This is a genomic window from Serratia sp. JSRIV006 (genome assembly GCF_019968685.1).
GTDB lineage: Bacteria > Pseudomonadota > Gammaproteobacteria > Enterobacterales > Enterobacteriaceae > Chania > Chania fonticola_B.
The window spans coordinates 3734400-3849742 of the sequence record NZ_CP074137.1 but is presented as its reverse complement, the minus strand read 5'-3'; the positions used below and the strand labels follow the sequence as shown (position 1 = coordinate 3849742).

87 protein-coding genes and 3 pseudogenes (1 of these 90 only partly in view) are annotated in these 115343 nt (G+C 53.0%); 60 read left to right on the top strand and 30 right to left on the bottom strand.

All coding sequences use genetic code 11. The annotated features are described in order from the left end of the window. Positions 1-68: 68 nt before the first annotated feature. Both KGP16_RS17780 and KGP16_RS17775 read right to left on the bottom strand, forming a co-directional pair. Positions 69-809, bottom strand: a complete 741-nt coding sequence (locus KGP16_RS17780) for a molecular chaperone (protein WP_223500076.1) — start codon at positions 807-809, stop codon at positions 69-71. A 418-nt stretch (positions 810-1227) separates the two neighbouring features. Then, complete coding sequence (locus KGP16_RS17775; protein ID WP_223500074.1) at positions 1228-2793, bottom strand: methyl-accepting chemotaxis protein; 1566 nt, start codon at positions 2791-2793, stop codon at positions 1228-1230. A gap of 198 nt (positions 2794-2991) precedes the next feature. Between KGP16_RS17775 and KGP16_RS17770 the strand changes: the two are divergent. Then, a pseudogene (locus KGP16_RS17770) lies at positions 2992-3261 on the top strand (Tn3 family transposase); the annotation flags it as partial. Between the two features lie 46 nt (positions 3262-3307). Here KGP16_RS17770 and KGP16_RS17765 read toward each other — a convergent pair. The 5 genes from KGP16_RS17765 to KGP16_RS17745 all read right to left on the bottom strand — a co-directional run bounded on the left by KGP16_RS17765 (position 3308) and on the right by KGP16_RS17745 (position 7545). Beyond that, on the bottom strand, positions 3308-4231 hold the full coding sequence (locus KGP16_RS17765; RefSeq protein ID WP_223500073.1) for an IS5 family transposase: 924 nt from the start codon (positions 4229-4231) through the stop codon (positions 3308-3310). Positions 4232-4383: 152 nt separating this feature from the next. Then, on the bottom strand, positions 4384-5409 hold the full coding sequence (locus tag KGP16_RS17760) for a LacI family DNA-binding transcriptional regulator (RefSeq protein WP_223500072.1): 1026 nt from the start codon (positions 5407-5409) through the stop codon (positions 4384-4386). Between the two features lie 194 nt (positions 5410-5603). Then, on the bottom strand, positions 5604-5939 hold the full coding sequence (locus KGP16_RS17755) for a type II toxin-antitoxin system RelE/ParE family toxin (RefSeq protein ID WP_223500071.1): 336 nt from the start codon (positions 5937-5939) through the stop codon (positions 5604-5606). Further along, positions 5936-6379, bottom strand: a complete 444-nt coding sequence (locus KGP16_RS17750; protein ID WP_223500070.1) for a hypothetical protein — start codon at positions 6377-6379, stop codon at positions 5936-5938. Before KGP16_RS17750 ends, KGP16_RS17755 begins: the two co-directional genes overlap by 4 nt. A gap of 569 nt (positions 6380-6948) precedes the next feature. After that, positions 6949-7545 (bottom strand): tyrosine-type DNA invertase, encoded by a 597-nt coding sequence (locus KGP16_RS17745; RefSeq protein ID WP_223500069.1) that lies wholly within the window; start codon positions 7543-7545, stop codon positions 6949-6951. A gap of 416 nt (positions 7546-7961) precedes the next feature. On the opposite strand from KGP16_RS17745, the pseudogene KGP16_RS17740 reads away from it, so the two are divergent. Further along, positions 7962-8820 (top strand): annotated as a pseudogene (locus KGP16_RS17740) (IS5 family transposase). Positions 8821-9006: 186 nt separating this feature from the next. After that, positions 9007-10184, top strand: a protein-coding gene (locus tag KGP16_RS17735; protein WP_371822641.1) for an IS3 family transposase whose coding sequence is annotated in 2 segments (ribosomal slippage) — positions 9007-9265 and positions 9265-10184 — 1179 coding nt in all. Because the reading frame shifts where the segments join, the coding sequence is not laid out codon by codon here. Between the two features lie 3 nt (positions 10185-10187). On the opposite strand, the gene KGP16_RS17730 is transcribed toward KGP16_RS17735, so the two are convergent. Both KGP16_RS17730 and KGP16_RS17725 read right to left on the bottom strand, forming a co-directional pair. Next, the gene (locus KGP16_RS17730) at positions 10188-11732 is read right to left on the bottom strand and encodes a type VI secretion system tip protein VgrG (RefSeq protein WP_223500068.1); all 1545 of its coding nucleotides are present in this window, start codon (positions 11730-11732) and stop codon (positions 10188-10190) included. Positions 11733-12451: 719 nt separating this feature from the next. Beyond that, on the bottom strand, positions 12452-15349 hold the full coding sequence (locus tag KGP16_RS17725; RefSeq protein ID WP_223500067.1) for an AAA family ATPase: 2898 nt from the start codon (positions 15347-15349) through the stop codon (positions 12452-12454). Between the two features lie 360 nt (positions 15350-15709). Here KGP16_RS17725 and KGP16_RS17720 point away from each other — a divergent pair, with 360 nt between their 5' ends. Then, positions 15710-17152 carry an IS1182 family transposase gene (locus KGP16_RS17720; protein WP_223500066.1) on the top strand — a complete coding sequence of 481 codons (1443 nt, stop codon included), beginning with the start codon at positions 15710-15712 and terminating at the stop codon, positions 17150-17152. A gap of 393 nt (positions 17153-17545) precedes the next feature. Here KGP16_RS17720 and KGP16_RS17715 read toward each other — a convergent pair whose 3' ends face one another. The 3 genes from KGP16_RS17715 to KGP16_RS17705 all read right to left on the bottom strand — a co-directional run bounded on the left by KGP16_RS17715 (position 17546) and on the right by KGP16_RS17705 (position 20303). Next, a complete protein-coding gene (locus tag KGP16_RS17715; protein WP_223500065.1) occupies positions 17546-18157 on the bottom strand; it encodes a LuxR C-terminal-related transcriptional regulator in 612 nt (203 codons plus the stop codon). 629 nt (positions 18158-18786) lie between these two features. Further along, complete coding sequence (locus KGP16_RS17710) at positions 18787-19110, bottom strand: cupin domain-containing protein (RefSeq protein ID WP_021178555.1); 324 nt, start codon at positions 19108-19110, stop codon at positions 18787-18789. 26 nt (positions 19111-19136) lie between these two features. Further along, entirely contained in the window at positions 19137-20303 is a 1167-nt protein-coding gene (locus KGP16_RS17705) for an oligogalacturonate lyase family protein (protein WP_223500064.1), read from the bottom strand. 431 nt (positions 20304-20734) lie between these two features. Here KGP16_RS17705 and KGP16_RS17700 point away from each other — a divergent pair, with 431 nt between their 5' ends. From KGP16_RS17700 to KGP16_RS17650, 11 genes are all read left to right on the top strand, one after another. Beyond that, a complete protein-coding gene (locus tag KGP16_RS17700; RefSeq protein ID WP_094981991.1) occupies positions 20735-22300 on the top strand; it encodes an MFS transporter in 1566 nt (521 codons plus the stop codon). An 88-nt stretch (positions 22301-22388) separates the two neighbouring features. Beyond that, entirely contained in the window at positions 22389-24452 is a 2064-nt protein-coding gene (locus tag KGP16_RS17695) for a right-handed parallel beta-helix repeat-containing protein (protein WP_218519110.1), read from the top strand. Positions 24453-24741: 289 nt separating this feature from the next. Further along, the gene (gene kduD, locus KGP16_RS17690) at positions 24742-25503 is read left to right on the top strand and encodes a 2-dehydro-3-deoxy-D-gluconate 5-dehydrogenase KduD (RefSeq protein WP_046808386.1); all 762 of its coding nucleotides are present in this window, start codon (positions 24742-24744) and stop codon (positions 25501-25503) included. A gap of 45 nt (positions 25504-25548) precedes the next feature. After that, positions 25549-26193 carry an RpiB/LacA/LacB family sugar-phosphate isomerase gene (locus KGP16_RS17685; protein ID WP_021178550.1) on the top strand — a complete coding sequence of 215 codons (645 nt, stop codon included), beginning with the start codon at positions 25549-25551 and terminating at the stop codon, positions 26191-26193. Between the two features lie 103 nt (positions 26194-26296). Beyond that, positions 26297-26848 carry a phosphodiesterase gene (yfcE, locus tag KGP16_RS17680; RefSeq protein ID WP_021806010.1) on the top strand — a complete coding sequence of 184 codons (552 nt, stop codon included), beginning with the start codon at positions 26297-26299 and terminating at the stop codon, positions 26846-26848. A 131-nt stretch (positions 26849-26979) separates the two neighbouring features. Continuing rightward, the gene (gene yfcD / locus KGP16_RS17675) at positions 26980-27555 is read left to right on the top strand and encodes an NUDIX hydrolase YfcD (RefSeq protein WP_021178548.1); all 576 of its coding nucleotides are present in this window, start codon (positions 26980-26982) and stop codon (positions 27553-27555) included. A 675-nt stretch (positions 27556-28230) separates the two neighbouring features. Further along, the gene (locus KGP16_RS17670; protein WP_024530676.1) at positions 28231-29121 is read left to right on the top strand and encodes a carbohydrate ABC transporter permease; all 891 of its coding nucleotides are present in this window, start codon (positions 28231-28233) and stop codon (positions 29119-29121) included. Beyond that, the gene (locus KGP16_RS17665) at positions 29114-30028 is read left to right on the top strand and encodes a carbohydrate ABC transporter permease (RefSeq protein WP_115158204.1); all 915 of its coding nucleotides are present in this window, start codon (positions 29114-29116) and stop codon (positions 30026-30028) included. Before KGP16_RS17670 ends, KGP16_RS17665 begins: the two co-directional genes overlap by 8 nt. A gap of 13 nt (positions 30029-30041) precedes the next feature. Further along, entirely contained in the window at positions 30042-31169 is a 1128-nt protein-coding gene (locus KGP16_RS17660; protein ID WP_223500063.1) for an ABC transporter ATP-binding protein, read from the top strand. A 15-nt stretch (positions 31170-31184) separates the two neighbouring features. Further along, on the top strand, positions 31185-32474 hold the full coding sequence (locus KGP16_RS17655; protein ID WP_059201295.1) for an ABC transporter substrate-binding protein: 1290 nt from the start codon (positions 31185-31187) through the stop codon (positions 32472-32474). Between the two features lie 218 nt (positions 32475-32692). Beyond that, complete coding sequence (locus KGP16_RS17650) at positions 32693-33385, top strand: oligogalacturonate-specific porin KdgM family protein (RefSeq protein WP_021806007.1); 693 nt, start codon at positions 32693-32695, stop codon at positions 33383-33385. A gap of 58 nt (positions 33386-33443) precedes the next feature. On the opposite strand, the gene KGP16_RS17645 is transcribed toward KGP16_RS17650, so the two are convergent. Beyond that, positions 33444-34463 (bottom strand): LacI family DNA-binding transcriptional regulator, encoded by a 1020-nt coding sequence (locus KGP16_RS17645; RefSeq protein ID WP_223500062.1) that lies wholly within the window; start codon positions 34461-34463, stop codon positions 33444-33446. Positions 34464-34839: 376 nt separating this feature from the next. Between KGP16_RS17645 and KGP16_RS17640 the strand changes: the two genes are divergently transcribed. The 5 genes and pseudogenes from KGP16_RS17640 to KGP16_RS17620 form a co-directional block, all read left to right on the top strand. Next, positions 34840-35283, top strand: a complete 444-nt coding sequence (locus KGP16_RS17640; RefSeq protein ID WP_059201294.1) for a PTS sugar transporter subunit IIA — start codon at positions 34840-34842, stop codon at positions 35281-35283. Between the two features lie 97 nt (positions 35284-35380). Beyond that, positions 35381-35662 (top strand): PTS sugar transporter subunit IIB, encoded by a 282-nt coding sequence (locus tag KGP16_RS17635; protein ID WP_021178540.1) that lies wholly within the window; start codon positions 35381-35383, stop codon positions 35660-35662. 23 nt (positions 35663-35685) lie between these two features. After that, positions 35686-37068 carry a PTS ascorbate transporter subunit IIC gene (locus KGP16_RS17630; RefSeq protein ID WP_059201293.1) on the top strand — a complete coding sequence of 461 codons (1383 nt, stop codon included), beginning with the start codon at positions 35686-35688 and terminating at the stop codon, positions 37066-37068. Then, positions 37065-37901 (top strand): transketolase, encoded by an 837-nt coding sequence (locus KGP16_RS17625; RefSeq protein WP_021178538.1) that lies wholly within the window; start codon positions 37065-37067, stop codon positions 37899-37901. Before KGP16_RS17630 ends, KGP16_RS17625 begins: the two co-directional genes overlap by 4 nt. Then, positions 37894-38844 (top strand): annotated as a pseudogene (locus KGP16_RS17620) (transketolase family protein); the annotation flags it as partial. The gene KGP16_RS17625 and the pseudogene KGP16_RS17620, both read left to right, overlap by 8 nt. A gap of 646 nt (positions 38845-39490) precedes the next feature. On the opposite strand, the gene pta reads toward KGP16_RS17620, so the two are convergent. Then, positions 39491-41650: a phosphate acetyltransferase gene (pta, locus tag KGP16_RS17615; protein WP_037375617.1), complete on the bottom strand. Its 2160-nt coding sequence runs from the start codon at positions 41648-41650 to the stop codon at positions 39491-39493. A gap of 101 nt (positions 41651-41751) precedes the next feature. Beyond that, positions 41752-42954 (bottom strand): acetate kinase, encoded by a 1203-nt coding sequence (gene ackA / locus KGP16_RS17610; protein WP_021806000.1) that lies wholly within the window; start codon positions 42952-42954, stop codon positions 41752-41754. Positions 42955-43357: 403 nt separating this feature from the next. Between ackA and yfbV the strand changes: the two genes are divergently transcribed. The 5 genes from yfbV (at position 43358) to KGP16_RS17585 (ending at position 47964) form a co-directional block, all read left to right on the top strand. Continuing rightward, positions 43358-43813, top strand: coding sequence for a terminus macrodomain insulation protein YfbV (gene yfbV, locus KGP16_RS17605; protein ID WP_025122796.1), 456 nt, complete (start codon positions 43358-43360; stop codon positions 43811-43813). Positions 43814-43998: 185 nt separating this feature from the next. Next, positions 43999-44493, top strand: a complete 495-nt coding sequence (locus tag KGP16_RS17600) for a YfbU family protein (RefSeq protein WP_021178532.1) — start codon at positions 43999-44001, stop codon at positions 44491-44493. Positions 44494-44514: 21 nt separating this feature from the next. Beyond that, positions 44515-45171 carry a sugar phosphatase gene (locus KGP16_RS17595; RefSeq protein WP_024529586.1) on the top strand — a complete coding sequence of 219 codons (657 nt, stop codon included), beginning with the start codon at positions 44515-44517 and terminating at the stop codon, positions 45169-45171. 96 nt (positions 45172-45267) lie between these two features. Next, positions 45268-47100 carry an SLC13 family permease gene (locus tag KGP16_RS17590; RefSeq protein ID WP_223500061.1) on the top strand — a complete coding sequence of 611 codons (1833 nt, stop codon included), beginning with the start codon at positions 45268-45270 and terminating at the stop codon, positions 47098-47100. A gap of 189 nt (positions 47101-47289) precedes the next feature. Further along, the gene (locus KGP16_RS17585; protein WP_037375528.1) at positions 47290-47964 is read left to right on the top strand and encodes a hypothetical protein; all 675 of its coding nucleotides are present in this window, start codon (positions 47290-47292) and stop codon (positions 47962-47964) included. Between the two features lie 41 nt (positions 47965-48005). On the opposite strand, the gene yfbR is transcribed toward KGP16_RS17585, so the two are convergent. Beyond that, on the bottom strand, positions 48006-48605 hold the full coding sequence (yfbR, locus tag KGP16_RS17580) for a 5'-deoxynucleotidase (protein ID WP_025122801.1): 600 nt from the start codon (positions 48603-48605) through the stop codon (positions 48006-48008). A 97-nt stretch (positions 48606-48702) separates the two neighbouring features. Then, complete coding sequence (locus KGP16_RS17575) at positions 48703-49917, bottom strand: pyridoxal phosphate-dependent aminotransferase (protein ID WP_021805995.1); 1215 nt, start codon at positions 49915-49917, stop codon at positions 48703-48705. Between the two features lie 837 nt (positions 49918-50754). Between KGP16_RS17575 and lrhA the strand changes: the two genes are divergently transcribed. The 14 genes from lrhA to nuoN all read left to right on the top strand — a co-directional run bounded on the left by lrhA (position 50755) and on the right by nuoN (position 67497). Beyond that, positions 50755-51693 (top strand): transcriptional regulator LrhA, encoded by a 939-nt coding sequence (gene lrhA / locus KGP16_RS17570; protein ID WP_037375525.1) that lies wholly within the window; start codon positions 50755-50757, stop codon positions 51691-51693. A gap of 702 nt (positions 51694-52395) precedes the next feature. Continuing rightward, a complete protein-coding gene (locus tag KGP16_RS17565) occupies positions 52396-52836 on the top strand; it encodes an NADH-quinone oxidoreductase subunit A (RefSeq protein ID WP_021178526.1) in 441 nt (146 codons plus the stop codon). Positions 52837-52851: 15 nt separating this feature from the next. Beyond that, a complete protein-coding gene (locus KGP16_RS17560) occupies positions 52852-53526 on the top strand; it encodes an NADH-quinone oxidoreductase subunit B family protein (RefSeq protein ID WP_021178525.1) in 675 nt (224 codons plus the stop codon). A 96-nt stretch (positions 53527-53622) separates the two neighbouring features. Then, entirely contained in the window at positions 53623-55419 is a 1797-nt protein-coding gene (gene nuoC / locus KGP16_RS17555) for an NADH-quinone oxidoreductase subunit C/D (RefSeq protein WP_037375523.1), read from the top strand. Positions 55420-55421: 2 nt separating this feature from the next. Further along, positions 55422-55973, top strand: coding sequence for an NADH-quinone oxidoreductase subunit NuoE (gene nuoE, locus KGP16_RS17550; protein WP_021178523.1), 552 nt, complete (start codon positions 55422-55424; stop codon positions 55971-55973). After that, positions 55970-57322 carry an NADH-quinone oxidoreductase subunit NuoF gene (nuoF, locus tag KGP16_RS17545; RefSeq protein ID WP_021805992.1) on the top strand — a complete coding sequence of 451 codons (1353 nt, stop codon included), beginning with the start codon at positions 55970-55972 and terminating at the stop codon, positions 57320-57322. The genes nuoE and nuoF overlap by 4 nt, the downstream gene beginning before the upstream one ends. 99 nt (positions 57323-57421) lie before the next feature. Beyond that, on the top strand, positions 57422-60157 hold the full coding sequence (gene nuoG / locus KGP16_RS17540; RefSeq protein WP_094981983.1) for an NADH-quinone oxidoreductase subunit NuoG: 2736 nt from the start codon (positions 57422-57424) through the stop codon (positions 60155-60157). Continuing rightward, on the top strand, positions 60154-61131 hold the full coding sequence (gene nuoH / locus KGP16_RS17535; RefSeq protein WP_021805990.1) for an NADH-quinone oxidoreductase subunit NuoH: 978 nt from the start codon (positions 60154-60156) through the stop codon (positions 61129-61131). Before nuoG ends, nuoH begins: the two co-directional genes overlap by 4 nt. A gap of 14 nt (positions 61132-61145) precedes the next feature. Beyond that, positions 61146-61688: an NADH-quinone oxidoreductase subunit NuoI gene (gene nuoI, locus KGP16_RS17530; protein WP_021178518.1), complete on the top strand. Its 543-nt coding sequence runs from the start codon at positions 61146-61148 to the stop codon at positions 61686-61688. 13 nt (positions 61689-61701) lie between these two features. Then, entirely contained in the window at positions 61702-62262 is a 561-nt protein-coding gene (gene nuoJ, locus KGP16_RS17525; protein WP_021805989.1) for an NADH-quinone oxidoreductase subunit J, read from the top strand. Then, on the top strand, positions 62259-62561 hold the full coding sequence (gene nuoK, locus KGP16_RS17520) for an NADH-quinone oxidoreductase subunit NuoK (protein WP_021178516.1): 303 nt from the start codon (positions 62259-62261) through the stop codon (positions 62559-62561). Before nuoJ ends, nuoK begins: the two co-directional genes overlap by 4 nt. Beyond that, entirely contained in the window at positions 62558-64405 is a 1848-nt protein-coding gene (gene nuoL, locus KGP16_RS17515; RefSeq protein WP_024529596.1) for an NADH-quinone oxidoreductase subunit L, read from the top strand. Before nuoK ends, nuoL begins: the two co-directional genes overlap by 4 nt. 98 nt (positions 64406-64503) lie before the next feature. Then, the gene (gene nuoM / locus KGP16_RS17510) at positions 64504-66033 is read left to right on the top strand and encodes an NADH-quinone oxidoreductase subunit M (RefSeq protein ID WP_021805987.1); all 1530 of its coding nucleotides are present in this window, start codon (positions 64504-64506) and stop codon (positions 66031-66033) included. A 6-nt stretch (positions 66034-66039) separates the two neighbouring features. Beyond that, on the top strand, positions 66040-67497 hold the full coding sequence (gene nuoN / locus KGP16_RS17505) for an NADH-quinone oxidoreductase subunit NuoN (RefSeq protein ID WP_021805986.1): 1458 nt from the start codon (positions 66040-66042) through the stop codon (positions 67495-67497). A 57-nt stretch (positions 67498-67554) separates the two neighbouring features. Here nuoN and KGP16_RS17500 read toward each other — a convergent pair whose 3' ends face one another. After that, a complete protein-coding gene (locus tag KGP16_RS17500) occupies positions 67555-68427 on the bottom strand; it encodes a LysR family transcriptional regulator (protein ID WP_223500060.1) in 873 nt (290 codons plus the stop codon). Positions 68428-68674: 247 nt separating this feature from the next. Here KGP16_RS17500 and KGP16_RS17495 point away from each other — a divergent pair, with 247 nt between their 5' ends. The 4 genes from KGP16_RS17495 (at position 68675) to elaB (ending at position 72091) form a co-directional block, all read left to right on the top strand. Continuing rightward, entirely contained in the window at positions 68675-69538 is an 864-nt protein-coding gene (locus tag KGP16_RS17495) for a DMT family transporter (RefSeq protein WP_021805984.1), read from the top strand. Between the two features lie 139 nt (positions 69539-69677). After that, complete coding sequence (locus KGP16_RS17490; RefSeq protein WP_223500058.1) at positions 69678-70916, top strand: MFS transporter; 1239 nt, start codon at positions 69678-69680, stop codon at positions 70914-70916. A 225-nt stretch (positions 70917-71141) separates the two neighbouring features. Then, positions 71142-71636 carry a DUF1097 domain-containing protein gene (locus KGP16_RS17485; protein ID WP_021805982.1) on the top strand — a complete coding sequence of 165 codons (495 nt, stop codon included), beginning with the start codon at positions 71142-71144 and terminating at the stop codon, positions 71634-71636. Positions 71637-71779: 143 nt separating this feature from the next. Continuing rightward, complete coding sequence (elaB, locus tag KGP16_RS17480; RefSeq protein WP_166732998.1) at positions 71780-72091, top strand: stress response protein ElaB; 312 nt, start codon at positions 71780-71782, stop codon at positions 72089-72091. Positions 72092-72288: 197 nt separating this feature from the next. Here the strand turns inward: elaB and KGP16_RS17475 are convergent, their stop codons facing one another. Beyond that, positions 72289-80940 (bottom strand): glycoside hydrolase family 94 protein, encoded by an 8652-nt coding sequence (locus tag KGP16_RS17475; RefSeq protein ID WP_223500057.1) that lies wholly within the window; start codon positions 80938-80940, stop codon positions 72289-72291. Between the two features lie 288 nt (positions 80941-81228). On the opposite strand from KGP16_RS17475, the gene menF reads away from it, so the two are divergent. The 6 genes from menF to menE all read left to right on the top strand — a co-directional run bounded on the left by menF (position 81229) and on the right by menE (position 88443). Beyond that, entirely contained in the window at positions 81229-82530 is a 1302-nt protein-coding gene (gene menF, locus KGP16_RS17470; RefSeq protein ID WP_209522587.1) for an isochorismate synthase MenF, read from the top strand. 257 nt (positions 82531-82787) lie between these two features. Continuing rightward, on the top strand, positions 82788-84461 hold the full coding sequence (gene menD, locus KGP16_RS17465; RefSeq protein WP_021805978.1) for a 2-succinyl-5-enolpyruvyl-6-hydroxy-3-cyclohexene-1-carboxylic-acid synthase: 1674 nt from the start codon (positions 82788-82790) through the stop codon (positions 84459-84461). Further along, positions 84461-85249 carry a 2-succinyl-6-hydroxy-2,4-cyclohexadiene-1-carboxylate synthase gene (gene menH, locus KGP16_RS17460; protein ID WP_021805977.1) on the top strand — a complete coding sequence of 263 codons (789 nt, stop codon included), beginning with the start codon at positions 84461-84463 and terminating at the stop codon, positions 85247-85249. The genes menD and menH overlap by 1 nt, the downstream gene beginning before the upstream one ends. Further along, the gene (gene menB / locus KGP16_RS17455; protein ID WP_021805976.1) at positions 85233-86090 is read left to right on the top strand and encodes a 1,4-dihydroxy-2-naphthoyl-CoA synthase; all 858 of its coding nucleotides are present in this window, start codon (positions 85233-85235) and stop codon (positions 86088-86090) included. The genes menH and menB overlap by 17 nt, the downstream gene beginning before the upstream one ends. Continuing rightward, the gene (menC, locus tag KGP16_RS17450) at positions 86090-87073 is read left to right on the top strand and encodes an o-succinylbenzoate synthase (RefSeq protein WP_094981977.1); all 984 of its coding nucleotides are present in this window, start codon (positions 86090-86092) and stop codon (positions 87071-87073) included. The genes menB and menC overlap by 1 nt, the downstream gene beginning before the upstream one ends. Beyond that, a complete protein-coding gene (gene menE / locus KGP16_RS17445) occupies positions 87061-88443 on the top strand; it encodes an o-succinylbenzoate--CoA ligase (RefSeq protein WP_021805974.1) in 1383 nt (460 codons plus the stop codon). The genes menC and menE overlap by 13 nt, the downstream gene beginning before the upstream one ends. Before the next feature lie 57 nt (positions 88444-88500). On the opposite strand, the gene katA is transcribed toward menE, so the two are convergent. Continuing rightward, complete coding sequence (gene katA, locus KGP16_RS17440) at positions 88501-89937, bottom strand: catalase KatA (RefSeq protein ID WP_021805973.1); 1437 nt, start codon at positions 89935-89937, stop codon at positions 88501-88503. A 336-nt stretch (positions 89938-90273) separates the two neighbouring features. Between katA and KGP16_RS17435 the strand changes: the two genes are divergently transcribed. Further along, positions 90274-90813: a YfaZ family outer membrane protein gene (locus tag KGP16_RS17435; protein ID WP_223500056.1), complete on the top strand. Its 540-nt coding sequence runs from the start codon at positions 90274-90276 to the stop codon at positions 90811-90813. A gap of 51 nt (positions 90814-90864) precedes the next feature. On the opposite strand, the gene tyrP is transcribed toward KGP16_RS17435, so the two are convergent. The 3 genes from tyrP to KGP16_RS17420 all read right to left on the bottom strand — a co-directional run bounded on the left by tyrP (position 90865) and on the right by KGP16_RS17420 (position 94712). After that, complete coding sequence (gene tyrP / locus KGP16_RS17430; protein WP_021805972.1) at positions 90865-92073, bottom strand: tyrosine transporter TyrP; 1209 nt, start codon at positions 92071-92073, stop codon at positions 90865-90867. A gap of 170 nt (positions 92074-92243) precedes the next feature. After that, on the bottom strand, positions 92244-93467 hold the full coding sequence (locus KGP16_RS17425) for an MFS transporter (protein ID WP_223500055.1): 1224 nt from the start codon (positions 93465-93467) through the stop codon (positions 92244-92246). A 42-nt stretch (positions 93468-93509) separates the two neighbouring features. Beyond that, a complete protein-coding gene (locus KGP16_RS17420) occupies positions 93510-94712 on the bottom strand; it encodes an MFS transporter (protein WP_223500054.1) in 1203 nt (400 codons plus the stop codon). A gap of 136 nt (positions 94713-94848) precedes the next feature. Between KGP16_RS17420 and KGP16_RS17415 the strand changes: the two genes are divergently transcribed. The 7 genes from KGP16_RS17415 (at position 94849) to KGP16_RS17385 (ending at position 102764) form a co-directional block, all read left to right on the top strand. After that, the gene (locus KGP16_RS17415) at positions 94849-95436 is read left to right on the top strand and encodes a TetR/AcrR family transcriptional regulator (RefSeq protein WP_094981973.1); all 588 of its coding nucleotides are present in this window, start codon (positions 94849-94851) and stop codon (positions 95434-95436) included. 123 nt (positions 95437-95559) lie between these two features. After that, positions 95560-96756: a nicotinamide mononucleotide deamidase-related protein YfaY gene (locus KGP16_RS17410; protein WP_021805969.1), complete on the top strand. Its 1197-nt coding sequence runs from the start codon at positions 95560-95562 to the stop codon at positions 96754-96756. 543 nt (positions 96757-97299) lie between these two features. Then, positions 97300-97998: a DUF1120 domain-containing protein gene (locus KGP16_RS17405; protein ID WP_059201273.1), complete on the top strand. Its 699-nt coding sequence runs from the start codon at positions 97300-97302 to the stop codon at positions 97996-97998. Positions 97999-98199: 201 nt separating this feature from the next. Further along, on the top strand, positions 98200-98889 hold the full coding sequence (locus tag KGP16_RS17400; RefSeq protein ID WP_037375518.1) for a fimbria/pilus chaperone family protein: 690 nt from the start codon (positions 98200-98202) through the stop codon (positions 98887-98889). Between the two features lie 95 nt (positions 98890-98984). After that, positions 98985-101339, top strand: coding sequence for a fimbrial biogenesis usher protein (locus KGP16_RS17395; RefSeq protein WP_245398409.1), 2355 nt, complete (start codon positions 98985-98987; stop codon positions 101337-101339). Positions 101340-101435: 96 nt separating this feature from the next. Then, complete coding sequence (locus KGP16_RS17390; RefSeq protein ID WP_223500052.1) at positions 101436-101915, top strand: hypothetical protein; 480 nt, start codon at positions 101436-101438, stop codon at positions 101913-101915. A 150-nt stretch (positions 101916-102065) separates the two neighbouring features. Then, positions 102066-102764 (top strand): DUF1120 domain-containing protein, encoded by a 699-nt coding sequence (locus KGP16_RS17385; protein WP_223500050.1) that lies wholly within the window; start codon positions 102066-102068, stop codon positions 102762-102764. 64 nt (positions 102765-102828) lie between these two features. On the opposite strand, the gene KGP16_RS17380 is transcribed toward KGP16_RS17385, so the two are convergent. Further along, positions 102829-102975, bottom strand: a complete 147-nt coding sequence (locus tag KGP16_RS17380; protein ID WP_223500049.1) for a hypothetical protein — start codon at positions 102973-102975, stop codon at positions 102829-102831. Between the two features lie 190 nt (positions 102976-103165). On the opposite strand from KGP16_RS17380, the gene KGP16_RS17375 reads away from it, so the two are divergent. Then, positions 103166-103312 (top strand): Hok/Gef family protein, encoded by a 147-nt coding sequence (locus KGP16_RS17375; RefSeq protein ID WP_021805961.1) that lies wholly within the window; start codon positions 103166-103168, stop codon positions 103310-103312. Between the two features lie 71 nt (positions 103313-103383). Here the strand turns inward: KGP16_RS17375 and yfaE are convergent, their stop codons facing one another. The 4 genes from yfaE to ubiG form a co-directional block, all read right to left on the bottom strand. Next, a complete protein-coding gene (yfaE, locus tag KGP16_RS17370) occupies positions 103384-103644 on the bottom strand; it encodes a class I ribonucleotide reductase maintenance protein YfaE (protein ID WP_021805960.1) in 261 nt (86 codons plus the stop codon). Next, entirely contained in the window at positions 103645-104775 is a 1131-nt protein-coding gene (nrdB, locus tag KGP16_RS17365) for a class Ia ribonucleoside-diphosphate reductase subunit beta (protein WP_021805959.1), read from the bottom strand. A 71-nt stretch (positions 104776-104846) separates the two neighbouring features. Then, on the bottom strand, positions 104847-107135 hold the full coding sequence (gene nrdA, locus KGP16_RS17360) for a class 1a ribonucleoside-diphosphate reductase subunit alpha (protein ID WP_021178494.1): 2289 nt from the start codon (positions 107133-107135) through the stop codon (positions 104847-104849). 432 nt (positions 107136-107567) lie between these two features. Next, positions 107568-108293: a bifunctional 2-polyprenyl-6-hydroxyphenol methylase/3-demethylubiquinol 3-O-methyltransferase UbiG gene (gene ubiG, locus KGP16_RS17355; protein ID WP_021178493.1), complete on the bottom strand. Its 726-nt coding sequence runs from the start codon at positions 108291-108293 to the stop codon at positions 107568-107570. A gap of 237 nt (positions 108294-108530) precedes the next feature. On the opposite strand from ubiG, the gene gyrA reads away from it, so the two are divergent. Further along, positions 108531-111182, top strand: coding sequence for a DNA topoisomerase (ATP-hydrolyzing) subunit A (gene gyrA / locus KGP16_RS17350; RefSeq protein WP_021178492.1), 2652 nt, complete (start codon positions 108531-108533; stop codon positions 111180-111182). A 171-nt stretch (positions 111183-111353) separates the two neighbouring features. Further along, on the top strand, positions 111354-114227 hold the full coding sequence (gene rcsC, locus KGP16_RS17345) for a two-component system sensor histidine kinase RcsC (RefSeq protein WP_021805957.1): 2874 nt from the start codon (positions 111354-111356) through the stop codon (positions 114225-114227). Positions 114228-114308: 81 nt separating this feature from the next. Here rcsC and rcsB read toward each other — a convergent pair whose 3' ends face one another. Both rcsB and rcsD read right to left on the bottom strand, forming a co-directional pair. Then, on the bottom strand, positions 114309-114959 hold the full coding sequence (rcsB, locus tag KGP16_RS17340; RefSeq protein ID WP_021178490.1) for a response regulator transcription factor RcsB: 651 nt from the start codon (positions 114957-114959) through the stop codon (positions 114309-114311). Next, positions 114952-115343 carry the final stretch of a phosphotransferase RcsD gene (gene rcsD, locus KGP16_RS17335; RefSeq protein WP_223501546.1) on the bottom strand. It continues 2311 nt past the right edge of the window, so 392 of the gene's 2703 nt are visible here — the last part of the coding sequence; the start codon falls outside the window, past its right edge — the gene reads right to left on this strand; its stop codon occupies positions 114952-114954. Before rcsD ends, rcsB begins: the two co-directional genes overlap by 8 nt.

Here is a 115343-nt window from a genome sequence, read left to right as displayed (position 1 = left end):
GTCATCAGTCATCCAAAAAGCGAAGCATACAACAACACTAACTCTGCGTCACGGCCATCTCTTAACTGTCATTTGATTCCCATTACTCTCAAACACCTACCACTGCTCGCAGCACACTGAAACTTCAGCGCTGGACGATCACCGTAATCATTGATATACGTTAAGTAAGGCATCATGTAATTCCTGGCCTTGATCGTTTGTTCAGACTTTGGCGCCAGCATTACTGCATCAAAATGATCTTCTTGCGCTTCTTTTTCCGTTCCGCCCAAACCAATCACCGTCACGTAATACGGCGTCGGATTTTCAATCCGGTAACCGTTAGCCACTTTGTTCAGCACTAATTGGTCCTGCCAAATGGCATTCAGTTTCGTCTCAATAGCTTTAGGGCGATAGAACAGTTTTATTTTGGTCTGCAAAACTATCTGTACAACATTCTCATTTTCACTTATAGGTGGAATTCCGCGTAGATTGAAATAAAACAACGACTCCCTATCTTGCGGCAAGGTACTGATAGCGGGCGTCGAAGCTACACGCACCAAACTCTTAGCACCCGGTTCAATGCGTTGCAATGTCGGCGTTACCACTAACGGTCCAGTGAGAATTTTTTCCTGTGCGTCGTTCTCCAACCACGCCTGTGCCAGATAAGGCTGTTGCTTGTTGTCATTGTTGACGTTCAGCATCATTGACGTTTCCCCGCCATTGAAAATGGCGCGGGTTCCATCCAAAGAGACTGCCGACTGTGCCGGTACAGTGACCAAACACGTCGTTGCCAACAAGGTGTAATTTAATGTGTTATTCAGTTCCAACATGATGATTATCTTTTATCTTTCTGAAGTGTGCGAGTTGTCATTGCTATACTACAAACGCCTGTAAGGAATGAATCCGTTTTCACCACTACTATTTATGGCTAAAAATAATTGCTGATATTGAACATGCTCTTGAAGGAATTACCCGCAATCGTTGAGCTCATTTGTTAGGTTGGTATTTTTCTGCATAAATTCTTCTACAGGACCTACTTAAAATGGTTATTTCGCGGCGTTTACTGTTCCATTACTCGCCAAATTCCAAAAACGCCGTTGCCTTCAGCGCGTGCGCCAGATGGTCCGATTTCACTTACCGCCGGCGTCACTCTGGTTCGCTCCTTGGTTTTTAGAACACCTAGTATTTAAATCCGGTTTTCGTCGAACTTATTGACGCTAATCGCCGTTTGCTTAGGTGATTTTTTCACTAATCCCTGAGCTGAAATATCGCCACTGCATTACTCAATGAGCCAGACAGCTCTTCCACATTGCTTGCCGTCGTTGCTACCTGCTCTACCAAGGCGGCGTTCTGCTGCGTAACCTGATCCATCTGAGTGATGGCAATGCGGATCTGCTCAACGCCACGACTTTGTTCTTCAGAGGCACAGGAAATGCTGTCCATCATCGTGCTGGCCTTGGTGATGGTTCCAGTCATTTCTGCAATGGTCGCCCCCGTTTTATCCGCCAGCTCCGCACCTTCCTGAATATGACGAGAAGATTCGGAAATCAGGTTGTTAATCTCTTTGGCTGATTGCGCTGACCGCTGAGCAAGATTACGGACTTCGCTGGCAACCACGGCAAATCCACGACCGGCCTCACCTGCTCGTGCGGCTTCCACTGCCGCATTCAGCGCCAGAATATTGGTTTGGAAGGCAATGCTATCAATGACGCTGATAATACTGCCCATCTTCTGCGCATTGGTTTTAATCTCATGCATTTTGCTGGTCATTTCTTTCATCTGCTGTTCACCTTCATTGGCGATGGTGGCAGAAGTTTGGATCATCGACGAAGCCTGCCCAGCATTATCAGCGTTAAGCTTAACAGTCGATGAAATCTGCTCCATACTAGCGGCGGTCTGCGCCAATGCAGAGGCTTGTTCCTCGGTTCGGCTCGACAGATCGGTGTTACCCGCAGAAATTTCGTGAGTACCGATGTTGATAGAATCCACACCGTCACGAATTGATTTAACCGTTTCGATCAATTCATACTGCATTTCTTGCAGCGAGGCGCATAACCTGCCAATTTCATTATTGTTCTCTATTTCAATAGTATGGCGGAGATCGCCTTTACCAATTTTATCAAAATAGCCAGAAACCTTATTCAAGGGTTTCACCAGAATACGATCCAGACCAACATAGGCAGCCAAGAATAGCAAGACAACTGCTACCAAAGTCGCACACATCACCAAAATAGATATGCGATAAGAAGCCGTACTGATTATGCTGATCTTGGCCATGTTATCCTGACGCAACCGCTCATAATTTTTGTATTTTTCGTCGTATCCATTACGTGCCTTCTGCCGGAAATCCTGATAGTCCGCCATGCTCTTTTGTAGTTGTTCTGGAGTAGTAAAATTCTCAAGGATACCAATATTGGTTAAAGCGCTTGCAACCTGCCCCCTCTGAGCCTCGGTCATGATTTTATCCAACTCAGGCTGTTCCATGGTTAGTCCGGGTATCTTCATAAATAGTTCAAAATGCTGCTGTGAGGTTTGCAACTCACGACGCAAGTCCTTTACCACCTGAGGAATATCAACAGGCATACGGTTAGTCAGTTGAATAAACGTACTATCGATAATTGACCGTAGGCGTAACACGGCATCACGGGAATCTGATAACGCCTTCTGCTCCCTTGCGGTTGTCTCAAGAAAGTTAATCTCCTTATCACTCTGATTAATGAAATATATTCCCATGCCACTAACGATGAGTTGAAGTATGGCAAATACTGCTAGCAGCAGTAACAGCACTGTCCTGATTTTTAGATTTTTAAACATAGTTTCCTTGCCTTGTCTTGGATAAAATACTCGCTCTCATTAGCTATCGGCGTAAGGTAGCCCCCCTTTATACACATACAAATATTAAGGTTTTACTACTGATAAATTCATATTTACCAGTGAAAAATTGGGATATAAGCCCAGTTTCTGAACCAGCAGGAGCATTTGCGGACCTTACGGAATTATGATGCTCAAGCGGTAGGGTTTGCGTTCTGTCCGTGAATCAGGGATCTCCACGATAAAAAGCTGTTTATCAAAGGGAAAGCGGACCAATACCCGGCGCTTCAGTCACTGATATCAACGACCAGCCTGAATCTGAAAGAGATCGAAATTCACTGGCGTGAAGTTCTGCGTCTGGCAACCTCGATAAAGCAGGGAACAGTGACGGTATCCCTGATGCTGAAAAAGCTTGCCAGCTACCCCAAGCAAAACGGACTTGCCAAAGCATTGAGGGAAATTGGGGCTTTGTTGAATAAATCGGGTTTAGATAAAACTACCCCTATCAGTCGTTTTCTCAGGCAATCCGTACACTTTTTGGCATGCCTGCACGCGTCATTTTGTTTAAGGCACGGATCATGGCCATAGCCTCTCCGACCTGTGCATCATCGTCACGCAGCGTAAGATGCCCGCCGAACAGTTGTTTTACACGATACATCGCCGTTTCCGCCACCGACCGCCGGTTGTAAGCTGTATTCCATTTCCAGTAGGCGTTACTCCCCGTAAGCCGCTGCCTCGCTACCGCCTGATTTCTGTCCGCGTACTCCGTTGGCCAGTAACCTGCGCGGGCTCGCGGTGGGATCAGCGCCTTTATTTTCTTACGTCTTAGCTCGTCATGGCACCGCTTTGTGTCATAAGCACCGTCTGCTGAAGCCACCTTGATTTTCCTGTGGGTCTGCCGGATAAGACCCGGGAATGCCTCCGCATCAGTCACGTTGTTCAGTGACAGGTCAGCACAGATAACCTCGTGGGTATCGGCGTCCACGGCGAGGTGTAGTTTTCGCCAGACGCGGCGCTTTTCCTTACCGTGCTTTTTAACCTTCCACTCGCCTTCGCCGAAAACTTTTAAGCCGGTGGAATCGATAACGAGATGGGCAATCTCACCGTGCGTGGGGTTTTTAAAAGGAATGCAGACCGACTTGGCCCGTCTGCTGACGCAGGAATAATCCGGGCAACGAAGCGGGAGCTTCATTAACGTAAAAATGGAATCAATGAAGCCCTGAGCGGCACGTAGCGTGAGGCGAAAGACGCGTTTGAGCATCAGTACGGTGGAAATAGCTAACGCAGAATAACGTTGTGGACGCCCTCGTGAAGAGGTTTTTGGCTCGTCGTACCAGGCATGGATGACCGACTCATCAAGCCAGAATGTCAGTGAGCCCCGATTGACGAGAGCCTTGTTGTAGGCGTTCCAGTTGGTGATTTTGAACTTTTGCTTTGCCAAGGGATACCGCCAGAGGGGGGCAGGAATGTGGTGATCTGATCCTGATTGCGGCCAAAAGTTCGATTTATTCAACAAAGCCATTTCAACTTGGAATGGGGCCTTCGGTTTTAAACTCCCTCTGCTGGATAACCGTCTTTTCTGAACCGGCAAACTCAATTTTCACGGTTATTTTTTATTGATGACTGGCGGATAATCAACTCACCTTCTACTTTCATTGTTACCGACAGTATCGCTTGTTGATTGATAATATTTAACAATGTCTGAACCGCTATTTCCCCCATATCACTATAAGGTAGATTAACCGAGCTTAACTCCGGCGTTAATTCAGTTGCGAGACTTTGGTTATCATATCCCACTACAGCAATATCATCTGGAATACGTAACCCTTGAGAAAAAATGGCCTGATAGCAGCCCAAAGCAATATAATCACTACTGCAGAAAATAGCCTCTGGTCGGGGAGATAAGGCTAATAGCTCAAGCGTTTTATTATACGCTTCTTTTAACGACCAGTTAGTAATCAGGATGTAGCGCTCATCTGGGAAGATATCATAATTAATTAATGCCTGACGATAACCGTCAATACGATCGCTCGCGGCATCCATCCATAATTCACCACCGAGGATCGCAATACGCTGGTACCCTTGCTGTAGTAAATGATGGGTCGCATTATAAGCGCCTATTTTATCGGCTGGTAGAATACATGGAATATCAGGGCGTTCTTGGCAAGAACCATTTAATATCACCATAGGTAATGAAACGTCATGAAAAATGGGGCGTAATTGGCGAGTCATGCAAGATGAATAAATTACCCCTATATAGCCCCCCTTGCTTATTTCTTCTTCCAACGCAATAATATGTTCAGGATCATTTTCTTGATCGAAGATGACCAACAGTTTATCGTGCTGCCATGCGATTTCCTGAGCCGAACTGATCGCTTCGATGAAAGGATCGTGGTTGATAAGTCCGTTGATAATTAATGCTATTTTTTCTTTTGTTGGCGAATGCGCGGCGGCTTTATGTACATACCCCATTTCCTGAGCGATGCTTAGTACCCGTTCCTTTGTTGCGTCAGCTAGTTTAACACTAGAGGAATTATTCAACACTAATGATACGGTTGATTGCGAAACTCCAGCTCTGGCGGCAATATGGCTCATGGTTACTTTACTTTTTTTTCTCATCGTCTTTTGTGATCACTTTTCTTTTTAACATCTCTGTTGCTGATGTTTATTTATCATTTTTCAGGCCGTTAGCATCCTTAGATGCTCTGCGGCAGCTTTGCCTTCCGTGAGGCTGGAACAGTAAGTAGAAATGCTTATCAATACGACAGTTATTCCCGCCATCGACAAACTAACTATATTGCATGATCCACAGACTATATTAAATTGCTATATAGAGCTACCATATAGGGGTTGTGCGCCGCAACCGCCGAAAATTCCGTCAGGCAGGGGGCTGCATGAAGGACACGTAAAACCGTCAGGACATCCCCTTCGGTCTGATAAATCAAAATATAATGAGGTCTGACCACCAGTTCTCGGGTGCCTTTTATCCGGCCTGCCTTGTACATGTCAGGGCTATAACAGGCTCGCTCTGCCGCTGTTTCAAACTCATCATCTAGGGCTATTGCAGCCCGCGGGTTATCCTGGCTGATATAGTCCATGATATTTTCTCTGTCCGTTAGGGCCATTGGTTTCCATTCCAGACGCATCATGCCCCCCCCTTACGCAAGGCATTCTTCCGGGCAGCAAAGCGCCGTCTGGCTTCCTCATTAGACACTGGAGGGCGAGGATCGTCGATGGATGCCTGAACCTGTTCCCGGAACCACACATTGTAAGCCACTGCTTCATGTGCCCGTTTAAGCGCTTCCGACCTGTCCGGTCGTGTACTTCTGTTCTGACTCTCCGGACTGTAGTTAGAAGCATCAACTTCAAACTGAGCGATCCCGATGTTTTTCAGATAACTGACCAGCGTTTCCAGCTTTTTGAATAATCGGATCTGACGACTGCGTTGCGCGGCCAGCGGACGTTCTTTTAACCCGAACTTCACTGTCAGCGCCCACCCTCCGGGTGTACCCACTACGTGTGCTGCCCGGACAGCACCGGCCTCAACCAGACGGTGCAGAGTGGTGTGATCGATAGTTTCTGTTACCATAAAACAACCCTCTGATGATGTTGCAGTGCAAATAATAGATACTATTATTGCAATTAATTGTAAATTGCACAACAATCAACAGAAAACCGCTGATTGTATTTACCATAACCGCACATTACACGCCCTGATTCAACAGAAGATCGGTTATGGCGTAAGTTTCGGCGGTTGCGGCGTACAACTCCTTCATGCGGGGCTGACACAAATTGCAGATCGGCTCATCGATTTACAGACTAAAATCCAGATGCATAGAAAATGACATCTATGCCGGGATCGGCGTTAGTGCATGAATAGGGTAAGGTTGCCATTTCCCTTACCCACTGACATTTAGGCGGTTTTAGCCTACTTGACGTCTAGGAACTTACGTCTAGACGTCTAGGAATTTCAAACTTCCCGATGCCGCTCTGGAGCGTCAACTGTAGGGCTAAAATCCGTATAATTCTCCAGCGTGAGGCATAAATGCCACTGAACTTCAAAACCAGAAGTTCGATTTATTCAATAGCCCCAGAAAAAACATGATAAAATCGTTGCTAGGTATCTCATCACTTATCAAGAACAATGAATCAGCATCACTATCCATCACCAAATAATAAATCAAAAGGGTATAATCCTGCATTATTTTTTGACCATGCACTCTTAAAACGGGCAGCGTTTGAAGCAGTGTATAATACAGTGTGTCTTATATTTCGATGCCCAAGATAATCCTGTATAAGTCGAGTATCGTTACCTAACTCAGCGAGGCTATAACCACATGCATGTCTCAACATATGCGGATGAATATTTAATGGCAAACAAGCTTTTTGTCCATAAAAACGTAACAACTGGTAAAAACGCTGACGTGAAAGCCTCTTACCTTGATGGGATAAAAATATCCATGGTAATTGTTTACCAGGAAATTGCTGCCGTTCCTTTAACCAATTTTGAAGAGCGATATTTTCTTGAGGTAACAATGGGTGGCTAGTACTTAACCCTCCCTTAAGTCGTTTAATATATATTCTTTGAGATAATGGGTCATAATCTTCAATTTTTAAAGCGGTTAACTCACTGACCCGAAGACCATGAATAAAAGCCATGCTGACCATGCAATAATCGCGAAATGAAATCATATCAAGTGAAATTGTTTGTAATAAAATTTTCACTTCATCCACAGTTAAATATTTCCTTTTCATTATTAAATCCTGTTGCAAAAAAAATAATGCGTGGATTAAAACATCAATTAATATTGATATTTTATTGCTTTTGTTTCTTTTTTGGGTTGATTTTTCACAAAAAATTAACCAAAAACCTAACTAACAACAAAGAAAACCTAAAAAACACAATCACTATAAAAACTATACGCAGTTAACTTGAAGATGCCTTTTCCAGCATCTGAAATGGTGAGATACCAATCGATGATCTTTTGTGCATTTTCTCTGAATTCGAAAAGTAAACCTCCCTTCGAGGAGGTTGTTTTGATATGTTTTATGGATATTGCCTATTTTTATCTTTTGGATGATATGTTTATTATTCGCCACGGGTCAAGTATTTAATGTGTTGGTTGCAGTGTAAAATCTCCGATTTTGGATGTGGAATCACCCCATTCACAATGCCACATAAATACAATGCCAAAAAACGGCACCACATTGCCAAAACAAAATACACTATCGCCAACTGGCCTCAAACAACGCGGCAACCTGACGCTCTGGGTGACACCAGGGGCGACTCGTCAGTGGAAGGCAGACGCCCACCACACCCGGTGGACAGGCTCGCTACTCTGACCTCGCTATCCAAACCAGCCTCATGCTGCGCACGGCCTTCCTGCTCCCCCTACGCCAGGCTGAAGGCCTGATGATGTCCGTGCTTCGACTGATGGGACTCCCTCTCGCTGTTCCCGATCACACCACCGTCAGTCGGCGCGCGGCGGTATTACCCCCACTGCCTCGACTCCCCGCAGAGGGGGACGTCCATGTCCTCATCGACAGCACCGGATTGAAAGTCTTAGGGGCTGGCCAGTGGCTGCAGGAAAAGCACGGTGAAAAATCGCGACGGGGTTGGTGCAAGCTTCATCTGGCTGTCGATGCGGATAACTTCAGCATACTGGGGCATACGACGGGCGCCCCACCTATGCCGCCATTGCCGAGCACGGCGAGACTATCAGGGTGGCGCTCCCTCCGCGTTCAACAGCCGTTTCCGAGGAAACCACAGGCCCACTGGGGCAGCGTGACCGCCACCTGGCGTTGATACAGGAAAAGGGGCGGTTGGCCTGGCAGGCAAGCGTGGGATATGGCAAACGGGCGTTGGTGGAAACGATGATGGGGTGTTACAAAACCCTCATAGGTTCACGGCTACGTACCCGGGGTTTTGCGGCGCAACAGACGGAGGTGTCCATCGGGGTGGCGGTACAGAATCGCCTGCTGTCAGTGGCACGGCCTCACTCTGTCCGCAAGCAGGCTAAAACCGCCTAAATGTCAGTGGGTAAGGGAAATGGCAACCTTGCCCTATCCATGCACCAACGCCACTTTGAATGGGTTCATGTGCTACTCCTTCAGCAAAGGGGGACGATAAGTTTATCACCTCCTGTAGTGGCATAGTGAATTTGGCCACCTGAATAGAGGTGATATCATCACCTCAACCACTAAACAGGTGAAAAAATGACTAACAAAACGAGGTGGACTTTCTCTGCTGAATTCAAACTTGAATGCGCTCAACTTATCCTTGACCAGGGCTACTCATTCCGTGCAGCCAGCCAAGCTATGAATGTCAGCACATCGGCTCTCGAATCATGGGCAAGACAGCTCCGTCTGGAGCGTGAAGGGGTCTCACCTAAAGCCTCGCCACTGACTGCCGAACAGCAGCGTATTTGTGAGTTGGAAAAGCAGGTTCGTCGCCTGGAGGAACACAACACCATATTAAAAAAGGCTACCGCTCTCTTGATGTCAGACTCCCTGAACAGTTCTCGCTAGTTGAAAAACTCAGAAGCAGTCACACCGTCAGCCTTCTCTGCGATGTTTTTGAAATACACCGCAGTAGCTATAAATATTGGGCAAAAAGGCGGCATGTCATCAATCCAGAGCGGGTCAGAGTCCATAGCGAAGTTCGTCGCATACACCGCCTCAGTAACGGTTCTGCCGGTGCCAGAACGCTTGCGGATATCCTTACCCGTGAGGGGCTTGCGTTAAGCCGATACCGGGCAAGCAAGATAATGAAAGCGCTGGGCCTGAGTAGCTGCCAGCCGGGTAAACATGCCTACAGAAAATCGACTCAAGAGCACACGAGTCTGCCAAATATACTGGAGCGCCAGTTCGCAGTAACGGAGCCTGACCAGGTCTGGTGCGGTGATATCACTTTTATCTGGACCGGACAGAAATGGAGTTACCTGGCTGTCGTGATGGATCTGTTCGCCCGTAAGCCAGTGGGTTGGGCAATGTCGTCGGTTGCGGATACAGAGCTCATCATTAACGCCCTGGAAATGGCCTGGGAAAGTCGTAATAAGCCAGAGGGGGTGATGTTCCACTCGGATCAGGGAAGCCAGTATACAAGCTTGAGGTACCGGCAACGGCTCTGGAAAAAGCAGATAAAACAGAGCGTCAGTCGGAGAGGAAACTGTTGGGATAATAGCCCGATGGAACGCTTCTTCCGTAGCCTGAAAAGCGAATGGATACCTGAAGGAGGCTACAGTGCAGCGGAAACAGCTCAACGAGAAGTCACTCGTTACATAACGGGTTACTACAACACGTTCAGACCTCATCAATACAACGGAGGTCTGACACCTGACGAGTCAGAGAGAAGATACCACGCAGCTTATAAAACCGTGGCCAGTTTTACTTGACCACTACAACTGGTCGTTGAGAATTTCTGTACGGTGATCTTTTTGCGCATGCATGTAGATCTCTTCCCACGCTTTTTCATCCTCAAAACGCAGTTCGTTGAACCCTTCGCCTTTATGGGTTTTGGAGCGTATCGTCATCTGGGTTTTGGTTGCGGGTAAGTCACCGGGGGTCTGATTGTTGACATGATAAGTACGCCCGATAATCACCGGTTGATCGGGATCGCCGTTCAGAAACTCCACGATCACTTCATGACCAATGCGCGGAATGGCTGACATCCCCCACTGGGTGCCTGCCCAGGGATGCGATACCCGTACCCAGCAGGAACTGGTATCATCTGTTTTCCCTGAGCGATCCCAAAGAAAACGCACCTTGACCCGGCCAAACTCATCGCAATAGATTTCTTCAGAGGATGGACCCGTGACAATAGCAATCTGCGCACCATCAATGCGTGGTTTGGGTAGTGAAAGCGGACGCCACGTCTGGTCGTTGGGAATAAATGCAAACTGGCTGGTTATGGTTGTACCTTGCCCTCCCGAGACAGTCTCCAGAGCCTGAGGTTGTTGCCCGGTATGGATGGCCTGGGTGATTTGCCAACGGGTATTCAGTGTGTCTAGTGGATGGTTTTCCAGGGTAAAGCGCACACCGGGTTGCAGGGCAGGACAATTACTCGCCCCTTCGCCCTGATGGGCGTCATTGCGCAATGCCTGAATGCGCCACTGGGCAAACTTTTCCCCGCTCGGGCCGGTATTTTTATAGCGGCCAGGGTAATCATAATGCAGATACTGGGTGGACTGGTGTTCATCATCTCGAGCATAGTCGCGATACTCTGCTGCCCATTCGGGATTTTTGAAGGTGTAATCTTTCAGCAACACGTCCGAAGGGCGCACACTTTCCCGGCGCTTGAAGGTGGTGATGCAAAGCTCATCGAGTGAGGTTTGTTGTTGATCTGGGTAGTAGGGTAGCGTCGGTCCGTCATTCACGATGATGTTATCGTCGGCAAAGACCAGCGTGTGCCTGTCATTCTCATGCTCGAAGAAATAATAGATGCCTTCTTCTGCTGCCATTCGATGAAGGAAATCCAGATCGCTTTCATTATACTGAACACAAAACTCTCTGGGTGCATGCTTGTAGCGAAAAGCATGGGCATAGTCACTGATCTTATTTTCTTTCATCAAGGTTTCAAGAATTTCCAGAAAACCCTGTTGCTGAAAAATGCGGGAGTTTTGTCTTAATCCTGCTCGCCAGAGTGCGGGGCGCACACTGAGTCGGTAACGTGTTTGATGAAGTCCTGAATCGCCTTGCTCGACGGAAGTAACAATGCCATTCACGATACGCTGTACTTCTGTCTCACGCCAAATGGTCAGCGTGGCTGTATTGTCTAGAATTGAACGGAACTCCACATTGGGGCTGGCACTGGCAACCTCCAGTTCAAGCGTGAAAGGTGCGGAAAATTGCTCGTGCAATGTAAAACCTGATACCACGAAGGTTTTAGATGGCAGGTTCCCCACACTTAACGTAAACCGCAGGCCACTCGCATCCATATTCATATTTCCTTATTGATGGCGTGAATACATTCCAATCTATGTAAATAAAATATTTATAATATATAAGATACTTTAATGCATGTGGAAAATGGCAACAACCTGAATTTGTTCATTTAGTGAGAGCTAGCACGGTTATGCCTCATAGAGATCGGGAAATTTCTCTGATAGGAAATGATCACTTCAGGCAGTGAATGGCTTCATTTTTCAACACAAGCATTCAAGAATGGGATAGCTAAATTCACTTTTTACCGGTTTCCTTCCAAACCCGGTAGGTGGCGGTTATCTGTTGAATAGTGTTGAGCGCTCACTTCCAACAACCGATAGGCTTAATTCATTTGAACAGCTTACAGATACAAGCTTGTCCAATCGCTACCGAAAGTCCTATCCAACGCTACTAAAGCCCTATTTGGTAGGCGCTGCTAGTTCCTGGCTGAGGAAACAGTACTGATGGCGTAGGGGAAGTTCGTTGGAGTAAGGAGCAGAGGATATGCTCCCCCCATTGATTTGCTAGAGGTAGTGTTTACAAAGTCTGCTTTTGGAACTGGCCAGTCCACTGGGCGGAACCGCGTCGGCTATGAGCGAGAAGCGGAAGTTCGCACATAGTTGTAATACTAACGTTGTCACGTTGGGATCCACGGGGAGTGGGTCAATTGGTCTACTATCGACTTATCCTCAATTTCACTTTTACAGTTTAATTGCACAATTTTCTCCTTAGCCCTGCGTCAAATTTCGATGTCTGGCGGTTCTTCACCGAATATTTCAATCCATTCTGACTGCCAGGTGCTGCTCAGTGAAAACTTCCTGAACTTAGGATGCAAATCCGTCCTAATCAGCAACCATTTTTGTTTGATTAGAGAGTTAGAACGCAGCGCGCGTGAAACATTATTTGTATATTTTTTATTGTCATCATTTACTATGTGATCGTTAATTGTTTCTGTAATCTGAATGCCAATGCTGGTCTCAAAACCAAGATAGGCTCGAATCACCAGGGCGACAAAGATGAGAGGGATATACTCACTTCCGCAGGACATGACATTTTCAAGAGATAATGGCTTGAATGAAGGCGGGATGTCTATCTCTTCATCGGATACGCTGTTTTTTTCAATTCCATCGCCGAAATCGAAGGATAAATTACCGTGTTCGCTTTTCTCACGGTTAGCGGTAAACTCGTCGTTGTTACCTATGTTACGACTGAACGATGCCACCAGTCGGTTTATACTTTTTTCCGTTAAGAGTACGTCTGTTTGAGTTCTCAGTAATGATAAAGTCAGTTTTTCTCTTAAATACTCTGATGACAGATATTTTGATATTATAACTGGCATCAGACTTTCTTCGACCAGATCAATAATCTCATGATTGGTATTAATACTCTTATCATTATAAATCGCATTAATCAGCCTGGTGAGTTCTTGTTTTGCTTCGTTATAAGGTTTTTTTTCATGGAAAGGCAAATAAAGAGAAGTTAAAGACAGGTAAATTGATGTATGGCAGATATCGAGTATCAAACAAGTACCTAAAGGCGATATACGAAATGTATGGGCCGAGCTAACTGTGTACTCTATGTTGAAGTCGCTGTCAGAGGGTAGTTCAATACATTCAATAATCCTTTCTTTAACCGAACTCTCAATTGCTTTGCTAATCCAGTCTTTTTTATAACTGTAAAGTGATGCGAAACGGATTATCCTTTCAAGGCTAATTCCTTTTGCAATTTCGCCGGGAGAAACTGCATCATTCAGAAAATAGAGTATTCTTAACTTCAGGAAGTAGCACTGGTTTACGTTCTGATAGGGTAGGTAAACATTCGGTATATATGCTTTTTCCGTGTGATCGGGATGGTAGGTGAGCGTGGAGATAACATCCTTTTTACGCCATGCTGACTCGTTTCCCAATTGGTAGTGTACGTGTTTAATCAATTGATAAAAATTTCTGATATTATGCCAAGACACGGAAGATAATATTTCCAGAATGGGCATACTTTCATTCGACAGTTGAAGGTTTTTCCTCAGCACATCAGCGTAGAAATTCATTTTACCCAAGAAATCTTGAAGCTGATATTTTTTTCTCCAGTCTCTAATCCTAAAGTCTTCACTCAGACATTCTTTAATATACTTTATCCTAGTCGAAATTAGTTTGTTAAAATCCGGTGATTTGAGATGAATAATCTTGTCTTCTGGCCTAACGTCCAGAAAGCCTTTATCTTTATTCTTAAAAAAGGTGAACTCCCTGAGTGTGATGATGACTGTTGCACCCGATGCTTGGGTTATTAAATGAGATAAAGCATAAATTTCCTCTTGAAACGATTCAGAAGCTCGGTCGACATTATCAATCACAATAATAACGGATTTATTTTCCTTGACACGTTTTTGGAAAATTTTTAATACTAGACTCTGCCGGTTGGCGCTTTCCTTCTCCAGTAGTTCAGCTTCTTTGACCATAAACATTTCTGGATTTTTGGAAAAAATATCCTTGTAGGGGCCGTTTTTTAACACTTTAATTTCATGCGAAAATGTGATGCGTAGTTCATCTAATGTAAACTCGTTTTCATACTCGTTTTTTATCTTGTCATGCAGATAATTGAATACGATGTTTTTCACATCAATGCTATGTTTTGATACGTCATTTATCAAATCTATGATGATTGGGGTTGCATATATGTTCTTGTGCTGTCTTGCTTCTACTAAACATTTAGTCACCAGAGTGGTCTTTCCACATCCAACGGCACCAGTAATGATGATAACTTTACCAGTATGATGCTCTAGGATGAATTCTTTACCTTCAGAAGGTGAGAGGTCTAACGCATCATTCGGAAGAAAACTGGGTTTTGAATCTTTTAACGCTCTTTTTATTTCTCCTTTAAACTGATCCAACTTAGAGTCACTGACAAAGCAGTGCTCCAGCATTTTTCGCTGATTTTTCTCTGTTATTTGGGAGAAAAAGTTTTCATAAAAATCATCGATCCATTGATTGTCTTTGTTACTATCCCAAATGAAATCATGAACATGATCTTTTAGCATGTAACACACTTCTGACGGTACATGATTCAGTTCTGAGAGATAGCTGTCCAGGTTATTCTTTTCTGTGCTCTCCCTAGAGATGAGATTATACATGAGATCAAACGAAAACTCATCTCCAAAGATATTCCCAAAATAAACGCCTTTCATCGAGTCAGTTGTCTTACCTGCTTTTGGCAGCATTGGGCAAACAAACCACTCTGCACCATTTGTGATTAATGCATATTGAACCGCTTTTTCGACACAATATCTTTGTGCCTGATCGATCACCTCAGAAATTTTCTTATTGAATGCTTTTTTAAGATAGGCGACAGAGTATTCGTTCAAGGTTAAGGTGTTTTTGGGAAGTCCGAAGGTCACGCCGATTTTTTTGGCTTCAACCACAAGGCGAGGTGTTCTTTCCGTACTTAGTATATAATCGGCATACCCCGCTGTTCTGCAATACGCTTCCGGCGTAAATTCTTCTTTATTCCAACCCAGTATATTTAGGATCTCATCTATCACCAGTAAGCGGCTTTCAGCTTCATTTGCTTCAAAAAGAGTATCTTTTCGAGCAATATACCGTTCCTGAACTTCCTTGAACTTTTCGAAAGCCTTTTCTCTGCTCATACTTAGCCCCAATAAGAGTATTGAAAATTTCTGATTTGTGACGTTTATCTCAATTTTCATGCTCTGCTGTTTGATTTACAACCTGTTATCGCATCTTTCTGAGACAACTGAAATAGGGATGACGTCATTTTTTATGAGTAATCCTGCTTTCATGGCAAATCACGGCTGACATACTTCCCTTTGGTTAGTACAGACCATTTTAGAAACTTCCGCTACTGGCACAGGCTGTGTGAAAACTGCTGATCACTTTTTGGTCTAAGCAGTGGTTTTATATGATCAACCATTCTTGATAAACCCATGCGCTAACCTACTTTATTTAATAAAATTAAAAACATACGATTAAATGTTGCGGGTGCAGATATGACTCACCACATTAAAGGTCAAGGCAGACATCAGGTGACGTTGCTCCCTGAAGTGCTGGATGATTTTGTCACAGAAGACAACCCTGTCAGGGTTATTGATGTCTTTGTTGATGAATTACAGCTTGATACACTTGGCTTCGAACGCGTTAATGCAAAACAAACCGGGCGGCCAGGATATCACCCCGCAACCATGTTGAAGCTGTACATTTATGGATACCTGAACCGCATTCAGTCATCCCGCAGGTTAGAAAAAGAAGCCCATCGTAACGTTGAATTGATGTGGTTGCTTGAGCGATTAACACCTGATTTTAAAACCATTGCAGACTTCAGAAAAAACAATAGCGAAGGCATCAAAAATGCTTGCCGGGCTTTCATTGATCTGTGTCGGCAGATGCAGATGTTCACCGATGTGGTGGTTGCCATTGACGGTAGTAAGTTCAAGGCGGTAAACAGCAAATCGAACAACTTCACGCCCCAGAAAACAAAAGGCCACATCGAAAGGGTTGAGCAAAGTATCGCTCTTTACTTGAATAAGCTCGATGAAGCTGACAAGGCGGCGGGGCCCGAAAAAAATGCAGGCTTAACCGCTGCAAAATTGGCATGGTTGCAAAAGCGCTTGAAAGAACTCAAGCAAATCCAGCAGGCCGTTGTGCAGCACCCTGATAAGCAGCTGTCACTGACAGATCCTGATTCCCGGCTAATGAAGATAAACAATGTTAACCGCCAGGTTAGTTATAACGTTCAGACTGCCGTTGATGCTAAATATCACCTGATTGTTGCGCATGAAGTAACGAATACACCAGACCGTGGGCAGCTAACAGCGGTGACAAAATTAGCGCAAAACGCTGTAGGCAAAGCGGATATTACCGTACTGGCTGATAAAGGTTACTACAGCCGGGGTGATATTAAAGCAACGCAGGACTTAGGTGCCATAGCCTTAGTACCAAAAGGCGATACCTCTGGCGCTGACCGCAAAGGTCTTTTCAATCGTTCATTGTTCAAGTATGACCAGGAAAAAGATATTTATATTTGTCCGATGGGTAGCGAGCTTCAGAACAGATTTACGGTGGTTGAGGATGGTTTAGAGCAGCAAATGTACTTTAACAATATTGCTTGTCGCGATTGCAGTCAGCGGTTAAGGTGCACCACATCAAAACGCGATCCGAGACGTATAAGGCGCTGGGTTCATGAAGCAGAAATGGAAGACATGCAAGCCAGGCTTAACGCATCGCCACAAACAGCTGTCGTGCGAAAGCAGACGGTAGAGCATCCGTTCGGGACAATTAAAATGTGGATGGGAGCGACTCACTTCCTGACGCAACGGTTTAAAAACGTCAGCACAGAAATTAGTCTGCATGTGCTGGCTTATAACCTGAAAAGGATGATGTCCATCTGGGGTACCGAAGGATTGGCCATTAAGCTGCGAGAACAATGCAACTAGCGGGAATGGCCGCTTTAGCCCCTAATAACAAGCCATTAGCACTCCATATCAAGCTACAAAAGCCTCGTTCTGCCTCTACATACAAATCACAGCGAATACAGTCAATATCAGGAATATCTTGCATCCCTGACTGAGGATAGTACTCAGAAACTGTAAAAACCGAGTTTTTACACAGCCTGGGCACTGAGCAGACTGTCGGATCTGGTAATGTCTAGAAGTAACAAGAGTTCCAGATAACGGCGGAGAGGGTACTGTTAAAGCTTATGCGATATCGTTATGTCCGCTCCAGACCTCTCTCTGAGAGATCCTCCTTGTCGGGGGAGGGCGAATGGTGGGTTGACATTTTTGCAGCAGGTTCAGGCCACAGCTATCCTGCTGGCGATGATGACGAGGCTAAAGATGTAAATCCTGAGGCCTTTTACTACAGATCTTTTTCATCGCCCGGTTTTTATAGCAGTTGATGGTTTTTAGCCTGAGCTTGAGCTTTTTGGCGATCTCATCAGGCTGTGCACCGCTGTAGATTTCGTTGATGACGATCAGCTCTCGGCCGGTCAGATACTGCCGGCTCGTGGCTTCCTCTACCTCGGCATCAAACTCATCCTGCACCGTTTGGCGAGGGAATATCGCTAGCAAGATATCCTCTACGCAGGCATTTTTATCCAGAGTGATAAAATGGTTGTACATATCCGGGTTGGTCAGGCACAGGCTGTTTTCATACATCAAGATGATCCTGGTCTCCAGCGTGCCCTGCCCCAGGGCGGCATAGAGCGCGGAACAGGCGCCGTAATAATGAATAAAGCCGCAACTGCAATCCAAAATCAGAAAATCACAGGCGCTATTTTTCAGCTCCGGCAGGGTGTGAGCCTCAAATGTCTCTTTCTCGAAGGGTAATTCATGCAACGCTATTTTATTGTGGGGCAAGGTTTCACCGTGCCTAAGCAGCGCGTGTAAGCCAGCGGAGAAATAGCGGTCATTACTCACCGTGTAGATATGAATATCAGGCATAGTTGATCATCCTAATCAGTAATAATCCTATCTGGTGCGCGGGTTGGCAGATGAGCCGCAATCTTGTCGATGGCGTGCACGGTTTTTTGCCGACTTTCTGAAAATCAGGACGAGTTTCTTACTGCACATCCAGCAACTACCCGCCCCCTCAACGTAGGGGGGAACGTTCCCTGTCAACTCGATGGAAATATCACAATGTGGGCAATAGGCGACATACTCGCAGTAAGCTATGAGATTTACTCATTCCATTGATTTATATTGAAAATTTATATTACATAGGATAGCAGAGATGTTTTTAATGATCAATAAAATAGATCGATATGATAAAAACAATTGGTTTTATCGATAAGTTACCCATTATTTCAATAAAATCAAAAGATAAGAACTGTCCTGTAACTTACCGGTCAATGACTGATAATTACCTATATGTATTCACCGTGTGTATGTGTTTGTGTTTAATTGTTTGGAATATGAATTATTGATATTTCTCGTCTGTGGCCGGTTTGGCGGCAGGCATATTGATGGTGTGGGCAAGGGGAACAGGGTAATTTTCTGCAAGAGGAGGGGGGAATTACTACAGCTTATTGGGTGCCAAATGCTCCCGGCATGATGGCCGGGAGCACATAAGATTATTTCAGAAAATCTTCACGCTGTGGAGTAAAGGTATCCAGTAAGGTTCCGGCCTCCAGGCAGACGCAGCCATGCACCACGTCGGGCTTTTTGTACAAGGTATCTCCGGCAGCGACTTCTTTGGTGACGCCATCGATGGTGAAGCTGAAGCGGCCGGAAAGCACGTAGGTCAGTTGCTCGTGCGGGTGGCTGTGCAACGGGCCGACAGCGCCTTGGCTAAAGTTGACCTCCACCGCCATCATGGTGCCGCCATGGGCGAGAATGCGGCGGGTCACGCCGTTTCCTAAGTCTTCTAGCGCACAATCCTGTTGGTAGATAAACATGGTTGTTCCTCAATAAAATAGTGCCATCAAGCAAAGAGATCTTCCGGCAAGCGGGCTAGATACAGCGCAGGTTCTCCCTCAAAATCTGAGGTGAAGAGCACTTGCCGGTTGTCCGGAGTAAAGGATGGGTGCGGATGCGTTACCTGACGGTCACCATTCAGCACGCGCCATGAACTGTTATGTGCGGCCAGACGTGCCTGACGTTTTTGTTTGGCGTCGAACACGTAAAGCCACGGGTCGTTCTCAATGGTGTAGCCTTGAGAATCCTTGATGTCGACCGGCGTAGCCGAACCGTCACCCACTAACAGACTGCCGTCGTAGTTGCTCATCAGGTGCGAACAGGCTGGCATGGTCATCACGATCTCATCCTGCCCGGTCTGTGGATCGTAACGGCAGATGTTGCGCTCTTGCTGGCCTTTCAAATAAGAGACGTACATCAGGGCTGAACCGTCCGGCACCCAGAATTCGTGCGTACAGCTCTCGCCTGGGGCATGAGTTTTTACCTTACGCATATTGCTGCCGTCTTCGTTGATCAGCCACATGCGGGCATCAACCAGATCGTGTGGCCCTTCGTGGCAGAAGGCGACGCAGTCGCTATGGTATGGGCGATAGATTGGGTGGCCCAACCAGAGGCGATCCTCATAAATCACACGAGATTCACCGCTGGCCAAATCGACACGCAGCAGGCGGCAATGCGGGTTTTTGGTGAAGAAGCTGTGGAAAATTTTCCAGTCGGTCAGAGGTTGCCAATCTTCACGATCGATTTCGATGCCCACCAGGCTGGTGCATTCACTGTTGGCAACCCAGGTGCCGTAGCCAACCCACTCTTCAGGCACGCGATACACGGTTTGTTCAGTGCAGTTGCTCAGCTCTACCCGGCGCAGCTCACGCTCATTCTTCACGTAATACAGGAAACGATCGTCCGGGGATAAAAAACCGCCGAAGGTGTTATCGCCTGGACCTTCGGTCAACTGCACCGCTTGCTGCCGTTGCAGATCCAGCAGGTAGTAGTTGCGGTTACCGTCAAATTCGCCAGCAAACAACAGCTTACTGCCGTCGTTGGTGAAACACTTCTGGTAGAAGTAGTTGCGGTGGCACAGCACTTCAGGCGGTGTCAGGCGGGTGAGCTGTGCGCCGGTACCGGCATCGGTTGTGCGATGGAAATTGAATTGGTGGATTGAACCTTTAGCCACGATGGCCTCCCTTAACCTTATCGATAAACCGCCGCTGTTCAGACGATCCTTTAATTAAATAAAACATTGTTTCATAAATTTAGAAAAATGATATCAAAGTGACGGATTAGGCCAACCCGAACGGGTGATTTATGAGAGCTACATCGCATAAATCGTTGCGCTTGGCCCGATTGTTAGCGGATCGTGGTTTTGCTCATAGCCAACCAGCATGACGCCATTGCATGCTCGCCACTATAGAAAAAAAACGGATGGGCAATCCCCGATGCTGGGGCCATGGCCGGATGCTGCCCATGTTTTAAAGTTGGTTAAATCAGATCCCCTTATTTTTTATGTGACTTTCATCACAACATTATAACCCGCCTAAAAGTATAAAACGTTATTCCTGTAAAAATGAAATTGTAGTTCATTATTTTTATTTGCGAGAAGAAACGATGACAACGAATGGTATTAACGCTCTGGGTAAGGGAAGAACGGTCAGGCTAGGACATCAGCTGGCTTATGGCGGGGGTAACCTGCTGGGCAGCGGGGCGCTGGCGATCAGCGGTGCCTGGCTGCTCTATTTTTACACCACGTTCTGTGGGCTGACGCTGCTGGAGGCGTCATTCATCTTCTCGGTTGCGAGCGTCATTGATGCTATCAGTAACCCGGTGATGGGCTATCTGACCGATAACTTTGGCAATACCTGGCTCGGTAAGCGCTTTGGTCGGCGCCGTTTCTTCTTGCTGATTGGTGCGCCACTGATGGTCTTTTACCCGCTGTTGTGGGTTGAGGGCTTTGGTTTTTGGTACTACCTCGCCACCTACGTCATTTTCGAACTGATTTATACCTCGGTGATGGTGCCTTACGAGACGCTGGCGACCGAAATGACCGATGATTTCGCCATGCGCTCCAAGCTGACTGGCTATAAAGCGATTTTTGGCAAGATGGCCAACTTCCTGGCGGCGTTTATCCCAGGGCAATTTATTCTGCTTTACGGCAAAGAGTCGGCCCAGCCTTTTCTGTATACCGGCATCACCTACGGCGTGATCCTGTTTACTGCCATCACCGTGCTGTATCTGTTCTCCTGGGAGCGCAAGGATGAAGCAATAGCGGAGGTTAAGCATAAGAAATCGCTGCTCAAAACGTTGGCTTCATTGGCGCGGGATATGCAATCAACCTTCTACCTGCGGGTATTTCGCAAGCATCTGGGCATGTATCTGTTCGGCTTCGGCGCGGAATGGCTGTTTGCCTCGGTATTTACCTATTTCGTGATTTTCGTGCTGCAATACGATCCTGCCATTCTGGCCGGATTGAACAGCCTGAATGCCATCTTGCAGTTGATATCGACCGCCATCTTTATTGGCCTGTGCGTGAAAAAAGGCTTCAGTAAACCTTATTCCTGGGCGCTTGGTATCGTGATGTTTGCGGTCTGTTGCTACTCCCTGCTGCACTTCTTTAACCTGCCTGCGCATATTGCCACAGCTGCCATTATCGGTATCACCGTGATCTTCGGCCTGGGCACCGGCGGGGTGTATTACATTCCCTGGACGGTGTATACCTTCCTGGCAGACGTGGACGAAGTCTTTACTGGCCGCCGTCGTGAAGGGATCTATGCTGGGGCGATGACCTTCTCCGGCAAGATTATGCGTTCGATTATCGTCTTTACCATGGGGGCAATCCTCAGTTACTACGGCTTCCAATCTAAGTCTCACACTCAGCCGGAAACCGCTATTACCGCCATCTCCTGGGTATTCTTTGCTGGTGTGATCCTGTTGGCGCTGATGGCGATTATTTTCAGCAGCCAGATGACGCTCAACCGCCAAACCCACCAGGTAGTGTTGTATGAAGTGGCCCGCATCAAGGCGGGTGGCAAGATCGGCGATATTAAACCCGACGTTCGCCTGGTCATCGAGAAACTGGTGGGGTTGCCTTACGAACAGTGTTGGGGCAACAGCAAAATCTGCCAGAAGATGAATATCACCCCTGAAGTCTCTCCCCCTGTGTATAAACCGGCCTAACGGGCCTGATCTCCCCAAAACCCAGTGACAGGATCTTCTCGCCAACATGGCGGGGGGATCCCTACCGATTAAAAACAAGGAAAGGGAAATGAAGATCGTACCTCTGTCGTTATTAATTGCTCTGGCCAGCGTGTGTCATCACGCTGTCGCCGCACCGCTGCCTGCCGCTAATGAACTGGTTTGGCAAGCCATCGCTTTCGGCCAGTCAACGGATGTCAACTTTGCCACCAACGTGCTGCCGGAAAAAGTGGGCACCAATCAGGTGACGATGGCCAATGGCAAGCCGATGCAGGCCGGGCCGTTGAAAATGCCGTTCCACGTCGAAAGCCGGGGGGGCAAAATCGGCAACAGCCATGATGGCCTGACCTTCTACTACACGCGCGTTCCCGCCAATGCCAATGTGGTTCTGGAGGCGGAGGTGACGGTCGATCAGTTTGGCCCGGAAAATATGGCCCTGCCCGCCGGGCAAGAGGGGGCGGGATTGCTGATCCGCGATATCCTCGGCAAACCACGGTTGGAGAAGGTCCAGCAGGGTTATGAGGAGTTTCCGGCGGCATCCAACATGGTGATGAATGCCATCATGACGCAGGATAAAAAAGATCATCAGCGGGTCAAAATGACGCTGATTTCCCGCAACGGCGTGCTCAATTCCTGGGGTAACGCGGGCGTCGAGATCAAACGTGAGGGGTATCAACCTGAGGTCGATCTGCAGAAAACGCCAACCTTCCGGCTGCGTCTGGCTCGCACGGATCAAGGGTTTACCGCGGCCTATGCTCCACTGGGCAGCGACAACTGGGTCAGTAAAACGACCAACGATCCGCACCGCGTCACCAAGCTGGATCCTGAAGGTTACTACGTGGGCTTCTTTGCTTCACGTAACGCACGCATTACCGTCAACCAGGCCAGCCTGACGCTCAGCGAAAGCCAGCTTCCGGCGGCACAAGAGTTTGCGGTTAAAGCGATGCCGTTGCAGATCGAGATCGGTTCTGCGCCACTATCCGCCACGGATGATTACGTCTTCCAACTACGCAGCAATGAGAGTGGCACTCTGTCGCTGAGCCAGGACGGCGTGGTCATTGCCGCAGAGCGTAAGGTACAGGCCGGAGAGATGCTGGCGGTGAAGGTTGCGCTGAAGAAGGCGGAAACCGTGCTGGATTACCGTTTCACTACGGTAAAAGGCAACGCTCAGAGTGACAAGCTGATGGTGCGCAAAGCGCACTATGCCGACGCCGCTAATCTGTATGCTGCGCCACAGGGCAAAGCCGAAAATGATGGTAGTCAGCAGCATCCGCTGGATTTTGCCACCGCCGTGCAATCCTTGACGCCGGGTGGCACGCTTTGGCTGGCGGCGGGGGATTACCCCTTGGCTGTCATACCTGCCTTAGCCAGTGGCACCGCCACGCATGCCAAAAAGCTCCGGCCGCTTGGGGATGGCGTGGTGCTGCACGGGATGGAACTGGCAGCCAGCTATTGGGATATTCAGGGCATCACGGTAACGGAAAAAAGCCTGCGCATTACGGGTAGCCATAACCACCTTGACCGGGTGGTGGCACACCATGCGGATGATACCGGAATTGTCATTTCTTCCCCGGCTAACGCCGACCGGCCACTGTGGGCCAGCCACAACCTGATCAGCCATTCCGAATCATACGCCAACAAGGATCCAGGTCTGATCAATGCGGATGGTTTTGCCGTCAAAATGCGTGTGGGCGAGGGAAATCGGCTGGTCGCCTGCTTCTCGCATGACAACGTGGATGACGGCTTTGATCTGTTTAACAAGATCGAGGATGGCCCGAACGGCAAGGTGATCATTGAGAACAGCGTCGCGCTGCGCAATGTCAATAATGGTTTCAAACTGGGGGGAGAAGGGTTGCCAGTGGCCCATCAGGTGACTAACAGCCTCGCCATTGAAAACGGCATGGATGGGTTTACCGACAACTTCAACCCTGGCGCCCTGCAAGTCACCAGCAATATGGCGATTGATAACCAGAGGTTTAACTACATTTTCCGTCCGGGCCCCTATACCACGCAGGACAAGCAGGGCGTATTCAGTGGCAACGTCTCGCTGCGTAGCAAGCCGGGAGAATATGCCGATGCGGTGGTGGGGAACATCGCCGACAACAATGCCTTTTTGTTGCCAGTAGCTCCTTAAGGCGCTGTATGCGATATCGATGTAGATAAACCCAGCGGTTATGCCGTTTTTGCTCCGGTGAAAACGGCACTCATCACATAAACAAAAATTACTTTCATTTAAAATAAAACATTGTTTCAATTTTATTGATCGCGCCAAGGATAAGCGTTAGACTTGCGCCATCATGATGACAGGGGCGGGCAATATCGTTCCCCCTGTATGGCAGCAAGCTGCGGACACTGGCGGGATTGCAACGCTATCCCCACTTTTGACAAGGGCCGCTGATGCCCTGAGTACTAAGGACAAGAGCATGATTCTCGATAATTTTTCATTGCAGGGTAAAGTGGCGATTGTGACCGGTTGTGACACCGGGCTGGGACAGGGGATGGCCATAGGGCTGGCTCAGGCAGGTTGTGATATCGTTGGCGTTAACGTGGTTGAGCCGGACGAAACCATCGCCAAAGTTACTGCGCTGGGGCGTCGTTTCCTGAGCCTGAAAGCCGACCTGAGCAAGCTGGAAGTGCTGCCTGAGCTGCTGGAGCGCGCGGTAGCCGAATTCGGCCATATCGATATTCTGGTCAATAACGCGGGCATCATTCGCCGCCAGGATGCGCTGCAGTTTAGCGAAAAAGATTGGGATGACGTGATGAACCTGAACATCAAGACGGTGTTCTTCATGTCTCAGGCGGTGGCCCGCCAGTTTATTGCTCAAGGCACCGGCGGCAAAATCATCAATATCGCCTCCATGCTGTCTTACCAAGGGGGCATCCGTGTGCCGTCTTACACCGCGTCCAAGAGCGCCGTCATGGGTGTTACCCGTCTGTTGGCCAACGAATGGGCCAGCCACGGTATCAACGTGAACGCGTTGGCTCCTGGCTATATGGCGACGAACAATACTCGCCAACTGCGCGACGATCAGGCCCGCAGCGAGGAAATCCTCGAGCGTATCCCGGCTGGCCGTTGGGGCCTGCCAGAAGATCTGATGGGGCCGGTGGTATTCCTGGCTTCACCGGCTTCGGATTACATCAATGGCTACACCGTAGCGGTAGATGGCGGCTGGTTGGCTCGCTAACGAGACAAAGAATAACCGATTGATTTTATTTGCGGAGAGCAAAAGATGAATATTGCACTGATGATGGAAAACAGCCAGGCGGGTAAAAATGCGCTGGTTCTCGAACAATTGCAGGCGGTTGCGGCTGGCAATCATGATGCGGTGTTCAACGTGGGTATGAGCGATGAGCAGGATCACCATCTGACCTATATCCATTTAGGGATTATGGCCAGCATTCTGCTGAACGCTGAAGCGGTCGACTTTGTGGTCACCGGCTGCGGTACCGGGCAGGGCGCCTTGATGTCATTGAACATCCATCCTGGCGTAGTGTGCGGTTACTGTATCGATCCTGCGGATGCTTTCCTGTTCGCTCAGATCAACAACGGTAATGCGCTGTCCTTGCCGTTTGCCAAAGGCTTTGGCTGGGGTGCTGAGTTGAACGTGCGCTATATCTTTGAGAAGGCCTTTACCGGGCGTAAAGGTGAAGGTTATCCGGTAGAGCGTAAGGAACCTCAGGTTCGTAACGCCGGTATCCTCAATCAGGTTAAGCAGGCGGTGATCAAAGACAACTACCTGGATACGCTGCGTGCCATCGATCCAGAGCTGGTGAAGACCGCCGTGAGCGGCCCTCGCTTCCAGGAATGCCTGTTCTCCAACGGCAAAAAGCCGGAGATTGTGGCGTTTGTCAAAGAACTGCTGGCCCGCGCCTGATGTTCTTCAGGTGGCCGAATTTCGGCCACCTGTTTTCCCCATCGCTTGTTGTCTAACCCAGCTACGTTAAAATGGTTTCATATTCCGTACCAAAGGAAAGATTATGAAGCTGATGTTCGCCTCGGACCTGCATGGTTCGCTCTCCGCCACCGACAAAATCCTCGAATTGTTTGCTCAAAGCCAGGCCGATTGGTTGATCCTGTTGGGCGATTTGCTCAATCACGGTCCGCGCAACGCCTTGCCAGACAACTATCAGCCAGCGCAGGTAGCCGAACGATTGAATCACGTTAGTGACAAGATCGTTGCCGTTCGCGGTAATTGCGACAGTGAAGTCGATCAGATGCTGCTCTCCTTCCCGATGATGGCCCCTTACCAGCAGGTGCTGTTAGCCAAAAGACGATTGTTTTTAACCCACGGGCACCTTTATCATCCCAACACATTACCGCCTTTAACGGGCGGGGACGTGCTGGTGTATGGCCATACGCATTTGCCCCAGGCACAAAGGCAGGGGGAGATCTACTGCTTTAATCCAGGCTCGGTCAGCATCCCGAAAGGGGGTTTTCCTGCCAGCTATGGCATACTGGCAGACGACGTCTTGAGCGTACTCGAGTTGCACAACGGCAAGGTTGTTGCAGAGGTGGCGTTAACGCACTAATTTTAGAGTCCCGATAGCTTGAAAGTGGCAGCCAGGGTTGTTCCTTGGCAGAGCTGGGACACAGACCAAAAATAATTGAAGCATAACCCGTGCGCGGCATGCATCGCGCCCAAAATAGAAGGTTTTACAGGATGGCGGAACAGGATCAGGCTGCAGATACCGAGTGGGTTGATATCGTCAACGAGCAAAACGAAGTGATTGCTCAGTCCAGTCGTCAACAGATGCGTGCCCAACGGCTGCGTCATCGTGCGACCTATATCGTGGTGCATGATGGTATGGGGAAAATTCTGGTGCAGCGGCGCACAGACACCAAAGATTTTTACCCGGGTTGGATGGATGCCACCGCCGGGGGAGTGGTACAAAGCGGGGAAAACGTGTTGGACTCTGCCCGCCGTGAGGCGGAAGAAGAGCTGGGTATCGCCGGGATCCCGTTTGCCGAACATGGTCTGTTCTACTTTGAAGAGGAACAGTGCCGTATTTGGGGGGCGTTATTTAGCTGCGTCGCCAATGGCCCGTTTGCTCTGCAGGAAGAAGAAGTGGCTGAAGTGAGCTGGTTGACGCCAGAGGAGATCACCGCCCGCTGCGACGAATTCACCCCCGATTCACTGAAGGCATTATCGTTGTGGCTGACGCGTAATAACGGCCAGGACTACGGCAAGCCGCTGCCGCGCGAAAGCAGAGCCAGCTCTGGCGAGGAAGACGCCTGATTTAACGCACGGCCTTGCTGCCCATAGAGTAGCAAGGCCGTCTATTCTTCTCTTCATTTAGACCCTCCCCACTTGCCAACCGTCTGAAATCACAAATGTAACCATCAATGATGGCATTTATACTCACCCTCTCGGCCCAAATCTGCTGATTGTATCTACCTACAATTAGTTAACCCATCTCATCAAAATTTCTATCCTTAGTGCTACAAATTCAAAAAGTATAAATATCTTTATTTATCATTTGGTTATACATTGACTTTGTTTTGGTTTTGATAATTTTTGTTTTTTTATAAAAAAATCAAAACAACGTTTCTACTTTGGTCACACTTTTGCCATCCACTGAATGACGTTGGAAAAATTTCAGATATAATAATTTGAAATAGTGTTTCAGTTTGTTGGTTGGTAGATGACAGGATCATCTGGGAGACCGAAAAATGGAATTATCCTACTGTAACAAGCAACCTAACGGCATAGTGACAATGCGAGCATTGGCTGCTGATGACTGGCGGAGATTGGCCAGTGAATGCCTGAAAAAATTTATCGATTTATCACGACGGGGAGGATGCTGAACCTGGGCAGACTGCCGGGCTTGTCATTTCTATTGTTTAATAAGACTTAAATTTCACTTAACTAATTTCATTTCTTTTTCTATTTAAATGGCTATGGGTAACAACCATGAATGAAAACAGAATGCTGGGGTTAGCCTATATATCACCTTATATAATAGGGTTGATCATATTTACGGCGTTCCCCTTTGTGTCATCATTCTTGCTGAGCTTTACGGAATATGACCTGATGAATCCCCCGGTCTTTAACGGGGTGGAAAACTATCGTTATATGCTGATGGAAGACCATCTTTTTTGGAAATCGATGGGCGTCACCTTTGCATATGTGTTTCTGACCATCCCGTTAAAATTGGCATTTGCGTTAGGTATCGCGTTTGTCCTTAATTTTAAACTGCGCGGCATCGGCTTTTTCCGTACGGCGTATTATGTTCCCTCCATTCTGGGCAGCAGCGTGGCTATTGCCGTGCTATGGCGTGCTCTGTTTGCCATCGACGGGCTGCTAAACAGCTTTATCGGTGTCTTTGGTATGGATCCGGTCAACTGGTTGGGCGAGCCTTCTCTGGCATTGATGTCGGTTACGTTGCTGCGCGTATGGCAGTTCGGCTCTGCGATGGTGATCTTCCTGGCGGCGCTGCAAAACGTACCACAGTCACAATATGAAGCGGCCATGATTGATGGTGCTTCCAAGTGGCAGATGTTTATGAAGGTCACGGTACCGCTGATCACGCCGGTGATTTTCTTCAACTTTATTATGCAGACCACGCAGGCGTTCCAAGAGTTTACGGCTCCGTATGTCATTACCGGGGGCGGGCCTACCCATTACACCTATCTGTTCTCACTGTATATCTACGATACCGCCTTTAAATATTTTGATATGGGTTACGGTGCCGCATTGGCGTGGATCCTGTTCCTGGTTGTGGCCCTGTTCGCCTCAATCGCCTTTAAATCATCGAAGTATTGGGTCTTCTACTCGGCAGACAAGGGTGGCAAAAATGGCTGACATGCAACAGAACCAATTACACATGCCCAGTGCGCAGGAAATGGCTGAGCGTGAAGTTCAGCGCACATTGCGCCGGGAAAAAATCAGCGCCGCTATTCGTTACGTCGTGCTGCTGCTGGTGGGATTGTTGATGCTTTATCCGCTGGTTTGGATGTTCTCGGCCTCGTTTAAACCCAACCAGGAGATCTTCACCACCCTGGGCCTGTGGCCAGACAATGCGACCTCGGACGGTTTCGTCAACGGTTGGAAAACCGGCACGGAATATAACTTTGGTCATTACATGCTTAACACCTTTAAATTTGTGATCCCCAAGGTGTTATTAACCATTATCTCTTCGACCATTGTGGCCTACGGCTTTGCCCGCTTTGAGATCCCGTGGAAGAAATTCTGGTTTGCCACGCTGATCACTACCATGTTGCTGCCGAGTACGGTGTTACTGATCCCGCAATACATTATGTTCCGAGAGATGGGCATGCTGGACAGCTACCTACCTCTCTATCTGCCGCTGGCATTCGCGACCCAAGGATTCTTCGTCTTTATGTTGATCCAGTTCCTGCGCGGAGTGCCACGGGATATGGAAGAGGCGGCCCAGATTGATGGTTGCAACTCGTTCCAGGTGCTGTGGTATGTGGTGGTGCCGATCCTGAAACCGGCGATTATCTCCGTCGCGCTGTTCCAGTTTATGTGGTCAATGAATGACTTTATTGGCCCGTTGATCTACGTCTATAGCGTTGATAAGTACCCGATTGCGCTGGCGTTGAAAATGTCTATCGACGTGACAGAAGGTGCGCCGTGGAACGAAATCCTGGCTATGGCAAGCATCTCTATTCTGCCGTCCATCATCGTGTTCTTCCTGGCCCAACGCTACTTTGTGCAGGGCGTTACCAGCAGCGGAATTAAAGGTTAATTGAGGATCTATCATGGCTGAAGTCATTTTTAACAATCTGCAGAAAGTGTACAGCAACGGTTATAAGGCGGTGCATGGCATTAATCTGACCATTGCCGATGGCGAGTTTATGGTGATTGTCGGCCCTTCCGGCTGTGCCAAATCGACCACGCTGCGGATGCTGGCAGGGTTGGAAACCATTAGCGGCGGCGAAGTGCGCATAGGCGATCGCGTGGTGAATAACCTGGCCCCTAAATCCCGTGGTATTGCCATGGTGTTCCAGAACTATGCGCTATATCCGCATATGACGGTAAAAGATAACCTGGCCTTTGGCTTGAAGCTGAGCAAGATGCCTAAAGAGCAAATTGAAGAGCAGGTTAACGAAGCCGCCAAGATCCTGGAGCTGGAAGAGCTGTTGGATCGTTTGCCACGCCAACTCTCCGGTGGGCAGGCGCAGCGTGTGGCCGTAGGCCGCGCAATTGTGAAAAAACCAGACGTGTTCCTGTTCGATGAACCGTTGTCTAACCTGGATGCCAAGCTGCGTGCATCGATGCGTATCCGTATTTCCGATTTGCACAAGCAGCTGAAAAAGAGCGGCAAACCGGCGACCACCGTCTATGTTACCCACGATCAGACCGAAGCCATGACCATGGGCGACCGTATCTGCGTGATGAAGCTGGGCCATATCATGCAGGTGGATACGCCAGACAACCTGTACCACCTCCCGAAAAACATGTTTGTCGCCGGATTTATCGGTACGCCAGAAATGAACATCAAGCCGAGCAAGCTGGTAGAGCAGGACGGCAAAATCGGCCTCACCGTCGGTAACTACACCTTGACCCTCAGCCAGTATCAGCAGGATAAGGTCGCCAGCTTTGTCGGGCAGGACGTGTTCTTTGGCGTGCGGCCCGAGTTTGTATCGATTTCAGAGTCGCCGTTTGAGGGCAACCACTCTGAAGGGGAACTGGTCCGCGTCGAGAATATGGGCCATGAGTTCTTTGTTTACCTGAAGGTGAATGATTTTGAACTGACCTGCCGTATTCCTTCCGATGACGTCAAACCGATCCTGAAAAATGGGCTGCATCGTCCGGTTTACTTCAAATTCGATATGGATAAATGCCACATTTTTGATGCGAAAACAGAAAAGAATATTTCTCTTTAACAGGAGTGGTCAATAATGAAAAAAATAGTCTTACGTACCCTGGTAGCCTCGTCCATGGCGATATTTGCCCATCAGGCCTTTGCCGCTGAACAGGTTGACTTGCGTATGTCCTGGTGGGGAGGCAATGGCCGCCATCAGGTTACGTTGAAGGCGATTGAGGAATTCCAGAAGCAGAACCCGAATATCAAGGTGAAATCGGAATATACCGGCTGGGACGGTCACCTTTCACGCCTGACCACCCAGATTGCCGGGGGCACCGAGCCGGACGTGATGCAAACCAACTGGAACTGGCTGCCGATCTTTTCAAAAACCGGCACCGGATTCTATGACCTGAACAAGGTGAGTGAGTACCTGGATCTGACGCAGTTTGATCCCAAAGAGCTACAAACCACCACGATTGACGGCAAGCTGAACGGCATTCCGATTTCAGTGACCGCACGTGTTTTCTATTATAACGATGTCACCTGGAAAGACGCGGGTGTGCAATATCCCAATAATTGGGATGAATTGCTCGCCGCCGGTAAAACCTTCAACGAAAAACTGGGCGATAAATATTATCCGGTGGTGTTGGAGCACCAGGATACCTTCGCACTGTTACGTTCCTACATGATCCAAAAATATAACGTCGATATTATCGATGAAGCGCAGAAGAAGTTTGCCTATAGCGAAGCACAATGGGTCGATTTCTTCCAGATGTATAAAAACATGGTAGACAGCCACGTCATGCCATCATCGAAATACTACGCCTCGTTCGGCAAAAACAACATGTATGAGATGAAGCCATGGATTGCGGGGGAATGGGGTGGGACCTATATGTGGAACTCCACCATCAACAAATACTCCGATAACCTGAAAGCACCGGCCAAGCTGGTATTGGGCCCATACCCGATGCTGCCGGGTGCCAAAGATGCCGGATTGTTCTTCAAGCCGTCGCAAATGTTTTCGATTGGTAAAAGCAGCAAGCATCCAAAAGAAGCGGCAATGTTGATTAACTTCCTGTTAAACAGCAAGGAAGGCGTTGAGGCGCTGAAGCTGGAGCGGGGGGTTCCGTTAAGCAAAGTGGCTGTCAGCCAATTGACCGAAAGTGGCGTGATCCAGGATAGCGATCCGGCGGTTTCCGGGTTGAAACTGGCGCTGTCACTGCCGCATGCCATCAGCGCTTCACCGTATTTTGACGACCCGCAGATTGTAGTGCTGTTCCAGGATGCCATTCAGAATATCGATTATGGCAAGAAAACGGTGCAGGAAGTGGCTGCTGATTTCCAGCGCCAGGGCGACCGTATTCTGAAACGCGCAATGCGCTAACAAGAATTGTCCCCACCTTATCTTGGGTGGGGGCTTATTTATCAGCTAATCATTACATTCATTAACGCTAACAGGGAAGCCGTAAGAAAAATAAATTTGTATTAAATAGCAATGACGCTTTGCCCATTTTCAAATAATAAGTATTTCAAATAACTCTATAACCCCCTTAATTAGAGTGGGGATGTCTTTTCTATAATTAAATGATAAGGGTAGTAATAATGAAATTTAAATTATTGACTCTGGTGTTAGCCTCTGTAGCAAACTTTAGTGCAATGGCCATGTCGCTTGATTTGCGCCATGAATGGCAGGATACAGCCAAAGGCGACCATAAAAATAGAATGCTGGTCTCGCATCGTTTCGATAACGGCCTGGGATTTTCTCTGGAAGCAAAATGGCGTCAGGACTCTTCAGACTCTACGCCTGATAAACCTTTCCACGAGCAGGTCAGTAATGGCACAGAAGCCGTCGTCAGCTATCAGCATAAATTTGATGCAATCACCCTGCAGCCTGGGTTCTCGCTAGAGTCCAACAGTAATAATAACGGCTATCGCCCTTATCTGCGTGCGCAGTATAACTTTACCAAAGACATTTATGTAGCGGGCAGATATCGCTACGAATATAAGCGTACCACCTCAAAAGGTTCAGAGGGGGATGAGAAAACCAACCGTGGTGATTTTTGGTTAGGTTATAACTTCTACAAGGACTGGTCGGCCGAATATAACTACGTGTATAAGAGCAGCAACAAGGTTATTTTTGACGACGGCAAAACCGATTACGAGCATAACGTCAAGCTGGCTTACAAGTGGGATAAAAACTGGAAGCCTTATGTTGAAGTGGGGAACGTGAAGCAGGATAGCCAACACGATAACCGCCAGACGCGCTACCGTGTTGGGGTCTCTTATAGCTGGTAAGCAAGGGTGAAACTACCGGGAATACCGACTTATCGGCGGGTTCCCGGTATCGTCATCGTTAGCAGCTGCTACGACGGCACAGGGTTGAAGGGATCGAACCTTTGGGCTGCCAGGGCTGATCGTTCAAACGCGCCAACAATGCCTTACCTGCCTGAATACCAATCTCCTTATGCGGCACGGTCATGGTCGTCAGCGGTGGCTGGCAGACCTGGCTGACCTCGCTGTTACCAAACCCCACGATCGCCAGCTGTTCCGGTACCTTGATGCGCCGCCGCTGGCATTCATACAGCGCGCCGCAGGCCAGTTCATCAGACGCACAGACCAAGGCATCCAACTCAGGCCAGGCCAGTAAAAACTCCGGCAATTGCTGGGCGCCGAGGCTAAAGCTTGCGGGTTGCGCGGCATTAATCACCCGATGAGGGGACATGTGGTTCTGCAGTAGCGCTTTGTGCCAGCCTTGCAGATGCTGTTGGAAAATCCACTGCTCCTGATTGGCGCACAGCAGGCCAATATTTTGATACCCGCTGGCAATTAAGGTTTGAGTGAGTTGATACATGGCGGCGACGTAATCAATGCCGATATTGATGTCGATCGGGTCGGTGCGGATTGCCCCAATCTCCACCACCGGAATATTGGCGGCGGTTAATGCCTGGCGGGTATTTTCAGAATGTTCAATGCTTAACAGCACCGCCGCCGCCAGGTTGTAAGAGAGCAGGGTTTCCAGCAACGTTTCTTCACGCTCGATATGATGTTGGGACTCGGCTAGCATGATCTGGTAACCCGCCGGTTGCAGTACCCGCTGTAACCCTGCAAACATATCCGCACAGCCGGACTCGGAAAAACTCGGCACCACCATGGCGATGGTATAAGAAGACGCCGAGGCTAACGAACTGGCCGCCAGGTTGGGGAGATAACCTAACTCACTGACCGCCGACTCAATTTTTTCTCTCAGCTTATCTGAAACCTGTTCCGGCGTGCGTAGCGCCCGCGAGACGGTCATGGTGCCCACGCCTGCCAATTGGGCTACGTCGGCCAGGGTAACCCGGCCGGTACTGCGTCGTTTTCTACCGATCGACATTGCTGATCCTGACTGAAATGCGCGCATAACGCATAAATGAGCTCATGGGTTGAAACCCATTACTGGGCTTCGTCGTTCCCGCTTCTATGCCCATTCTACCCCGTTCCTTTGGCGATCGATAAAAAAACTGAACCGCCGGGTTTCATCCCCGATAGTTTTGATAGCGCTATCACAGATCTGGATGAAGGATTTTTGGTAGCGCTATCTTTGTGCGATAAGTCACAGTTTAACCCCTGCACGTTGATTAAAGTTTTACCGTCGCCGGGCTTTTCCATGACGGCTACGTGCCATCAAACGATCCATAGCTAACAGATTTCCTCCCGTTTAGGTTCGGAAACTCTGGCGGTTTAAGGGAAAAAACCCATAAGGAGGAGATGTGCTCAACGACTGGCTGAACGCCGACCACATTCAACTGTGCGATCAGGTTACCGACTGGCAGGAGGCGGTCACGCTGAGTGCTCAGCCGCTACTGCAGCGTGGTGTGATCACCGCCGATTACCTGACGGCCATATTTCAGCAACATCAGGCGCTGGGGCCCTATTACGTGTTGGCACCCGGTATCGCGATGCCCCATGCCAGGCCGGAGGAGGGCGCCAAAGCGCTTGGTCTTTCACTATTAAAGATCAATCAGGGCGTGCATTTTCAGTCCGAAGATAACGACCCGGTGTTCGTCGTGGTGATGCTTTCCGCTCCGGATAGCAGTAGCCATATTGACATGATTTCGCAGCTGGCCGAGTTATTTTCTGATAGCGAAGCCATGGAGAAACTGTTCCTGGCGCAAACCAAACGGCAAATTGAGGATGTTATCGCCAATTATTAATCTCTAACCGGTTATACCCGCAGCTTTTGATAATACTCAGCATCCGATAGATATCGGGTGACGCTATCCTACACATAAAATCTGGCAGGTAAGAATAATGAAAATCATGGCTATTTGTGGCTCAGGATTGGGCAGCAGTTTTATGGTGGAAATGAACATCAAGAAAGTGCTGAAAAAAATGAATATTGAGGCAGAGGTAGAACACTCCGATCTTTCCTCGGCAACGCCGGGCGCGGCAGATATCTTCGTGATGGCGAAAGATATTGCCGCTAGCGCCAGTGTCCCAGCCGACCAGTTAGTGGTGATCAGCAATATCATTGATATTAATGAGCTTGAAGCCAAGCTGCGTGCTTACTTCACAGCCCACTCCATTATTTAATCTAACCCATTGGCGAGGTGGATATGTTTATCCAGGAAACGCTCAGGTTTGTGGTTGATATATTAAAGGTCCCGGCGGTATTGGTCGGGGTGATTGCCTTGATTGGTCTATTGGCACAAAAGAAATCTTTTTCTGACGTGGTCAAAGGGACGGTTAAAACCATTCTGGGCTTTATTGTGTTGGGCGGTGGGGCGACGGTATTAGTCGGCTCACTGAATCCATTGGGTGGCATGTTTGAGCATGCGTTCAATATTCAGGGCATTATTCCCAATAACGAAGCCATTGTCTCTATCTCACTAGAGAAATACGGTGCCTCCACCGCGCTGATTATGGCGTTTGGCATGGTGGCCAACATCATCGTGGCTCGCTTTACCCGCTTGAAATACATCTTCCTGACCGGGCACCACACCTTCTACATGGCCTGTATGATCGGCATCATCCTTACCGTGGCCGGTTTTGAGGGCGTACAGTTGGTGTTCACCGGAGCGCTGACTCTGGGATTGGTGATGGCGTTCTTCCCGGCTATCGCCCAGCGCTATATGCGCCGCATTACCGGTAACGACGACATTGCCTTTGGCCATTTCGGCACCTTGGGCTATGTCCTTTCCGGCTGGCTCGGTTCCAAGGTAGGGAAAAACTCGCGTTCCACCGAGGAGATGAACTTACCTAAAAACCTCAGCTTCCTGCGTGACAGCTCGATTTCCATCTCGATGACCATGATCGTGATCTACCTGATCCTGGCTATCTGCGCGGGCCAGGATTACGTCGAAAGCCAATTGAGTGGCGGGCAGAACTACCTGGTGTACTCGATTATTCAGGCGATCACTTTTGCCGCCGGGGTATTCATCATTCTGCAAGGTGTGCGCCTGATCCTGGCCGAGATCGTCCCGGCCTTTACCGGCTTCTCGGAAAAACTGGTCCCTAATGCCCGCCCGGCGCTGGACTGCCCGGTGGTCTATCCCTACGCCCCCAATGCGGTGTTGATTGGTTTCCTGTTCAGCTTCCTGGGTGGCTTGGTGGGTCTGTTCTTGCTCGGCCAAATGAAGATGGTACTGATCCTGCCGGGCGTGGTGCCGCACTTCTTTACCGGGGCCACTGCCGGGGTGTTCGGCAATGCGACCGGTGGGCGGCGTGGTGCCATGCTGGGGGCATTTGCCAACGGTTTGTTGATTACCTTCCTGCCGGTGCTGTTGTTACCGGTACTGGGCGCGCTGGGTTTTGCCAACACCACCTTCTCCGATACGGACTTCGGCGTGGTGGGGATCGTGTTGGGCAATATGGCACGCTTCCTGACCAAAGAAATGATCATGGTCGCGATCGTCGCCATCTTTGGCCTGCTGGTCGCGCATAACTTCCTGGGAAAACGCAAAGATGTCCCAGCCAGAAATAAGGAGGAAAGTTCATGAGCAACACCGTGACTGATTTGACGCAATTGGCCGGGGCGATCCGTCTGGAAACGCTGAAGGCCCTCACTGGGCTGGGGTTTGGCCATTACGGCGGCTGTATGTCGGTGGTTGAAACGCTGGCGGTGCTGTATGGCGAAGTGATGCGTATCGATCCAGGTGACCCGGATTGGCCTGAGCGCGATTATTTCGTGCTGTCGAAAGGCCATGCTGGTCCGGCTCTGTATAGCGTGCTGGCGCTTAAGGGCTATTTCCCGTTGGAACAGCTGCAAACGCTCAACCAGAATGGCACCCGGTTGCCGAGCCACCCAGATCGCTTGCTAACCCGTGGGGTGGATGCCACTACCGGATCGCTCGGGCAAGGGGTCTCTATTGCAGCCGGTATGGCGCTTTCACACCAACTGGCAAAGCGCAGCAACCGGGTATTCTGCATCCTGGGGGATGGTGAACTGAACGAAGGCCAATGCTGGGAAGCGTTCCAATTTATCGCCCACCACAACCTGCATAATTTGACGCTGTTTATTGATTACAACAAACAGCAGTTGGACGGCACGCTGGATGAGGTGATCAAACCCTTCGATCTGGCCGGTAAATTCCACGCCTTCGGTTTTGAGGTGCAAACCGTTCGTGGGGATGACATTGCCGCGATCCGTGATGCCGTATTGCCGGAACGCAGTGGCGAGCAGCGGCCGTTGGTGGTGATCCTCGATAGCCTCAAGGGGCAGGGCGTGGCGTATCTGGAGAACCTGAAAAACTCACACCATCTGCGCTTAACGCCAGATGTTCGTAGCGAAATTGAAAAGGCCATTGCCGACCTGGAGGCCGCCTATGTTTAACCTGGAAATGCCGTTTGAAAAAGACGCCGTAGAAATGCGTAAGGTGTACGCCAGCGTGATCCGCCAACAGGCCGAAGCCGATACGCCAGTGATTGCACTGGAAGCCGATCTGATGAGTTCGATGGCGATGGATGGCGTACATAAGGATCACCCAGAGCGGGTCATCAACTGCGGCATCATGGAGGCTAATGTGATTGGCGTAGCCGCCGGTTTGTCGCTGACCGGGCGGGTCCCTTTCGTCCACACCTTTACCGCTTTTGCCAGCCGCCGCTGTTTCGATCAGCTGTTTATGTCGTTAGATTATCAGCGCAACAACGCCAAGGTGATCGCTTCCGATGCCGGGGTTAGCGCCTGCCATAACGGCGGCACGCATATGTCGTTTGAAGACATGGGGATCGTGCGCGGCCTGGCGCATTCGGTGGTGTTGGAGGTGACCGATGCCACCATGTTCGAGGATATTTTGCAGCAACTGGTGAAGTTGCAAGGCTTCTACTGGGTACGAACCATTCGTAAGCAGGCGACACGCATTTATCCTGCAGGCTATCGTTTCACCATCGGCAAGGCTAATCTACTGCGTGACGGCAGCGACATTACGCTGATCGCCAACGGCATTATGGTCGCCGAAGCGTTGCAGGCGGCTCAGCAACTTCAACAGCGTGGTATCAGCGCGGCGGTGATTGACATGTTTACACTCAAGCCTATCGATCGTGAAATCATCAAAACCTTTGCGGCGAAAACCGGCAGGATCGTCACCTGCGAGAACCACAGCATCCATAACGGGCTTGGTTCGGCAGTGGCGGAGGTGCTGGTGGAAGAATGTCCGGTGCCGATGCGGCGAGTGGGAGTCAAAGGCCGCTATGGGCAGGTGGGTACGCAGGAGTTCTTGCAGCAGGAGTATGGCCTGACGGCGGCGCATATTGTGGCGGCGGCGGATGAGTTGTTGACCCTCCCTCACCCCAACCCTCTCCCACAGGGAGAGGGAGCTGATAGGCGGTGCTCTGCTGGAAGTAAATAGGTCATCTCAACAAATTTACCTCAACACTTTCCCTTTACAGACCGGGGACAGGGTAGAATGGTGTTCAAGGACATAGTGAACACTTTTTAATATCCTTCACTCATGACGATCGGCCTATTTCTCAGGCCGATCGTCCCCTTATCCTAGGTGTGTCACTGAGTTTTCAGACCCACTCGATCGGTTCCCTCTCCCAAAGGGAGAGGGGGCTGATAGGCGGTGCTCTGCTGGAAGTAAATAGGTCATCTCAACAAATTTACCTCAACACTTTCCCTTTACAGACCGGGGACAGGGTAGAACGGTGTTCAAGGACATAGTGAACACTTTTTAATATCCTTCACTCATGACGATCGGCCTATTTCTCAGGCCGATCATCTCCTTATCCAAGGTGTGTCACCGAATTTTCAGATCTACTCGATCGGTCCCCTCTCCCTGTGGGAGAGGGTTAGGGTGAGGGGCATCGGGGGGCATTGCTTGCTCTTTGTTGACGCCAAAAATAAAACGGCCCGGTGATGATCACCGAGCCGTTATGGGTATTAGCAGAGTCTAAAGGTGCCGCTGTGGCACCTTTGTCTCATCAGGCAATAGCAGCCTGTGCATCAGCCTGAGCCGACTGGATCGCCGTCAGGGCTACGGTATAGACGATATCGTCAACCAGAGCACCACGTGACAGGTCGTTCACCGGCTTGCGCATGCCTTGCAGCATTGGCCCGATAGATACCAGGTCAGCAGAACGCTGTACCGCTTTATAAGTGGTGTTACCGGTGTTCAGATCCGGGAAGATGAACACGGTCGCCTGACCGGCTACTGGCGAGTTAGGCGCTTTGGATTTGGCCACGTCGGCCATGATCGCTGCGTCATACTGCAGTGGGCCATCGATGATCAGATCCGGGCGTTTTTCCTGGGCCAGACGGGTCGCTTCACGCACTTTCTCAACGTCGCTACCCGCACCGGAATTACCGGTAGAGTAAGAGATCATCGCTACGCGTGGTTCGATACCGAATGCGGCTGCGGAATCGGCAGACTGAATAGCGATTTCAGACAGCTGTTCAGCAGTTGGATCCGGGTTGATCGCGCAGTCGCCGTAGACCAGAACCTGGTCAGGCAGCAGCATGAAGAACACGGAAGAAACCAGCGAGCTGCCCGGCGCGGTTTTGATCAACTGCAACGGTGGGCGGATGGTATTGGCGGTGGTGTGAACGGCACCGGAAACCAGGCCGTCAACTTCGCCTTTCTCCAGCATCAGGGTGCCGAGAACCACGTTGTCTTCCAACTGCTCACGCGCAACCACTTCGGTCATGCCCTTGCTCTTACGCAGCTCAACCAGACGCGGCACATAGAGTTCACGCACGGCAACCGGATCGACGATCTCGATGCCTTTACCCAGCTCAACGCCCTGCGCGGCGGCAACGCGTTTGATCTCTTCCGGGTTACCCAGCAGCACACATTCCGCGATACCACGTTCGGCACAGATGGCCGCCGCTTTCACGGTGCGTGGCTCGTCGCCTTCCGGCAGCACGATGCGTTTACCCGCTTTGCGCGCCAATTCGGTCAGCTCATAACGGAACGCCGGTGGGGACAGACGACGTGAACGCTCAGACGTGGCGGTCAGGGACTCGATCCATTCGGCGTTGATGTGGCTGGCCACGTAGTTCTGTACTTTCTCAATACGCTGATGGTCGTCTGAAGGCACTTCAAGGTTGAAGCTTTGCAGGCTCAGCGAGGTCTGCCAGGTGTTGGTGTCAACCATGAACACCGGCAGGCCGGTTTCAAAGGCGCGCTCACACAGCTTGTTGATGGAGGCATCGATTTCGTAGCCGCCGGTCAGCAGGATGGCACCAATTTCCACGCCGTTCATCGCGGCCAGGCAGGCTGAAACCAGCACGTCTGGACGGTCGGCAGAGGTAACTAACAGGGAACCTGGGCGGAAGTGTTCAAGCATGTGCGGAATGCTACGCGCACAGAAGGTCACAGATTTCACCCGGCGGGTCATGATGTCGCCTTCGTTGATCACTCGCGCCTTCAGGTGGCGGGCCATATCAATGGCACGGGTAGCGATCAGTTCGAAGCTCCACGGCACGCAACCCAATACCGGCAGCGGGCTGTTGGCGAACAGCTGTGCAGGATCGACGTTGGCTACGCTGGCCTTGGTGGAATCGTCAAAGATTTCGGACAGGTCTGGGCGAGTACGGCCCTGATCGTCCACCGGAGCGTTCAGCTTGTTGATGATCACGCCGGTAATGTTTTTGTTCTTGCTGCCGCCGAAGCTGGAGCGAGCCAGTTCGATGCGCTCGGTTAACTGGGCTGGAGAATCGTTACCCAGTGCCAGCACAAAGACGATCTCTGCATTCAGCGTTTTGGCGATCTCGTAGTTCAGCGCGTTGGCGAACTGATGCTTACGGGTAGGCACCAGGCCCTCAATCAGCACAACTTCTGCGTCTTTGGTGTTTTCGTGGTAACGGGCCACGATCTCTTCCATCAGCACGTCCTGCTTGTTGGAGCTCAGCAGGCTCTCAACGTAGCTCATGCGCAGGGGTTCGGCCGCCGGGATGGTCGAGTTGCTGCGGATGATGGTGGTGGTCTGGTCGAGAGAATCGCCGCCGGTACGCGGTTGGGCAATAGGTTTGAACACGCTCAGGCGAACGCCTTTTTGCTCCATGGAGCGGATGACACCCAGGCTGACGCTGGTCAGACCGACGCTGGTGCCTGTGGGGATCAACATAATTGTACGTGACACAGAATAGTCCTCTTCACGGTTTTCTGCCTGCAACGGGGGCGCAGACAAAGATGACAGGCTCAAAACAACACCGCCAGCCTGGGCTGACGGTGTGGAGAGCATTAAGCGGTCAGACGGGAAGCGTCTTGCGCGATGACCAATTCTTCGTTGGTCGGGATCACCAGTGCCGGACGGCTGCCGTCTTTGGTGATGTTGCCTGATTTGCCGAAGCGGGCAGCCAGGTTGCGTTCGTGGTCGATTTCAAAGCCCAGCAGGCCCAGTTTATCCAGGGTCAGCTCACGTACCATCGCAGCGTTCTCACCGATACCGCCGGTGAAGATCACAGCATCCAGACGGCCTTCCATCAGGGCGCTATAGGCACCGATATACTTGGCCAGACGGTGGCAGAAGACGTCCATGGCGCGCTTGGCATCGGCCTTGGTGTCATAGTTGTCTTCAACGTAACGGCAGTCGCTGGTGACTTCGGTCAGACCCAGCAGGCCAGACTCTTTGGTCAGCATCTTGTTGATCTGGTCAACGCTCATGCCCATGGCGTCGTGCAGGTGGAAGATGATGGCTGGATCGATGTCACCACTGCGGGTACCCATTACCAGGCCTTCCAGCGGGGTCAGACCCATGGAAGTATCAACACACTTACCGTTGCGTACTGCGGTTACGGAACCGCCGTTGCCCAGATGGCAGGTGATGATGTTAACTTCTTCAACCGGCTTGTTCAGCGCCTTCGCGGCTTCTTGAGTCACGTAGAAGTGGCTGGTGCCGTGTGCGCCGTAGCGACGAACGCCATGGTCGCGGTACAGGCTGTACGGCAGGGCATACAGGTAGGACTCTTCCGGCATGGTCTGATGGAACGCGGTATCAAACACGGCAACGTTTTTATCAGCCAGATTAGGGAAGGATTTCAACGCTTCAGCAATACCGATCAGGTGAGCCGGGTTATGCAGTGGTGCAAAAGGTACCGAATCTTTGATACCCTGCAGGACTTCGTCGTTGATGACGGCAGAAGCCGTGAACTTCTCGCCGCCGTGCACGATGCGGTGGCCGATAGCGGTCAACTGGGCGGAAAGCTCTGGTTTTTGTGCCAGAATAGTATTAACAATGAAGTTCAGCGCTTCGCTGTGCGCTGCGCCGGCACCCAGTGCCGCTTCTTGTTTACCGCCATCCATTTTCCATTTGATACGGGCTTCAGGAAGATGGAAGCACTCGGCCAGGCCAGAGAGGTATTCTTCACCGTTGGCTGCATCGATGATGGCGAATTTCAGGGAAGAACTGCCGCAGTTAAGGACCAGTACTAGCTTACTCGACATGGAAGTACCTACTTATAGTTCGTGTTGGTATTAAGGAAGACCCAAAAACACGTGGTGAATAAAACGTCAATCAGACAACAAGCGTAGCGCATAATGCCGTTGACATTTATGATTAACATCATGTCAGTGATACAAAGGACATAATGATGAAAAAACCGATGATTTCTCTGCGGTTTAAGCGATCCTGATTTTTACCGCTTCCTAGCCCCACATGGCCGCCAACGGCAGGATTAGGGAGATAGGGCTAAAAGTTGACAAATCTTCTGTCATCTTCTACCGGCACATGGCCGGCTTAGGATACCGATAGCCCGCCACAAACACAAAATAAATTTAAAGCTTCAACTTTTTTGTTAGTGTGTTTGCAAGAATATTTTATTTTTTATACGTGAAGTTGAGGTGCGCAATGACGAGCAGACCATCCGGTTCCGTAAGCTGGTTTCAGATATTCCAGCGCGGGCAGCATTACATGAAAACCTGGCCAGCAGACAAACGGCTGGCACCGCTTTTCCCTGAGAACCGCGTGTCACGCGCTACCCGCTTTGCCGTTCGCTTTATGCCCCCGTTGGCGATTTTTACCCTGACCTGGCAGATTGCGCTCGGCGGTCAGCTTGGCCCGGCGATTGCCACCGCGCTGTTTGCCTGTAGCTTGCCGATGCAGGGGCTGTGGTGGTTGGGCCGACGTTCCGTGACACCATTGCCGCCAACCTTGCTGCAATGGTTCCATGAGGTCCGTAACAAGCTGGCGGAAGCTGGGCAGGCGATTGCCCCCGTAGAAGGGACGCCAACCTACCAGGCGCTGGCGGACGTGCTGAAACGAGCCTTCAAGCAGTTGGACAAAACCTTCCTCGACGATCTTTAAGTGCCACTGGGCCGGGATTTCGCCGGCCTTGCTTTATGCCGCAAATTCGTGCCCGGATCATGTCTGGCCACTCCCCACATTTGACGAATATCCCGGTTCAAATCAAAGAATGGGTTAGTTGTGATTCCACGCCATACTGAAGTCATGCGATGCTCTGGTTAATTTGCAGAACTGAGGACAATGAAATGGAAATGACTCACGCCCAACGGCTGATTTTGTCGAATCAATACAAGATGATGACCATGCTCGATCCGGACAATGCAGAGCGCTACCGCCGCTTGCAGACGATCATCGAGCGCGGTTTTGGTTTGCAAATGCGCGAGCTGGATCGTGATTTTGGTGAGATGAGCGAAGAAGTGTGCCGCACCATCATCAACATCATGGAAATGCACCATGCGCTCCAGGTTTCCTGGGAGAACCTCAAGGATCGCCAGGGGTTGGACGCGCGTCGCCTGGCATTCCTGGGTTTTGATGCCGCAACCGAAGCACGCTACCTGAGCTATGTGCGTTTCCTGGTGAACACGGAAGGGCGGTATACTCATTTCGATTCTGGTAGCCACGGGTTTAACGCCCAAACCAAAATGTGGGAAAAATACCAGCGCATGCTGAGTATCTGGCTATCCTGCCCACGCCAGTATCATTTGAGCGCCGTCGAGATTGCGCAAATCATCAATGCCTGATTAAACGTAGAGGGGTTTCCCGTGGAGTGTAAGGGTTTTCTGTTCGATCTTGATGGAACGTTAGTAGATTCATTACCGGCAGTAGAGCGAGCCTGGACGCATTGGGCAGAACGCCATGGCATCAGCCCGCAACAGGTGCTGGACTTTATCCACGGGAAACAGGCGATCACCTCGCTGCGTCACTTTATGCCGAATGCCACCGAGGCTGAACTACAGCATGAGTTCAAACTGCTTGAGCAGGTGGAAGCAGAGGATACCGACGGCGTCAACGCTCTGCCTGGTGCATTGGCCTTGCTGGAGCAGATCAATGCGTTGGGGATACCTTGGGCGATTGTCACCTCGGGTTCCGTGCCAGTAGCTAACGCACGCCGTATTGCCGGTGGGTTGCCACTTCCTGAAGTGTTTGTCACCTGTGAGTTGGTCAAACAAGGTAAACCGTATCCAGACGCCTACCTGTTGGGGGCAAAAGGCCTTGGGCTGGCACCGCAGGACTGTGTGGTGGTGGAAGATGCCCCAGCCGGGATCCTTTCCGGTTTGGCAGCTGGCTGCCAGGTGATTGCGGTAAATGCACCGGCAGACGCACCGAAACTAAACCAGGTGGATCTGATCCTTTCCTCCTTGGAACAGCTCAAGATAACCAGGTCCGAACAGGGTGCAATCATCGAACTTATTGCTTAATCTGCACTTTATTACCCCAATTTGATTAGACCCCGCATCGGCGGGGTTTTTTTATGCTAATTTCTTATGCCGGGATCACTGCAGAATGAGGCCGTTTTGAACAGCGAATTACTTTGGGTTTTGAGTTTATTGTTAATAGCCATTGTGCTGTTTACCACCAACAAGCTGCGTATGGATGTGGTGGCACTGTTGGTGATCATTGCGTTTGTGCTAAGTGGAACCTTGAGCTTGCAAGAGGCAACGGCTGGCTTCAGCGATCCTAACGTTATTCTGATTGCCGCCCTGTTCGTCATTGGCGAAGGGTTGGTGCGCACCGGGGTGGCCTATCAGGTTGGTGACTGGTTAGTGAGAGTGGCGGGCAGCAGTGAAACCAAGATGATGATGCTGCTGATGTTTACCGTTGCCGGGCTGGGGGCCTTTATGAGCTCAACCGGGGTGGTAGCCATCTTTATCCCCGTGGTGCTCAGCGTCGCGGTACGCATGAAAATCTCCCCAGGGCGGCTGATGATGCCTCTGAGCTTTGCCGGTTTGATCAGCGGCATGATGACGCTGGTCGCCACGCCGCCGAATATGGTGGTCAACAGCGAACTGGTGCGTGAAGGCATCACTGGTTTCGGGTTCTTTGGCGTCACGCCAATTGGTTTGGTGGTGTTGCTGTTGGGCGTGGGTTACATGCTGATTGCGCGCCGCTGGCTCGGCGACAGCGGCGGCACCAAAACCAAGTCGGCCTGGGAGCGTCGGACTTTCCGCGATTTAATCCGCGACTATAAGCTCACCGGGCGGGCGCGTCGTTTGGCGGTACGTAGCGGTTCGCCACTGATTGGCCGTTCGCTGGATGAACTGCATTTGCGCGCGCGTTACAGCGCCAACGTTATCGGCATTGAGCGCTGGAAGCGTTTCCGCCGGGTGATGATCAGCGCCTTTGGCAGCACGGAACTGCGCGAAGGGGACGTACTGCTGATCGACATGACGGATTGTGATATCGATCTGCGTCAGTTCTGTAGTGAGCAACAGCTTGAGCCCATGGTGCTGCGGGGGGAATATTTCTCCGAACAGTCGCGCAACGTGGGCATGGCCGAAGTTTCGCTAATCCCTGAATCGGCCCTGCTGGGAAAAAGCGTGCGCGATGCCGCTTTCCGTAGCCGTTACGATCTCAACGTGGTCGGTATCCGCCGCAATGGTGAAACCCTGCAAGGCAAGCTGGTGGATGAACCGCTGGGCCTGGGGGACATTCTGTTGGTGATCGGCGACTGGAAAGCAATCCGCCAACTGCAGGCCAAAACCCATGACTTTATCGTCTTGAACCTGCCCGCCGAAGTGGACGAAGTGGCACCGGCGATCACCCAGGCTCCTCATGCGCTGTTCTGTCTGGCGCTGATGGTGGCAATGATGCTGACCGACGAGATCCCGAATCCGATCGCCGCACTGATCGCTTGCCTGTTGATGGGGCGCTTTCGCTGCATCGATATGGAAAGTGCCTATAAGGCGATCCATTGGCCGAGCATCATTTTAATCGTCGGTATGATGCCCTTTGCCCAAGCGTTGCAGAAAACGGGCGGGGTCGATCTGATCGTCCGTGGGTTGATGGATGTTGCCGGTGATGCCGGGCCGCACGTCATGCTGGCCTGTCTGTTTGTCCTGTGCGCCACCATAGGGCTGTTTATCTCCAACACCGCCACGGCGGTATTGATGGCACCGATTGCCATTGCTGCGGCCCGTGAAATGGGCGTTTCGCCTTATCCGTTTGCCATGATTATCGCGATTGCCGCCTCCGCCGCCTTTATGACGCCGGTGTCATCGCCGGTCAATACGCTGGTGTTGGGACCGGGAAACTACAAGTTTGGCGATTTTCTGAAAATTGGGGTGCCGTTCACCGTGCTGGTGATGATTGTCAGCGTGATATTGGTGCCTTGGTTGTATGCGTTTTAAGCACACAGTTTGCGTTTTATGTCAGGAATGAGTAAAGGCACTTTATTGACTCTTGAGAATGCGCTTAAGTAGCTAACGACCGAAACCATAAAGAGTTTTGGCATTTTATCGGCTCATGCTGCAGCTCGTTGAGGCTTTACGGCGACCGGTGTCGCCCAGGCTTAGTTTAGCGATCCTTCTGGAGTTGCCATGAAAATGAAACATGGATTTATAACCCTTACTTTAGCTTCTCTGTTGTTGCTGTCCGGCTGTGCGAGATACATGAGTGGCTCTCTCAATTCGGTGCCCGATCCGGGTTATGCCTTTGATAAGAATGCGCCAGTGTTGGTGCTTGTCGCCTCAGATTCTGATGAACCGATGCTGGCGAAACACTTCTTCGGTAATACGCTGACGTTTTTGCGCGCAAAGGGGTTTCAGCGCGTTTATACCGAGGATAACCTGCCAAATGGCGGTGTGGTGCCCAAGCTGTTTGTGGTGTTGGACGTAGATAAAAACACCCGGGTACATGAATATACCAGCGCGGATTACGGGGATGTGGCCACCGGTGAGACCACCGAATGCACCACTGAAAATACCAAGAAAGGGGAAAAGGCGACCTGCACCACCAAGGCCATTATGACCAGAGAGATCATTGGCTATTCGAAGAAAAGGGACTACTACACCGAGCGCCGTTTCCTGCTGAGTATGTTTAACAGCGATAAAAAACCGGTGCTGGAGGCCCAGGCTTCTTACTTTGGCAACCAATGCCCACAGGATAAAATTTACCGCTTCCTGGTCACACAAACTTTCCAGCGTATCGATTTACGCTCGGTGGTGGAGCAGGAGTTCACGGTAGAAATGCCGGAAGGTACGACCTGCGGCTAAGGTGTCTCAGACTGCCAGGTGCAAAGCACCTGGCTTTAAACTCACAGTGGTGAGTCGCTGCTGATTTCATCCAGCGAAAGGCTGAAGCTTGGGATGAATACCTGCATAAAATAATCCATTTCTGGGCTGTGACGCAGCTGCAACGTCTTCTCCAAGCGTGCCTTAGCCAGCTTGAATTCATTATTCCCCGCCGACAGCTCCTCCAGACACTTCAGATACGCGCATAGCGCATCGGCCTGCTTCACGATCAGCTTTTCATCCTCGCTGTGATGGTGCTCATCCAGGATCGAGCGGAAATCGTTTTGTAACTCTTCCGGCAGCATCTCCAACAGCTTTTGTTGGGCAATCTTCTCGATTTTTTTGTATTCGTGGGCTATCTGCGGGTTGTAATACTTGATGGGAGTGGGCATATCGCCGGTCAGCACTTCGCTGGCATCGTGATACATCGCCAACAACGCCACGCGTTCGGCATTCAGGTTGCCGTTAAACTTGCGGTTTTTGATCGCGGCCAGCGCATGGGCGACAAAGGCGACCTGCAGGCTGTGTTCGGAAACGTTTTCGGTACGCACATTGCGCATCAGCGGCCAGCGGCTAATCAGTTTCAAACGGGACAGGTGGGCAAAGAAGTGGCTCTGGCTCATGGTGCTCTCTCTACAACGGCATGTGAGAGCATTATACGCTATGGAGCTAAGTACATCCCTCGGAATTGTAGGGCGCAGCGAACCGCGCCCGGCAAAATTACTGGTGATAGGTTTCCAGGAAGCGGCCCAGTTTGCCCACCGCCATTTCCAATTCATCCACGCGGGGCAGCGTAACGATACGGACGTGGTCTGGGTAAGGCCAGTTGAACGCGCTGCCCTGTACCAGTAACACCTTCTCTTGCAACAGCAGATCCAGCACCAGCTTCTGGTCGTCGCGGATGTTAAAGCGCTTGGCGTCAATGCGTGGGAACATATAGAGGGCACCCTGAGGTTTCACGCAGGAAACGCCAGGGATCTCGTTTAGCAGTTCCCAGGTGCGGTCGCGTTGTTCATACAGGCGGCCACCAGGCTGAATAAATTCGCTGATGCTCTGGTAACCCCCCAGTGCCGTCTGGATCGCATGCTGCATTGGCACGTTAGCGCACAGACGCATGGAAGCCAGCATCTCCAACCCTTCAATATAGCCTTTGGCATGTTTCTTCGGCCCGTTGAGCACCATCCAGCCCTGACGGAAACCGGCAACGCGATAGGTTTTGGACAAGCCGTTAAAGGTGACGGTCAGCAGATCTGGGGCCAATGCGGCGATCGAGTGATGCTCTGCCTCGTCGTAGAGGATCTTGTCGTAGATTTCGTCGGCAAAGATGATCAGGTCATGCTGGCGGGCGATCTCGACGATCTGTTCCAGCAGTTCTTTGCTGTAGACCGCACCGGTTGGGTTATTAGGGTTGATGATCACGATGCCACGGGTGCGTGGGGTGATTTTGCTGCGAATATCGTCCAGATCCGGGAACCAGCCAGATTCTTCGTCGCACATATAGTGCACGGCCTTGCCGCTGGAAAGCGACACGGCGGCGGTCCACAACGGGTAGTCTGGCGCAGGTACCAGCATTTCATCACCGATGTTCAGCAGCGCTTGCATGGATTGCACGATCAGCTCAGAAACGCCATTGCCGATGTAGATATCCTCAACGGTCACGTCACGCATGTTACGTGCCTGATAGTGCTGCATGATTGCCTTGCGCGCCGAGTAGAGCCCTTTGGAGTCGCAGTAGCCTTGTGCCGTTGGCAGATTGCGGATCACGTCGACCAGAATTTCATCGGGGGCATCAAAGCCGAACGGGGCGGGGTTGCCAATGTTCAGCTTGAGGACTTTATTGCCTTCTTCTTCAAGACGTTTAGCTTCTTTGAGTACCGGGCCACGAATGTCATAACAGACGTTGTCCAGTTTGCTGGATTTCTCAATGGGGGACATAGAAAGTTGAGCCTTTTGCTAAGATAGGGCCGTTCCTACCGTGGAACACCGCAATCCGTCCAATGTACTCCTGGAGGCCGGGCTTTTGAAGGGTTATGCATTGCTTTGGTGAAAACGATCGGCAAAAATCGCTTTTTAAGACAATAACCGTCTGTATTGATCGTTTTTTCAGTGTTTAAATCTGATGGCGTCACTATTTTAAGGTTTATATGTCGACGGAAGGGCTTGTCACGTAAAGGGTTTTTATCAGTTAACCGCATAAATGTGTATGCCAAGCGCCAGAAAAACGCCAAAGCCGCTTAAAGATAGTAATATGGGATTAATCTGGTTTCTTGTCTGTACTGACAATACCACACTGAGTTGAAGTAGAATTACATTAGGTCCACTTCAGTAATTAACTTAAATTTTATTTAAGTAATAGTCAGCGTCTTTTAATAATCAAAAGACTTACTGCTTGAATTTATTAAATTCCCTAATCGATGCGTCGTTCGATATACGGGGGGGTTGTTAATATTTTGTACAGAAAACAACAATGCTGTCATGGTCTCTGGCGGCCAGAGATCGAGGTAACCGGGAGGAAAGGGGGGATTTTGCCCGCATAGGATTATCAATGCTTATAAGGGTAAGCACTTTTCGTCGTAACTTTCACCACTATCAATAAGCCGTTGCGATAGATCACGGATAAAAAGCGATGCAGATAACGAAATATAAGTAATTTTTTTGCCCTCTTCTAATGAGTGGGGTACTGTCATAAGTGGCGCATGCCCTTTTAAGCTGCGTCTTAGAAATACACCAGGGTAGTTTGTAAATTAGAATTTAAAAAGTGAAGAAAACACTATGACAAGTGCAAATCGTCCGATACTTAATCTCGACCTCGATCTGCTAAGAACTTTTGTTGCTGTTGCTGATTTGAATACGTTTGCGGCTGCTGCCGTTGCCGTGTGTCGTACTCAGTCCGCAGTCAGTCAACAAATGCAGCGGTTAGAGCAATTGGTTGGCAAAGAGTTGTTCGCCCGTCATGGGCGCAATAAATTGTTAACCGAACATGGTATCCAGCTTCTCGGCTACGCCAGGAAAATCCTGCGCTTCAACGACGAAGCTTGTGCCTCCTTGATGTACAACAATATCAACGGCGTTCTGACTATCGGTGCTTCTGATGATACCGCCGATACCATTTTGCCTTTCTTGCTAAACCGCGTGACGTCGGTCTATCCCAAGCTGGCGATTGATGTGCGGGTGAAGCGTAGTCCGTTCATGATCGACATGCTGAAGAATGGCGAAGTGGATCTGGCCATCACCACCGTGGATACCGAAGGGCATCCGCACATCATTCTGCGTACATCTCCAACGTTGTGGTACTGCTCGGCGGATTACCATTACCAGGCGGGGGAACCGATCCCTCTGGTGGTGATGGATGAGCCAAGCCCGTTCCGAGCGATGGCGATCAAGCACCTCGAAGCTGCCGATATTCCTTGGCGTATTGCCTACGTGGCCTCTACGCTTTCTGCGGTGCGCGCGGCGTGCCGGGCAGGTTTGGGGATCACCGTGCGGCCAATCGAAATGATGAGCCCAGATCTGCGAGTTCTGGGCGCGGCGGAAGGTTTACCGCATCTTCCTGATACGCAGTATGCGCTATGCAAAGACATGAAGTGCGAAAATGAACTGGCCATGGCGATCTTCAGTGCCGTGCAAAACGGCAGTGAGATTTACCACTTCGGCGGCGGCGAATCTTCGGTGATCGATGAAGGTTCCAGCGTGGCGGATAGCGAAGAGTAGCGTTTTACCCTAAGCTAGCCATAGTAAAAGTTACAAACCTCTGCCACGGCGGAGGTTTTTTTTAGCTCAAAAAAATGAAATCAAGAATTTTGGCGTGTTGAAGGTAAATGCGATGCCAAATGGGTATTTATTCATGGTTTCTAGCAGGTGAAACCCGCATTTTTTCACATTGCTCGTTTTTTATGCAGTGATAACAATGAGTAAATACCTGGAGTTGATGGGGTTATTTTGCTATTTTACGCTGACGTTTTTTTACCTGAAATTGACAAAAATTGTTAAACCGCCACACTTTTTTTGAGGATTTCTGCCCGAAACGTGTCCTGGATCAAAAAAATACCCCTAGGTAGTGAGTGGAACAACAGGGAATTCCTGAGAGAATGGTATAGTAAAAGTGAAATGTGCCTGTGGGGTTATATCTATCTGTTTCCGTTGAGCAATCAACTGACACGATTTAGCCTAAGCCAAGCGCATCATATGTTAATTAAATGCTTCGTATGTAAATTAGTGTGTAGATACTTTTGTCAAAGTTGACAGAAGGTTATAGAAAGGAGTAAAAAGCCCACAGTAAAACACTGCCTAACTCTCTGTAAAAGCAGCTTGTTTGTGTGGTTATTTATCCTTCCCTTAAATCGATGTGGTGCACTAACTGCCAGTTACAAGAGCAGAACGATCGACGCCACTTTTGATGAGTAAGCATAGAGTATGTCAACAACCATTGAAGTCATCGCTCATCACTGGGCGTTCGCCGTATTTCTTATCATGGCTATCGGGCTCTGCGGCTTCATGCTGCTGGGTGCGTTCTTCTTGGGTGGGAGAGCCCAGGCTCGCGCCAAAAACACCCCTTATGAATCCGGGGTCGACTCGGTCGGTACGGCGCGTTTGCGTCTGTCCGCCAAGTTCTACCTGGTGGCCATGTTCTTCGTCATTTTCGATGTTGAAGCCTTATATCTGTACGCCTGGTCGGTCTCGATTCGTGAGAGCGGTTGGGTAGGCTTTATCGAAGCCGCCATTTTCATTTTGGTGTTATTGGCTGGTTTGGTTTATCTGGTGCGTATCGGCGCATTGGATTGGACTCCAACGCGCTCCAAGCGTTTGAGTAAGCCAACTATCATCAAGAACGCTAGCAACAGTCATCCGCAGTAACAGCGAGGCATTAAGATGGACTATACGCTCACCCGCATAGACCCGAACGGTGAGAACGACCGTTATCCCCTGCAAAAACAGGAGATCGTAGGCGATCCCCTTGAGCAGCAGGTTCACCGTACGGTTTACATGGGTAAACTCGAACATGCTTTGCATGACATGGTGAACTGGGGGCGTAAAAACTCTCTTTGGCCGTATAACTTCGGCCTTTCGTGCTGTTATGTGGAAATGGTGACCTCGTTTACCGCCGTTCACGACGTGGCGCGTTTTGGTGCGGAAGTATTGCGTGCCTCCCCACGCCAGGCCGACTTTATGGTCGTTGCCGGCACCTGCTTTACCAAGATGGCCCCGGTCATTCAGCGTTTGTACGAGCAAATGCTGGAGCCTAAATGGGTGATCTCGATGGGCTCCTGCGCCAACTCAGGCGGCATGTACGATATCTACTCAGTAGTCCAGGGCGTGGATAAATTCCTGCCGGTCGACGTGTATATTCCTGGCTGCCCACCGCGCCCGGAAGCTTACATGCAGGCACTGCTGCTGCTGCAGGAATCTATTGGTAAAGAACGTCGCCCGCTGTCGTGGGTCGTTGGCGATCAGGGCGTGTACCGCGCCAATATGCCATCAGAAAAAGAACGTAAGCACGCCGAGCGTATTGCGGTAACCAACCTTCGGTCGCCTGACGAGATTTAAGACGTTCATTTAACGTCCATCTTAGTGCGCTATTGGTTAACACAGCGAAAAGTTGAACTTGCGGCGAAATAACCCTTTAGTGTGGTGAAAAAAATTATGACAGATTTAACGACGCACGAAGCTCTGCCTGCATGGCATACCCGCGATCATCTCGATGATCCGGTGATCGGCGAACTGCGCAACCGTTTTGGGCCGGAAGCCTTTACTGTTCAGCCCACCCGTACCGGAATGCCCGTGGTATGGGTTAAAGTTGAGCAGTTGCTGGAAGTTATGACGTTTTTGAGAAAACAACCGAAGCCGTACGTCATGCTGTTCGACCTGCATGGCATGGACGAGCGTCTTCGTACCCACCGTGAAGGCTTGCCTGCCGCGGACTTCTCTGTTTTCTACCATCTGATTTCTGTCGAACGTAACCGTGACATCATGCTGAAAGTGGCGCTGTCTGAAAAAGACCTGCACGTGCCCACAGCAACCAAGATTTTCCCGAATGCCAACTGGTATGAGCGCGAAACCTGGGAAATGTTCGGTATTACCTTCGACGGCCACCCGCACCTGACGCGCATCATGATGCCGCAGAGTTGGGAAGGTCATCCACTGCGTAAAGACTACCCGGCGCGCGCCACCGAATTCGATCCTTTTGTGTTGACCAAACAAAAAGAAGATCTGGAGATGGAGTCGCTGAAGTTCAAGCCGGAAGAGTGGGGCATGAAGCGCGGCACCGAGAATGAGGACTTCATGTTCCTTAACCTCGGCCCGAACCACCCTTCTTCACACGGTGCATTCCGTATCATTCTGCAGTTGGACGGTGAAGACATCGTTGACTGTGTGCCGGACGTGGGTTACCACCACCGTGGCGCAGAGAAGATGGGCGAGCGCCAGTCTTGGCACAGTTTTATCCCGTATACCGACCGTATTGAATACCTCGGCGGCTGCGTAAACGAAATGCCTTACGTACTGGCGGTGGAAAAACTGGCCGGGATCGTGGTGCCGGATCGTGTCAACACCATCCGCGTCATGCTGTCTGAGCTGTTCCGCATCAACAGCCACCTGCTGTACATCAGTACCTTTATCCAGGACGTGGGCGCCATGACCCCGGTGTTCTTTGCCTTTACCGACCGTCAGAAAGTTTATGATGTCGTTGAAGCGATTACCGGCTTCCGTATGCACCCGGCCTGGTTCCGCATTGGTGGCGTGGCGCACGACCTACCGCGTGGCTGGGATCGCCTGCTGCGTGACTTCCTGGACTGGATGCCGAAGCGCCTCGATTCCTATGTGAAAGCGGCACTGCACAACTCCGTTCTGAAAGGGCGTTCTGTCGGTGTGGCTTCTTACAACGCCAAAGAAGCGTTGGAATGGGGTGTGACTGGTGCTGGCTTGCGCGCTACCGGCGTTGAGTTTGACGTGCGTAAATGGCGTCCATACTCCGGCTATGAAAACTTCGATTTTGAAGTGCCGGTCGGCGACGGTAACAGCGACTGCTATACCCGCGTGATGCTGAAAGTGGAAGAGCTGCGCCAGAGCCTGCGCATTCTTGAGCAGTGCCTGAACAATATGCCGGAAGGCCCGTTCAAGGCCGATCATCCGCTGACCACGCCGCCGCCGAAAGAGCGCACGTTGCAGCATATTGAAACGCTGATCACCCACTTCCTGCAGGTTTCCTGGGGCCCGGTGATGCCAGCCAACGAATCATTCCAGATGGTTGAAGCCACGAAAGGGATCAACAGCTACTACCTGACCAGCGACGGCAGCACCATGAGCTATCGCACCAGGATCCGTACGCCAAGCTATGCTCACCTGCAGCAAATCCCTGCGGTGATCCGTGGCAGCCTGGTCTCTGACCTGATCGTCTATCTGGGTAGTATCGATTTTGTAATGTCAGATGTGGACCGCTAACTATGCATGATCTTAAAGACACTCACGTGAGTCACGATGCGCTTGAGGCCACCAATGCAGCCGCTCCCCAGAGCGGCGCTGATGCATTTGTGCTGAGCGCGGAAGAACGTGATGCGATCGAGCACGAAAAGCACCATTACGAGGATCCACGCGCCGCCTCCATTGAAGCACTGAAGATCGTGCAGAAGCAGCGTGGCTGGGTTCCGGATGGGGCGATTTATGCCATCGCTGAAGTGCTGGGCATCCCAGCCAGCGACGTAGAAGGCGTGGCCACGTTCTACAGCCAGATTTTCCGCCAGCCAGTAGGACGCCATGTGATCCGTTACTGTGACAGCGTGGTTTGTCACATCAACGGCTACCAGGGCATTCAGGCCGCGCTGGAAAAGAAACTCAACATCAAGCCGGGCCAGACTACCTTCGACGGTCGCTTCACCCTGCTGCCGACCTGCTGTCTGGGCAACTGCGACAAAGGCCCGAACATGATGATCGATGAAGATACTCATGCTCACCTGACGCCAGAAAACGCGGTCGAACTGTTGGAGCGGTATAAATGATGATTGATATCAAACGTACTGCCGAAATGCATCCGCTGACCTGGCGCCTGCGCGATGACCAACAGCCGGTCTGGCTGGATGAATATCGCAGCAAGAACGGTTACCAGGGCGCGGAAAAAGCGCTGAAAGGCATGGCCGCCGACGACATCGTCACCCTGGTGAAAGATGCCGGGCTGAAAGGCCGTGGTGGTGCAGGTTTCTCCACCGGTTTGAAGTGGAGCCTGATGCCGAAAGACGAATCCATGAACATCCGTTACCTGCTGTGTAACGCCGATGAAATGGAGCCGGGCACCTATAAAGACCGTCTGCTGATGGAGCAACTGCCACACCTGTTGGTGGAAGGCATGCTGATTTCGGCATTTGCGCTGAAAGCCTATCGGGGTTACATCTTCCTGCGTGGCGAATACGTCGAGGCTGCAGTGCACCTGCGCCGTGCGATTGCGGAAGCTACCGAAGCAGGCCTGCTGGGCAAAAATATCATGGGCAGCGGCTTTGACTTCGAGCTGTTCGTCCACACCGGCGCTGGCCGCTACATCTGCGGTGAAGAAACGGCGCTGATCAACTCGCTGGAAGGCCGCCGTGCCAACCCGCGCTCCAAGCCGCCATTCCCCGCTTCCGTGGGCGTATGGGGCAAACCGACCTGCGTGAACAACGTAGAGACCTTGTGTAACGTGCCTGCCATCCTCGAGCATGGTGTGGACTGGTACAAAGGGATCTCCGCCGGTAAGAGTAACGACGCTGGTACCAAACTGATGGGCTTCTCTGGCCGGGTGAAAAACCCAGGCGTCTGGGAGCTGCCGTTTGGCACTACCGCGCGTGAAATTCTGGAAGATTACGCCGGTGGCATGCGTGATGGCCTGAAATTTAAAGCCTGGCAGCCGGGCGGGGCGGGTACCGACTTCCTGACCGCCGATCACCTGGATCTGCCAATGGACTTCGAAAGCATCGGTAAAGCGGGCAGCCGTTTAGGTACGGCGCTGGCGATGGCGGTGGATCACGAAATCGGCATGGTTCCCCTGGTGCGTAACCTGGAAGAGTTCTTTGCCCGTGAGTCCTGTGGCTGGTGTACACCGTGCCGTGACGGCTTGCCGTGGAGCGTGAAGATCCTGCGTGCTTTGGAAAGAGGCGAAGGCCAGCCGGGGGATATCGAAACCCTCGAGCAGCTGTGCCGCTCCCTTGGCCCAGGTAAAACCTTCTGCGCCCATGCGCCAGGTGCCGTAGAGCCACTGCAAAGCGCGATTAAATATTTCCGTGAAGAGTTTGAAGCCGGGATTTCCCCACAGTACCTGGGCAATCTCCAGGCGGTTGGCGGCATTCAGCCAAACAACTTGTTGAAGCAACGCTGGTAATCCTGCTTTGCCTGGGTGCGGTGAGCGCGCCCCGAAACACGGCCAGAATTTTTGATTAACGCCTGCCTTATGGGCAGGCCACTTGGAAGCATGCTGACTATGGCTACGATTCATGTAGACGGCAAAGAATACGACGTAGATGGAGCCGACAACCTGTTGCAGGCGTGTCTCTCCCTCGGCCTCGATATTCCTTACTTTTGCTGGCATCCGGCGCTTGGAAGCGTCGGCGCTTGCCGCCAATGTGCGGTAAAGCAATACCAAAACGCGGACGATACGCGTGGCCGTTTGGTGATGTCCTGTATGACACCGGCATCCGATGGAACCTTTATTTCCATCGATGACGCAGAAGCCAAACAGTTCCGTGAAAGCGTGGTCGAGTGGTTGATGACCAACCACCCGCACGACTGTCCGGTATGTGAAGAGGGCGGTAACTGTCACCTGCAAGATATGACAGTAATGACCGGCCACAGCTTCCGTAAATATCGCTTCAGTAAGCGCACCCACAACAATCAGGAACTGGGGCCATTTATCTCGCACGAGATGAACCGCTGCATCGCCTGTTACCGTTGTGTGCGTTACTACAAAGACTACGCGGATGGCACCGATTTTGGTGTCTACGGCGCGCATGACAACGTCTATTTCGGTCGTCCGGAAAGCGGCACGCTGGAAAGCGAGTTCTCCGGTAACCTGGTAGAAGTGTGCCCAACCGGCGTATTCACCGACAAAACCCACTCCGAGCGTTACAACCGTAAGTGGGACATGCAGTTTGCCCCGAGCATCTGCCAGCAGTGCAGCATCGGCTGTAACACCAGCCCAGGTGAGCGCTATGGCGAACTGCGCCGTATCGAAAACCGTTACAACGGCAGCGTGAACCACTATTTCCTGTGTGACCGCGGCCGCTTTGGTTATGGCTATGTGAACCAGAAAGATCGCCCTCGTCAGCCGCAGCAACTGCGTGGCAACGACTGGATCACCCTGAACGCCGAGCAGGCGATGCAGGGCGCGGCAGATATTCTGCGTCAGGCCAATAAAACTATCGGTATCGGTTCACCGCGTGCCAGCCTGGAAAGCAACTTTGCGTTGCGTGAACTGGTCGGCGCCGAGAACTTCTATACCGGCATCAATCAGGCTGAACAACAGCGCCTGGACCTGATGCTCAACGTGTTGAAAAACAGCGGCGTTTATACGCCTAACCTGCGTGAAATCGAAAGCTACGACGCGGTGTTGGTACTGGGTGAAGATTTGACCCAGACCGGCGCTCGTATCGCGCTGTCGGTACGTCAGGCGGTGAAAGGGAAAGCCCGCGCGATGGCTGCGGCACACCGCGTTGCCGATTGGCAGATCGCGGCGGTGCAAACCATCGGGCAGCACGCCAAACACCCGCTGTTCGTCACTAACGTTGATAACACCCGTCTGGACGACATCGCCGCCTGGAACTACCGTGCGCCGGTGGATGAGCAAGCCCGTTTAGGCTTCGCCATTGCCCACGCGCTGGATGAGTCCGCGCCGGCGGTGACCGATCTGGCCGAAGATCTGAACAAGAAAATCGATGTGATCGTGCAGGCCCTGGCCGGTGCGCAGAAACCCTTGATCATCACCGGCAGCAATGCGGGTAGCACAGCGATCATTGAAGCTGCGGCCAACATTGCCAAGGCGTTGAAAGGTCGCGGTGCCAATGTCGGCATCACCTTCGTTGCCGCCGCTGCCAACAGCATGGGCTTGGCGATGATTGGTGGTGGCTCGCTGGACGAGGCACTGGTGCAGTTGGAAAGTGGTGCCGCTGATACCGCCATCGTGATGGAAAACGATCTCTATCGTCACGCCCCTGCGGCCAAAGTGGATGCCGCATTGGCCAAGATCAGTAACCTGATCGTTGCCGATCACCAGCGCACCGCCATCATGGACAAAGCCAACCTGATCCTGTCTGCGGCCAGTTTTGCAGAGAGCGATGGGACCTTGGTCAGCCAGGAAGGCCGCGCACAGCGCTTCTTCCAGGTCTACGACCCGGCTTATTACGATGATGCCAAGAAAAATATCTACAGCGTGATGTTGGAAAGCTGGCGTTGGATGCACTCGCTGCATTCCACCTACACCAGCCGCCAGGTTGACTGGACCCAGCTCGATGACGTGATTGCCGCCTGCGTGAGCGCATTGCCGCAGTTGCAAGGTATTGTCGAAGCTGCCCCAGATGCGACCTTCCGTATCCGTGGTCAGAAACTGGCCCGTTCACCGCACCGCTACAGTGGCCGTACCGCGATGCGTGCCGATATCAGCGTGCATGAACCGCGTCAGCCGCAAGATAAAGACACCATGTTCGCCTTCTCGATGGAAGGGAACAACAGCCCGCTGGCTGACCGTCAGCAGATCCCATTTGCCTGGGCACCAGGTTGGAACTCACCGCAGGCATGGAACAAGTTCCAGGCCGAAGTGGGTGGCAAACTGCGCCATGGCGATCCGGGTATCCGCCTGATCGAAGCAGGGGAGGGCAACCTCGGTTACTTCACCGCTATCCCTACGGCGTTCAAAGCCGAAGGCTGGCGTGTTGCGCCGTATTACCACCTGTTTGGCAGTGACGAAATGTCACAGCGCTCCGAAGTGATCCAGCAGCGTATGCCTCAGGCCTACGTGATGATCAACGTTGCCGATGCCGCACAGCTTGGTGTCAATGCCGGTGCCTGGGTCGAGTTCAGCTGTGCAGGTCAAACGCTGCGTTTGCCGGTACGCCTGAGTGAAACCCTGAGCCAAGGCCAGGTTGGTTTGCCGCTCGGCTTGCCAGGGATCCCGCCGGTACTGGTGGGTGCGAAGGTTGAAAATCTGCGGGAGGCGGCACTATGAGCTGGTTGACACCTGAGGTGATCGACATCCTGATCGCCGTGTTGAAAGCGGTGGTGATCCTGTTGGTCGTGGTCACCTGCGGGGCGTTTATGAGCTTCGGCGAACGCCGTCTGCTGGGGCTGTTCCAGAACCGTTACGGGCCAAACCGTGTCGGCTGGGGCGGTTCGCTGCAGCTGGTCGCCGACATGATCAAAATGTTCTTCAAAGAAGACTGGGTTCCGACCTTCGCCGACCGCATGATCTTTACGCTGGCCCCGGTGATTGCCTTTACCTCGCTGCTGTTGGCCTTTGCCATCGTGCCGGTCAGCCCGACCTGGTCGGTGGCCGATCTCAACATCGGTATTCTGTTCTTCCTGATGATGGCTGGCCTGGCGGTGTATGCCGTGCTGTTCGCCGGCTGGTCCAGTAACAACAAATACTCGCTGTTAGGGGCGATGCGTGCTTCGGCACAAACCCTGAGCTACGAAGTGTTCCTCGGCCTGTCCGTGCTGGGCGTGGTGGCACAAGCCGACTCGTTCAACATGCAGGCGATTGTTGAATCACAGGCGCACATCTGGAACGTCATTCCGCAATTCTTTGGTTTCATTACCTTTGCGATTGCCGGTGTGGCGGTATGTCACCGCCACCCATTTGACCAGCCGGAAGCCGAGCAGGAACTGGCCGACGGTTACCACATTGAATATTCCGGTATGAAATTCGGTCTGTTCTTCGTGGGGGAATACATCGGTATCGTGACCGTGTCCGCCCTGATTGTGACGTTGTTCTTCGGCGGTTGGCAGGGTCCATTCCTGCCGCCATTCATCTGGTTCGCACTGAAAACGGCCTTCTTCATGGTGATGTTCATTCTGATCCGTGCTTCGTTGCCGCGTCCGCGTTATGACCAGGTGATGTCATTCGGCTGGAAGATTTGCCTGCCGTTGACGCTGCTGAACCTGCTGGCAACCGCCGCGGTCATTTTGTACAACGCTCAATAAGGGGTGAATAAACCATGACATTGAAAGAGTTAGTGGTTGGTTTCGGCACCCAGGTGCGCAGCCTTTGGATGATTGGCCTACACGCCTTCGCCAAACGCGAAACCCAGATGTATCCGGAAGAACCGGTTTACCTGCCGCCCCGCTACCGTGGCCGCATCGTGCTGACGCGCGATCCGGACGGAGAAGAGCGCTGCGTAGCCTGTAACCTGTGTGCGGTTGCCTGTCCGGTTGGCTGTATCTCCCTGCAAAAAGCAGAGCAGAAAGATGGCCGCTGGTATCCGGAATTTTTCCGCATCAACTTCTCACGCTGCATTTTCTGCGGTCTGTGCGAAGAAGCTTGCCCAACTACCGCGATCCAGCTGACGCCGGATTTCGAAATGGGTGAGTTCAAGCGCCAGGATCTGGTGTACGAAAAAGAAGATCTGTTGATCTCGGGGCCGGGTAAATATCCGGAATATAACTTCTACCGGATGGCCGGTATGGCGATTGACGGCAAAGCCAAAGGCGAAGCCGAAAACGAAGCCAAACCGATCGACGTCAAAGGTCTGTTGCCTTAAGGAGCCAGCAAGCATGGAAATTGCCTTTTATCTGGCAGGGTTCATTGCGATTATCGCGACCATTCGCGTCATTTCGCATACCAATCCTGTGCATGCGCTGCTGTATCTGATCGTCTCTTTACTGGCGATCTCGGCAGTCTTTTTCTCACTGGGTGCCTATTTTGCGGGTGCTCTGGAAATCATCGTCTACGCCGGTGCCATTATGGTGCTGTTCGTGTTCGTGGTCATGATGCTCAACCTCGGCAACGCGGTGCAGCAGCAAGAGCGCGACTGGCTGAAGCCTGCCGTCTGGATTGGCCCTGGTCTGCTGTCACTGATCTTGCTGGTGGTGCTGATTGTGGCGATCCGCAGCGTGTCCGATCAGGGCATCACCGGTGAAATGGTGGATGCTAAAGCGGTTGGGATCAGCCTGTTTGGTCCTTACGTGCTGGCGGTTGAGCTGGCTTCAATGCTGCTGTTGGCGGGCCTGGTCGTTGCCTTCCACATTGGTCGTGAGCACAAACCGGGTGAAGTGTTCAGCAATACCCCGGCAAGCAGCGAAATGGCGAAAAGAAAATCGGAGGACCAAGCATGATCCCTCTTCAACATGGGCTGATCCTGGCGGCGATCCTGTTCGTCCTGGGGCTGACTGGCTTGATGTTACGCCGTAACCTGCTGTTTATGCTGATCAGTCTGGAAGTGATGATCAACGCTGCGGCGTTGGCGTTTATCGTGGCGGGTAGCTATTGGGGCCAAACCGACGGGCAGGTGATGTACATCCTGGCCATCAGCCTGGCGGCAGCCGAGGCCAGTATCGGCCTGGCGTTGCTGCTACAGCTCTACCGTCGTCGGCATACCCTGGATATTGACACTGTCAGTGAGATGCGCGGATGAACCTATTATATTTAACTATTCTGCTACCGCTGATCGGGTTCCTGCTGTTGGCATTTTCCCGTGGTCGCTGGTCTGAAAACACCGCGGCGACCGTTGGCGTAGGGTCGATTGGCCTGGCGGCACTGGTCACGGTGTATGTGGCGATTGATTTCCTGGGCCAAAAGGCCGCTGGCGTGCAGCTGTATGAGCAAAGCCTGTGGAACTGGATGAGCGTTGGCGACTTTAACGTCGGCGTTACCCTGGTGCTGGACGGCCTGTCCCTGACCATGCTGTCGGTAGTGACCGGCGTTGGCTTCCTGATCCACATGTATGCTTCCTGGTACATGCGTGGGGAAGAGGGCTACTCCCGCTTCTTCGCTTACACCAACCTGTTTATTGCCAGCATGGTGGTATTGGTACTGGCAGACAACCTGCTGCTGATGTACCTGGGTTGGGAAGGCGTGGGCCTGTGCAGCTATCTGTTGATCGGTTTCTACTACAAAGATCCGGCCAACGGCGCGGCGGCAATGAAAGCCTTCATCGTTACCCGCGTGGGCGACGTGTTCCTGGCCATTGCGCTGTTCATCCTGTACCACGAGCTGGGTACGCTGAACATCCGTGAACTGATGGTGCTGGCTCCGCAGAAACTGGCGGTTGGCGATACGGCGTTGACCTGGGCAACCCTGATGTTACTGGGTGGCGCGGTCGGTAAATCGGCTCAGTTGCCGTTGCAGACCTGGCTGGCAGATGCGATGGCGGGTCCAACCCCGGTATCTGCATTGATCCACGCGGCAACCATGGTTACCGCAGGTGTCTACCTGATTGCCCGTATGCACGGCCTGTTCCTGATGACGCCGGAAGTGCTGAATCTGGTCGGTATCGTTGGTGGCGTTACGCTGCTGCTGGCGGGCTTTGCCGCGCTGGTGCAGACCGACATCAAACGCGTACTTGCCTACTCCACCATGAGCCAGATTGGCTATATGTTCCTGGCGCTGGGTGTGCAGGCATGGGATGCGGCCATCTTCCACCTGATGACTCATGCGTTCTTCAAGGCGCTGCTGTTCCTGTCCTCCGGTTCGGTGATCCTGGCCTGTCATCATGAGCAGAACATCTTCAAGATGGGTGGCCTGCGCAAGAGCATTCCGCTGGTATATGTATGCTTCCTGGTGGGGGGCGCGGCGCTGTCTGCTCTGCCTATCGTCACCGCGGGCTTCTTCAGTAAGGATGAAATCCTGGCGGGCGCCATGGCGAACGGCCACGTCAACCTGATGATTGCCGGTCTGATTGGTGCATTCATGACCTCACTGTATACCTTCCGCATGATCTTCATCGTGTTCCACGGCGAAGAGAAAATCAAAGCGCATGCGGGCAAAGGTATTACTCACCACCTGCCACTGTTGGTTCTGATGGTGCTGTCCACCTTTGTCGGCGCGATGATTGTACCGCCGTTGCAGGGTGTACTGCCGGAAACCACTGAACTGGCACACGGCAGCGTTCTGACGTTGGAGATCGCCTCTGGCGTGGTCGCTATCGTCGGGATCCTGCTGGCAGCTGCGCTGTGGCTGGGCCAACGTCGCCTGGTCAACAGCATCGCGAACAGCGCTCCGGGTCGTTTCTTCTCGACCTGGTGGTTCCATGCCTGGGGCTTCGACTGGCTGTATGACAAAGTGTTCGTCAAGCCATACCTGGGCATCGCCAAGCTGCTGCAAAGCGATCCGCTGAACTCACTGATGAACCTGCCTGCGCTGTTCTCCCGCTGGGGGAACCGTGGCCTGACGGTGAGTGAGAACGGTCAGATCCGCTGGTATATCGCGTCTATGGGTGTGGGTGCAGTGCTGGTACTGGCTCTGTTGATTTTGGTTTAACTGAATAATTTAAACAGACGCATTTTGGGTTCGGCCCTTGTCGAACAAGGGCCCGATACAAGTTTTTTAGATTATTCATATAAGGGACACAAAACGCCATGCTATTACCTTGGCTAATTCTTATCCCCTTTATCGGCGGTCTGCTGTGCTGGCAGTGCGAGCGTTTCGGTACTAAGGCGCCGCGCTGGATAGCGTTGATCGCAATGGGGCTGACGTTGGCGCTTTCTCTGCAACTGTGGTTGCAGGGGGGCTATTCGTTGATAAAACCGCAGGGCATGCCGCAGTGGCAGTCTGAGTTTATGTTGCCGTGGATCCCACGCTTTGGCATCAGCATTCACCTGGCGCTGGACGGCCTGTCACTGCTGATGGTGGTGCTGACCGGTTTCCTGGGCGTGCTGGCGATCCTCTGTTCCTGGCGTGAAATCCAGAAGTATCAGGGCTTCTTCCACCTGAACCTGTTGTGGATCCTGGGCGGCGTGATTGGCGTGTTCCTGGCCATCGACCTGTTCCTGTTCTTCTTCTTCTGGGAAATGATGCTGGTGCCGATGTACTTCCTGATCGCCTTGTGGGGTCATAAAGCATCGGATGGTAAAACCCGTATCACCGCAGCAACCAAGTTCTTCATCTATACCCAGGCCAGCGGTCTGGTGATGCTGATTGCGATCCTGGGCCTGGTATTCGTGCACTACAATGCGACCGGCGTGTGGACCTTCAACTACGAAGATCTGCTGAAAACCCCAATGTCGCACAACGTTGAATACCTGTTGATGCTGGGCTTCTTCATCGCGTTCGCGGTGAAAATGCCGGTGGTGCCATTGCACGGCTGGTTGCCGGATGCCCATAGCCAGGCACCAACGGCGGGTTCTGTCGACCTGGCGGGGATCTTGCTGAAGACGGCGGCCTACGGCCTGCTGCGTTTCAGCCTGCCGCTGTTCCCGAACGCGTCCGCCGAGTTTGCCCCTATCGCCATGTGGCTGGGTGTGATTGGTATCTTCTACGGTGCCTGGATGGCGTTCGCACAGACCGATATCAAACGTCTGATTGCCTACACCTCCGTTTCCCATATGGGCTTCGTGCTGATCGCCATCTACACCGGTAGCCAGCTGGCTTACCAGGGTGCGGTTATCCAGATGATCGCCCACGGTTTGTCTGCCGCTGGTATGTTCATCATCTGTGGCCAGCTGTACGAACGTCTGCACACTCGCGATATGCGTCAGATGGGCGGCCTGTGGGGACGTATCAAGTACCTTCCTGCGCTGTCACTGTTCTTCGCGGTGGCAACTCTGGGGATGCCGGGTACCGGTAACTTCGTCGGTGAATTCATGATCCTGTTCGGCAGCTTCCAGGTTGTACCAGTGATCACCGTGATTTCTACCTTCGGTCTGGTGTTTGCTTCGGTTTACTCGTTGATCATGATGCAGCGTGCCTACTACGGCACCCCGAAATCTGATCAACCGTTGCCGGGCATGACCGCACGTGAACTGTTTATCATTCTGCTGTTGGTGGTACTGCTGGTGCTGCTGGGTGTCTATCCTCAGCCAATCCTCGATACCTCAAGTGCGGCGATGAGCAACGTGCAACACTGGTTTGGTCCGTCAGTTTCAGCAATTTCAACAACAAGGCCGTAATTCGCCATGACAATAACTCCTCAACAACTGATCGCACTGTTACCGCTGTTGATCGTCGGATTGACGGTGGTGGTTGTGATGCTGTGCATTGCGTGGCGACGCGACCACTTTATCAACGCCACCCTGACAGTGATCGGTCTTAACCTGGCGCTGCTTTCACTCTACTTTGTTGGCCAGGTAGGCCCAATGGACGTCACCCCGCTGGTGCGGGTTGACGGTTACTCGATGTTCTACACCGGGCTGGTGGTGCTGGCGAGTCTGGCAACCTGTACCTTTGCCTATCCATGGCTGGTGGGTTACCCGGATAACCGCGAAGAGTTCTACCTGCTGGTGCTGATTGCTACCATGGGTGGCATTCTGCTGGCGAGCGCCAACCACCTGGCTTCACTGTTCCTGGGGATTGAGCTGATCTCGCTGCCGCTGTTTGGTCTGATAGGGTATGCCTATCGCCAGAAGCGTTCGCTGGAAGCGGCCATCAAGTACATGGTGCTGTCTGCGGCGGCCTCCAGCTTCCTGCTGTTCGGTATGGCACTGCTGTATGCCGAATCCGGTGACCTGTCACTGGCAGGCCTGGGCAAGAGCATGCAGGAGAACATGATGCATCAGCCGCTGATCCTGGCAGGCATGGGCATGATGATCGTCGGTCTGGGCTTCAAACTCTCCCTGGTCCCTTTCCAGCTGTGGACGCCGGATGTGTATCAAGGGGCGCCTGCGCCGGTTTCAACTTTCCTGGCTACCGCCAGCAAGATTGCGATCTTCGCCGTCGTGATGCGTCTGTTCCTGTACGCACCGGCTGCCGACAACGAAGCGTTGCGGATGGTGTTGTCGATCATCGCCGTCTGCTCGATCCTGTTCGGTAACCTGATGGCGATCAGCCAGACCAACATCAAGCGACTGCTGGGTTACTCCTCGATCGCTCACCTGGGTTATCTGCTGGTAGCGCTGGTTGCGGTGCAAACCCACCAGCTGTCGCTGGAAACCGCCGGGGTGTATCTGGCCGGTTACCTGTTCAGCAGCCTGGGTGCCTTCGGTGTGGTTAGCCTGATGTCCAGCCCGTACCGTGGCCCGGATGCCGACTCGCTGTTCTCCTATCGCGGACTGTTCTGGCACAAGCCAATCCTGTCAGCGGTTATGACGGTGATGATGCTGTCCCTGGCGGGTATCCCGATGACGCTGGGCTTTATCGGTAAGTTCTTCGTGATTGCGATGGGCGTTAGTGCTCACCTGTGGTGGTTGACCGGTGCCGTGGTGCTGGGTAGTGCGATCGGTTTGTACTACTACCTGCGTGTGACCGTCAGCCTGTTCCTCAGCGCGCCGGAAACGCTGGTTCGCGATACGCCAAACAACTGGGCGTTGACCGCCGGTGGTGTGGTGGTGCTGATCTCTGCCGCGTTGGTGCTGTTGCTGGGTATCTACCCGCAGCCGCTGATTACGCTGGTGCAGATGGCACAGCCGATGTTCTGATTGATCTCGAGCTAGACAACAAGGGTCGCCAAATGGCGGCCCTTGTTTTTTTGTGGACTAGAGTGCGCCGCCGTTAAACGAGATTTCCAGCTCTTGCACCACCGCGCGTATTCTTGCCGTGTGTTGCAGATCCGGATGTAACACCAGCCAGATATCGACCCAGTCCTGATTCTCTGGGAGGATACGCACCAGATCGGGATCGCTATCGGCCAGGAAGCAAGAAAGCAGGCCGATGCCCAACCCGTTGCGCGTTGCCGAACGCAGTAACAGCTGTGAGTTGCATTGCAGCACCACGTTTGGCTCGTTCAACAGCTCTCCACCGAAGTTGTCCCAGTGGCGTGGTACCAGCTCGCGCGGGAACATCAGCAAATCGTGGCCGCGCAGATGGTCGCCTTTACTCGGCGTTCCGTGTTGATCCAGGTAGCCCTGCGTGGCATATAACCCCATCTCAATAGTTGCCAGACGTTTGATGACCAGCTCATCAGATTCAGGGCGAGCACCACGAATAGCCAGATCGGCCCCGCGATAGGAGATGTCGGAGATATCGAGCGCCGTCAGTAGCGTGATGGTGATATGCGGGTATTTCTCGCGCAGCCGTTTCAGTGCCGGTATCACAAAGGCCTCGGCCAAGGTATCGGTGGTAGCGATGCGTACTTCACCCGTCAGGCTTTGATCGCCGCTGCTGGCTTTACGAGCGATAGCCTGAACCGCATTTTCCATTGCCAGCACTTCTGCCAGCATGGCTTCACCCAGCGGGCTGAGCGAGAAGGATTTTGGCGTGCGGATAAACAGTTTTGAACCCAACGCCTGTTCGAAAGCGCTGATCCGCCGCCCCACGGTAGCTTGATCGACGTGAAGTTCATGGGCAGCCTTGCGTAACGTACCGCAGCGTGCCACCGCCAGAAAGAAGCGTGCATCATCCCAATTCATTGTGCAGTGTCCTTGGTGGCATCCGATCTATTTTGGCCGCCAGCGGCGGCAGAGAGAGTTATTATCTGGTAAGCGATAAGTAAATGCATCTGCGGGACGTTATGGAGCAAGCTTATTTGTAGCAGGCAATCCATTTTGCGCAAGAATGCTGGTATTCTTGGGCGGTGCCGCTAACACATTTCCGACGGTGAAAACCGCCGCGTAAGAGATTATCTGCAGCCCGGCAGGGCTGCATTCTGGGGAAATCATGGTTGCTTTATGGATGGTCGCTGCCAGCGTGTTCTTCGCGCTGATGGGGGCCTGCATCAAACTGGCTTCGGCCAAGGTCGGTTTCTTCGATATTATTTTTTACCGTTCATTGATCAACGTGGCCATCGTGGCGGCGCTGATAAAAATCAAAAATATCGGTTTTCGTACCCGCCATCTTGGCTTGCACATGAAGCGCGCCGCGATTGGCAATGCGGCCATGTATTGCGGCTTCTATGCGCTGATCCATCTGCCTATCGCTACCGCAACCACGCTGGGCTATACCAATCCGATTTTCCAATCGGTGATCACCTTCGTCACGGCAAGAGGCCAACTGACCGGCAGGTTGCTGTTCTCGGTGCTGCTGGGCTTTGTGGGCATCCTGATCCTGTTGCGTCCAGATGTACCGAACGGGGAATATACCGCCACCTTGATTGGCTTGCTGTCTGGATTGCTGACGGCACTGGCCTATTTCAACGTCGGCAAACTGGTGCGTACCGGGGAGCCTGAACTGCGTGTGGTGTTCTACTTCTCTCTGGTGGGTACCTTGTTCGGCGTGGTGATGAGTTCGATTGTCGGATTCGCGGCGTTGGATGCCACCAGCCTGCTGTATGTCTGCGCTATCGGCGTATTCGGCAGCCTGGGGCAGATCACCATGACCCGCGCCTATGGCGGCGGCAATGCGGTCACCGTCGGCATTCTTTCCTACAGCACGATCATTTTCTCCACGCTGCTCGGCTACCTGATTTTTGCCCAGACCCTGTCGTTTATCGCCGCGGCGGGGATGGTGCTGATCATCCTTTCCGGAGCGTTGGCCATTTTGCGCCGTGCACCCGCTAAAAAGGTAGCCACGGCTTCGGTGTGATTTTGCCGCTCTGGCCACCTGCAACAATGCATCATAGTGCTGCATTGTTGGTGGTTTTGGCGGTCTGCTCTGAACGCTATGATGAGCGCCTGATATTTTGCGGGTGAGGTGATTTGCCTGCGTATTTAGGGAGAAAATCATGTCCGACGGTGTAGCCGTTGATAAAACCGCGCGAGCCAACACGGCCTCCTCGCCTGGAGCCATTGTACTGTTTCTAGCGCTGGCATTGATGTCGGCACTGCTCAACAGCAGTGCACCAACGCCGCTTTATCCCTTGTACCAACAGCAACTGGCACTGACCTCGGTCAGCCTGACCCTGATCTACGGGGCTTATGCCGCTGGCGTACTGATTTCCCTGTTCGCCGTGGGCAACCTGGCTGGCAAGGTAAAAGATTTACGCAGCATGATCGTCCCGGCGCTGCTGGTGGTGTTGTTGGGAGCATTGCTTTTTGCCCTGGCTGATTCATTTTCCCTGATGTTGATGGCTCGCTTGCTGGCCGGTGTAGGCACGGGGGCGTTGACCGGTGCGGCAAATATTGCGTTGGTGCGTTTTGGCCCAGCGGACGGTGGCAAGCAGGCGGCGCTAATTGCTACCTTGTCCTTTACTGCCGGGTTGGCATTGGGGCCGATTTTTAGTGGTATAGCGTTGCAGACCGGTTTTCATACCACCTCGCTGCCGTTTGTGATCATCATGGCGGTGGCAACGATTGCCGCTTTGGGGATTATACTGAGCTGGCCTGCGCGCGTGGTGGTCAAAGCAGGCGTCCGTTCTGAGGATACTGGGGCAGGGGAAAATACCTTGGCTGCGGGCCTGCGCGCGACCGGGAGCCGGTTTTTCGTGTGTGCCGGCGCGCTGTTTGTCTGTTGGGCGCTGGCTGCCAGCATCCTGGCGATCGGCCCCAACGTGGCGGAAACGCTGCTGGGTATGCAAAACCGCAGCAGTTTCGGCTATGTGATTGCGGTCTACCTGCTGATTGCCGGGGCCAGCCAGATCCTGAGTCGTCAAATCAATGCACGCCATTCGCTGATGTTTGGCTGCCTGGCACAGGCGTTAGCGGTGGTGGTCTTTGCCGAAGCCATTCAGATCCATTCACTGGGGCTGGCCGCTGCGGGGATGATCATTGCCGGTTATGCTTACGGAGCCATCTTTGTCGGCAGTGCGACGCTGGTTAACCTGATTTCACCCCAAGCCAGCCATGCACGCCTGATCTCGCTGTTCTATGTGATTGCTTATGTTGCCAACTGGGTGCCCATTCTACTTGGCAGTATCATCGACCATGCCAGTCTGCATCTGGCGGTAAACCTATTATTCCTGGTGACTGTCATCGTCTGCGTGGTGTTGGGGCTATGGGTTACGCGAGTGGGCTTCCCGCGCTGAACCTGGCTATTTGGCTGGTGGTCGCTCTTGTGATCACCGCCTTTATTCAATCATGTGGCTAGCGGTTTTTTCGCGTAGTATGATGAAAAAACGCCCTATTTTTGTGATTAATATCTCATTTTAATGATTACAATGCATCAATTTGCACTATTGGTGTGATTTTTATCACATCGTATTGACTGATTTCGCGTAAACTGTGTGGATTATTTTTAGCGGATCAGGATTATGAACGTCATTTTTGCCATTGCGGTAACTACCGGTATTCTCTCCGGCGTATGGGGCTGGGTTGCCATCAGCCTTGGGCTAATCAGTTGGGCGGGCTTTCTTGGCTGCACGGCCTATTTTGCCTGCCCGCAAGGTGGCCTCAAGGGCTTGGCGATCAGCACGCTGACCTGCTTGAGCGGCGTGTTCTGGGCGATGGTCATCATTCACGGCAGCGCGTTGGAACCTGCCTGGAGCATTCTGGGCTACCTGCTGACTGGCATCGTCGCCTTCCTGATGTGCATTCAGGCCAAACAACAATGGTTAGGTTTTGTTCCCGGGACTTTTATCGGTGCCTGCGCCACCTTCGCCGGTGATGGCAACTGGCCATTGATCACCGCCTCACTGCTGGTCGGGCTATTGTTTGGCTACGCCATGAAAAACAGTGGCTTGTGGCTGGCCGCACGCCGTAAATCGCCCTCTGTAGCGCTGGCCGAACAAGCCTCCACCGACGCCTGAAAGGGCGTCAATATCTTGCCTCGCCTCTTTTTTAATCAACATTCCGATGGCGTGTATCCAGGTCGTGTCCTACCATGGGACTACGACCAATGATTGTTGATGGTTAAGCAACGTTGAATTTGTTAATAACGGAGAGCTTAAAGATGGCGATAAATCGAAACGAGAACCAAACGACGCTGGACGACGATCTGAGAATGCTGAGTGACACACTGCAAGACGTGTTGGATTACTCTGGCGATCGAGCCGATCAGGCTTATACGGATATCAAAGCCCATGCCGAACGGGCGCTAAAAGACATCAAGTCGCGTCTGGCAAATAGCTCCGAATGTTATTACGTGCGGGCGAAAGAGGTGGCATGTCGTGCCGATGACTATGTCCGTGACAAGCCTTGGCATAGCGTTGGCATTGGTGCCACGGTAGGTTTGGTGCTTGGGCTATTGCTGGCCCGCAAGTAACACCAATGAGCGCGATAGCTGCCGAATAGTGTCACAGGAAGGAGTCATGCAGAACGCCGACACGCCGTAAACCCGTCCCTGGGGGCTCGCAATCGCGCATCCATGCGCTCAACGGTCGGCTAACCTGCAATGACTCCCTCCTGTCTCAAGCTTCGGGTGTAGCGCTATTAAACATAGCTATTTAGCTACTGCGTACCTTATTGCTTTCCCAGTATCACCTCCACCTGGTAGGTTTTAGCCTCATCAGCCAAGGTAATCACCGCTTCCTGCTGCAACACACCATCAATCATCACCTGCGTTTCTCCTTCCCCTTGGCGTAGGGTGAAGTGATATTCACTCTCCCCTTCACGGTAGGTTAGGGTGACCGGTGGCCAATCTGCCGGTAAGCGGGTATGGATGGAAAGCGTATTGCCGTGGCGTTTTAGCCCCAGTAGCGACTCGACGATCAACCGATACATCCAGCCCGCCGAGCCGGTATACCAGCTCCATCCTCCGCGCCCAACGTGCGGGGCGACCGCGTAAATATCCGCCGTGGCGACATAAGGTTCGACCTTGTAGCGCTCCGCCGCGGTGCTATCCAGGCTGTGGTTGATGGGGTTGATCAGCGCCATCAGTTCCCAGGCGCGCTCGATATTGCCCATCTCGGCAAACGCCATCACTGCCCATACCGCCCCGTGAGTGTATTGACCGCCGTTTTCTCGCACGCCGGGCAGATAACCCCGGATGTAGCCAGGATTCGGGCCGTTGCCGTCAAAAGGTGGGGTCAGCAGTTTGATGATGCCGGCCTGGTCGTCCACCAGGTGCTTATCCAGAGATTGCATTGCTTGTGCGCTGCGATCTTTGTCACCCGCACCGGAAAGGATCGACCAACTCTGGGCGATGGCATCAATGCGACATTCTGCCGCTTGGTGTGAACCCAGCGGTTCTCCACTATCGAAGTAACCACGGCGATACCATTCGCCATCCCAGGCGTTGTTGTGCAGGTTGGCGCGCAGTTTTTCTGCTTCCTCGCGGCACAGTTCTGCCAGCTCCAGATCGCCGCGGTGGGTGGCCAGTTTGCCGTAACGTTGCAGAATATAGAACAGGAAGAAGCCCAGCCAAACGCTCTCACCTCGGCCTTCCAATCCCACCATGTTCATTCCATCGTTCCAGTCACCAGCCCCCATTAGCGGCAAACCATGCTCGCCAAAGGTCAGGCCATGCTTCAGCGCCCTGGCCCCGTGCAGATACAGGCTTTCTTGTTTCGAGCTGAGACCAGGCTGTTCATAAGAAGACTCTTCACCCGGTGCCAGTATACGGGCCTCCAGATAACCCACCTGTTCTTCGAGAATCGACGAGTCTTCGGTCGAGTCGAGGTAGTGGCAAATGGCCAGCGGCAACCACAGGTAATCATCGGAGCAGCGGGTGCGCACCCCGTTGCCCTGCGGTGGATGCCACCAGTGCTGGACGTCGCCCTCAACAAACTGGCGCGAAGCACACAGCAGGATCTGCTCACGCATCCGCTCAGGCAAGGCATGCGTCAGGGCCAGGGTATCCTGGAGCTGATCGCGGAAGCCAAATGCGCCGCCGGACTGGTAATAACCGCTGCGTGCGTGAATGCGGCAGGAGAGGGTTTGATACAGCAACCAGCCGTTAGCCAGCAAGTTAACCGCTGGATGAGGCGTACCGATCTGCACCTTGTTGAGGATCTTGTCCCAATGGGCAGCGACCTGCTGCAATTCGTGTTGCAATGCCTCTTCGCTGAGATACTGACGCAGCAGAGATTCGGCTTCGTCGGCATCTTGTCCCAGACCAAGCGCAAACACAAAGCTGCGTTGATCGCCATCGATCATGCTGATGGCCGATTGAACTGCGCCACAAGGATCCAACCCGGCACCGGTCTTGCCGGATAACCGCCGCAGCTTAAGTACGGCAGGAGCGGCCAACGAACCGTTACGGCCAATGAATTCCCGCCGATCGCCAGTGACTGAGCAATGGACGCCGGTAACGCCGAAGAACGCGGTACGTGGCGATCCGCTGCTGGTGTAATGGTTGGTGGCGAGGATGCCACAGCCACCAGGTGGTGTGGCTACGCGGGTGACCACGTGCATCGCCGATTTCTGGCGCAAATCACCGAGGATTAGCTCGGCATAGCCGGTGGTCGAGAGCTTCCGTGTCCGACCAGAAGTGTTGGTGAGCGTCAGCAGGAACAGTTTCACCGGAGCGTCTTTGGCAACCAGCATCGTCAACTGGCTGTCGATACCGCCTTCCCGGTGTTCAAACACGCTGTAACCAAAGCCGTGACGCGTCAGGTAATGACCACGCCCACGGGCGGGCAGCGGCGTTGGTGACCAGACGTGACCACTCTCTTCATCGCGCAGATAGAAAGCCTCGCCGCTGCGATCGCTGACCGGATCGTTATCCCAAGGCGTCAGGCGGTATTCATGCGCATTCTCATACCAGGTGTAGGCTTGGCCACTTTCAGAGATCACCGAACCGAACATCGGGTTGGCGATAACGTTTGACCACGGCGCTGGCGTCACCTTGCTTTCGTTCATGGCGATCACATATTCGCTGCCATCCTCAGAGAACCCGCCAAATCCGTTGTAGAACTGGAGTTTGTCGATGATTGGCAACTGTGGCGAATGCAGATTACGTGGCAGATTGGCCATGGTAGCCAGTTTGGAGGAGGCGGTTGGCGGCCCCAATGGCTGTTGCAGCGTTTGCGGCAGTTGCAACCGTTGGTTGAGCTGCTCCGTCAGGCCACCGCGGCGGTCATCCAGATAGATCCGCGCTACGCTCAGCAGCAAAGTGTGATCTTCCGGTGACATATGTTCACTGGAACGGACGAAGATCCCTCCGGGTTTGTCCGTCAGGGAAGACTCCATCCCGGCGGCGATCAGCCCCATGATCCGATTTTGCAGATCTTGCCGGTAACCACCGGAATCCTCATTGAGGATCACCAGGTCGACCAGCAATCCTTTCAACCGCCAGTAGTTGTGCGCCTGAATGAGCTGTTGCACCAGCCCGATATTCTCACTGTCGGTGACGGACAGCAGCACGATCGGCAGATCGCCGGAAATCGAATAGCCCCACAGGCCTGACTGCCCGCGGCGGTTATTGATGATTTCATTGCTGGCGGCACGCATTTCCTGCGCCGGGAACACCACCGCGCTGGCCAGGCGATTAAACAGATTGGCGTCTTCTTCGTTAGCGTTCAACTGGCGCAACACCACCTGGCTGTGCGACCAGGCGAGTTCGAAAATACGGTCGGCCATATGGCGGTCGCGATACTTCTCCAACATCGCCAGGCTGGTGGCGCGGTCTTCACACACGCCGTAGAAGATATCCAGAGTCAGCGGCACGTTGGGTTCCAGCCGGATCCGCTGACGGATGGCGATGATCGGATCGATCACCGGCCCGGCGCTATTGGTCAGGGGTTGATTCTGATATAGCGCCTGCGGGTTGGCTGCCGTGCGGCCACGGCCGATAAACTTGGCCCGGTCGGTTTCAAAGGAGGTTTTACTGCTGGCACCCTGGACCGACATCATATGCAGCAACCACGGCGATTTCTCTTTCGGCTCACGCGGACGGCGATGGCACAGAATGGCATCCTGTTCCGGCAACAGTTCGGTTTGGACAAACAGATTGCTGAACGCCGGGTGCGCCAAATCGTTGCTGGCCGGGGCCAGCACCACTTCGGCATAGCTGGTGATCTCAATGGTCCGCGGCTGTTTGCCCCGGTTCACCAAGGTTAAGCGCCGCAGTTCGATGTCGTCCTCAGGGGAGATCACCACCTGGGTTTTCACCGACAGTAGCCCCTGCTTGCGTTGGAATTCCGCCCCGGCATCGTTGAAGACCGCGCGATAGCCGCCTTTCTCGGTTTCGCCGGTAGGGTGCCAGGTATTGCTCCACACCTCGCCGGTTTGCGGATCGCGCAGGTAGCAGAACGCCCCCCAGTTATCGCAGGTGGCATCCTCACGCCAGCGGGTCAGCGCCAGATTCTGCCAGCGGCTGTAGCTACCGCCGGTTTGGGTGATCATCAGGTGGTAGTTGGCATTCGACAGCAACTGAACTTCCGGGATCGGTGTATCCACACGGGTGAATTCACGTGCGGCGAAGCTAGCCGGTTTAATCGCGCCTTCATGGGTTTCGAAGTGGCGGCGGGTGCTGTACAGCTCAACCGCATCAGGCACCCGTTCCTGCAACAGCAAACGGGTTGACTGGAAGGCGGGGTAACTGGCAAAGCGTTTCACCATTGGCGCATCCAGCAACAGGTGTGACAGCGCCAGGAAACTCATACCCTGGTGGTGAGCCATATAGGAGCGAACAATGACATACAGCTGCCCCCGGCTGAGGCGTGAAGTGGTGTAGTCCAGTGCTTCATAGAAGCCATAACGGCCCTTGGCACCGTTTTTTTCCAGTTCCACCAGGTTGCTACAGGCACTGTCCGGATCGACAATCAGCGCCATCATGGTGGCGTAAGGGGCGATCACCATGTCGTCACCCAGTCCACGCCGCAGCCCTAAACCCGGCACACCAAAGGCGTGATACTGGTAGTTTTGCAAAGCGTCAAAGCCGAAGTAACCGGACTCGGAAATCCCCCACGGTACGCCGCGCTCTTTGCCCCAGGCAATTTGCCGCTCCACTGCAGAGCGGCACATCTGTACCAGCAACGTATCGGGATAGGCAGGCATCACCAGTTGCGGCATCAGGTACTCAAACATCGAGCCGCTCCAGGACATCAGCGCTGGCTCCTTGTCGATCACCGTAAACAGCCTGCCTAAGGCAAACCAGCTCCGTTGTGGAATTTGGTTGGTGGCAATGGCGACATAGTTGGTCAGGCGGATTTCCGAGGCCAGCAGATCGTATTTACCACTGTCGGCACGGTTTTGATCGCAGTTGAAACCGACGGTCAGCAAATGGGTGGCTTCGTCATACAGGAAGCTGAAGTCCATTTGCGCCATTGCTGTCAGGCGTTGGGCCAGCTGAGCCAACTGTTCCAGGCGTTCCCTTGCCAATTGCTGTACGGTATCCAACTGCGTTTGCTGTTCTGTCGACAACGTCAGTTGTTTAGGTGGGTTGGCCAGCCAATGCAAACCAGGGATTTGTTCCAGCTCCGGCATGCTGTCGCTCAGCCAGCCAAACCATAATGCCCATTCGGCGCACAGTTCGTTGAGCTGCTGGTGCAGGTTGCCGGCCCAGCGTTTGACCTCGTCACCCTGTTGCAGAGCGGGGTCCTGCAATCCATTACAGTGGTTACGCATTTCATTGAGTTCAGCCTGTAGTGCCGCCGGATGGGCGTTCTGCGCCTGTTCCCAGTGTTTGCGCAGTTTGGTTAATCCTTTCGGTGCGGCGTTACCCCAGTGTTGCTCCAGTATCAGCAACGTATCTTCTAATCCGGCCAGAATACGGGCTGGCTCGATAACTGGCTGCATGGCTAACCCTGGCAGGCCCGCGCTCAGGGTTAGCAGATGGCCCGCGAAATTACCGCTGTCCACGCTGGAAACATACCGTGGATTCAGAGGTTCCAGAGTGCGCGTGTCGTACCAGTTGTACAGGTGACCACGGTAATGCTCCATGCGATCGAGCGTATTCAGCGTCAGGGTAATACGCTGCAAGGCCGAACTGAGGGTGATATAGCCGAAGTCATAGGCGGTAAGGTCGGCCAACAGCGCCAGCCCGATATTGGTGGGTGACGTGCGATGTGCCACCACCGGCTCTGGAATTTCCTGGTAGTTATCCGGCGGCAGCCAGTTTTCCTGCTGGTTGACAAAGGTGGCAAAAAACTCCCAGGTTTCTCGGCTGCTCTGGCGCAGGAAACGGCGCTGGCGATCGTCGATGGCCGTTTTGCTGCGCTGTGGCTCCAGGCTAAGCGAATAAAGCAGGTACGGCGACAGGATCCACAAGGCGGCCAGCGGGATAGCGGCTAACAGCGCTACCGGGCTGGAAAAAGCGGCCAATAGCAACAGTGCAACACCTGCCAACGGGTTGATCCACAGGTTACGATAAAAATTCGCCAGCGTGACGGTCAGGTGGTGTTTGGATTGGTCGAAGCTGGTCCACTCTTGCAGATTGCGTTTGCTGATCAACAGACGCCACAGGGTGATACCAATGGCCTTTAGGCTGAACCAGGCTTCATGAGGTAGCTCGGCCAGACGCAGGCCAATCTGAGACAGCCGATGCAGTGAGCCCTTCAGTGCCAACTGCAAGTGCTGAATAACAGGCCGACGCGGGGGCTTACGCACCACATCCTGCAACAGCGCCAGTAGCGTAGGCAGCAGCAGAATAATGGCGAACACCGCCAACCAGTATGGGGTATCCGGTAGCCAGGTTAAGCCAAAGAACAACAGCAACAGAAAGCAGGGGGCTACCAGGCTGCGGCGTAGGTTATCGAACAGTTTCCAGCGCGACAGGGGGCTTAATGGGTTAGCGGCCCGCGAACCGTCTTCGGTGATGACCCGGGGCAACAGCCAGTTAAACAGCTGCCAATCGCCGCGGATCCAGCGAGTACGGCGGGCAACATCGACCAGATAGTTGCTTGGATACTGCTCATAGAGCAAGACATCGCTCAATAAACCGGAACGGGCATAGCAGCCTTCCAGCAGATCGTGGCTTAACACCAGGTTTTCCGGGCAGGTGCCCTTCAGGCTGTGGGAGAAGACGTCAACATCATAAATCCCTTTGCCGATAAACGAGCCTTCGCCAAACAGATCCTGATAGATATCTGAAGCCATCTGGGTATAAGGATCGTTGCCCGGCGTGCTGCTGCACAGGGCAGCATAACGGCTCTGACCATAAGCAGGGATCTCTTCGGCCATGCGGGGTTGCAGGATGGCATAACCCTCCACCACTCGCTGCAGTTTGGCATCATACTGAGGTTGATTCAGGGGATGGGCCATAGCGGCGATCAGCCGGTGTGCGGTTTCACGCGGTAGCACGGTATCGCTGTCCAGGGTGATCACGTATTTGACGTTTTTCAGCACCTCCAGCCCTTGGCCAACCTGAGTGGTAAACGCATTGCCACGGTTACGCAGCCAGTCGTTCAGCGCGTTCAACTTGCCACGTTTACGCTCCAGCCCCATCCAGCTCTGCTGTTTTTCATTCCATTGGCGATCGCGATGGAACAGGAAAAAGTGGCTTGGCCCTTCGCAGGCATACTTTGCATTGAGCTCGTTCATCTTTTGGGTGGCATAGGCCAGCAGTTCGGTATCGTCGGGCTGCTGTTGCCGGGGCGAGTCATTGAAGTCGGTGAGCAGGGCAAAATGCAGGTGTTTAATGGCGTTGCCCAGATAACAAACTTCCAGCGTGTTGATCAACTGGTCAATGCCGGACTTGCTGCTTATCAGCGTGGGAATGGCAACCAGCGTACGGAACTCTGCCGGGATACCACAGGAAAAATCCAGCCTTGGCAACGGCTGCGGAGAACGGCTGCGGGTGGTGACCTCACTGAGCAGGCTGATGACGAACTGAGCGAGCACCATCCCTAATGGGAACAGCAAGATCAACAACCCCCAGGTGAGTCCGGTTTGATGGGCATGGCGTAACAGCAAAGCCCAGCAGGCCGTCGTGAGCAGGCTGATGCTGCCCAGCCAGGAAAGCAGTGGGGATTGGCTGAGCGCCTGACGGATGCGCGTAATACGGCTAAGCCGCACGTCAAGCTGTTGCTCTAACTGCGTGCGGCCATGGTCAATCAGGTAATAGCCGATGTGATGAGTGCGTGGATCGTTGCGGGGGTCTTCGGCGGCGATCCGTGCCATATTCAGAGCGTGTTGTGCGACCTCCACCTCGTTGTGAGAACAGTGGCGAGCCAGCCTCTCGATCACATGGCGATAGTTGTCACGGGTATCGAAATGCATTAAAGGATAAACCCCGGTGGGGTCTTCGCGCAGCGTCTGATCGACCTTGCTCATGGTCTCAACAAATTCTGCCCAATCCATTTCACTCAGTTGCCGCAGGCCGGCGATACTGTTGCTGACGGAAAGTTGGCTGACCGCCAGTTGCTGGTTGAAACGATGGATAAGCTCATCGGAGGTCAGGCTGACTTCGGCCAGGCGTTGCTCAACCCAGGTCAGCGGTAGCGCCAGCATGGTGCCGTGCCCCTGCAGACGACGCACCAGTTCTGCCACGAAGGCGCTGGTGCGGGGCGGGTTGGAGCGCGCCATATCGGCAATCACAATGATCAGGTTGGCCGGATCGTTTTCCGCCGATTCCAGCATTTTGGTCACCCAACTATCGGCCAGGCTGCGTTCTTCCTGTGCCTGAGCCACTTCTACCGCCACGCGGCGCAGGTTTTCAATGAGTGCCAGCCTCAGCATACCCGGTAGCGCCCACAGCTCGCCCAGGGTCAGATTGGCCTCTTTTTGGTAGGCGGCAATATAGCGCGTCAGGCTCTCGGCATCCCATCGCCCGTCGCCATGAGCAATGGCTTCGGTGGCGATATCGAAAATTCGTGGGCAATTGTGCGGGGCGGTTAACTGTGGCAGCCCACGGCCGAAGGTTTTCGGCAAATGGTGCCGAACGACGCGGATCTGCTCCTCGATAAGATAAAAGTTATCCAGCAGCCAGTCGCCCGCCGGGGTCATGGTGTTTTTCTTGTCGTTGCTCAGCCTGCGGCAACTGTCCGTTAATACCTGCTCGTTGTTATCGAGACGTTTGAGCAAATAGTAGGGCGTTTTATGGGTTGCCAGCTTATGGGAGCGTGCCAGGCGCTGGCCATAGCGTTCCATTTGGTCGACCGAAAACAGCTCTGCCTTGATGTTGCTGGCGGGAGGGGTTTCGGCCGTGGCACGGTTATGCCGTAAGGGCAACCGAGCCACTTTGGGGTGTCGGCGCTGCTTCTTTAACCAATTGATAAGCATTTCTTTCACGCAAAAAGCTCCTTACATCTGACCCAAAGGACAGCGGGTTAATACCGTTGGGAGGCTGTGAACATCTTGATTTAACTATCGATTTGATATGACAAGATTTCACTGCGGCAGGAACATGACGTCTAAGTATAGTTCCGCCGCGCGCGTGTGGTTGTTTTTTAATCTTAAACTTTAATTTTAATAAATAATTAGCGACGCAAGGTATGGGTTAATAGACGCTATTTTTCCGCCCGTGAGGGTTGATTTACCGTATAATTCCCCACATAGCGTTTGGTTAATGAGGTGGCAGTGGAACAACTTTCGGGAGTGCTGCGGCGGTTACGTCAGCAGCTTGGGCACGATTTTCCCCGTGAAGCCGGATTTCGGCAGTTAACTCTGGTGGTTCCCGGCCATCTGAGCGATATGTTGCTGGAGTGGCTGGCGGCGCAGGTGCTGTTTCCTCAATTCTACTGGCGTCATCGCGAAGGGCGGCAGGAGGCGGCGGTGTGCGGCGCTTTGCGGCAGTTTTCACACCCTTCAATGGCGCAGGCATTCGTGAATGCCTATCCTGCGGCCCGTTTGTGGGGGCTGACTGCCTTTGACGGTGACGCCCAGCTGTTTTTGCCGCGCCTGGAAATTCTCAACCGCCAAGGCAAGTGTGAACTGACGCTAAACCTGTTTTCTGAACAAGCATTGAGTGATGATGCCCAAGCGGCGCTTGCCTGGCTTGAAAATCTGCTGGTAACCAAACCGATCGAGAATTTACAGGTGAAAGTGCTGTCGGTGCAGCATCAGCCGGAACGTTCCGGGTGGGAAATCATGCTGCGCGATGCGCTGAAGGCGATAAATCGGCAGCAGATGGATAAGGTGGTTTTGGCGCGCAGCTCGGTGTTGACGCTGGAGAGTCCGTTGTTTGCTCCTGCGATGATGGCCGCCAGCCGCAGGGTGAATCACCAATGCTACCACTTTATGCTGCGCTTTGATGCACATTCCGCATTTCTTGGCTCCAGCCCGGAAAGATTGTACCTGCGTGAGGGAAAACATTTGCTGACTGAAGCGTTGGCGGGGACGGTTGCCAACCATCCCGATGAGCGGCAAGCCCAGGCACTGGCCCAGTGGTTGCGGCAAGACGGCAAGAACCAACAGGAAAACCTGCTGGTGGTTGATGATATCTGTCAGCGTTTGCAAGGCGGTGCCAGAGCGGTCGATGTGTTGCCACCAGAGGTGGTGCGGTTGCGCAAGGTACAGCATCTGCGGCGGCGTATTGAAGGGCAACTGAACCAGGGTGATGATGCCGATTGCCTGCAACGGCTGCAACCGACGGCTGCGGTCGCCGGGCTGCCGCGCCAGGCCTCGCTAGAGTTTATCCGCCAGCATGAGCCTTTTTCCCGCGGTTGGTATGCCGGCTCTGCGGGTTATCTCTCTGCGTCACAGGCGGAGTTCTGCGTTGCGCTGCGTTCCTGCCAGATCGAGGATGCTCGTGTTGAGCTGTATGCCGGGGCGGGGATTGTGGCCGGTTCCGATCCGGCGCAGGAGTGGCAAGAGATCGAAAACAAGGCGGCGGGCTTGCGCACGCTGTTGCAGTCAGAACATTCTGGGCCGGTACATTGAGCAGGCCGATCTTCGTGTGTAAACTTGTTGTGTTTTATATGTTTCTTTTTTGTTCTCTTTCGGGGCGCTATTGGGCATTGATGGGTCGAAATTGATTTATTGCAGGCCACCTGCCACAGGGAAATACGGCGTTTTTGCGCCAGCGCAAAAGCCGTAAAGATAATTACTTATATAATTCAGAGTTATGATCCCCGGTTCGCTACCTCGTTTGGGTAGGCTTCGGCGCGTAACCTCTGTTTACTACTGATGAGCGAAATATGTCGACAAGTGTTTTTAATCGCCGGTGGGCGGCGTTGTTGCTGGAAACGCTGGTCCGCCATGGAGTGCGGCATGTCTGTATCGCTCCGGGATCGCGCTCAACGCCTCTGACTCTGGCCGCTGCCGCGAACCGCGCTTTTGTCTGTCATACTCATTTCGATGAGCGGGGCCTGGGCCATTTAGCGCTCGGTCTGGCAAAGGCCACGCGTGAGCCGGTGGCGGTGATCGTCACCTCGGGTACCGCGGCAGCAAATCTTTATCCTGCCCTGATCGAAGCCGGGCTAACCGGGGAGCGGCTGGTGTTTCTCACCGCCGATCGCCCGCCGGAGTTGATTAACTGCGGTGCCAATCAGGCGATCCGCCAAAACGGCCTCTACTCGAGCCACCCTACCTTGAATATCGATTTGCCACGCCCAAGCCCGGATATTCCGGCTCGCTGGCTGGTGTCTACCCTGGACAGCGCGATGGCGCGTCTGCGGCACGGTGCTCTGCATATCAACTGCCCGTTTGCGGAGCCGTTATATGGCGGAGATGAACAGCAGTATGAGCAGTGGTCGGCGGAGCTAGGGGACTGGTGGCAGGATACGCACCCTTGGCTGCGTGAAATGGATCCCCATCGGGTTATTAAGCAGCCGGACTGGTTTTTCTGGCGGCAGAAGCGCGGCGTGATTATTGCTGGCAGGATGGGGGCGGAAGAGGGTGTGCAACTGGCCGAATGGGCGGGCATGCTCGGTTGGCCGCTGATCGGCGATGCCCTCTCGCAAACGGGGCAACCGCTGCCCTGTGCCGACTTATGGTTGGCCAACCCACAGGCCCGCGATCTGTTGGCCAGTGCGCAGGTGGTGGTGCAGTTTGGCAGCAGCCTGACGGGCAAACGCCTGCTACAGTGGCAGGAGCGCTGCCAGCCGGAGGAGTTCTGGCTGATCGACGATCTGCCTGGGCGCCTCGATCCTGCGCATCATCGTGGCCGCCGTATTCGCTCTACCGTTGGCGAGTGGCTCGATCTGCATCCGGCGCAACCTCGCTCACCTTGGGCTGGCGATCTGTCCGCGTTGGCGGATGATGCCCTCGACGCGACGTCGCAATACCTGGTTAACCGGTTTGGTGAGGCGCAACTGGCCCATCGCCTGCCTGAGCTGTTGCCAGAGAACGGCCAGCTGTTTCTCGGCAATAGCCTGATTGTGCGCCTGATCGATGCCTTAACCCAGTTGCCTGCCGGTTATCCGGTGTTCAGCAACCGCGGGGCCAGCGGTATCGACGGCCTAATCTCCACCGCGGCTGGGGTCCAGCGCGCCACAGCCAAGCCGACGTTGGCCGTGGTAGGCGATCTCTCCGCGCTATACGATTTGAATGCCCTGGCTCTGTTGCGCCAATGTTCGGCGCCCACGGTGCTGATCGTGGTGAACAACAATGGCGGGCAGATTTTCTCGCTGTTGCCAACGCCGGAACCTGAGCGCCAGCGGTTTTACTGTATGCCGCAGGATGTGGAGTTCAGCCAGGCGGCAGCCATGTTCCAGCTTGATTATGCTTGCCCGGAAAACTGGGGGCAGTTGCAGCAGGCAGTGGAAAAAGCCTGGCGTCACAGCGGAGCCACGCTGATTGAGTTGCAGGTGCCGCCGAGCGATGGCGCAGAAACCTTGCAACATCTGGTACAAAAAATGGGGGCAAACTGATGCTGGCTTCCCGCGTGCTACAACAAGGTGAAAGCCAGCGGCCATGGTTGATCTGGCTGCATGGTCTGCTAGGGAACAACAATGAGTGGCGGGTGATCGCCTCGCGTTGTGAACAGTGGCCCTCGCTGGCGATTGATTTACCCGGCCATGGCGATTCTGCCGATCAATCCTGCCTGGACTTTGCCGACGTCAGCAGGCAAATCACCGCTACGCTGCAGCAGCATAATATTGAGCGTTACTGGCTGGTGGGCTATTCACTCGGTGGGCGCATCGCCATGTACCATGCTTGCTGCGGAGAAGCACAAGGGCTGCAAGGTATTGTGATCGAGGGTGGTAATCCTGGATTGGAGAACGAGGATTTACGTGCCCAGCGGCGTGCCCATGATGCCGCCTGGGCGAACCGTTTCCGCACCGAACGCATCAAAACGGTATTGGCCGACTGGTATCTCCAACCGGTCTTTGCCAACCTCAGCCCGATACACCGCGAGGCGCTGATCGCCGCCCGTGCAGATAATCATGGTCCGGCCATTGCCGATATGCTGGAGGCGACTTCCCTCGGGCGGCAACCTTGGCTGGTGCCGCAATTACAACAGTTGGCACTGCCAGTGATGGTGTTATGCGGTGCCGACGATCACAAGTTTCAGGCGTTGGCGCGTGATGCCGGTTTGCCATTGCAAACCGTGCCAGAGGCGGGTCATAACGCTCATCTGGCCAATCCGGCAGATTTTGCCGCCGCGCTCGATGCATTTCTTGCTAAAAAAGGAACCAAACATGCTGTATCCCAATGAAGAACAACTGTACGCCGCGATCGACTGGCAGGACTGCTCGGGTGATTTCGAAGACATCCTGTATCACAAGTCCAGCGATGGCATTGCCAAAATCACCATCAACCGCCCGCAGGTGCGTAATGCCTTCCGCCCGCATACGGTGAAGGAAATGATTGAGGCGATGTCGAACGCGCGCTATGACGACGGCATCGGCACCATCATTCTTACCGGTGCCGGGGATAAAGCCTTCTGTTCCGGTGGCGATCAGAAAGTGCGCGGTGACTACGGCGGCTATCGTGATGATAGCGGCGTGCATCACCTGAACGTGCTGGACTTCCAACGTCAGATCCGCACCTGCCCTAAACCGGTAGTGGCGATGGTGGCCGGATACTCCATCGGCGGCGGTCACGTGCTGCATATGATGTGCGATCTGACCATTGCGGCCGATAACGCCATCTTTGGCCAGACCGGGCCGAAAGTCGGCTCCTTTGACGGCGGCTGGGGGGCTTCCTACATGGCGCGCATCGTAGGCCAGAAGAAGGCCCGTGAGATCTGGTTCCTGTGCCGCCAATACGACGCCGCTGCGGCGCTGGATATGGGCCTGGTGAATACCGTGGTGCCGTTGGCCGATCTGGAAAAAGAGACCGTGCGCTGGTGCCGTGAGATGTTGCAGAACAGCCCAATGGCCCTACGCTGCCTGAAAGCCGCACTGAACGCCGACTGCGATGGTCAGGCCGGGCTGCAAGAGCTGGCGGGTAACGCCACCATGTTGTTCTATATGACCGATGAAGGTCAGGAAGGGCGCAACGCATTTATCGAAAAACGCCAGCCTGACTTCAGCAAATTCAAGCGTAACCCGTAATGACGGCACTAACCCGTGTTGCTGCGATCTATCGCTATAGCCTGCCGATGGAGGCGGGCGTGGTGCTGCGCAACCAGCGGCTGAAAACCCGAGATGGCTTGCTGATCCACCTGCAACAGGATGGGCAGCAAGGATGGGGGGAAATTGCCCCCTTACCGGAGTTCAGCCAGGAGACACTCGACCAGGCGCAGCAGGCTACTTTGGCCTGGGTGCAGGCTTGGGTTGCGGGCGAACTGCCTGTGCAGAGCGAGTGGCCATCGGTGGCCTTCGGTACCAGCTGCGCGCTGGCGGAAATGGCCGGGCAGTTGCCAACGCAGGCAGACTATCGCAAGGCGCCGCTGTGCACTGGCGATCCCGACGAGCTGTTCGACCTGTTGGCCGCGCTGCCGGGGGAGAAAGTGGCCAAGGTGAAGGTGGGGATGTATGAGGCGGTGCGGGATGGCATGGTCGTCAATGTCCTGTTGGAAGCCCTGCCTGACCTCAAGCTAAGGTTGGATGCCAACCGCAGCTGGAGCCGGGCCAAAGCGGACGGCTTTGCCAAATACGTTAACCCAGCGTGGCGCGATCGCATCGCGTTTCTGGAAGAGCCCTGCAAAACCCGTGACGAATCACGTGAGTTTGCCCAGGCAACCGGTATTGCCATCGCCTGGGATGAAAGCGTGCGTGAAGCCGATTTTGTCGTGCAGGCCGAGCCGGGGGTGGCAGCGATTGTGATCAAGCCGACGTTGGTGGGGAGCCTGGCCCGCTGCCGTGAACTGGTCATGCAGGCGCATCAGGCCGGATTGGTGGCGGTGATCAGTTCCAGCATTGAGTCCAGTCTGGGGTTGACGCAGCTGGCGCGCATCGCGCATTGGCTGACGCCGCAAACGGTGCCAGGTTTGGATACGTTGAACCTGATGCAGGCCCAGTTGATACGCAACTGGCCAGAGAGCACCTTGCCGTTATTGGGCATTGATACCTTGGAGTGTGTATGGCGCAGTTGAGTGATTGGCCGTGGCGGCATTGGGCCAAACAGCGCCCGCAGTCGACCGCGGTGATCTTTGAACACCAGCCGGTCAGTTGGCTGATGTTGCAACGGCAGGTAGAAGTGCTGGCTGCCGACTTTCAGCGCCAGGGCGTATTACCCGGTAGCGGCGTGCTGCTGTGTGGGAAAAACAGCTATCCGCTGCTGTTGGCCTATCTGGCGCTCTTGCAGTGTGGTGCGCGCCTGCTGCCGCTCAATCCGACGCTGCCGGCGCCGATGCTGGCGGCTTTGCTGCCGGATCTGGATATCGATTTTGCTTTCAGCCCGGACGGATTACCTGAGTTGCCCCCTGGCGCGATCGTCTTGTCGCCGCCGGGCGTTGATGAGTGCCACTTGCAGTTGCTGCCGTGGGATGAACAAAGACTGGCAACGTTGACGCTGACTTCCGGCTCCAGCGGCTTGCCAAAAGCCGCCGCCCATAGCTATGCCGGCCACCTTGCCAGTGCTGATGGCGTGTTGCAACTGCTGGAGTTTCAGCCACAGGATAGCTGGCTGCTCTCGCTGCCGCTGTTTCACGTGTCTGGTCAGGGTATTATCTGGCGCTGGCTGGCGGTGGGGGCACAGCTTGTGGTGCGTGAAATGCAACCTTTGGCCGATGCGCTGGCGGGATGCACCCATGCTTCGCTGGTGCCCACTCAACTTTGGCGCCTGCTGTCTGAACCGATGGCCAAGCATGCGCTAAAAGAGGTGTTGCTCGGCGGGGCGATGATCCCGGTGTCACTCACCCAGCAGGCCGAGGCGGTAGGGATCCACTGCTGGTGCGGTTATGGTTTGACGGAGCTGGCTTCAACGGTTTGCGCCAAGCGTGCCGACGAGCTGCCCGGCGTTGGGGCACCTTTACCAGGCCGTGAAATACGCCTGGTGGATCAGGAAGTCTGGATCCGCTCCACCAGCCTGGCGCTGGGTTATTGGCTGCGGGGCGGGCTAGTGCCCATTACCGACGATCAAGGATGGTTCCATACCCGCGATCGTGGCGCGATGGAGCAGGGTGAACTGCGTATTATTGGCCGGCTGGATAACCTGTTCTTCAGCGGCGGGGAAGGCGTTCAGCCGGAAGATGTGGAACGCGTTTTTGCCGCGCATCCACAGGTGTTGCAGGTGTTTATCGTACCGATTGACGATGCGGAGTTTGGCCAACGGCCGGTAGCGGTGGTCGATCTGGAAGGCGAGTTGACGCTGGAAGGGTTAATGCTTTGGGCGCAGGACCGGCTGGCGAACTTCCAGCGGCCGATTGCCGCATTGGCGTTGCCCGACGAGCTAAAAAACGGCGGCATCAAGATTTCACGCCGTCGTCTACAACAGTGGGCGAGTAGCCAACTGCAGGCATAACCTGTAGCGTTGCGAAAAAAGGCCGCCTGAGGGCGGCCTTGCTATTGGTGTAAAAAATTATTTCAGGCCCAAGGCCTTGGCTACGCCGTTACCGTAATCGGGATGTACCTTGGTGAACAGCTCAACCTGACGGCGTTGGATCTGTTCTGGCACCTGCGACAGTTCACCGGCGATACGGGTGAACATACGTTGGTGCTCCTCGGCACTCAGCAGATTGAACAGCGCGCGCGGTTGGCTGTAGTAATCGTCGTCTTCACGATGATTCCAGTGATCGGCGGCACCTTCTATGCTCAATGGTGGTTCGCTGAAATCTGGCTGCTCCTGGAACACCCCAAAGCTGTTTGGCTCATAGGTTGCGCCATTGCCGCTGTTACCATCTACACGCATCGCCCCATCGCGATGGTAGTTATGGAACGGGCATTTGGCACCGTTGACCGGGATTTGGTGATGGTTGACGCCCAGGCGGTAGCGGTGTGCATCGCCATAGGAGAACAGACGGCCCTGCAACATTTTATCCGGCGAGAAGCTCACGCCAGGCACCACGTTGGCCGGGTTCATGGCCACTTGTTCTACTTCGGAGAAGTAGTTATCCGGATTGCGATTCAGCTCGAAGAAGCCGACATCGATCAGCGGGTAGTCGCCATGTGGCCAGACTTTGGTCAGGTCAAACGGGTTATACGGGGTTTGTGACGCTTCATGCTCTGGCATGATCTGGATTTGCAGTTTCCAGCGCGGGAAGTCACCGTTCTTGATGGAGTCGAACAGATCGCGCTGCGAACTTTCACGATCTTTGGCGATGATGGCTTCTGCTTCATCGTCCATCAGGTTTTCGATGCCTTGCTCACAGCGGAAGTGGAATTTGACCCAGAAACGCTCGTTATTGGCATTGATAAAGCTGAAGGTGTGGCTGCCGAAGCCGTGCATATGACGGTAGGATTTAGGCAGGCCACGGTCGCTGAAGTCGATGGTCAACTGGTGCAGTGATTCAGGCAGATGGGAGAAGAAGTCCCATTTATATACCGGATTGCGCAGGTTGGTGTGCGGATCGCGTTTTACCACGTGGTTCAGGTCAGGGAATTTCAGTGGATCGCGCAGGTAGAACACCGGGGTATCATTACCGACCAGATCCCAGTTACCTTCTTCGGTATAGAATTTCATGGCAAAGCCGCGGATATCACGTTCGGCGTCGGCAGCCCCGCGCTCACCGGCAACGGTAGAGAAGCGGACGAACATTTCGGTTTGCTTACCAATCTCAGAGAAGATTTTTGCGCGGGTGTACTTGGTTATATCGTGGGTGACGGTAAAGGTGCCGTAAGCTCCGGACCCCTTGGCGTGCATACGACGCTCTGGGATCACTTCGCGGTCAAAGTGGGCCAGTTTTTCCAGGAACCAAACGTCTTGAAGTAGCATCGGGCCGCGTTTACCGGCGGTGATCACGTTATTATTATCAACAACGGGTGCGCCAGCCGCAGTAGTTAATCCTTTCTTGCTCATCAATTGCTCCTTACTGTGTAGCAGTTAAGTTGAAAGCTCAGCTTCGGGTGCTGTAGATCTTCATCATATTGACTAAATGAAAAGGCCAGCCCTGCTGACCTCCATCAAAGGCACTACTAGTTGTAGACTTATTCTCAGTCCTCGGCAAATAGGTAGCACTTATCGTTGTAATTTTGGGGTAACTGATTGGTATTTGTTTACAGTTTATTGAAAAATGAACGGGTTATCGCTTTAAATTTTCCGGAAACTGATGACAATTCGGTTACACTTACCCGCGTGTTTTTCCGGTGACAGACATCATCACTCCTTGATGATGAAGAATGAAAAGGATCAATAATGAACAAAACTTTAGTCGCGTGTGCAGCAGGTTTGCTGTTTGTGGCTGGCTCTGCCAATGCGATCAGCGTGAGCGGTGAGGCAGGGGAATATTACACCAACCTGGGCGTCGGCTTGGGAGGCACAACAGCGGGCCTGGGGATCAACGGCAACTGGATCCGTAGCGATCATGATGGTGATATCGGGAGCCTGGGGCTGAGCTTCGGCCTGCCGGTTGGGCCTTTGACGGCCACCGTGGGCGGCAAGGCCATTTATCTTAGCCCGAAAGATGGCAAAGATGGTGGGGCATTGGCATTAGGAGGCGGTCTGCAATGGGATCTCAACCGCTATCTTAGCCTGTATGGCGAAGGCTATTTTGCGCCGGAGTCTTTGACCAGCGGGGCAAAAGCCTACAACGAAGCTAATGGCGGGGTGCGCTTAAACGTGCGTCCGTTCAATGTGGATGTCGGTTATCGTTACATCAACATCGAAGGTAAAGACGGCAACCGCGACAACGCGATAGCCGATGGCCCTTATATCGGTGTGGGCGTGGGCTTCTAATCCTGCCTGCTATTAAACGGGCGCCGCATATGCTGCGCCCATTTTTTTCTGTCAGCCGATGGCCGGTAACAGGCCGCTGGCAATGCTGATCTGAATGGCGATCACCGCCACCCCACAGACAAACACCAACGCCAACGCTGGCGTTCCGCCCCAGACTCGATAGCTGGCCTGATGCCGCCGCCGAGTCTTCCAGACCAGCAATGAAGGCAGCAACAGGGCGAGAACGGACAGCGCAATAGCCGCGAACCCGAGTGCCAGCACAAAACCGCGTGGATAGAACAGCGCAAATGCCAATGGCGGCAGGAAGGTGATGGCACCGGTCTGCAAACGGCCCCGCACGTTATCCTGGCGTTTGAACAGATCGGCCAGGAAGTCGAACAACCCGAGTGAAACCCCCAGGAACGAGGTTGCCAGCGCCAAATCGGCAAACAGGTGCACCGCCAGCTCGACATGAGGCGACGCAACCACGTCACGCACCGCTTGCAGTAAACCGTTCAGCCCGGCCTGTTGTGCCAGAATGCCGACAAAGGTGGTGGAACTGATGCTGCCCAGCGTCGCCAACTGCCAGAAGATATAGGCCACTAACGGGATGGCACTGCCGATGATAAAGATCCAACGCAGCTTGCGGATGTTACCGCCCATATAGTTGACGATGCTGGGTACGCTGCCGTGGAAACCAAACGAAGTGAAGATCACCGGGATGGCCGAGAGCGCCAGCCCTTGTTCCAGCGGGAGCGTCAGCAGGTTGGTTTGCTGGATGTGCGGCATCATCAGGCCAAGCATGACGATCAGGAAAATCGACTTGGCGGTAAACAGAATACGGTTGAACAGATCCACCGAATGGGTGCCGATGCAGACGATCCCCCCTGCGACCAGGGTGAACAGCAGCACGCCGAGGTAAGTCGGGAAGTCCTGAGACGTCCACTGGCTGATGCTGACAGCCAGCAGTTCGCCAGCGCCGCTGATATAGGCCGCGGTCAGCGCATACATCAAGAACATCATGCTGAAACTGGTAAGCCACTGACCACCGCCGCCCAGATAACGTTTGGCCAGCGTTCCCAGACCGGTGTCCGCCTGCTCATGCTGATAAACTTCGACCAGCAACAGCGCGGTATAGCACATCAATAACCACAGCCCGACCAGCAGTGCCAGCGTTACGCCAAAACCCACGCCAGCCGCCGCCAGGGGCATAGCCAGCATCCCTGCACCAATGGTGGTGCCTGCCACGATAAAAACACTGCCCAGCGTGCGATTCTTCACGTTTTTCTCTGCTATTGGATAATTTAGGGGCGTTTTCGGGACCCTATTTTTAGTGCGGCAGAATAGTTGATTGCCGATTTTGTGTCAAACCGACGTTACGTCTGATGTACATGTAAGTTTACGATTGTGAGTGAGGCCGCGGCGGTATCAGAAGGGGGCTCTCTGTCCAGTCAGTTCATTAGCGAGCCAGCCCGCTGCTTTGTCGCTTCGCTTCTGTGTTCCGCCAGACTGATACCGAAAGACAGCAGTAAGGCGATGGCGGCGATGCCTCCGGCCAGCCAGAGGTTGGCGGTCATGCCAAGTTCATCCACAACTTGGCCACCTGCCCATGCCCCCAATGCAATGCCGATATTGAATACGCCCACATACAGTGCGGTAGCAATCTCTACGGCTCGCGGTGCGACTTTCATTGTCCATGTCATTAGACCGACTGATACACCGCCATAGGCCAGCCCCCAAACTAGCAGTACCACTCCACCGCTGATGTAGGAGTCACCAATGGTCAGGAATAGCACCGGAGTGAGCAGTAGGCCCATCGAGACCGCTATCAAGGTCAGGGACGTGCACCGCGCCGCGATGATACCTGCCAAGAAGTTGCCAACAATGCCTGCAAAGCCGTAGGCGAAAAGCAGTGCGCTAATCCATTGCGAATCGAATCTCGGTACTGACAGCAGTAACGGGCGCACGAAGGTAAAGACCATGAAGTGGCTGGCTACCAGCAGTAACGTCAGAAATAACCCGACTTGCAGCTTCCGATTACCGAGTTGTTTGCCGAACTGGCGTAGGGTAGCCGAACTGGCAACGGGGAGTGCAGGAACGACGGCAAGATGCAAAACCAACACCGACACGCTAAGCAACGCCATACTGCCAAAAGCCCAGCGCCACCCTACAAAGTCACCGACCAGCGCTCCGAGTGGAACCCCAAATACAGAAGCGGCCGCTACACCACCAAAGATAATGGAGGTTGCCAATCCGATGGAGTTATCAGGAACAAGCCGGGAAGCCAAGCCACCTGCGATAGCCCAGACTCCCCCCATACAAAAGCCGACGAGAACACGAGCAGCCAGCATCCAAGCCATGTTCGGTGCCAATGCCGATACAATGTTGGCTATAGCCAGTAGGCCCAGTAATCCGCACAGGATCCTGCGCCGATCCATACCACCAGATGCAATCACCACCAGCGGCGCGAACAAGGCCGCCAGCACTGCTGGCAGAGAGATCATCTGGCCTGCAGTGCCAGTGGATATCTCCAGAGTGTCGGCAATCGGTGTCAGCAGGCCGACCGGTAGCATTTCCGTCGTGACCACCGAAAAGGTGGCAAGACCTATGGCGGTGACGGCCAACCATTGGTGTCGGGTAGACGTTTGAGGCGTAGTACTTGAAGATTTATCCATAGTTAAGCTCCTTGTGAGTAGGGAAAACAGGTAGTGCCCATATCACGCGGCATTTGGTACGGATGAGTCACGCAGGCGCTGACTCCCCCAAAGAGCGACCAACAGCACCAAAGCGCCCGCGCACAGGGCTATAACAAATCCAGCACGCGCACCGCTTTCATTAACAACCTGGCCGGATACGGCTGCTCCCAGCGCAACCCCGACATTTAGAGCGGCCAGCAGCCATGTCATGCCTTCCGTCAATTGGCGCTTCGGTACCTGGCGTTCGATAAGCGACATTGCCACGATCATCGTTGGCGCGAAAAACAGACCTGCTACGAACACCACAGTGGCTAATGTGGCAATGTTGCCTGCCAGCAGCAGGGGCAGCGTTGTCACAGCTGTCGCCAGCCCACCCAGCAACAGCAGGCGGGATAATGGGATAGGTAACTTGAGTGCGCCAAACAGCAGACCTGACAGGCATGATCCTACGGCATAGGCAGATAGAACCAGACTGGCCGCCGCGGGTTGCCCCAGTTGCTCGGCGAAGGCCACGCTGACGATATCAACAGTGCCGACGATGATACCCATCGCCATCATCAGCAGTGCCAGCAATCGCACGCTCGTCAATTTGATGACAGATCCTGGCAGGCCCGAAGTAGCGTCATGTGTTTTGACCAACGGTTCGGTGCTGCGCTGTGCGATCAGGGCCAGCACTCCTATGGGGAGAAGTATCGCCGCCGCTAATGGGCCAGCTTGTGGAAATAGCGCTACGGACAGGCCAACTGACAGCGGCGGCCCGGTGATGAAGGTGACTTCATCGAGCACTGTCTCAAGCGAATAGGCCGTCTGCAAGCGCGGTTGGCCCTGGTAGATAGCTGTCCAGCGTGCCCGCGCTACCGCCGACATGCTGGGCATAAAACCGGCCAGTAAGGCACCTGTGAACAAAGTCCAGTCGGGTGCCAGCCACCAGGAACTGGCGAGTAGAAGCAGTATCCCGATGACGCTGATGGCCGTCGCAGCTGGCAGTACTCGGCTCTGTCCGTGGCGATCCATCAAGCGAGATATCTGTGGCGATAGCAGAGCGTAGGCCAGCACGAAGGTGGCGGATACGGCTCCGGCCAGAGCGAAGCTGCCACGCAGCTGTGACAACATAGTGATGATGCCGATGCCAGTCATCGACAGCGGGAGCCGTGCCAGCATTCCGGCCAGAGCTAAGCTCTTGGTGCCGGGAGCGGTGAACAGTTCTCTATAAGGGTTAGCCATCTCAGTCTCCAGGGGGCGTCGCTTGCCTTAGTGGCATAGCGCGGTGATAATACATACGGCACGTATGAATAGGAGTGTATATTCATACGGAGTGTATGTAAATAAACATACGTAACGTATCTAAAGGGGAACATCAATGGCTCGCCGCACCCGCGCAGAAATGGAAGAAACCCGTGCCACATTGTTGGCAACTGCCCGTAAGGTCTTCAGAGAACACGGCTACGCCGAGACCTCGATGGATGAACTCACCGCGCAGGCGGGCTTGACCCGTGGCGCGCTTTATCATCACTTTGGTGACAAGAAAGGGTTGCTGACGGCAGTGGTGGAACAAATCGACGCCGAGATGGATGCGCGCCTACAACTCATCTCCGACACCGCCGAAGATGCGTGGGAAGGTTTCCTCAGCCGTTGTCGTGCCTATCTGGATATGGCGCTGGAGCCGGAATTCCAGCGCATCGTGCTTCGCGACGCCAGGGCGGTGCTGGGCGGAGCTTCGCCGGACTCGCAACGCCATTGTGTTGAGTCGATGCGGCGGCTGATAGACAACCTTATCCAACAAGGTATCGTCGCTAAGGTCGATCCCCAGGCGCTAGCATCGCTGATCTACGGTAGCTTGGCTGAGGCTGCGTTCTGGATCGCGGACGGTGATGACGGCAATACGCGGCTGGCGGGAAGTGTTGGCGCGCTGGAGCTATTGCTGCGAGGATTGTTGACCAAATCATAAGTTAACGAAACTCCCTGTTCATACTGCTCCCCCTGCCTGTAGCACTATTAGCCGCAGCTATTTGGTGAAAAGTTGGTTACAGGCTTCTATAGTGGTGGGATCTGAACATAAAGGGAGAGGTCAATGTTAAGGGTGGAGATGCTCAGCACTGGTGATGAGGTGCTGCATGGGCAAATTATTGATACCAACGCTGCCTGGCTGGCAGATTACCTGTTCCAGCAAGGCTTGCCGATGAGCGGGCGCGAAACGGTGGGGGATAGCCTTTCTTCGCTGATCGAAATCCTGCAGGAGCGTAGCCATATTGCCGACGTGCTGATCGTCAACGGCGGTCTGGGGCCAACCAGCGACGATCTCAGCGCGTTAGCGGCAGCAAAGGCTTGCGATACCGAGCTGGTCGAACATCCCGAATGGATCGCCCGTATGGAAGCCTACTTTGCGGAACGCGGCCGCCCAATGGCGGCTTCAAACCGTAAACAGGCGCAGATCCCGGCTAATGCGGAAATGCTGGATAACCGCGTTGGTACCGCCTGCGGCTTCGCCTTAACGCTGAATAAGTGCCGGATGTTCTTTACGCCGGGTGTGCCTTCCGAATTTAAAGTGATGGTAGAAGAGCAGATCCTGCCACGCCTGCGCCAGGGTTTTACTCTGCCTGAGCCGCCATTGTGTCTTCGCCTTACCACCTTCGGGACTTCGGAAAGCGACTTGGCTGCTGAACTGGACGGCATGCCTTTGCCGCCGGGTGTCGTACTGGGCTATCGCTCTTCCAGCCCGATTATTGAATTGAAGTTGACCGGTCCACAGGCTCAGCGCGCCGCGATGGAACAAGCCTGGCAGCGAGTGCGACAGGTTGCGGGTGACAATACGATTTTTGAAGGTACGGCTGGGCTACCGGCAGAGCTGACGCAACGCTTACTGCAGCAAAACTTGACGTTGGCGCTGAGCGAGCAATTTACCGCCGGGCTAATCAACCTGCAGTTGCAGAGCGAAGGGGCCCCGCTGGCCGGTGGCGAACTGTTACCGGCACATTGCTCCGAGACATTGGCAACGGTGCTGGCGCGTGCCCAGTCTTTGGCGCAGCTCACCGGTGCGCAGTTGGCGTTGGCGGTGAGCGCCATGGCAGGGGATCGTGTCAGCGTTGCCCTGCATACGCCAAAAGGCGGTATTGGCCAGACGGTGAGCTATCGTGCATCACGTCATGGTCTGCGTTTACGTCAGGAGTCGGTCGCGATGCTGGCGCTGGATATGCTGCGCCGTTGGCTGAATGGCGGCCAGGTTTGCGGCAAAAACGGCTGGCTGGAAATTGTGGAAATTATCGAGTAGAAACATTCCTCAGCAGGTTCAAAACGTAAGGGGCCTCATGCAGTAAAGCGGGCGGTCCCCTACGGTCGAACATGTGCGATCCCTTCCATTTCTGCAAATCTTCACTGGCGCCCCTATCGCCGAGCAACGGCTAGCGGGGAATAGTCGCTATTACCAGAGAGAAACTGGTTGATAGCGCTGATATATCCTCGATGAATTGTTGCTTTTTTGTTTTATTATTGTGCGTGTGTTTTTTTGTAAATACACAGGTATCTTATTGATTATCAATATTAATTAAAAATTATAAGTTAATTATTTACGTTTTTTTATTAACTTTTTATTATTTATAGTTATTGCCTATCAAACTACAGAAATTTACTTGGATTTATGTCTTCCAAAAGCCAGCGTTGGTGATTTACCATTCTGCCCCTCATTTTTATTGCAGCTTTTTATTTCAAATAAATCCAAAAAATTGGAATTAGATTTCTGTTTGTTGGTTTTTCATGGAGGAAGTATCCGAGATAGGGATGGTCAAGGTTGGTTGATCTTAAGAATGGTATTTAAATGAAATTGTTTAAAATGACAACGCTGCCCCTTATTCTGGCTACTTCTGCCGTTTCCCTTCCTGTGATGGCAGCGGAAACGGCCCAAATTATGGTGAAAGGGTCCATCGTTCCTACCGCATGTTCGATCTCTGTTGCTGGCTCGGCAGACTTCGGCAATTTGACCGAAAATGAACTGAAAGAGAAAAGCAAAGTGCTTAATGCTTACCAGCTAGGCTATAAGCCCGTTAATTTTGATATTCAATGCAACTCAGCAGCAAAAGTGGCGTTATCTACACAGGCGGATATTCCACCCTCGGGCTCGAGCACTATGGGTGTTGTGAGCTACGTTAATGAGACTGAAAAAACGTCCCGTACCAAAACCGAACACTTGGGCAATCTGGGCGTGATTGAGGGGCATGACATTGGCTATTTTACCACGGCGCTGGTAAGTGCAAATTTGGATGACAAAAACTCCGAGCTGATTTTTTCCCAAGATAACGGCAATGATTGGCAAGCGGTCTCTGGTGCAGATGAGCATGTGATGTATCAGGATGGCTCTGCATTTTATAGTTGGGGGAAAGACAATACCCCACAGGAAGCAACCAATATCTCTGGTGTTATCAATATCTCTGCTGCCATTGATGCTCGTTTTATCGATGACATGAAAGAAGTCCTTAACTTTAACAGCAGCACAACCCTAAGCCTACAGTACCTGTAAACCCTCGTGGTTTTGTCTGGCAGTTGCCTGCCAGACAATGTTTACCCGCTGTTATTTTATCAATACTGTTTTCTATAAGGTGTGTTTGTCATGCGCTGTCAACTGCTCGCTTATTTTACTTCCGTTAGGCGAATAATCTCCAATAAGTTATTAGTGATTGTCCGGTCTTATTATGGGCGTGAAAATTTAAAATCAGACTGGGTGTTGTGCAGTTTATTACTGGTCGCGTTATCCATTTTCGCTACTCAGTCGCACGCATCTGGCGTATTACCTGAATCTTCGGCGGTCATTATTGACGAGGCACAGAAGGGGGGCAGCATTAATGTTAAAAATACGGAAAAAGTTCCGGTGCTGTTGTATACCAGAATCGTCGAGTTACCTGACGATCCCACTCCTCGCTTGATTGTGACCCAGCCTGTGGCTCGTTTGGAGCCAGGCCAGTCTCAACGCGTACGCTTTGTGTTGAACAGCAATACTCCATTGCAGAGCGAACATATCAAGCGCGTATATTTTGAAGGCGTGACTGAACGGACTACGGATAACAGCCAAGTGTCCGTTAGCGTGCGTCAGGATCTTCCGGTGATTATCGTGCCAAAGGGGCTGAGCGCTAAACGCGATATGTGGAGCGATCTGGACTGGTCCGTTAGCGCAAACCGCCTGAAAGTCACCAACACTGGCCGCCATGTGGTGCGCTTGACCCCGCAGGTCAAACTTCAACCCGCAGGTAATATGCTGTCTCTGAACAAGAGCTATATCCTGCCTGGCGAAACCCTGGTGGTCACCGCACCTGCCAGTCCTCGTCTCAGTAGCCAGCAGCAGGTGGAGTTCTCCCCCGTTACTCGTTACGGGTTTGGTGTAGGTGTACAAACTGCCCCTCTGAGCGGCAAATAATTACTCATACCATGAAGACAACCCGCCATTCATTACTGATCTCAGCCATTTTACTGGTTTGCTGGGGGGGACCCGTACCAGCAGAAGGGGCCAAATTGAGCAGCTTTAGTGAAAGTCGGCTGAAGGCGTTGGGTATCGATCCGTCTACTGCTGCCTACTTTGCACAAGGGGCGCGCTTTACGCCTGGTATTACCGAAGTGGAGCTAGAGGTCAATGGCGCCTACCGAGGTATGCAGAGACTGGCATTTGGTCACAGTGGTGAAATGTGTGCGGATGAAGCCTTTTTTGCGTCTGCCGGTATCCGATTGGAGACGCCACTGCGGCAGGAGAGTGCGGACGCAGATACCTGTCCGCAACTTATCGACGTCTGGCCGACCGCGACGGTCTCCCTACTTCCCGCCACTCAAGAAGTACATATTGTGGTGCCACCAGAAGCGGTAGAGAAGGCAAATGACCTGGCGCATTTCCAGCAAGGTGGCACGGCTGGTTTGCTGAACTATTCCGCTTACCGTTCCTATTTTTCCTCGTACGGTAACCATTCAAGCAACAGCTACCTGAATCTGGAAAGCGGTTTTAACGCGGGTGACTGGATGGTGCGCGGTGCGCATAACCTGCGCCAGAGCAGCGCCGGTGGATTTACCTTCGACAATGCGTATGTATACGCACAGAAAACCCTGGTTGATAGCAAGCAATTATTGCAGGCCGGGCAAATCAACTTTTCCAATAATCTCCTGTCCGGTGCGTCCATCGATGGGATGCAACTGATCCCACAGTCTGCGCTGAGCAGCCAGGGAGAAGGGGCACAGGTGCGCGGTATTGCCCGGGCAGACCAATCACGGGTGGAAGTCCGTCAAAGCGGTATCCTGATTTATTCCACGCTGGTGCCAGCCGGTCCCTTTACGCTAACGGAACTCCCTGTGCTGAATTCCACTAGTGACCTGCAACTCACGGTGATAACCCCGAGCGGGCAGGAGGAGGCTTACACCATCACTGCGGCATCGTTTCGCAGTTTGGTACCAAAGGCTCCTGAAACCTGGTCTTTGGCGCTGGGACGCCTGCGTGCGGACGGCGTCAGCCAGAGCTATGAGCGGCCCTGGGTGGCCAGCCTGTCTGATGGGCGGGCGATTTCCCAGCGGGTATTGCTGGAGGGCGGGTCAATTATCGCCTCTGGCTATCTGGGCAGCGGTGTGGGGATCACCGTCAGTCCGCGCCAAGAAGTCTCTGTAGGCCTATCCGCCGCGCTGAGCCAGGATCGCAACCATGACCGACAGGGGGCAAAGAGCACGGCTTCGGTGAACTGGCAAGCTCCACTGAATCTCGGATTTGGTGGTGACATCACCCTATATTCTCCCGGCTATCGGGAACTGACGGACTCGGTTTCCCTCACTGATAGCCCTTATAGCCGCACCAGTGCAGGTCTGCGGATGAATTGGTACCAAAAGACACTGGGCCATATTTCGCTCTCTGCCAGCCAGACCCGTCAAGGGGATAATGGCGGGGATTCTCGGCGCATGATGGCCACCTGGAACCGCAATTTTGGTTTTGTAAACGCCTCGGTGAACTGGCAGCGCCAGAGTCGGAGTTTACGAAACTGCCACGCATCTTATCAGTGCCGCAATGCCGACCGCGATAGCCTGTTTGTTAACCTCAGTTTTCCACTGAGTGGGCAAGTGATCGGTAGCCATTATCGTCATACCCCAGATTCAGCGGCCGTGGGCATGCAAACGAGCGGTGTCCTGACGGAAAACAGCAACTGGTCATTGGCGACAGAGCACAGTATGAAACAGCAACACGATACCAGCCTGTCAGGCAGCCTGAACGGCAACCTGCACTACACCACTGGCGGGTTATATGGTTACGCTGCGACCGATCATACCCGCAACTACTCCGGCACTTTATCTGGCGGCATCGTAGCCCATCAGGAAGGAGTGGTGTTCTCACCGCATAAGATTAACGACACCTTTGGGGTCGTGGCGGTGGAGCCTGCGGTCAGTGGGGTAGAAATCAACACCCCACGGGGAAAAGTATGGACTGACTGGCGGGGTAAGGCGGTGGTTCCTGGGTTGCCAGCTTACGCTGCAGGCCGGATAGAGTTGAACACGGAACAATTGCCGGAAAATACCGATGTCAGTAATGGCTTGCGGCAAGTCGTGGCGGGTCACGGTGCGGTGACCAATACCCATTTTCTCTTGCAGCAGACACGCAACGGCTTGTTGACGGTGAAGCTGATGGATGGATCGCCGTTGCCGAAAGGCAGCGCCATTATTGCGCAAGACGGTAGTTATGTGACCACTGCGGTAGATGCAGGCACGGTGTTCCTCACCGACCTGAACGATAAACGCCCGCTGATGGCGCGTTGGCAGGAGCAGCAATGCAGTCTGCATTATTCCGTACCGGAAAAGGCGCTAAAGGGGGAGGCCTATGAAAATGTCAGCGCACAATGCAGTTAACCGTAGAACCAGGGTGGGCGTGTGAAACAGAAGGTTATCACATTAATCCGGGGATTGAGCCTCATCACTGTGCTGTGGCTTGTTACTCCAGACGCTATGGCACAGAACTGTCAGGTGGTGGTATCACGCCCCGAGATCCAGCTGGGCAAGCAGCTCCATGTTGCCAATGCAGGAACGTTGTTTACCCAGCAAGAGATGACAATCGCCGCTGAGTGTGTGGGGACGGGGCCGATCACGTTGCTGATTGATGGCACGCCGGATGAGGGGGGACAACACTTTCGCTTTGGCGCAGCGGGCAGAATGACACTGTCGCTGCTGGCTGCGCAGTATGACGGTAGTGACACAGGGCTGAGGCTGAGTTCTGCGCTGCAGGGGGAAAGGCAGCTATCGTCGGGTTCATCGGTACTGCTGTCTCCTGGCAGCCAGCTTACCACGCTCGCAACAGGGGCCGTCGAGAAGGAGACCCATCTGCTGATAGTGCAACTGCGCCTGGATTTTCCCGCCGCAGGGGATGAGGGCCGGATCCGCGATCTGACGGAGATGAGCGGCCAAGTGAGGTTTGAAGCGCGGCAATAGTCGATATCGCCTGAGGCTGCTGACAAACCCCAATGGGTTCACAGTGGAGGGGCACTGCATGCTGTGCCGGTATTGCCTCTGTTTTTGTTATGGAAGAAGTATCCAGTCTAGGGATGGTTAATGTTAGTTAATCTGAAAAATGGTACTTAAATGAATATGTTTAAAATTACAGTTCTGACCCTTGCCATCGCTACTTCTGCGAGTTCTTTGACTGCGATGGCGGCGGAAACGGCTCAAATTACGGTGAAGGGGGCGGTATTTCCTTCTGCGTGTGCCATCTCTGTTGATGGTTCTGTTGACTTCGGTAATTTGAAAAAAAACGAGCTGCAAGAACAAACTAAAAATCAAAATGCCTATCAGTTAGGCTACAAGCCTGTTGGTTTTACTATTCAATGTAAATCGGCAGCCAAAGTGGCACTATCTGCACAGGCGGACACCCCTGTTTCTGGCACCCCCACGATGGGCGTTGTTAGCTACCTCAGTGATACCGACAAAGCGCTGCGTGCCGAACCCGGGCAGCTTGCATCCCTAGGGGCGCTTGAGGGTGAAGACATCGGCTATTTTACCGTGATGCTGGCAAGTGCCACCCTGGATAGCAAAGATGCCGAGCTTATCTCCTCCAAAAATGGCGGCAGTAGCTGGAGCGCGGTTTCTGGCACCGCCGAGCATTTGATGTATCAGGATGGATCCGGGTTCCATGGTTGGGGGAAAGACAACGCACCACAGGAAGCCACTAATATCTCTGGTGTTATAACGGTCTCTGCGGCACTTAACGTTAAAGTTGTGGAAGAGCTGAAAGACGTTGTCAACTTTAACACTAACACCACTCTAAGCCTGCAATACCTGTAAACCCTAGGAGTATTGTCTGGCGGTTGTCTGCCAGACAATGAGCCCACCATAGCTTGCGTTTACGTTAAGCATCGGTAGTGGCCTGGTGCTGGATTTGCTGCGTCGTTGGCTGAATGGCGGCCAGGTTTGCGGCAGAAGCGGTGGGCTGGGAATGGTCGACATTACCGCAGAGAAACTTGTTGATGGCGATGATATATCCCTTATGGATCATAATAATATAAGGGGTATTCGCTGTGGGATTGTGTTGTTACACTCTTTGCGGGTGCTTGAGACTTTTCGTCTTGGGCATTGTGTGGCAAGGCGGAAAGTTGAAAGCCCCAAACTGACGTTAACTCAGAATGGGGCAACCAATAACGCTTCGACACCGTTATGGTAGCCCCTTCACAGCAAGGAGGCAAGCCATGTATAAAAAACATGCGCTCTATGCGTTACTGGCTGTATGCATTACGGTTTTGGTATTAGTCTGGATGATTAAAGACCGCTTTTGCGGTCTGGAAATCTACCAGAAAGATATCACTATCCTGGTGTCATCGGCCTGTATGCGGTAGGTGAAGTGGTAATCATAAGGCGGGGGTAACCCCGCCTTAAGGTCTCCAGGCGTGGTTTCAGGCACCCAATCTCAGATTTCCAGCTCGATATCCATGGCGGGCATGCAGCAGCAGGGCAGGATCTCGCCGTGATTGATAAATGCCAACGGCTGCTGGTGGTAAGCGACCTCACCCTTCAGTAATTTCACTCGGCAGGCACCGCAATAGCCGGAGCGGCATTGGTATTCCACTTCTACCTCATGCAGTTCCAGCACGTCGAGCAGGCACTTCTCACCTTCGGGGCAGGAGAGCTGCGTACCGGTGGCACGCAGCGTGATGGTTGGTGCCGCCACTTACAGCTCGAAATCACTCAGGTCGTCGGCGTTGACTTCAGAGTCAATCTGGCCGACCAGGTAAGAGCTGACTTCAACTTCCTGCGGAGCCACCTGCACGTTATCCGACACCAGCCAGGCGTTGATCCACGGGATTGGGTTGGAGCGGGTAGGGAACGGTGAACCCAGGCCGACGGCCTGCATGCGGATATTGGTAATGTATTCCACATACTGGCACAGGATGTCTTTGTTCAGGCCAATCATGGAGCCGTCACGGAACAGATATTCGGCCCACTCTTTCTCTTGCTGTGCCGCCAGGACGAACAGGTCATAACACTCTTGCTGGCATTCCACGGCGATTTCGGCCATCTCTGGGTCATCGGCGCCTGAGCGCATCAGGTTCAGGATATGTTGCGTACCGGTCAGGTGCAGGGCTTCGTCGCGGGCGATCAGCTTGATGATTTTGGCGTTGCCTTCCATCAGCTCACGCTCGGCGAAAGCAAACGAACAGGCGAAGCTAACGTAGAAACGAATGGCCTCTAGTGCGTTGACGCTCATCAGGCACAGATACAGCTGCTTTTTGATGGCGCGCAGGTTAACGGTCACCGTTTTACCATTGACCTGATGCGTGCCTTCACCCAGTAGATGATAGTAACTGGTCATTTCGATCAGATCGTCGTAGTAGCCGGAGATATCTTTTGCCCGCTTGAGGATCTCCTCGTTGGTGACGATATCGTCAAACACCACCGACGGATCGTTAACGATGTTACGAATGATATGGGTGTAGGAACGCGAGTGAATGGTCTCTGAGAATGACCAGGTTTCGACCCAGGTTTCCAGCTCCGGAATGGAGATCAGCGGCAGAAATGCCACGTTAGGGCTACGGCCCTGAATGGAGTCCAGCAGCGTCTGATACTTCAGGTTGCTGATGAAGATGTGCTTCTCGTGTTCCGGCAGCGCTTGATAGTCGATACGATCGCGTGCCACGTCAACCTCTTCCGGACGCCAGAAGAAGGAGAGCTGCTTTTCGATCAGCTTTTCGAAGATTTCATGTTTTTGCTGGTCGAAACGCGCCACGTTGACCGACTGGCCGAAGAACATCGGCTCAAGCAACTGGTTGTTTTTGTTTTGAGAAAAAGTAGTGTAAGCCATGAGCTTGGATCCATTAGTGCCGGGCTGAAAATTAAAGGGGCCGGAAGAGTTCCGGCCCGCTGTGTCAAACGTTAGATCTTGCAGGCGCCGCCTTCACAGTCGTCATCGCCGCCCTGAGCAGGCTGCATGTCTTCCTGGATATCATCTGCACCGTCGCGGGTGTTCTGATAATACAGCGTTTTGACACCAAACTTGTAGGTGGTGAGCAGATCTTTCAACAACTGCTTCATCGGCACCTTGCCACCCGGGAAACGGGTTGGGTCATAGTTGGTGTTCGCCGAGATCGACTGATCGATAAATTTCTGCATCAGGCCAACCAGTTGCAGGTAACCGTCGTTATTCGGTAATTCCCACAGCAGTTCGTAGTCATTTTTCAGACGCTCATACTCAGGAACGACCTGGCGCAGAATACCGTCTTTGGACGCTTTGATACTGATGTGGCCGCGTGGTGGCTCAATGCCGTTGGTGGCATTGGAGATCTGCGACGAGGTTTCCGACGGCATCAAGGCAGACAGCGTTGAGTTGCGCAGACCGGTCTCTTTGATCTCTTTACGCAGGGTTTCCCAGTCGTAATGCAGCGGTTCGCTACAGATCGCGTCTAAATCTTTCTTGTAAGTATCGATTGGCAGGATGCCCTGCGCATAGGTGGTTTCATTGAACCACGGGCAAGCCCCTTGCTCCTGAGCCAGACGGTTCGAGGCTTTCAGCAGGTAGTACTGGATCGCTTCGAAGGTTCTGTGGGTCAGGTTGTTGGCGCTGCCGTCGGAATAACGTACGCCGTTCTTCGCCAGGTAATAGGCGAAGTTGATCACACCGATACCCAGAGTACGGCGGCCCATCGCGCCACGGTGAGCGGCTTTGATAGGGTAATCCTGATAATCCAGCAGGGCGTCGAGCGCACGCACGGCTAGCGTAGCCAGCTCTTCCAGATCGTCCAGGCTCTCAATCGCACCCAGGTTGAAGGCTGACAGCGTACACAGTGCGATTTCACCGTTTTCGTCGTTAACGTCATCCAGCGGTTTGGTCGGCAAAGCGATTTCCAGACACAGGTTTGACTGGCGTACCGGGGCGATCTGCGGATCGAACGGGCTGTGGGTGTTGCAGTGGTCGACGTTCTGGATGTAGATACGGCCAGTAGAAGCACGTTCCTGCATCATCAGTGAGAACAGCTCTACCGCTCTCACGCGCTGCTGGCGAATGCTACTGTCTTTCTCATACAGGGTGTACAGACGTTCGAACTCGTCCTGATCGGCGAAGAACGCGTCGTACAGCCCTGGGACGTCAGACGGGCTGAACAGGGTGATGTCTTCATTCTTGATCAGGCGCTGATACATCAGGCGGTTGAGCTGTACGCCGTAGTCCATGTGACGGACGCGGTTGCCTTCAACCCCACGGTTGTTTTTCAGCACCAGCAGGCTTTCCACTTCCAGATGCCACATTGGGTAGAACAGCGTTGCTGCACCACCACGCACACCGCCCTGAGAGCAGGATTTTACTGCGGTCTGGAAGTGCTTGTAGAACGGGATACAGCCGGTGTGGAAGGCTTCACCGCCACGAATTGGGCTACCCAAGGCACGGATACGGCCAGCATTGATACCGATACCGGCACGCTGTGAAACGTATTTCACAATGGCGCTGGAGGTGGCGTTAATGGAATCCAGGCTGTCACCACACTCGATCAGCACGCAAGAGCTGAATTGGCGGGTTGGGGTGCGCACGCCAGACATGATCGGCGTAGGCAGTGAAATCTTGAAGGTGGAGATCGCGTCATAGAAACGTTTTACGTAGTCCAGACGGGTGGCGCGCGGATAGTTGGAGAACAGGCACGCGGCAACCAGGATATACAGGAACTGGGCGCTCTCGTAGATCTCGCCGCTAACGCGGTTCTGCACCAGATATTTCCCTTCCAACTGCTTCACGGCAGCGTAGGAGAAGTTCATATCACGCCAGTGATCGATAAAGGAGTCCATCTGCTCGAACTCTTCAGTGGTGTAGTCTTCCAGCAGATGTTTATCGTATTTGCCCATTTCCACCATGCGTGCAACGTGGTCGAGCAGTTTCGGCGGCTCAAACTGACCGTAAGCTTTTTTACGCAGGTGGAAGATGGCGAGGCGAGCGGCCAGATACTGATAGTCCGGTGCGTCACGGGAGATCAGATCGGCTGCAGCCTTGATGATGGTTTCATGAATATCGGCGGTTTTGATGCCGTCATAAAACTGAATATGTGAACGTAACTCTACTTGAGAGACCGAGACGTTGTTTAAACCTTCCGCGGCCCAGTCGATGACTCGGTGGATTTTGTCGAGGTTGATGCGCTCTTTACTGCCATCGCGTTTAGTTACAAGTAGGCTTTGGTTCATTTTTACCTGTCCGTGAGATTCCCCTAAGCAGAAAGTGTAGTCGCTCTGCTCAGTATGTAAACACTATATATAGGGGGTGTATGTCGGTGAGGTAACAAGATAGTGATAAAACGGTGGGTTTGCAAGTGAACAAAACCTGCCGATCTTGTGGATAACTTGGGGGTGAAATGTTACCAATTGTTCCTAGTGCGCGCCCTATCTGGGGTGGCAAGGTTGTCAATAAGCACGATGAGATTTTGCTGATTTTGTGAAAACCCCGATCGTTTGCCGCTTTATTAAACGTTAGAAAAAAACCGCATATTGATCTGCTTTTATATTCTTAAAAATGGTTTAGATCGGCTTTTTTGATCGAGAACGGATAAATAGGTATTTATCTTATACGCTTAGTTGCACCGGCGGCGGAAACATCGCCCCCGGTACGTTTCGGCAGTTTCAACCCTGGTGCTGGGTATGCACCATGTAGTTCACATCAACGTTGCGGCCCAGCTTGAAATGGTCGGTGATCGGGTTGTAATGCAGGCCGATGATATGTTTTTCACGCAGCTCGGTGCCGTCGACCCAACCGATCAGTTCAGAAGGGCGGATGAACTTCTTATGATCATGGGTGCCCTGTGGCACCATCTTGAGCACGTATTCAGCGCCGATGACCGCCATCAGCCAGGCTTTGGTATTGCGGTTGATGGTGGAGAAAAACACATGGCCGCCTGGTTTGACCAAGTGTGCACAGGCGCGCACGACGGAGGCCGGGTCAGGGACGTGCTCGAGCATCTCCATACAGGTGACGATGTCATACTGTTGTGGATGAGCTTGCGCATGGCTTTCTACCGTTTCTTGCACGTAGGTCACCTGCATACCGCTTTCCAGCGCATGCAGTCGCGCCACCTGGAGTGGTTCTGCCCCCATATCCAGCCCGGTCACTAACGCACCTTCACGTGCCATGCTCTCTGCCAGAATGCCGCCGCCGCAGCCAACGTCGAGCACTTGTTTGTCAAAAATGCCTCCTGCGCGCTGCATGATATAATTCAGACGCAGCGGATTGATCCGATGCAGCGGCTTGAACTCACCTTCCAGATCCCACCAGCGCGAGGCGACAGCTTCAAATTTGGCGATTTCCTGGTGATCAACGTTAGGCGCGTGACGGGATGATTCAGCATTCATGGGCGTTATTAGCTCCTGGTTCTCTTATGATGCAGATTATACATGTTCCGGCACGCTTGGCGCAGCGCTGTTGTTATCGAGGCAAGTGTTATCGAGGTAATTTTCGCCCGCAGGGCAGCACATTTCAGCGAAACAGCGCCGGTAATTTCCCCGTAAAGCGCGCTTTGTGATATAGTTTTACACCTTTGGCACTACGCCAAGGCAGATGAATCATTCAGTATGAGGGATAGCAGCTCCATGAGCGACCTTGCCAGAGAAATCACACCGGTAAATATCGAAGAAGAGCTGAAAAGCTCGTATCTGGATTACGCGATGTCGGTTATTGTCGGCCGTGCGTTGCCAGATGTTCGTGATGGACTGAAGCCGGTGCACCGCCGCGTTCTGTACGCGATGAATGTACTGGGTAACGACTGGAATAAACCCTACAAGAAATCGGCCCGTGTCGTTGGGGACGTGATCGGTAAGTATCACCCGCATGGTGACAGCGCGGTGTATGACACGATCGTCCGTATGGCCCAACCGTTTTCGTTGCGTTACATGTTGGTGGACGGCCAGGGTAACTTCGGTTCTGTGGACGGCGACTCCGCCGCAGCAATGCGTTATACCGAAGTGCGCATGTCGAAAATCGCCCACGAACTGCTGGCGGATCTGGAAAAAGAGACCGTCGACTTCGTGCCAAACTATGACGGTACCGAGCAGATCCCGGCCGTTATGCCAACCAAGATCCCGAACCTGCTGGTCAACGGCTCGTCCGGTATCGCCGTGGGCATGGCGACCAACATTCCGCCGCATAACCTGTCTGAAGTTATTAATGGCTGTCTGGCCTATATCGAGGATGAAAACATCAGCATTGAAGGGCTGATGGAACACATCCCAGGCCCGGACTTCCCGACGGCGGCGATCATCAATGGCCGTCGTGGTATTGAAGAAGCCTACCGTACCGGCCGTGGCAAAGTGTATCTCCGCGCCCGTGCCGAGGTAGAGGCGGACGCTAAAACCGGCCGCGAAACCATCATCGTGCATGAAATTCCTTATCAGGTGAACAAAGCGCGCCTGATCGAGAAAATTGCCGAGCTGGTGAAAGAGAAACGCGTTGAAGGCATCAGCGCGCTGCGTGACGAGTCTGATAAAGACGGCATGCGCATCGTGATTGAAGTCAAACGTGACGCCGTGGGTGAAGTGGTGCTGAATAACCTGTATTCGCTGACTCAGCTACAGGTCACCTTCGGTATCAACATGGTGGCACTGCATCAGGGCCAGCCAAAGTTGCTGAACCTGAAAGATATTCTGCGTGCATTTGTGCGCCACCGCCGTGAAGTGGTGACCCGCCGTACCATTTTCGAACTGCGTAAAGCCCGCGATCGCGCCCATATCCTGGAAGCGTTAGCCATTGCCTTGGCCAACATCGACCCGATTATCGAACTGATCCGCCGCGCGCCGACTCCGGCAGAAGCGAAGATTGCGTTAATCGCGCAGCCTTGGGATCTGGGTAACGTCGGGGCGATGCTGGAACGTGCCGGTGACAACGCTGCACGCCCAGAGTGGCTGGAGCCAGAGTTTGGCATCCGTGACGGCAAATATTACCTGACCGAGCAACAGGCTCAGGCGATCCTGGATCTGCGCTTGCAGAAACTGACCGGCCTGGAGCACGAGAAGCTGCTGGACGAGTATAAAGAGCTGCTGAACCTCATCGCTGAGCTGATCTTTATTCTGGAAAACCCAGACCGCTTGATGGAAGTGATCCGTGAAGAACTGGTGGCCATGCGCGATCAGTTCGGCGACGCACGCCGTACCGAAATTACCGCCAACACGTCTGATATCAACATCGAAGACCTGATCAACCAGGAAGATGTAGTCGTGACATTGTCGCATCAGGGCTACGTGAAGTATCAGCCTCTGACCGACTATGAAGCGCAGCGTCGCGGTGGTAAAGGCAAGTCAGCCGCCCGTATCAAAGAAGAAGACTTTATCGATCGTCTGCTGGTGGCCAACACCCACGACACGATCCTGTGCTTCTCCAGCCGTGGTCGCCTGTACTGGATGAAGGTGTATCAACTGCCTGAAGCCAGCCGTGGTGCTCGTGGCCGGCCGATCGTCAACCTGTTGCCGCTGGAAGCCAACGAACGTATCACCGCCATTCTACCGGTACGTGAATACGAAGAAGGCCGCCATGTATTCATGGCTACCGCTAGCGGTACCGTGAAGAAAACCGCATTAACCGAGTTCAGCCGCCCGCGCAGCGCAGGCATCATCGCCGTTAACCTCAACGAGGGTGACGAGCTGATTGGTGTTGACCTGACCGACGGCAGCAACGAAGTGATGCTGTTCTCCGCCAACGGTAAAGTGGTCCGCTTCCCAGAAGGGCAGGTTCGTTCAATGGGCCGTACCGCTACCGGCGTTCGCGGTATCAACCTCGGTGAAGGCGATCGCGTAGTTTCGCTGATTATTCCTCGTGGTGAAGGCGATATCCTGACCGTGACGCAGAACGGCTACGGCAAGCGTACCGCGGTAACGGAATACCCGACCAAATCGCGCGCGACCCAAGGGGTTATCTCCATTAAGGTCAGCGAGCGTAATGGTCAGGTTGTTGGGGCTGTACAGGTAGAAACTACCGATCAAATCATGATGATCACCGATGCAGGCACGCTGGTGCGTACCCGTGTCGCGGAAGTCAGCGTGGTTGGCCGTAACACCCAGGGTGTCACCCTGATCCGTACTGCGGAAGACGAGAACGTTGTCGGCCTGCAGCGCGTTGCTGAACCGGTTGAAGATGAAGAGCTTGATAGCCTTGAACCGGGCGCAGAAGAAGCGGAAGAAGATACCACACCACTCGATGAGGGTGATGATGATACCGGCGCCGTAGACGATATGGATGACGAGAACGCCTAAATAGCACGGCCTTGGCCGTATAATCTGGGTGGTTCAAAAAGGGCTTGGCAGCGATGCTAGGCCCTTTTTCAGTTGTATGGTTTAATTGCTGCAATCACTTGTCGATGCTGCACGGGATCGTTGTTTTGCTATGATTATGCTCGTCACCCCTTACACTGGCATGGTACCTGCTTGAAATACTTAGCCTCTTTCCGTACCACGTTAAAAATTTCCCGCTATCTGTTTCGGGTACTGGCGTTCATGCTGTGGTCGCTGGGTGCACTGCTGACCACGTTTTATATCCTGGATATCGTGCATGAGAAAGAATCCGATATCAGGCAGGAATATAATCTCAACTTTGACCAGGCTCAGGGCTACATTCGCCACTCGGCGGATATCATCCGCGACATCAAATACATGGCGGAAAACCGCCTCAACGGCACGGTAGGGAGCCTCGAGCTGTTCACCGGCATGATGAATGGCAAAGACAGCCAACCGGAGATGAAGCCGCTGTACCCGGAATCCAACTGCGCGCTGAACTCCAACTACCGTGACTCGATCACCTCGTTAAACAGTCTGATCCAATACTGGAAAGAAAACTTTGTCGCGGCCTATGATCTGAACCGGGTGTTTTTTATCGGCAGTGACAGCCTGTGCATGACCGAATTCGGTAGCAGTAACGGCATCACCGATCGGCAAAACGTGCTCAAGGCGCTGCATGAGCGCATCCTTAAATACCGTAACGCCGCCAACAGCGCGGAGAAAGACAATAACCTTTACTGGATCAGCCCCAGCCAGCAGCGGCCTGATGTAGGTTACCTGTATGTAATGACGCCGGTCTATGTCGGCAACAAACTGGAAGCGCTGCTGGGGATTGAACAGACGATCCGCCTGGAAGACTTTGTCACCACCAGCAACTTGCCGGTGGGGGTTAATCTGCTGGATGAGAACAACGAATCGGTGCTGCGACTGGCCAATGGCGATCGCTATGCCTCTTCGCTCAATGTTTATCCGCAGGAACACACTTATTTTGGCTATGTAGACAGTTACCAGGATCTGATCATGAAGAAGGCGCTGCCGCCTTCGTCGCTCAGCATCGTGTATTCATTGCCGGTGAAGAGCGTGGTGGAGCGTTTCAAGGTACTGATCCTCAATGCGGTGCTGCTTAACCTGCTGTCGGCCGTGGTGTTGTTCAGCCTGGCGTGGTTGTTCGAGCGCAAGATGTTTCTGCCAGCGGAAGAGAATGCCTTCCGGTTGGAGGAGCATGAACAGTTCAACCGCAAAATCGTGGCTTCGGCACCGGTGGGTATCTGCATTCTGCGCATCAGTGATGGTACCAACATCCTGAGTAATGAACTGGCGCATAACTATATCAACCTGTTGACCAACGAGGATCGGGATCGCATTACACGCATTATCTGCGAACAGCAGGTCAACTTTGTAGATGTGATGACCAGTAATAACAACAATCTGCAAATCAGCTTTGTGCACTCCCGTTATCGCAATGAGGACGTGGCTATCTGCGTGCTGGTTGACGTTAGTGCCCGCGTCAAAATGGAAGAGTCGCTGCAGGAAATGGCCGCGGCAGCGGAGCAGGCCAGCCAGTCCAAATCGATGTTCCTGGCCACCGTCAGCCATGAGCTGCGCACGCCGCTGTACGGGATTATCGGCAACCTGGATCTGCTGCAGACCAAGGCGTTGCCGCAAGGGGTCGACCGTCTGGTCAATGCGATGAACAACTCCTCGGGGCTGTTGCTGAAGATCATCAGCGACATCCTGGACTTCTCCAAGATTGAATCCGAGCAGTTGAAGATAGAACCCCGTGAGTTTTCTTGCCTGGAAGTGATTACCCACATTGCGGGCAACTACTTGCCGCTGGTGGTGAAAAAGCGGCTCGGTTTGTACTGTTTTATTGAACAAGGTGTGCCTGAACGTATCAATGGCGATCCCGTGCGTTTGCAACAGGTCTTGTCTAACCTATTGAATAACGCCATCAAGTTTACCGACACTGGCTGTATTATCCTGCAGGTCTGCACCCGTGACAGCTATCTGGAGTTCAGCGTTCGCGATACCGGCGTCGGTATTCCAGAAAAAGAGGTCCTGCGCCTGTTTGATCCCTTCTTCCAGGTTGGCAGCGGAGTACAGCGCCATTTCCAGGGCACTGGGCTTGGGCTGGCGATTTGTGAAAAACTGATCAACCTGATGGACGGTGATATCGCGGTGGAGTCCGAGCCTGGTCTCGGCAGCCTGTTTACCATTCGCATTCCGTTGTTTGGAGCGCAGTTTCCGACGCCGCAGGCCAGCGATACCTGGCAGGGCAAAAACCTGTGGCTGCAAATTCGTAATCAGCGGTTGGAAAGCTATCTGCAGGCGATCCTTGGCGGCTTCGGTGCCACGGTATTACGTTATGAGGGGCAGCAAACCGCAGCAGGGGACGTTCTGCTCAGCGATTATCCTTTGCAGGTGGATACCCCGCTGTTGGCACAGATTGAATTCTCCATTGCGCACATCGGACCGTCATTGGAAACGCACCCGGGTTACTGGCTGCATAGTACCTCTACGCCACGGGATGCCATCCTGCTGTTGAACCGGTTGTTTGGTGTGGTTACCGAAAACGATAAGGCGTTGGTACAACTGCCGTTATCGGTTAAGGCCAATAATGCTGATAACGGGGATATTCGCCTGCTGGTGGTAGACGATCACCCGATCAACCGGCGCTTGCTGTCCGATCAGCTGTCATCGTTGGGCTATCAGGTGATTACCGCCAATGATGGTGTCGATGCGCTCAGCGTACTGGAACGCAATGCGGTGGATATCGTATTGACTGACGTCAATATGCCGAATATGGATGGCTATGAATTGACACGTTGCCTGCGTAAGTCGAATTTCACTGCCCCGGTGATTGGCGTAACGGCTAATGCGCTGGCAGAAGAGAAACAGCGCTGTCTTGAGGCCGGGATGGATAACTGCCTGTCGAAACCGGTCACGCTGGAGACGCTGGAGCAGTCGCTGGGCTATTACAGTCAACGGGTACGGCGGCTTAGGGCTGAATCGGAAACGGCATAAACACTAAAGGGCGACTAAGAGCGCCCTTTAAATTGATAACCATGCTGGTTCAGGGGCGCCGCATGCTGCACCCGTTGAACTTTAGTCTTTATCCAACTGCGTCATACTGACGGAGGAGAGATAGTTAAGCAGTGCGATATCGTTATCAACACCCAGCTTCATCATGGCTGATTTCTTCTGGCTACTGATCGTCTTGATGCTGCGGTTCAGTTTTTTGGCGATTTCGGTCACCAGGAAACCTTCGGCGAACAGACGCAACACTTCGCTTTCTTTCGGAGAGAGGCGTTTGTCACCGTAACCGCTGGCACTGATTTTCTCCAACAGCTTCGAGACGCTCTCTGGCGTGAATTTCTTGCCTTTCTGCAATGCGGCCAGCGCTTTTGGCAAATCGGTAGGAGCCCCCTGTTTCAGGACGATGCCTTCGATGTCCAGATCCAACACCGCGCTGAGAATGGCCGGATTGTTGTTCATGGTCAGAACGATGATCGACAATTGCGGATAGTGGCGTTTGATATATTTTATCAGCGTAATGCCGTCGCCATATTTGTCACCCGGCATCGAAAGATCGGTGATCAGGACGTTGGCGTCCAGCTTGGACAGATTGTTGATCAGTGCTGTAGAGTCCTCGAACTCCCCAACGACATTCACCCACTCAATTTGCTCAAGTGACTTCCGGATGCCAAACAGTACGATAGGATGGTCATCGGCAATAATTACGTTCAGGTTATTCATGTTGTTGGCTACCTTGCTGCAGCAGTCTACTGACGAAAAAATCAATCTGACTGATGTTATTCTCGATCTTGAGCGCATCACCGTCCGCGATGTGCTGTTCTAACGATTCACACAGAAGCTTTCCGGGAAGCAGATTTAACATGGCAAACACGCCCTTCAGGCGGTGTGCGGTTTGAGACAGCGCTGCAAAATCACCGCTGCCCGCCTCAGTATACAGTTTTTTGATATCGTCGGGTACTGTATCAATAAACAAACCATAGTAATCACTTGATCTCAATTGTTTTTCATACACTTGGGCGCTTTCTGCCAGGGATCCTACAGGGTTTTCTTCCTGCTCTTGTGCCGCCATCTGGTGTTCTATCAAGATCAGAACCGCGTCGATCA

Excerpts from the sequence above, each read along its gene's own strand:
- KGP16_RS17780 (WP_223500076.1), bottom strand. The coding sequence starts at position 809 with ATGTTGGAACTGAATAACACATTAAATTACACCTTGTTGGCAACGACG.
- KGP16_RS17775 (WP_223500074.1), bottom strand. The coding sequence starts at position 2,793 with ATGTTTAAAAATCTAAAAATCAGGACAGTGCTGTTACTGCTGCTAGCA.
- KGP16_RS17760 (WP_223500072.1), bottom strand. The coding sequence starts at position 5,409 with ATGAGAAAAAAAAGTAAAGTAACCATGAGCCATATTGCCGCCAGAGCT.
- KGP16_RS17755 (WP_223500071.1), bottom strand. The coding sequence starts at position 5,939 with ATGATGCGTCTGGAATGGAAACCAATGGCCCTAACGGACAGAGAAAAT.
- KGP16_RS17750 (WP_223500070.1), bottom strand. The coding sequence starts at position 6,379 with ATGGTAACAGAAACTATCGATCACACCACTCTGCACCGTCTGGTTGAG.
- KGP16_RS17745 (WP_223500069.1), bottom strand. The coding sequence starts at position 7,545 with ATGAAAAGGAAATATTTAACTGTGGATGAAGTGAAAATTTTATTACAA.
- KGP16_RS17730 (WP_223500068.1), bottom strand. The coding sequence starts at position 11,732 with ATGAATATGGATGCGAGTGGCCTGCGGTTTACGTTAAGTGTGGGGAAC.
- KGP16_RS17725 (WP_223500067.1), bottom strand. The coding sequence starts at position 15,349 with ATGAGCAGAGAAAAGGCTTTCGAAAAGTTCAAGGAAGTTCAGGAACGG.
- KGP16_RS17720 (WP_223500066.1), top strand. The coding sequence starts at position 15,710 with ATGACTCACCACATTAAAGGTCAAGGCAGACATCAGGTGACGTTGCTC.
- KGP16_RS17715 (WP_223500065.1), bottom strand. The coding sequence starts at position 18,157 with ATGCCTGATATTCATATCTACACGGTGAGTAATGACCGCTATTTCTCC.
- KGP16_RS17710 (WP_021178555.1), bottom strand. The coding sequence starts at position 19,110 with ATGTTTATCTACCAACAGGATTGTGCGCTAGAAGACTTAGGAAACGGC.
- KGP16_RS17700 (WP_094981991.1), top strand. The coding sequence starts at position 20,735 with ATGACAACGAATGGTATTAACGCTCTGGGTAAGGGAAGAACGGTCAGG.
- KGP16_RS17695 (WP_218519110.1), top strand. The coding sequence starts at position 22,389 with ATGAAGATCGTACCTCTGTCGTTATTAATTGCTCTGGCCAGCGTGTGT.
- kduD (WP_046808386.1), top strand. The coding sequence starts at position 24,742 with ATGATTCTCGATAATTTTTCATTGCAGGGTAAAGTGGCGATTGTGACC.
- KGP16_RS17685 (WP_021178550.1), top strand. The coding sequence starts at position 25,549 with ATGAATATTGCACTGATGATGGAAAACAGCCAGGCGGGTAAAAATGCG.
- yfcE (WP_021806010.1), top strand. The coding sequence starts at position 26,297 with ATGAAGCTGATGTTCGCCTCGGACCTGCATGGTTCGCTCTCCGCCACC.
- yfcD (WP_021178548.1), top strand. The coding sequence starts at position 26,980 with ATGGCGGAACAGGATCAGGCTGCAGATACCGAGTGGGTTGATATCGTC.
- KGP16_RS17670 (WP_024530676.1), top strand. The coding sequence starts at position 28,231 with ATGAATGAAAACAGAATGCTGGGGTTAGCCTATATATCACCTTATATA.
- KGP16_RS17665 (WP_115158204.1), top strand. The coding sequence starts at position 29,114 with ATGGCTGACATGCAACAGAACCAATTACACATGCCCAGTGCGCAGGAA.
- KGP16_RS17660 (WP_223500063.1), top strand. The coding sequence starts at position 30,042 with ATGGCTGAAGTCATTTTTAACAATCTGCAGAAAGTGTACAGCAACGGT.
- KGP16_RS17655 (WP_059201295.1), top strand. The coding sequence starts at position 31,185 with ATGAAAAAAATAGTCTTACGTACCCTGGTAGCCTCGTCCATGGCGATA.
- KGP16_RS17650 (WP_021806007.1), top strand. The coding sequence starts at position 32,693 with ATGAAATTTAAATTATTGACTCTGGTGTTAGCCTCTGTAGCAAACTTT.
- KGP16_RS17645 (WP_223500062.1), bottom strand. The coding sequence starts at position 34,463 with ATGTCGATCGGTAGAAAACGACGCAGTACCGGCCGGGTTACCCTGGCC.
- KGP16_RS17635 (WP_021178540.1), top strand. The coding sequence starts at position 35,381 with ATGAAAATCATGGCTATTTGTGGCTCAGGATTGGGCAGCAGTTTTATG.
- KGP16_RS17630 (WP_059201293.1), top strand. The coding sequence starts at position 35,686 with ATGTTTATCCAGGAAACGCTCAGGTTTGTGGTTGATATATTAAAGGTC.
- KGP16_RS17625 (WP_021178538.1), top strand. The coding sequence starts at position 37,065 with ATGAGCAACACCGTGACTGATTTGACGCAATTGGCCGGGGCGATCCGT.
- ackA (WP_021806000.1), bottom strand. The coding sequence starts at position 42,954 with ATGTCGAGTAAGCTAGTACTGGTCCTTAACTGCGGCAGTTCTTCCCTG.
- yfbV (WP_025122796.1), top strand. The coding sequence starts at position 43,358 with ATGACGAGCAGACCATCCGGTTCCGTAAGCTGGTTTCAGATATTCCAG.
- KGP16_RS17600 (WP_021178532.1), top strand. The coding sequence starts at position 43,999 with ATGGAAATGACTCACGCCCAACGGCTGATTTTGTCGAATCAATACAAG.
- KGP16_RS17585 (WP_037375528.1), top strand. The coding sequence starts at position 47,290 with ATGAAAATGAAACATGGATTTATAACCCTTACTTTAGCTTCTCTGTTG.
- yfbR (WP_025122801.1), bottom strand. The coding sequence starts at position 48,605 with ATGAGCCAGAGCCACTTCTTTGCCCACCTGTCCCGTTTGAAACTGATT.
- KGP16_RS17575 (WP_021805995.1), bottom strand. The coding sequence starts at position 49,917 with ATGTCCCCCATTGAGAAATCCAGCAAACTGGACAACGTCTGTTATGAC.
- lrhA (WP_037375525.1), top strand. The coding sequence starts at position 50,755 with ATGACAAGTGCAAATCGTCCGATACTTAATCTCGACCTCGATCTGCTA.
- KGP16_RS17565 (WP_021178526.1), top strand. The coding sequence starts at position 52,396 with ATGTCAACAACCATTGAAGTCATCGCTCATCACTGGGCGTTCGCCGTA.
- KGP16_RS17560 (WP_021178525.1), top strand. The coding sequence starts at position 52,852 with ATGGACTATACGCTCACCCGCATAGACCCGAACGGTGAGAACGACCGT.
- nuoC (WP_037375523.1), top strand. The coding sequence starts at position 53,623 with ATGACAGATTTAACGACGCACGAAGCTCTGCCTGCATGGCATACCCGC.
- nuoE (WP_021178523.1), top strand. The coding sequence starts at position 55,422 with ATGCATGATCTTAAAGACACTCACGTGAGTCACGATGCGCTTGAGGCC.
- nuoF (WP_021805992.1), top strand. The coding sequence starts at position 55,970 with ATGATGATTGATATCAAACGTACTGCCGAAATGCATCCGCTGACCTGG.
- nuoG (WP_094981983.1), top strand. The coding sequence starts at position 57,422 with ATGGCTACGATTCATGTAGACGGCAAAGAATACGACGTAGATGGAGCC.
- nuoH (WP_021805990.1), top strand. The coding sequence starts at position 60,154 with ATGAGCTGGTTGACACCTGAGGTGATCGACATCCTGATCGCCGTGTTG.
- nuoI (WP_021178518.1), top strand. The coding sequence starts at position 61,146 with ATGACATTGAAAGAGTTAGTGGTTGGTTTCGGCACCCAGGTGCGCAGC.
- nuoJ (WP_021805989.1), top strand. The coding sequence starts at position 61,702 with ATGGAAATTGCCTTTTATCTGGCAGGGTTCATTGCGATTATCGCGACC.
- nuoK (WP_021178516.1), top strand. The coding sequence starts at position 62,259 with ATGATCCCTCTTCAACATGGGCTGATCCTGGCGGCGATCCTGTTCGTC.
- nuoL (WP_024529596.1), top strand. The coding sequence starts at position 62,558 with ATGAACCTATTATATTTAACTATTCTGCTACCGCTGATCGGGTTCCTG.
- nuoM (WP_021805987.1), top strand. The coding sequence starts at position 64,504 with ATGCTATTACCTTGGCTAATTCTTATCCCCTTTATCGGCGGTCTGCTG.
- nuoN (WP_021805986.1), top strand. The coding sequence starts at position 66,040 with ATGACAATAACTCCTCAACAACTGATCGCACTGTTACCGCTGTTGATC.
- KGP16_RS17500 (WP_223500060.1), bottom strand. The coding sequence starts at position 68,427 with ATGAATTGGGATGATGCACGCTTCTTTCTGGCGGTGGCACGCTGCGGT.
- KGP16_RS17495 (WP_021805984.1), top strand. The coding sequence starts at position 68,675 with ATGGTTGCTTTATGGATGGTCGCTGCCAGCGTGTTCTTCGCGCTGATG.
- KGP16_RS17490 (WP_223500058.1), top strand. The coding sequence starts at position 69,678 with ATGTCCGACGGTGTAGCCGTTGATAAAACCGCGCGAGCCAACACGGCC.
- KGP16_RS17485 (WP_021805982.1), top strand. The coding sequence starts at position 71,142 with ATGAACGTCATTTTTGCCATTGCGGTAACTACCGGTATTCTCTCCGGC.
- elaB (WP_166732998.1), top strand. The coding sequence starts at position 71,780 with ATGGCGATAAATCGAAACGAGAACCAAACGACGCTGGACGACGATCTG.
- menD (WP_021805978.1), top strand. The coding sequence starts at position 82,788 with ATGTCGACAAGTGTTTTTAATCGCCGGTGGGCGGCGTTGTTGCTGGAA.
- menH (WP_021805977.1), top strand. The coding sequence starts at position 84,461 with ATGCTGGCTTCCCGCGTGCTACAACAAGGTGAAAGCCAGCGGCCATGG.
- menB (WP_021805976.1), top strand. The coding sequence starts at position 85,233 with ATGCTGTATCCCAATGAAGAACAACTGTACGCCGCGATCGACTGGCAG.
- menC (WP_094981977.1), top strand. The coding sequence starts at position 86,090 with ATGACGGCACTAACCCGTGTTGCTGCGATCTATCGCTATAGCCTGCCG.
- menE (WP_021805974.1), top strand. The coding sequence starts at position 87,061 with ATGGCGCAGTTGAGTGATTGGCCGTGGCGGCATTGGGCCAAACAGCGC.
- katA (WP_021805973.1), bottom strand. The coding sequence starts at position 89,937 with ATGAGCAAGAAAGGATTAACTACTGCGGCTGGCGCACCCGTTGTTGAT.
- KGP16_RS17435 (WP_223500056.1), top strand. The coding sequence starts at position 90,274 with ATGAACAAAACTTTAGTCGCGTGTGCAGCAGGTTTGCTGTTTGTGGCT.
- KGP16_RS17425 (WP_223500055.1), bottom strand. The coding sequence starts at position 93,467 with ATGGATAAATCTTCAAGTACTACGCCTCAAACGTCTACCCGACACCAA.
- KGP16_RS17420 (WP_223500054.1), bottom strand. The coding sequence starts at position 94,712 with ATGGCTAACCCTTATAGAGAACTGTTCACCGCTCCCGGCACCAAGAGC.
- KGP16_RS17415 (WP_094981973.1), top strand. The coding sequence starts at position 94,849 with ATGGCTCGCCGCACCCGCGCAGAAATGGAAGAAACCCGTGCCACATTG.
- KGP16_RS17410 (WP_021805969.1), top strand. The coding sequence starts at position 95,560 with ATGTTAAGGGTGGAGATGCTCAGCACTGGTGATGAGGTGCTGCATGGG.
- KGP16_RS17405 (WP_059201273.1), top strand. The coding sequence starts at position 97,300 with ATGAAATTGTTTAAAATGACAACGCTGCCCCTTATTCTGGCTACTTCT.
- KGP16_RS17390 (WP_223500052.1), top strand. The coding sequence starts at position 101,436 with ATGGCACAGAACTGTCAGGTGGTGGTATCACGCCCCGAGATCCAGCTG.
- KGP16_RS17385 (WP_223500050.1), top strand. The coding sequence starts at position 102,066 with ATGAATATGTTTAAAATTACAGTTCTGACCCTTGCCATCGCTACTTCT.
- KGP16_RS17380 (WP_223500049.1), bottom strand. The coding sequence starts at position 102,975 with ATGATCCATAAGGGATATATCATCGCCATCAACAAGTTTCTCTGCGGT.
- KGP16_RS17375 (WP_021805961.1), top strand. The coding sequence starts at position 103,166 with ATGTATAAAAAACATGCGCTCTATGCGTTACTGGCTGTATGCATTACG.
- nrdB (WP_021805959.1), bottom strand. The coding sequence starts at position 104,775 with ATGGCTTACACTACTTTTTCTCAAAACAAAAACAACCAGTTGCTTGAG.
- nrdA (WP_021178494.1), bottom strand. The coding sequence starts at position 107,135 with ATGAACCAAAGCCTACTTGTAACTAAACGCGATGGCAGTAAAGAGCGC.
- ubiG (WP_021178493.1), bottom strand. The coding sequence starts at position 108,293 with ATGAATGCTGAATCATCCCGTCACGCGCCTAACGTTGATCACCAGGAA.
- gyrA (WP_021178492.1), top strand. The coding sequence starts at position 108,531 with ATGAGCGACCTTGCCAGAGAAATCACACCGGTAAATATCGAAGAAGAG.
- rcsB (WP_021178490.1), bottom strand. The coding sequence starts at position 114,959 with ATGAATAACCTGAACGTAATTATTGCCGATGACCATCCTATCGTACTG.